We start from the raw sequence: 115,343 nt of genomic DNA on the forward strand, positions 1-115,343 counted from the left end.
AAGCTTCCGAACTTGAGTCGGAGTTTGCGGAAATGGACGGTTGGAATGCCGAATCCGATGCCGCTTCCCTCCTTTCCGGTCTTGGCATCAGCGAAGACTTGCATTACCTCAAGATGAAGGAACTTGCCGGTAACCAAAAGGTAAGGGTCCTCTTGGCACAGGCGCTTTTTGGCAATCCTGACATCCTGATCCTCGATGAACCTACCAACGACCTTGATGCCCAAACCATCAATTGGCTGGAGGATTTCCTGGTGAATTTCAAAAACCTCGTGATCGTCGTTTCCCACGACCGTCACTTCCTCGATGCGGTTTCTACCCATATCGTGGACATTGACTTTAGCAAAATCAGGATTTACTCCGGTAACTATACCTTCTGGTACGAATCTTCCCAATTGGCCGCCAAACAGAAGTCGGATCAAAACAAGAAAGTAGAGGAAAAGAGAAAAGAATTGCAGGAGTTTATCTTGCGTTTCTCTGCCAATGTTTCCAAATCCAAGCAGGCGACATCCAGGAAGAAAATGCTTGAAAAACTCAATGTGGATGACATTCAGCCTTCTACAAGAAAGTATCCGGGCATCATCTTCAAACCAGAAAGAGAAGCGGGAGATCAGATTTTTATGACTGAAAGTCTGGAATTGAAAGATGCCAACGCCATCTATTTCACTGATGTGAACCTGATGATTGACAAAGGAGACAAAATCGCATTTATCTCCAAGACCAAGCAGGCGGTTACCAAGTTTTTCCAGACCATCATGGAAGAAATTCCTACCCAAAAGGGAAGCTTCAAATGGGGCGTGACGATCAACAAGGCCTATTTACCGAATGACAACTCGAAGTTTTTTCAGACAGACCTGAACCTGATCGATTGGCTCAAGCAATATTCGGCCAATCAAGAAGAAGCGTATGTGAGGACTTTCTTGGGAAGGATGTTGTTCACAGGGGAAGAATCTCTCAAGAAATGTGCAGTGCTTTCCGGAGGGGAAAAAGTGCGATGCATGATCTCCAGGATGATGCTCCAAAATCCAAACCTCCTCGTCATGGACGAACCTACCAACCACTTGGACCTGGAATCCATCACGGCATTCAACAACGCCATCATTGATTACAACGGAACAGTGTTGATGACCTCCTATGACCACGCCTTTGTGCAGTCCACTGCCAACAGGATCATCGAGTTTACCCCAAAAGGAACCATCGACAGAAGGATGCCTTATGATGATTACCTTGAATCAGAGGAAATAAAGGCGATTCAGGCGAAGATGTATAAATAGATATGAGATTTGAGACGTGAGATTTAAGATTTGAATACGACCAGTGATGTAATTGTCGGTGCCGTCACCCTGAGTGAAGCGAAGGGTCTCACCAAAATTAAATGAGATCCTTCAGTCGTACCTCCTTCAGGATGACGCATCACAAACTCAATTTTACTTTCTGATAATGCTGAATTTTATTAATTCGAATGACAAAATACTCCTAGAAAAAGATATTAGATGGATATTGGATATAAATTGATATTTTGATATTCCCAAGCCCAACATCCAATATCAATCAGTATCCATTAATATCCGAATTTAGTAGACCACCATTAATTTATAGCCAAAGTTGCTGATAACTGCCATAATCATCTACCTCTTAATCACTGTAGCGATAGGTGCCTGGTCATCGAAGCTGGTCAAAAACTCCAATGACTTTGTGTTGGCAGGGAGGCAGTTGCCGCTTTTTTTGTCGGCCTCGGCATTGTTTGCGACATGGTTTGGATCGGAGACCATCTTTGGGGCATCTTCCGAATACCTTGAACACGGACTGCAGGGTGTGATGGAAGATCCATTTGGAGGGGCACTTTGTCTGGTTTTGTTTGGCGCTTTCTTTTTAAGACCGATGTACAGGATGAATGTCCTGACTTTGGGTGATGTTTATAAAAAAATCTTTGGTAAAAGGGTCGAATTTTTCGCCTCCGTCTTTATGGTTCCGGTTTACTTCGGGTACGTGGCTGCGCAATTGGTGGCCATGGCTTTGATTTTCAGCACAGTCACAGATTTAAGTATTCCCCATGGCATTATGATCAGTGCCGTTGTAGTGGTTTTTTACACTTTTCTTGGTGGCATGTGGGCCATTTCTATAACCGATTTTATTCAGACGACATTGATCGTGGTGGGCTTGGTTTGGGTAGCTGTTTTGGTAGCCCAAAAAGCCGGAGGGGTGATGCCGATTTTGGAATCTGCGCCGAAGGGAAGTTTTCAGTTTTTCCCAAATCCCGACCCTATTTCATGGCTCAATTACCTAGGCGCATGGATGGTTTTGGGTTTGGGAAGTATTCCAAGTCAGGACATTTACCAAAGGGTCATGTCTTCCAAATCTGAGAAAGTCGCCGTCCAATCCACCTACCTTGCAGGCGGATTTTATGTGACGATTGGTCTTTTGCCTCTGTTTATTGCGCTTGGTGCCAAATTTCTTTATCCCGAAATCTACCTCGAAAACAAACAGCTTCTCCTCCCTGAAATGGTCCTCCGTCACAGTGGAATGCATGTTCAGATCCTGTTTTTTGGAGCTTTGATCTCCGCGATTATGAGTACGACAAGTTCGGGATTGTTGGCCCCTTCCGCCATTTTATCAGAAAACATCATCAAACCCTATTTTGGATCAAGGTTAAAAGAGAAATATTTTCTTTGGATCCTGCGGGGCAATATTGTGGCCGTTGCCCTGATAGCAACAGTCATGGCACAATGGAAAACCAATATTTATGAGCTTGTGGCAGGTGCATCGATCCTGTTGTTGGTCTCCTTGTTTGTGCCGCTTACAGCAGGATTATATTGGAAAAAAGCATCAGAAATGGGCGCTTTGATGTCAATTGTCTTTGGGATGATTGCTTACCTTGTGTTGGAAATGTTTGAATTGCCGATTTATACCCACGTCCCTGCACTGTGCGTCAGCGCTGTCGCCATGATTGTGGGAACTTTGATTTTCCCTAAAAACAAATACCATGCTCCCCTATCCCATCATTAAACTCCTTAAAGGAAAAGAGATTTCAAGTCTCAGGAAACACCATTGGATTTTTTCGGGGGCGATTGCTACCAAAGATGAGGCCCTCAAAAACGGAGAATTGGTACAGGTTCACAGCCACAAAGACCAACTTCTTGGTGTAGGCCATTTCCAATACGGTTCGATCATGGTCAGGATGGTGAGTTTCGAGGAGGAAATAATCAATCTGGATTTTTGGAAAAAGAGACTTGCCCAATCCTATCGTTTGCGGGAAGCAATCGGGCTGACAGAAAATCCGGAAACCAATGTGTACCGCTTGGTTCATGGTGAAAGTGACGGGCTGCCGGGGTTAATCATTGATTTTTACAACGGCACCGCTGTCATCCAAACCCATCATATCGGCATGTATAGGCACGTGAAGGAAATCAGCCAGGCTCTTCAGTTTGTCTTGGGATCAAAACTGCAATGTGTCTATGACAAAAGCGCGGAGACTTTACCGAGGGATTTGGGGGTTGAAAACAGGGTTGTTTTTGGTCAACCTGTTACCAATATGGTGGTGGAATATGGCTGTCAGTATGAAATCGATTGGGAAAAAGGACAGAAAACAGGCTTTTTTGTTGACCAAAGAGAAAACAGGTTCTTGCTTGGCAAATACAGCAAAGGGAAGAAAGTACTCAACACCTTTTGCTATTCCGGTGGGTTCTCGGTTTCGGCCCTGAAAGCCGGAGCATCGGAAGTCCATTCGGTGGATATTTCCTCCAAAGCCATAGAACTGACAGATAGAAATGTGGCCTTGAACGCAGGATTTGAAGGAAAACACCAATCCATCGTCGCTGATGTGGTGAAATACATCCGCGAAATCGAAACCGACTATGACATCATTGTCCTCGATCCACCGGCTTTTGCCAAAAACCTAAAAGCCAAACACAATGCTGTTCAGGCTTACAAAAGGCTGAATCTCGAAGCGCTCAAGCATATCAAAAAGGGAGGGATTCTATTTACATTTTCCTGTTCGCAGGTAGTGGACAAACAGCTTTTTGCGAATACCATCACGGCGGCGGCCATGGAAGCCGGCAGGAATGTCAAAATCCTCCATTACCTTTCCCAACCCGCCGACCACCCTATCAATATTTTCCATATGGAAACGGAGTATTTGAAGGGGTTGGTGGTTTATGTGGATTGAGGGGAAGGAAGTTTGGAAGTGGGAAGTATGGAAGATGGGAAGTTTGGAAGTTTGAGGAAAAGACCGTTGACGGATGACGGATGACGGTTGTTTGGTTTAGTGGAAGGTAGATGGCTGATTGTAAAAAGGGTGAAAGGTAAGAGGTGGAAGGTGGGAAGTGGGAAGTAAGGAAGTTTGGAGGTAAGGAAGTTGGAAGAAATGACCGATGACCGATGACGGATGTTTGGGAGGTGAGAAAGAAAAAGAATTCTTTGATATTTGAAGGTATCGCTAGTAAAAATGCCATGAATACAGAAAACCTATCCTTGTCACTTCGACCTGAGGGAGAAGTCTTTGGGAAGTGGGAAGTAGGAAGTGGGAAGTTGAAGGAAAAGACCGATGACCGATGACGGATGTTTGGTGTAGTGGAAGGTGGAGAACTTGAATTGCTAAAGGTGAAAGGTAAGAGGTGGAAGGTGGGAAGTGGGAAGTTTGGAAGTTGGGAGTAAAGACCGATGACAGATGACGGATGTTTGGGAGGTGAGAAAGAATAAAAATCATTGGAATTTAAAATTTCTTAAAAGAAGCCAGGTTTTTACGAAGAACATTCTTTTTATTAACCTTTCAGCGTTTTCTGCGAGATCTGCGGGAAAAATTTTGGCTCTTGATTCTTTTTAGCAGCCTCAATAAACAAAAATATTTCTCTCTTTATTATCATCCCTTTTGTTCGTTAATAAGAATTAGGCTTAATTTTAAACCAAAATAATAAACGAAATATGTACACAGGATTACAACATCTACATTCCGGTCTGGCTTACCTGGCCTTGGCTGCTTTGGTCATCGTGATGATTTACGCCTTGATCGGCTCATTGAGCGGCAGGGAATTTACCGAAAAAGACAGAAAATTTGCCATGATCGGCTTCATCTTGGCCCATATCCAATTATTGGTTGGCTTGATCCTCTACTTTGTAAGTCCTCTTGGATTTTCATTGTTGACCGGAGGTGGTGCCATGGGTGACAAAGTTGCAAGATTGACTGCCTTGGAACATCCGGTCATCAATATCCTTGCGATCATCGTCATTTCCGTAGGTTATATCCGTGCCAAAAAAATGACTGAAAGCCGTGCGCGCTTCCGTTCCATTTATATGATGTATGCGATCGGATTGGTTTTGATTCTGTCAAGAATCCCTTGGTCAAACTGGTTGGGTTGATCAGTATTCAGTCTCAGTATTCAGTAGGCAGTTTTCAGTAAACAGTATTCAGTTCCCAGTATTCAGTAGGCAGTTTTCAGTAAACAGTATTCAGTGGGCAGTAAGCACCACTGAATACTGATTTTCTTTAATTGCTATGGTCTATGGTCTATTAACTATTGACTATTTCAAAACATACATTTCCACCAATTTTTCAGCACATCGCTCGCCATCCATAGCTGCTGAGACGATTCCTCCGGCATATCCTGCGCCCTCCCCACAGGGAAACAATCCTTTGATGACCGGATGCTCAAAACTCTCTTTGTCCCTTGGAATACGTACAGGTGAGGATGTCCGGCTTTCCACACCAATAATCTGAGCGTCATTGGTCAGGTAACCTTTCATTTTTTTACCAAAATCAATAAATCCCTGTCTCAACCTTTCTGAAATAAAATCGGGTAAAACTTCATACATATCCGCTGATTCCAAACCCGGCTGATAGGAAGTGTCCAACAAACTTTTGCTGACCTTCTTCTCCGTAAAATCAACCAATAGTTGGGCTGGAGCCGTTTGCGTTTCACCGCCTGCTTTCCAGGCTTTTTGCTCCACTTCCGCCTGAAACATCATCGCAGCCAATGGCCCATACTTTTGATATTGGGGCAAATCCTCCAATTCGACGGCCACGACTATTCCTGAATTGGCAAACTTGCTGTCCCTCCTACTCGGACTCATGCCGTTGACAACAATCTCCCCCGGAGAAGTGGCCGCCGGCACGATAAATCCACCCGGACACATGCAAAAAGAAAAAACGCCTCTCTGCTTTCCTTTGAACATGGTCTGATTGACCAAAGCATAGGAAGATGCAGGCAGGTATGGGCCCCGATCTACTTCACAATGGTATTGGATGCGGTCGATCAGGTTTTGGCTGTGCTCGACCCTCACGCCAAATGCAAAAGGCTTGGCCTCGATCAAAATCTTTTTGGAATGGAGCAAATGAAAAATATCCCTAGCAGAATGTCCTGTGGCAAGAATTACCCCTTTTCCTAAAATCCTTTCTCCGGTTTGGGTTTTGATTCCCTTGATTTCATTGCTGTCCAAAATCAGGTCAGTCACTTTCGTTTCGAATAGAATCTCCCCTCCCGCGTCAAGGATGCTCTTTCGCAGTTCGGCCACTAAAATGGGTAATTTATTGGTTCCGATATGCGGATGTGCATCGACCAGGATATCTTCCGTGGCACCATGGGCAACCAATATTTCCATGATCCTTCGGATGTCTCCACGTTTTTTGGAACGGGTGTAAAGCTTGCCGTCAGAGTAAGTGCCTGCCCCACCTTCTCCAAAACAATAATTGGATTCAGGGTTGACGATATGGTCTTTGTTGATCGCTGCGATATCCCTTCTCCGGGCTCTGACATCCTTGCCTCGTTCGATGAGGATAGGTTTCACACCCAATTCAATTGCTCTCAAGGCCGCAAAAAGTCCTGCCGGACCTGCCCCTACAATTATGATTGGCTCTGCATTGCTTACATTTTGGTAAGCTTTGGGAGTCGTCAGGAGTGGCGTTGGGGCTTCATTGACAAATACCTCGGCTGTCACATTCACCCTGACCTGCCTTCCCCGGGCATCAATGGAGCGCTTGACCTGACGGGCAAAAGCATTAGGCTGTTCAGCAGAAATTCCAGCCCTTTTCAGCGCCGTTTCCCTAAAAACCTCCTCGTCATAAGCTTCCTGAGGGGACAATTGTAATAGTAATTCTTTTTTCATTTTGTAAGGTATTTATCCTTAAATAGATGTGAGATATGAGACGTGAGACGTGAGACTTGATCCTCGAAGTCAATCTGAGTCCCCAACATTTTTAAATGTTCAGAAAAGGAATGACGGTTGTTGCGTCATCTTGAATCCGAGGTACGAGGATGAAAGATCTCAAAATAAAGAGACCCTTCGCTACACTCAGGGTGACGACCCTGAAATTCACGTCATTGGTAGTGAGGTGAAGAATCTCTTTTAGAAACGAGCCCTTCGACTTCGCTCAGGGACCAAGAGAAGCAAAATTCGAGAAACAAGAATCGGATAGGAGATTTACCTCTTACCTTTCACCTCTTACCAAACCGATACTTCGTACTTGGTACCTCGTACTTCGTTTTATTCTTCTCCAAAAACCTCCTTCACCACCCAACCTTTGCCCCATTCTTCTTTTTCTTTATCAGTCCAAAGCTCCGGGTAGAAAATAACTTTCTGGAAACGAGGCGGTAAGTATTTTTGCCAATTGGTACCGCCTGTAGCTGCGATATCGACAGGATCGCGTTGTAGGTATCTCACCGCCGACTTGTAATGTGCCAATGGCCAAAAGACATTTGCCTTCAGGTCAAAATCTTTCATCAGTTTGGTCAATTCCTCGTCTTTCTCGGTACAGTTGAGATATTTTCTCCAGATATTAATCGTCTTGTAATTGGCTATAAATTCTTTGAGCCTTTTTCCGTATTTGGTTTCAAAAGACTTTAGCGTCAGTGTTTTTTCGCCAGTAGCCAATTCCACAGCACCATGTTGCCAATACAGATTCTCAAACAGAACATCTACATCTTGCTCGCTCTGCATCTTTTCCCTGATATCCACAAACAGCAATTGTTGGACATCGCAAGCCAGGATTTCAATCACACGGTATTGTGCACTTTGAAATCCGCTTGATGGTAACAAGGACATCCTGAACTTGAGAAACTGCTCTCTTTCCATCCCTTTCCACATTACCGCAAAAGAAGAAATCAACTGGTCAAAATACATGTTGACGCGCTCCAATCTCTCTTTGAAAAACTTCCCGTCAATCGGTTCCCTTTCGGCAATCTGTTCAAGTTCCCAAATAATCAGCTTGAAATAAAGCTCCGTGATCTGATGGTACATGATGAAGATTTTCTCATCCTTGAAGGACGTTCTTGGTTGCTGCAAAGACAACAGAATATCCAGATTGATGTAATCCCAATATGTCAAATAATCCGAATACAACAAGCCTTCAAGGTAGGAAGATAGGTCCTGACCGGAAGCTTTGAATTTTTGCTGAAGCAGCTCTATTTTATCTAAAATGTCTTTTTGGGTCTGGGCTGGGCTCATGTGCTAATTTTTTGTTCAATAAGGTAGTTTTTTACCGCCCTTCTTGTTTATTTCAGGCATAAATCAAACAATCCGCTGCAAAAATCCATTTTAATAAGCAATAAACCAAAAGAGTCATGGAGCATACTGCCACCGCACACAAATCTTTGAAACAGGACCTTTATGAAGGTGCTGATTTTTATCAGGTCGATGACTTGTTGACCGAAGAGCATCTTCTCATCCGTTCATCCATCAGGGATTTTGTCAAAAAAGAAATCAGTCCTTACATCGAAGATTGGGCGCAAAGAGCACATTTTCCTTATGAAATAGTCAGGAAATTCGGAGATGTGGGTGCTTTCGGCCCACAGATTCCTGAGACATACGGTGGAGGCGGGCTTGATTATATCTCTTATGGCATCATCATGCAGGAGATCGAGAGAGGTGACTCAGGCATGCGGTCTACGGCTTCTGTTCAGGGTTCTTTGGTGATGTACCCGATATATAAATTCGGTTCTGAAGCACAAAGAATGAAATATCTTCCCAAACTTGCTTCAGGCGAGATGCTCGGTTGTTTCGGTTTGACAGAGCCAGATCACGGTTCTAACCCGAGTGGAATGAAAACCAACTTCAAGGACATGGGAGACCATTACCTCCTCAACGGTGCCAAAATGTGGATTTCCAATTCACCAAAGGCAGACATCGCGGTCGTTTGGGCAAAAGATGAATCCGGAAGAATCCACGGCCTGATTGTAGAAAGAGGTATGGAAGGATTTACCACTCCTGAGACGCACAACAAATGGTCACTTCGCGCTTCCTGCACCGGAGAATTGGTTTTTGACAATGTGAAAGTTCCGAAAGAAAATATCCTGCCAAACAAATCCGGATTGGGTGCGCCATTGATGTGCCTGGATTCGGCAAGGTATGGCATCGCTTGGGGAGCATTAGGCGCTGCAATGGATTGCTACGATTCGGCTAGAAGGTATGCAATGGAAAGGATACAGTTTGACAAGCCGATTGCTTCCTTTCAGTTGATCCAAAAGAAACTCGCAGAGATGCTGACCGAAATCACCAAGGCTCAGTTGCTGGTCTGGAAACTCGGCAAAATGATGAATGAGGGCAAAGCCACTACCGCACATATTTCATTGGCAAAAAGAAACAATGTTGCCATGGCATTGGAGATCGCACGCGAAGCCCGTCAGATCCACGGCGGCATGGGCATCACCGGAGAATACCCGATCATGCGCCACATGATGAATCTTGAGTCAGTGGTTACTTATGAGGGAACGCATGATATTCATTTGCTGATCTTGGGGAATGAGATTACGGGGATAGCGGCGTTTAAATAGGTTTTATTTCCAGCAAAGACGCCAAAACGCAAAGAAAAGGTTTCCGCATATTGCTTCCCACGAAGTCACGGAGGCACAAAGGAAAAGGTTTCTAAGAGGAGTGAAATGTTTCCCGCGAAGGCGCCAAAACGCAAAGAAAAAAAATTTTAAGATAGGGGGAATTGGTTCACGCAAAGACGCAGTGACGCAAAGGAAAGAAGCCACCGGGGAAAGAAATTCTCTGTTGGTTTTTTTATTGTGTTGACCGTCATTCTGAACCGCAGCCGGCGGAGGTGAAGAATCTCTTAATTATATGAGACTCTTCGCTTCACTACCAATGACGGAAACCTAAATTCCCCCTCGGCAGGCTCGGGGAACGAAATATTGGTTGTTCTTATGGGGGGAGCTTGCCGAGGCTAAATTAGAAAAACCTTAACGTCATTTCCTTTTCTGAACATTTCTAAAAATGTTGAAGACTCAGAGTGACGACCTGATTGATCACCTCCTTGGGTATGATTAAACTGAAAAGCCACCGAGGAAAATCCCCGGTGGCTTTTTTTAAATCCCCTTTTGGCTCGCACCAAAAGGGGAATCATTTTCAAATGAACTTTACATTATTGCTTTACCAAGCGTTTGGTCATGACTTGGTTACCCACCTGCACCACTACATGGTACAGACCGTTACTTAGACCTTTCAGATCAAGTGGCCTTACAAAACTTCTTTCCTGATAACTCTGCTCTTCCATCACCACTCGTCCTGCGGCATCAAATACCCTGAGGGTTACCTCGGAAGCCTGGACCAGATTAACCTGGATATTGGAAGCTTCAGATGCAGGGTTTGGATAAACCATGATCGTATTTGGTGCAAGGTCTTTCATCAGTGTGATTTCTCTGCTGATTGTCTGACCTGCCCTGTCGGTGCTATGGATCGTAAACCTCATCTGCTCGGAGCTGATCGAATTCCCTTTCCAGATCAATTGGTTGTCTTGAACTTGAAGGTTTGGATGCTCATCCATGCTGTAGGTATGGATATTGTCCGCAGGATCAATGGTACTAACCAAACTGATCACCTGTCCTTCTTGAACATTATTAGGAAGAACATTGGATTCAAGGACGATATCCCGTGCCATTGGTTTGTTGAGAACCATAACTGGAACTGAGATAACCTCATCCATTTCATCCAAATCAACATTCTGCACAAAACCATCTACCTGATAGAATCCTTCTGCCAATGGGTCATAGGCTTGAGAATCCCACTTGATTGCGACAGCATTTCCCTCAAACCATCCTTTGCTCATCTGGTTCAACTGCTTTTCAAGAGTTTCTATTGGCGTATTCCAAGGTACTTCCTGCACGGAGACATCTATGCGCTTTCTTGTCCCTGATTTGGCTTCGTGGATCACGATCGACCCGCCACCCGTTCCATTGTTTCCGAGGATTGTAGCATTTTCAGTGTTTTCATCACTTCCCATTTGGTTATCATAGATGATGAGGTCAGTAGTTGTGGATATTTTGATTCTGAACGCATCCGGGTTGGATTGTCCATTCCAGTTTCCATCAATTGCCACTACTACAAACTTGAATCCTGACTGTCCGTTGATGGTACCTGTACCACGGTAAGTGGCCCTTTTTCCTGAAATCACCAAGGAACCTGATTCATGCATGGTGGATTTGAAGTTTAAGCTACCGGCATGGAACTGGAATTCAGTATTTCCATCTACCTGACTTGATCCTTTCCTGTATCTCGAAACAAATCCGAAGTTGGCTTTGCCTACCAAAGATTCATCTGCAACAAGAGCACCTGCCGGAGAATTGATCCAACCACCACCGGTTACAAAGCTTCCACTTGCATCATATACAGGGATATAAGCTGTTGAAGAAGCACATCCTGTACCCACTGTTGCTGTAACCTTATACACTCCTATAGTTGTTAAATTTCCTGTAGTTGCGGTGGCAAAGCCGGAACTATTGGTTAACACCGTATTAGTGTAAACTTCCGTATTAGCTTCGTTGGTCACCACAAAAGTCACACTCACTCCAGCCTCATTCGGAGTTACAGTAGCCTTTAAGGTAGCTGCCTGATTCATTGGTACCGGAGTACTGCTGGCTAAAGCGTCGATGGATACGCTTTCTACAGTTATAACCTGCTTGAATTCAATACTTTGATTACTACTTGGATCTGTAGCTATCCAAGTGTTAGTATAACTACCTGAACCTCCCGGAGCTCCAGATGGAACAAATACTCCTGATGTTTTGGAAAGTGTATATCCACAATTATCAACAGCAATCGGTTCCAAGGCCTGAGCATCAGCAAGGAGTTGATTTTGGCCACAGACTACTGATTTGTCCAAGGAATTAATTGGAGTAGTCCAAATAGGAATAGTGTTGTCCTCTACCGTGACAGTAGCTGTAGCGGTGCTTTCATTTCCGTTGTTGTCGGTGACCGTCAATGTGACCGTGTTCGGGCCAACATTGGAACAGTCGAAGGAAGTGATGTCCAAGACCAGACTTGCAATACCGCAGGCATCGTTGGAACCGTTGTCGATCATGGCAGCCGTGATGGTCGCATTTCCGTTCGCATCAAGCTGAACGGTGATGTCCTGGGCTATCGCAACCGGATCAACATTGTCCTCTACCGTGACAGTAGCTGTAGCGGTGCTTTCATTTCCGTTGTTGTCGGTGACCGTCAATGTGACCGTGTTCGGGCCAACATTGGAACAGTCGAAGGAAGTGATGTCCAAGACCAGACTTGCAATACCGCAGGCATCGTTGGAACCGTTGTCGATCATGGCAGCCGTGATGGTCGCATTTCCGTTCGCATCAAGCTGAACGGTGATGTCCTGGGCTATCGCAACCGGATCAACATTGTCCACAACAGTCACAGTCTGTGTGACTGCTGTAGCGGAATTGCCGTTCACATCGCTGACATTCCAGGTGATGGTAGTGATGCCTTCAAGATATGGATCGGTCAATGGCAATCCATCACTTCTAACCCCTGCCGGAGCGCCCACGGAACAGTTGTCTGCAGCAGTCGCGCTAACGGCAACCACAGCAGAACATGCACCCGGATCCACATTTACATCTTTATCGCCATTGGTGGTGATCACTGGCTTCTGGGCATCGGTTACAGTTACTGTAAAAGTTTTGCTGTCATTACCACAAGCGTTGGTAGCTGTTGCTGTGACATTTGTTGAGCCAACTGGAAAAAAATATGGTGATGTTATTTCTACACTAGAACCACCCACAATGATTGAGTATTTAATACTGATTGGGGCTGTTCCAATACTACTAGCTGAAAAACTTACGGTTGCCCCGCATTTATCAAATTCATTTGAAACAGCAGCTATATTTGAAACCGAAAGTAATGGACTCACACAAGCCACTCCACTATTAGTAGTGTAATGAATAATATTAGCTCGTAAATTGTTCACCTGTGGTTTAGGGTTGTGAAAAAATGCTAAAGTCATACCTCCAAATAAAACTTTACCTGACCCAATATTCTTTTCAGACAATACTATTTGCCCTGTATTGGAATTAATAATTAATGCAGTTAATCCAGTACCATTCACAACAGCATGGCCAAAAGCGCCTCCGGACCAAGCGGTTCCTACTGGTCCATTGGGGCTATTAAAAATAACATGGTTAGCATTTACTGCAGAGGCTTGTGCGGTAAATGCAGGATATGTTAAAGTTACACCTCCAAATCCAAAATTAATATTTCCTCCTTGGTTTGGTGCTGCATTGAGAAACAACCTTCCCCCATTAGAAACCCACTGTTCTATTTTCGTTCTATTGGTTGTTAGAAATGTGTTCAAAGCGAAGGCAGACCCATCACCTCCTTCTAAAAATACAAATTTTGTATTTGCAACAAAGATTATATTTGGATCGGCAGTACTATATAGTGCTGTTGCCCAATTGTTATTAAATACCCTCTTCATTGCATCTTCATTAGATCCTTGATTTTGAGGTAAAATTCCCCATGGTGGTGTATCACCCCTCATGTAATATGCTGTTTGTGCATATAAACTAGCGCTGGCTAGCGTAATAAAAAACGCTAACACAACTTTTAAGTAGATTGGCTTCATATAATAATTTTTTTTTGTTATATAACCGTAGATACACTAATATTATGGTAATTAAATTTTGTGAATTTACTATCAGGAACACTTATAATATAATTTATTGGTATTTCCAATAAAGGGTTAGTTCCAATTTGTTGACACAAACCTTCAACTGTTGTATTAGGAGATATTTCAATTTCCTTTATACCCTCGGGACTTTCCGGAATGTGAAATTCAGAAGTCCAATACTCTTCATTCCAGCTTACTTTAACCTTTTCTTCTGTTGTATTTACTAACATTAGATAAACCACACTATTGCCACTACATATAGATATTTTGTAATGTAGTTGAACACCATTTATAGTCGAGTGTAAAACCCAATCTGGCTCAGTGAAAGTTTGACCTAATAACTCAGATGGGTTGTTAAGAAGAAAGGACAAAAACAGAAAATAAATAATTTTACTAGTTTTCGAAATTTTAAATAGTGATTTCATAATTAAGAATTGAAAGGTTAATTTATTTAGTGATGGTGATAATGATTTAGGTCTTCTTCGAGATGGAGTCAACCAAAGTTTCCGGCGCCCAACCTGTCCCTGCGATAAATGCGATCTCCCATGGAGCATAGTCATCTTTGTCGGTCGTAATTGTGGGCTCGCTGCCCACTTCATAGTTGACCGTCTGGGCATTGGTAACCCCTGCCGATAGCGTCAATCCGGCCAACATGGGCAGGAAGAGCAGTAGGCGCATGGTTTGCAGTATTTGTTCATTCATAGCAATGGGAATTAAAAATGATGGATATAGAAGATTATTTTATTTTTTAAATGGGTGATTGAGGCTTTGCATGTAACAATCTCCGTTTTACTAGGAGCGTTGTCATCCTTATCCGTCACCACCGTGGGTTCGTACCCGGGGGAATAACTTTGTGCAAAGACCGGCACTGCCAGGTTGCTTAACACAAAAAACATCAGTAGTAAAAATTTTGCTTTCATAGTATTTTGGGTTTAAAAAAGAATCCATCAATGCTATAAACTAAATCCATAGATAAAAAAGATATATGGATTTTAAACAATTTTATTGCTTTTCATTAACAAATAAAAGCATTTCATAAAATATATTTTATAAAACTAAAAAAAATTATTTTAAAAAATATCGATAAAATTATATTTTTTCAATTAAATATTTTGTTTATAAAGCTACGCTCAAATTATTCCTTATTAATTACCCTAATTGCCTTATATATCTCATTAAGAGAGAATCTGAAGTGATCGATTTAGTCTTCTAAATTCAATCGGTTTATCTAGGAAACAATAAAAAAAAACCAGTATACCTGTCAAAATTACCAGTCCAATAATTATATGTACCCGATATAGTGACTGTTGATATAAGGTAAAAGCCACCATTTTTTAATGAAGGTCTACGCAAAGACGCACTGCTAAAAAGAACAAGTAAAAAGGGCTCCTGAATAGAGACCTCGGAAGACACAAAGGTAATTGAAAGGCTTTCTCATTGCGTCCTTTGCGAAACCATGGCGCTCCTTGCGGTAAAATTAAATTACTATCCTCTTAGCTCTCTGAGGTCTCTGAGGTGATATATTTTCATTTTTACCACTGAGGGCATTGAGGTCGCAGAGAAAAAGTCAAAAGGGCTCCTGAACAGAGACTTCGGAAGACACAAAGGTAATTGAAAGGCTTTCTCATTGCGTCCTTTGCGAAACCATGGCGCTCTTTGCGGTAAAATTAAATTACTATCCTCTTAGCTCTCTGAGGTCTCTGGGGTGATATAATTTCATTTTTACCACTGAGGACACTGAGGTCGCAGAGATAAAGTAAAAAGGGCTCCTGAATAGAGACCTTGGAAGACCCAAAGGTAATTGAAAGGCTTTCTCATTGCGTCCTTTGCGAAACCATGGCGTTCTTTGCGGTAAAATGAAAAATTACTATCCTCCGAGCTCTCTGAGGCCTCTGGGGTGATATGTTTTCATTTTTACCACTGAGGACACTGAGGTCGCAGAGAAAAAGTCAAAAGGGCCCCTGAACAGAGACCTCGGAAGACCCAAAGGTAATTGAAAGGCTTTCTCATTGCGTCCTTTGCGAAACCATGGCGCTCTTTGCGGAAAAATGAAAAATAACTATCCTCTGAGTTCTCTGAGGCCTCTGAGGTGAATAAAAATATCGACTAATTTGGAGATACAAAAAAATCCCCCTTCCGGGCTATTCGGAAAGGGGTCCTTATAGTTTTTATAAAAAAGCTACCGTTAGTTTTTTTCCAAGTACCCGGCAGGACAGTATTGGAGTTGAATTTAAACTGTGGAGAACATTCCGCTTCTCTTTGTTCTTAAAAGCTATTTCAAATCTCATTCTTTAACCAGTCACGTTTTGCAAAATGCTGTTTTGGATTAGAAACTGGTAGGGAATGGGGAGAAATCGGTAAGTACTTTTTTGTGAAAAATGTAAAAACCTTTATCTCAAATAAAACTGAGGGGAAAAATTTCTAAAAAGCCAAAAAATCAATATCTAAAATATTCCACCCTCTTTCTTCCTCTTCTACTTGACACAGCGTACACTTAATCCGTCTCTTGAGTTTGTGGAAAAAGTCACTAAAAAAGAATCAGATGATCCTAGGAGAAGTCCTATTTGAGGCAATCCATAAGCATCCTTCGCACTAGTCCAGAATGTAGCCAATTCTCCTGCTAGTCCACCAAAATCCCCATTTGTTCCAGAGCGAGCACCACTTGGCAAGATTCGTAATCCTGAAAGATTCGTAGATTTTAATGAACCCAATGGCCATCCATTCACTTCTTTCATGTGTTTTCCGTATTTTATTCCGGAAATACCCGATAAGGAACTGAATTCGGCAATACCCGGAAGTCGCCATCCTTCAGGACATATATCACAGCAGGCAGCCGGGTAGTTGTACAGTTTGCCATATTTTTCATCTACACCCGAATCATTTCCTTTCCAGGAATAGGCAGGTCCTGCTGCTGAACTCCAAGCGGCATTCGGTTCGATCAATTGGATGGCGGTCCCATCCTTCTTTCTGGTAGTACGCAGGTTTTCCGTCATCCACCAGGTATTGCCGATTTTGACTGTTTCATAGACATTTCCATCAATATCTTCGACCGTCCCAAATTCAGGAACAGTGAAAGGTATTGTTCTTTCGCAACCATCAGCATCAGCTACTTTTATATCATAATTACCGGGAGAAAGGGTTTGTGAGAGATCCCCTAAAACTCCATTTGACCAAGCAATTTCGTAAGGTTGTAGCCCGGACACAATATCCAAAAAATGCGTTCTGCCGATCATCAACAAATCGACTGTTAAAGGACAACCTGTCTGCAGGACTGCGGAAACCTCAAAAACTTTTTTGAAGGAAGATGCCCATAGTTCCAATTTCAAATTGAATGGAAGTGGGTCGCCTAGATAATTCTCAAACTTTAATGTTAAACTGTCACCCACATACTTGTTTTCGGCCAATCGGACATCCGAATTATTCATAAAGGGTTGTAGCCATGACTGACCATGTACCGGACCTGTTGTGGTGGGTGCTTCATCGGGAGCAAAAACCAATGATCTTTCATTGAGAATAGGCAATTCCCATTTGTAATCTTCAATGTATGATTGTATCCAATTTGAAAAGTATTTAGAAAGCAATGCCTTTCTCCTGAATCCATAAGTTGGGGTAAATAAAGCATCCACTCCTTGTTCTATGTCAGTTTTGGTGATTCTTCGGAATGTCCCGATAGTTCTAAAAGATATCGGCTTCAATGGTTCAATACTCACAATGTCACTTGGCTGAAGTATTTTCCCGGTGCTTGATTCTATCAATTGAACATCTTGAATCACCGGGCAAAGTAAAGTCTGTTGGGCATAATATTCCAAAAGGATTTTCTGATACCAAAAAGACAAACCAAATCCTGCAACCACAGCTTCATGAAAAGGGGTTTTGGGAAGTTTGGAAAAGTGTTTCAGGTAAGAAATATCAAATGAGACAAATCTGTAAGACATGGAAGCCACTGTATATTCCGGACCATTACGGCAAGGTAGCTCAAAGGACACATGGGGATTTTCGAAAAACCAAAAGTTGTTTATTGTTCGAAATGTTCCTGCTATCGCTTCTTTCTCGATATCCGACAAGGATTGTAGCTTTTGGGTAAAAAAGCCCATCCACAATCCAAATGGAATAGCCATTTCCTTCAGTTCATCAACCTCTTGGATTTCCTTTTGTAGCGCAAGGGCATTTTTAAGAAATCTATCAAAAAAAATCTCAAATGTGGGATTCGGCCATTTGTTTAGGGTCAGGTTCCAATCACGAATCTGCCTACCCATAGTTACTGTCAATTCAGTAGGCCCAGACCCAACATCAGGAATGATAAAGATCAAAGTATCTCCGGGGATTCTGACCAAATTGATCTCCACATTTCCTAAGGAACCTGAGAAGCTATTATCCTTTACCGGAATATCAGGAGCATGGATTTTCGCCAATTGATAAATCACCCATTCCCCTCCCGCCACAGGGGGAAGGATTTGGAGGGGTTCTTCGGTTTCTTTGCAGGAAAGGAGAAAAGTAGAAAAAACCGCTAATAGAAAAATTTGAGTCAGATTTTTCATGTTAATTAATCTAAAGATCAGGAAGTTAGTCAAATAACAGAGATGATTTTTCAAATCAATGCCCAAGTTTTGGGAAAAATTACTAATTCCCACATTCAAAAAATTTAAAATTAATTACATGGATATACGGTTCTTTGCCAGTAACCCTATATTCTTCTTCATTGGGGACGGATCCCGATAGCTCGGGACGAAGTCGGAAGATAGATATAGCGTGCATTTAAGTCCACAACCCAGAATTTGAATAGATTTCAAACCTACCGACATCATAGCGTACATACAAATTTTTAATTATCCAGAAGGAATTCCTAGTTTATACTTGCTGGAATTTCAAGGTTCCAAGAAATGAATTTGCTATCCGACATAAAGTGATTTTTGGTCAACCTTAATTTTGAGGGAATTATAATACAAAATCCCCCTTCCAACTTTCGCCAGAAGGGGGATTAAAACCCAACAAATCAACTCATTCTATTCTTTGACCAAACGCTTGGTGATAAAGTGCTGATCAACCTGAATGATCACCTGATACAAGCCTGCAGGGTAGCCCCTGATGTCCAAAGACCTTGTGAAGCTGCTTTCCTGATAGCCATTCTCTTCATAGACCAGTCTGCCCGCCGCATCAAAAATCCTGATGGCTACCTTACTGCCCTGTATCATACGAATATGGATATTCGTATTGTCCGTGGCAGGGTTTGGATAGATCAGTGCATCTATAGGTGCATCCATTTCCCTGAATACTTTAATCTCCCTGCTTATGGTTTGTCCTGCACGGTCGGTGCTGCTGACTTTGAGCGTTGTCTCCAAAGGTGGCATTCCCTCCCCTTTCCAAACCAAGACTCCTTTGTCGAGGTAATAGTCCGGATGGTCTACCATGCTGTAGCTATGGATATTGTCCACAGGATCGATAGTCTGCAAGCCTCCTATAATTTCACCTGAACGGACTTTTTTGGATACCACGTTGTTGCTCAGGATGATATCTTCAGGCATCGGTTTGTTCTCCACAAGAACCGGTATCTGAACCCTCACATCCCTGCCCGTAAACCCAACGTTATTCACCACACCATGCAGCTGGTAGAATCCAGGTCTCAATGGATCGTAACCATCGGCTGTCCATTTGATCTGTCTGATGGCTTCCTGATCACTGCCTTCTTCAAACTCGATTCCTTCCGCTACCAAGCTCTCAAATGGAGTATTCCATGGCACAGTCAACAGGTTGTCGTAGACCTCATCGGTTTCTCTCGATTTCTTGTTCATGGCCTTGCACTTGAAGACGATCAACTTGAACTGGAACTTGGTCTTAGCCTTGTTGCCTGAAGGGTCCTTGGCCTCAAACTCTATGTAGCAGTTTTCAGGTTTCTTGAATACCGTTCCCGGCGCAGGGAACTGGGTAAGCTCAAAGGAGCAATTATCGCTAGCTGCCACTTTGTCCCTGAAATCAGGCATCACAAAAGTGTCTCCCGACTGCATCATCCATACAAAAGGCGTCTGGTCGACTGAGATTTTTGGCTTGCTCTCGTCTACTATTATCACCTTAAACTTGGTGTTCACCTTGTTGCCGTTCTTGTCTATGGCATATAGCTTCACTGTGTGCTCGCCGATGTCTGCACAGGTAAAGTCACATTTGCTCAGTTCGAGTTTGACAGGACCACAGTCGCTTGTAGAACCGGCATCCACCATAGATGGCTTCAGCTTGGCTTTGCCCCCACTGTTCAGCTTGAGCCTGATCTCAGGAATGGCTTTGGCTATGGTGGTGCAGGCTTTTTTGGAGACTACCACATTCTGTTTGGCAGTACACACATTGCCTGACTCATCGGTTACAGTCCACTTCACGACGGTGGTTCCTACTTTGAACCTGATTGGGGCATTGTTTTTCACAGATGCCACTGTGCAGTTATCAGAGTATGTTGGACTACCTAGATCCACCTCTGTGGAAAGGATATGCTCTCCCACGATTTCCAACAGGATGTCTGCAGGTGCTTTGATGGACGGTGCCTCTTTGTCCAATACAGTCACTGTCTGTGTTGCCTTTACGACATTTCCATTGATATCGGTCACTGTCCATGTCACCACCGTTTCGCCAAGTAGGAATACAGGAGGCGCGTCATTGGTCAATCCACCGTCAGGAATATTTCCTGTGAAAGTGGCGAATCCAATATAGACATTGGAAGCCTCACAAATCCCCTTATCTGTATTGACACTGACATTGGCAGGTGGTGTGATGGTAGGCAATTCAGATTCTTCTTCCAAAACCGTTACTGTTTGGGTAGCTGTTGCCGCATTTCCAGATGCATCTGTTACCGTCCAGGTTACTGTGGTTTTGCCAACAGGGAAGCTTTCCGGGGCGTTGTTGCTGAAATTTTCCACTTCGCAATTGTCAGAGACTGTAGGCTCGCCGAGATTGACATTAGTGGCAACCGAACTTCCAAGATCTACCTGTACTGTCAGGTTGCCCGGTGCAGAAATCGTTGGCCGCTCATTGTCAATCACAGTTATGGTTTGGGAAGCAGTCGCAGAATTGCCATTGACATCTGTCACTGTCCAAGTCACAACGGTTTGACCGATTGGGAATGATTCAGGCGCGTCATTTTTCACAGAGGCAACACCGCAGTTATCTCCTGTAGCCGGATTACCCAAAACAACATTTGTGGCATCACAGATTCCAGTATCCGTGTTTATAGTGAGATTGGCTGGTGCTTGGATGCTTGGTGTTTCCTTATCCTCCACAGTAACCAATTGGGTTGCCGTTTCTGAATTTCCGCTACCATCAATTACAGTCCATATCACCAATGTCTCTCCCAATGGGAAGGTGAGAGGTCTATTATTGGTCACTGAAGCAATCGAACAGTTGTCAGAAAATTCAGGTTGGCCAAGGTTTACTGAACTGGCTGCACAATCACCAATATCGGTTCTGATTGTGGTATTGGCTGGAGCGCTGATTTGAGGTTTTTGATTATCTACCACAGTGACTGTCTGCGTAGCTTCGGCAATATTGCCTTTTACATCTGTCACAGTCCATTTTACAACTGTAACACCCAAAGGGAACACAGCAGGAGCATTATTGGTCAGACCCTCCTCAGGAATGTCTCCTGTGAAAGAAGCTGTCCCAATATTCACCCCTGTAGCTTCACAGACTCCTTGGTCTGTATTGACACTGACATTGGCAGGTGGTGTGATAGTAGGCAATTCGGAATCTTCAGGTATCACCGTTACTGTTTGCATTGCAGTAGCTGAATTTAAAGAGGCATCTGTAACAGTCCATGTGACTACAGTATTTCCTATCGGGAAGCTTATAGGAGCATTATTTGTTATATTTTCCACTTTACAATTATCAGAAAAAGTCGGTGTACCGAGATCAATATTTGTGGCTACCAAACTTCCCGGATCAACCTGAACAGTAAGGTTGCCAGGTGCGGAAATGGTTGGCAACTCTTTGTCCACAACAGTGATGGTTTGAGAAGCAGTCGCAGAATTGCCATTCTCATCCAACACCGTCCAGATGACAACTGTTTCTCCGATTGGAAAAATATCATTGGCATCATTGGTGATAGAGGAAACGGTACAATTGTCAAAAGTTACCGGATTGCCCAGATTTACATCAATTGCCACACAGGAACCTATTCCGGTATTGATTGTAAGATCGGCCGGGGCAGTGATTGAAGGCGCCTGTAAATCCTCTACAGTTACAAACTGTACATCGGTTTGGGTATTTCCGCTGCCATCTGTGGCAGTCCAAGTTACCTGTGTTTCCCCAATCGGGAATGTGGAAGGGGCATTGTTAGTCACTGAAGCGATCGAACAGTTGTCAGAAAATTCAGGTTGGCCAAGATTTACTGAACTGGCTAAGCAATCTCCAATATCTGTTCCGATGCTGACATTGGAAGGAGCTGAAATAATAGGTTTTTGGTTGTCCAAAACCGTAATAGTCTGTTCTGCCTTTGCAGTATTTCCATTGCCATCAATTACTATCCAAGTTACAATGGTGCTGCCCAATGGGAAGTTTTCCGGTGCATCGTTGCTGATGCCGTCGCCTGAAATATCTTCACCCGTTACAGTGGGGGTACCAAGGTCAACTCCGGTCGCCTCGCAGGCTCCTTCGTCGGTATCCAAAGTAATGTTGGCAGGAGCTAAGATGGTTGGCAGGATTTCCCTGCTGACAGTCACAATCTGCCCGGCAGTTGCAGTGTTGCCGTTTTTATCTGTTACCACCCAGGTAACCGGAGTGGTCCCCAAAGGAAATGAAGATGGAGCATCATTAGTGACAGAGGCGATGCCGCAGTTGTCTGAAGTAATCGGAATTCCTAATTCCACATCGGTGACAGTATCGGTTCCTTCGGCAATCTGCAAACTGACATTTGCAGGAGCAGAGATTAGCGGAATTTCATTGTCTTCCACTGTCACTGTCTGTTCTGAGGTGGATGTATTTCCATTGCCATCCGTCACGGTCCATATCACTTTGGTAGAACCGACAGGAAAGCTTTCAGGAGCATCGTTGCTGATACCATCAGCAGGAATGTCTTCACCCGTGACAGTGGGGATTCCAAGGTCAATTTCGGTGGCTTCACAGCTCCCTACATCACTACCGACAGTGATGCTCTCAGGAGCGATGATAGTGGGTACAATGCAGGAGCAGTTTTCATTGTATGTTCCGTTGCTTCCATTCAGCACACAAGATGTTCCGGACAGGCTAGTGCCATTGGGTATACCGGCGCAGTCGGCACAACTCTCATTGGGAACATTTGTAACTGTAATTTTAGCGCTGAAAATAATACCGCTTGGTCCTCCCACATCGGTGGAATTCATATATAGGGTATTAGTGCCCTGCTTCAACAAAGGAGCAATATCATTTCTTGAAATCAGATATTGACCTAAGAAGTCTCCTCCAGTAGTATTGCCAGAAAGGGGTTGTCCGTTGAGATACAAACCTTGATTCTGATCGCCACCCTTAAAATTGTCTATTGCATAGTAAAAATCAATATTTGCATCGTTGAAGTCAAAGTCTATGACGAAATCAATTGCGTAAAGTACTGTGCTGCCAGTTTCGTTATTTCCGGAATCGTTGATCCACTTGGCTTCCTCATCTGCGGGAAGAAAAGATATCCAAGAGGGATAGTTGGGTATTATCAATGCGGAAGGGCCATTACTAGCTGCCTGAAAATCAGAGGCGGTAAGCACATTTGGAAAGGCTTCATCTGCTGGTCCCACTAACATGGTAATCAGGTCGTCACTTTGTCCAAAGGTTCCATTTCCACTTCTGAGGGTTATTGATTTGGAAAAAATACAAACATCACATTCGTCCAAGAAAGAATCACCATTGGGTACACCCGCGCAATCAGTGCAGGTAGAATTAAAATCAGGATCATCGGGTAGACGGCATATTCCACACTCATCTAATTTCGAAAGTCCGTTTTCTACTCCATTGCAATCGGTAGAACTGACTACATTCCGCTCCAATACCAAATTGGTTAAATTCTCCTTCAAACTATATCCCTCTGGCAAAATCACTTCATTGAATTTTCCGCTGATGACACCACCCAAGAGCTTAATAATAGTGTAAGATCCATTTGGCACCTCACCAGTTTCAGTTACTTTTAAAGTACCCGATAAAGTCAATGGTCCCTCTCTAACTAACTGATCGTGACCTGTACCGGGACCATTGTTATCCAAAATTTCAATTTCAAGTGTGCTGTTTGAAGTGAGCGGTTCTGTGCCATTGATTGTCAGGATACCGGGGGATGATCCGGGAGAGATGATTCCTGTATTGATGAATTCGCCGGAGTTCAAATTATATGTTCCAAGTCCTTTGATGATAGCCCCATTACTGTTTGTAAACGACGCTGTCTGCATTAAAGTGGTTCCGGTGCTGGTCTTGTTTATGGTTCCAGTGTTTACCACAGATCCGGCTGATTCATTGTTCGCCATGTTGTTATTCCCACTGATGGTCCAGGTGCCGTTGTTGGTGATGGTGGGATTGTTGCCAAACAGGATTGGGCCGTCCTGCCAGTCCATCGTCCCGTTGATGGTAATGTTGGCATATACAAATTTGTTTTCACCCGTTGTCAGATTCAGGGTTTTGCCTACAGGAAGTAACGTTGGACGTCTGATAGCCCCTCCGGTCCATGTGGCATTTTCATTCAGAAACAGCAAACCTGCACCTGCAATATCTCCTGAAAAGGTAAAGTCATGATTGAGGGTAAGATTGCCCGGTCCGTCAATGTTGCCTGAATTGCCTAAAATAAGCGTAGCCGAAAACACCTGATCGGTGTTCAGGTTCAATATCCCGCTGTTGTTGAAGTTTCCCGTTCCGCCAATTACCGAACCCGTATTGTGGTTAAGCGTTCCGGCATTGTTAAATGTACCCGAATTGCCGGTAAGGTTTCCTGTATTGTCAAACAAACCACTGTTATTAAACAACGTACCGGCATAATTTAAACTTCCGCTGTTGTTGAACGACGCTGTCTGCATTAAAGTGGTTCCGGTGCTGGTCTTGTTTATGGTTCCAGTGTTTACCACAGATCCGGCTGATTCATTGTTCGCCATGTTGTTATTCCCACTGATGGTCCAGGTGCCGTTGTTGGTGATGGTGGGATTGTTGCCAAACAGGATTGGGCCGTCCTGCCAGTCCATCGTCCCGTTGATGGTAATGTTGGCATATACAAATTTGTTTTCACCCGTTGTCAGATTCAGTGCTCCACCAGTAGCAATTAAGGCAGTTCCGGGGCTGCTTGTTACTCTTCCCTGCCAGTTCCAGGTTCCATTCACGATTAAATCATCACCAGTACCATCAGCTAGGGTAAGGTCATTATTTTGCGTTATTGTCCCCCCTAATTCAATTACCACCTGATCAGCAGTAATCGGGTCATTTATGGTTACATTATGTCCGTTTCTTATGGAAATTTTTTCATCATCGGAAGAGGGAATATCTTCTGCTGCTACCCACTCATCGCCATCAAAGCGCTCCCAAGTATCAATACTGTTCCAATCTCCGGTTTGGATTGAGCGGTAGGAGTTTAATACCGGAGTTTGTGCCTTAGCAATGGTAAAGGCACAAAGAGCGAAGAGGGTCAAAAAAAACCGTAGTGTTTTCATCATGAATGTTTTAAAGAATATAAAGTGAAACAGAACAAAACTGATCAATACAGTCATTTCCCAAGTCGGAGAAACCGGTTTTTCCTAGCGTCGTCGTGAATTGCCCTGACATGGGGTGGATGATGTCATCTTTGTTTTGGGTGCAGGAAAACTGCCAAAACAAACTGAACAGTTGCACTCCTGAAGTGCTTACCCCGGAAAATTCATTTGGGCAACCGGATTTAATGGTGTAATGGTTTTTCATAAGTCGAAAATTTAAAAATCGTTAAAGGTCCTTACTAAAATCGGTTCACTTAAAAGCAATGGATTTTGTGATTTTACCTTCTAAAATTACCTATGGAACCCGAGCGGGGAAATAGCTAAATATTGCTATATGAATTGAGGGAATTTCTTAGCTGAAAAATTGAATACTCTATTGAATATTGAAAATTGGGAAGGAAAGGTGAGCCAAAGGTATTTCCAAGGTTTTTAAAGGGAGACAGATGAAAAGTATGTTCCTCCGGACTTTTTTAAATTAAATAACAAGAAATATGGAAAAACATAGAATCATATCCCATATTTCTAGAGCATGATCCTGCGAGGCGCTTTTGTTAAACTTCTGCGTTTGGACTCAAAGTTCAAGGCTTTGGCTGTCATTGGCTATAGACAATCTGCAAAGTCGATACCCGAAAGACAGCTGTTTGAAGACAAGCCTTATGTTTTACCAGTAAATCCCGATACAGAAAAAAAGTTTTAGAGAATCCCAGGGAGTTTTTAGCAAGTTTCTCCGAAGATGTAGTTTTGAATGAAATTCAACGGATGCCTGATGTAATTTCTTATTTACAGGGAATTTCAGATGGTATAAATGATTCGGGCCAGTACATCTTGACCGGATCTAATAATTTTTCTCCTAAAACATAACCTCACTCAAAACCTTGCCGGAAGGATTGTTAATTTGGAATTGCTGCCGTTCTCTTTTGGGGAATTGTATTCAATTCATTTTTCATTCTCTCCCTTCACTCTTTATTGGAAAAAACTTTCGAGGTTCAATAAAGACCTCAAAGGTTAAAAAAGGTTCTTTCTATGCGCCAATGACACGGCTTCTCCGAGTGAATGCACCTGTAGCTTTTCGTAGATCTTCTTGACGTGGTTGTTGACGGTAAAGTAGCTGATGCCCATTTGGTCGGCGATCATTTTGTAGCTGAGACCTTCTGCGAGTTTTTTGAGGACGTCTGTTTCTTTGGGAGTGAGATTGTAGTCGGTTTTTATCTGTTTTTCCTTTTGGCTAAAAAATCGCATCACTTTCATTGCAATGGATGGACTCATACTTGCTCCACCCCGGATGACTTCATCGATGCTTTGGGTAATCTGTGAGACAGCCGCCGATTTGAGAATGTAACCCTCCGCCCCCAATTGGATGGCTTTGAACACTTTATCATCATCATCAAAGGCCGTCTGCACGATGATCTTCACTTGGGGATGGTGCAGCTTGGTTAATTTGATTCCTTCCATGCCATCCATAACGGGCATTTCCAGGTCCATCAAGATGATATCCGGCCGGTTCTCCACTATATTCTCCAAGATAGAGGAACAGTTTTCAAAAGAGCCTGCCCACTCCCATTCCGGCATCAGGGATACCAAGGCCTGTAGGCTTTCCCGTCGGGAAGGATTGTCATCATATACCGCTACCCTGATCATATATAAATTTATCTTCTTTTCAATCAATCAACAAGGCTAATTCTAGCCATAGGTACAAGGCAGGAAATCTGCGTTCCCCAACCGTTGACGCTTTCTACTTTCACTTGGCCCTGTATTTTTTCGCAACGTTGCTGGATGTTTCCAAGTCCATTCCCTTTTTGAACAAGAAGCACGTCAAAACCTTTTCCATCATCACTGATCTTAAATGCCAAATAATCCCCTTCCTGATGAAGTTCAATTTTAACTTTGCTAGCCTGACTGTGTTTTGCGATGTTATTCATTGCCTCTTTTCCAATCATAAGGAGATTTTTGCGGATATCGGGAAGTTGGATTTTTTTCACCAAATTCTCATCAATATTATATACCACTTCGATATTTTTAGAGGCCAATAAGTCAGTGCCGTAGTTTTTAAGACGAAAAGAAAAGGATTGTCTTTCTTCCTCGGTGCTTTTCATACTCCAGATTATATCACTCATCCTTCCCATCAGCTCGCGGGACTGTTCCCCAATTTTGTCCACCATTTCCTTGCCTTTTTCGGGTTGGGAATCCCATATTTTGCCGGCAAGATCCCCATATATATGGAGACTACTCAATGTTGCACCCACATCATCATGCAGGTCGGCTATGATTCTTTCCCGCTCTTTATTGACCGAAAAGACTTGCTCTGCCTTAAGTTGCATCACCCTGTTTTCCTGCTCTAGACGGTAAATTCTCCGGGCGAGCATGATCTTGTAGATTTGGTAAATCAAGAGGATTCCAATTGCCATAAATACCATCCTAAACCACCAAGTGGTGTACCAAATCCGGTGAATGGTAAAATCGTAAGTTGCAATCTCAGGTTGGTTGGCAATTTTTACCTGAAAACTATATTCTCCAGGAGGAAGATTGGGATAATGGACTACATTGGAATAATTCAGAGTTTGCCATCTGTCCTCTGCACCTTCCAATCTATACTGATAGGTCAGGTTTGATGCCATCCAAATTGGATTGGAGGAAATAAAAAAATCAAAATGGTTTTTGTCGTATTCGAAATCAAACTGTGACTTAAAATTGAAAAGCATTTCATTATTTTGGACATGGGCAATCTTAGGCATTGGTTTTTCAATTTGCCCATCTATCTCATCCGGATCAAAAATATCAATGCCTTGCATTCCTCCCATCATTATCCTGCCATTGTCCAGCAAAATGGCAGAATTTCGATTGTATTCACTGTTGACCAAGCCATCTGCTTTGGTGAAGTTGGAGAAAGTTTTGTTCAGCGTATCAAATCTTGAAAGTCCGTTACCGGTGCCTATCCACAGGTATCCCTTCGCATCAAATGCCATGCAATAAATCCTGTCATCGATCAGTCCTTGTTGGGTGTGGTAAGATGTAAAAACTCCTGCTTTTTTATCAAAATAGGATAATCCTTTTCCTGTCCCCAACCAAAGATTTCCGTTTGCTACAGGTATTACTGCATGAACCCGGTCGGATGGTATACTTTGACTGTTATTTGGTTTAGAAAGCCATTGGGCAGTTTGTCCACTTGGGATATGCAAAGCCACCAAGCCCTCGCTATGAGTCCCTATCCAAACTGTATCCCCTTGATCAGCAAACTGAAGCGGATTGATTTTGGGAAAAATCAATTTGTTGTCAGAAATCCGCCAGAGTTGTAATGCTGTTTCACGGTTTTCTAAAGGATAAACAAGATAGTCATACTCCTTACCATCGGAAATAAAAATATTGGAGGAAAAAGGGTTTCCGTTAGGATCAACATTCGGAAGGTTGTGTATTAGGTTACCATATTTCAGGATCCAGTTTTTTGGATCACCATGTTTTATTAAATCCCAATAAGGTGAAAATCCAAAAACCTTAGATAATTCCTCTTCGTGAATTTTAGAGATGCGACTGGTTGTTTGATCAAAGACACTGTAATAGGGATCAGGAAAATCATGTTTGATAATCAGCCGATTATCATCAAAAGGATAAATTCCCAAAATAAAATCGCTGAACAATTCATTTTGATCTTTGGTAATCGAATTAAACCTGGAAGGATTAATGATAATGTTATGAATCCCTAGCCTATTACTAATCCAAACCGTCTTCTCCTTATCAAAAATATTAATAAGTCTTGAATCATTCAATTCTGGAATCTCCTCAAACAAATATCTGGGTTTTGCAGCATTTTTCTCCCAAATCATTAACCCATTGTCTGTAAAAAAAGAGGAAAACCCAGGCTGAGTATGCAAGTTTAAAACTATTAATCCCTCAAAATGAAGTAACATTTTCTTACTGATATCACTTCCCAAAGAATCATGCACTATCCATTCATCCGCATAAGGTTTCTTATACCAAAAATTACCAAAAACATCGTTCCCATTTTTTAAATAACCCTTCTCATTCCACAAATCGGTGGACGTATCCGATTTCTTATTTTCAACCAATCGACCGGAAATGTTTGATGGCACTATTTCTACAGGAAAACTTTCTTTAAAGCTGTAGAATTTACCTGAAGAACCGGACACCTTTACCCTATCAGAAATTAGTCTGCCTTGATTGTCAACAAATACCATCTGGATAATTTCGAGGTTGTTTCTGTCTACCAAAAATGTCCTGTAGGAATCAACAACATAAAGACTATCTTCTATACTTTGGAATGTGGCCAACAAATCAGTCGGTTGGGTTTGGAGGGGTGTAAAGACCTTGGAGAAAATATCATAAACACCAAATTTTTCTCCGGCTTTTAGCCAATACCTTCCGTCTGTAGTTTGAAGCAGTTGGTTGACAACCCCATCAAAAGGTATCTTTTCCTCCCCTTCAAGGATCTGCGACTTATAGGCCCTGAATCCATCAAAATAATACAAGCCGTTGTAGGTACATATCCAAATCAAGTTGTTTTTGTCTTGGAACATCCCAAAAATCACCGCACTCTCTATGCCATGATCCTGTCCCCATGATCTGATTTGGATATCTGTTTGCGCAAAATTATCCACCGTACCACAAAAGAAACAAGCCAATAGCCAAACTACAATAATTAGCCTCTGCATATCAAAATGGTCACGAAAAAAAAATGAAACTTAAAATTATCTTTAGCCCAATAATGTAAAAATTATTTTATGAAAATTCCAGTGGATTTTATAATTATTTATAAAGGTCACTTTCAAAAATATTTATGAACGGAAAGATGCCTAGACTATGGTAATTCAATCCCATTCCTTTTTGGAAAATGGATTATACGGTAACTCTTTCTGGCAGTCAGCTTTTCTGTTGTTATGGGTTGCAAGAAGCAGATAGCCTCTTTATGTAATAAATACCAGTTTAATGGTATTGTGATTATCACTTTTATTCAGGAGATTTATTTTTTTACACCAAATTTTAATCCTATGAACATTTTAAGACTACTTTCCGTCCTCCTTTTCCTTCTTTTATCACTTCCTTTTTTGGGCCATTCACAATCTTATATTGGGAACACGCTGGACAATAACTCAGGTGTGCACTCTCTTCTCCTAAACCCCGCCAATGTCGTGGGATCTAAAACCAAGTTCGAGTTCAATATTATATCTGCGAGTGCTTTTGTCGGAAATGATTACCTAGGCGTAGACTTCAGAGATTTGAAAAATATCGGAGATGGATTTTCCTTTGATTCTGATGTTGCAAAAACGCCAACGGATAGAAATAATTTTTTTGGAAATGCAGATGTGCTTGGCCCTTCTGTTATGTTTAGGTTGAATGAAAAAAGCAGCCTTGGGATCAACACCAGGGTGAGGACTTTTTTCAACATTCACAATATCAGCGGTTTGTTTTATGAAAGTATTTCCGAAGGCTTTGATTCCCAATCTGATTTTCAGACTGAAATGGAAGACCTGTCAGGAACAGTACATGCATGGGGAGAAATCGGTTTGACCTATGGCAGGATCATTTTGGATGATGAAACAAGTCGGTTGAAAATAGGAACCACTTTGAAATACCTCGGCGGAGCAGGTGGACTTTTTACGTCAAGTCCGCAATTAAGTGCCGCATTTAACTCACAGGCGGGAATACTCACCACCGGCGGTACCTTGGATTATGGCTACACTTCGGATTTTGATACAGAAAATATCGAATTTACTGATTTCACAGGAGGATTCGGCGCTGACTTCGGCCTCGTGTATGAATTGAGAGCTAAAAGTGGGGTTACAAGTGATTCTCTCTATACTTTAAAACCTTACAAATTTCGGTTTGGAATTTCTGTGCTTGATATCGGGGCAATCAATTACCAAGATATCACCGAGTTTAATTACAATATGAATGGTTCGGTATCAGTTTCCGAGTTTGACGAAAAGGACATCGAAGACGTATTGAATGATAACTTTCAGGGCACAGAAGTAATCGGAAACAGATCTTTAGGACTTCCGTCTTCCCTGCAGGGATTTATTGATTACAGTGTTTCAAAAAAGTTCTTTCTCAGCATGCATGGTGCTTTTTCACTCCGGGATGCCTCGACATTTAAGGCAAACAATATCATCAACACCATTTCTGTCACACCAAGATTCGAATCCAAATGGCTCAGCATTTATAGTCCATTCAGTTTAAGACAATACCAATCCGGGATTATGTGGGGAGTAGGATTTAGGTCGGGCCCGTTTATGATAGGTTCGGGATCTGTATTATCAAATCTCCTTTCCAGTTCCTCAAAAAGTACAGATGTGTTTATAGGATTCAAGGTGCCGATATTTAAAGATTAAGACCTGAACCAAGAATTGCGATTATGGAAAAGGTATCTTAATTATCCCTCAATCCTTGACACACCTTACCGGATATAGCCCACCAGAACCTTCTGCCCTCGCCCTCATCTCTTCCCCAGAATCTAAACCAAGCAAGTAAAATGTATGGCTAAATGGAGGTTCTGGTTTGGTAGGAACACGAAAATAGGTTACCAAACCCTCTTCTTCATACATACCATTCCACTCTATATATCCTGTTGGCAGGGCAGAAAACCCGCTGATATTGGAACCTTTGACAACACTGTTTTCCCAACCCTGATAAGTTTTCATCTTGGTAGCATAACTTGGGCCCAAATATTCCTGTAGCTGATGCCAATCTTCTGACTCAGGATAGCGCCAACCAGTTGGACAGATTCCGCAGCAAACCGCTTTTCCGCTATATACATTCCCATATTTCTGATCGTTTCCGGGTTTTGTCTCGAGGACGGCATATACGCTGACTTCGGGGTTTCCGGCCCACTCTGAAGACGCATTGACTTTGGTGATTAGAGATCCGTCACTTTTTCTTGTAGTGCGGAGATTTTCCGCCATCCACCATTGATTGCCGATATTGACTGTCTTGTATACATTGCCATCGATGTCCGTTACTGTACTGAATTCCGGCATTTCAAACTCAATCGACTCTTCACAACCGTCCGAATCCAGTACTTGTACAGTGTATGCACCGGGTGTAAAATCAAATGGCCCTGTTCCTGTCAACCCATTGCTCCAATTAATCTGATAAGGAGGTGAACCATATTGAATATCAATCTGGATCTTTCCCTCATCCAAAACTACCTGTGCCAACATCGGACAGAAAACCTTGAGTTTGGCAGGAACATTTTTCTCAAAATCTCGAGAGTTCATATTCAAAACAAAGTCCTGATCCAGACCTGTCAAGCTTTCCAATTCTAACTTTAATTTACCCTCTTCAAATCCATATCCAATAAATCTGATTTCCGGATTGTTAAAAATTTGGACCGTAATTGGAAAAGAAGACGGAAAAGGAATTTGTTCAAGTGGAGCTGATGCAGGAATGATATAAAGAGGTTCTTCCTCCATAATTGGAAGACCTGCCCCGTTGGCCAACATAACCAGAATTTTGGAGGTGCTTTTTTTGAATGTTTTGAACCTTTCCCCTCTTGCTCTGAACTGATCTTCATAAAATGAATTAAGACCTATCATATTGGGTTTTTGAAATTCCCCAAAAGCATAAACTTCATTCATTTCACCGGATTCCAAAATCAAAGTCGGCTGTTCCACAAATGATCCCGGTTGGTCTCCGGGTATTTTGAATGCAAGGTTTCTGAGGATCGGACAAGTCAAAGTTTTGGCTGCCAACGCCTCCATAAGGCCGATCTGATACCAAAATGACAAACCGATTCCGGTTTTGATTGATCGATAAAATTTAGAATCAGGCAATTCGGTATACTTTGCCAAAAACTCAAAACCTCTTGGGGAAAAGGGTAGTGAAAACAAATTTTCAACGAAATTAATCCTCCCTAAAAAATCAACAATGGGATAATCTTCGCAGGCTGGAACTTTCAGTTTCGAGGGAGAATCTTTTAAAAAATTAAGCCAAAATTTATTAAAAGGCTTGGTCATAACCCCTTCGAAATCCTTTTTTTCCTTTTCGTTAAGTTGTGAATATTCCATTTTTAATTGGCTGATCCACTTCAAATAATCCTGAGAAAACCTGTCTAATGATCCGAAAGCTCCCATCTCCGACAATAAAGCTTCATTGTTTCGGATCAGGGCATCAAATACAGATTCCGCGGAAGGAGGAGGAAGGAAATATATACCGAGATTAAATTTCCATATCCTCGGTTTTCCATTGATCTCTACTTTGAGTTCTGCGCGTCCCATGGGCAACTCAGGCATGATAAAAACCAATGAATCCTCTCCGGAGCGGCCCAAAGTGACCGGAATGGTTTCTGAAAAATAGCCCTCAAAAATCTGTTCTTCTTTTCCAAGGCCGGGGGCATAGACTTTGACCAAGTCAAAGGCGGTGACATAATCATTCACAATAATCGGTTTATACACTGGCACTTCCTCTTCTTCCCTGCATCCCAAAAGCAGTAAGATCGAAAAAATAGAGAGTAAAATTCTAAAAGAAGTATTCATCGCTATTCAGGTTTTTGGAATTCAAATGGCCCGGCCTACATTCATCAAACTCAGATAAAGAATTTGATTTTGTACAATAAAGTTACCAAACCTTTGACATTCAGAAGACTAAACAAAAGTCTTTGTTTGGCAAAAAATGAAAACTCAAAAAATGATTTTGGTGAATTTTAATTATCTCGAAGGATTCTTCCTAGATTATTACAGTCGGTGTGGGCTTAATCCTGCTTTTTTCTCATTTCCTTAATTTCCATAAAAAAAAGCTGCTGCTGAATTAATCAGCAACAGCATTGGTCGATAAAAAATGTTCAATCAAGTGAATTTTAAATTTCAAAAACAAAAATTCCAAAAGTCTAGGTTTGAAATTAATCAACAAAAAAAATTTAAAAAGCAGTAAAATCGTTGTCACATTTTTCCTAAAAGTTGAGAAACCTGATCTGTATGTCTATTCAAATGGAACCGCAAAAATTCAAGGCGCTGATGAAAGTCTAATGGTCCTGAGATGGGATGGGGCTGGGACTGTATTCTCAATTCTGTTTCTTGTAAATCATCTCCAAATCCATGAAGTACTTCTTGGAGACTTCTTAGGGAAGTCTTCCAAAATGACAAAGGACCGCCTAGTCGGGGAACTGCCACTGCAGGTACTTTTTCCTTGGACTCCCATGTAAGTTCGATTACCTGTTCTATCGACATACCCTGATGAGGTGATTCATAGGTAAGCACCATTTCGCCATTCCTGATGGCATGAAGGGTTTTCCACATTCCAAAAATCCCTCCCTGTTCCGCCCAAAAAAGATGTTCTGTGATTTCAATTAGGCTCCACACTTCAGGGTCGGGTTTCCATTTGGCCTGGGCTTCTGACACATTTTTTATTTGCTCGAGGTACAGCTTACGGGCTGTCGATACTTCTTGGACGAGCTTTTGAATAGTGTTCATAACATTAAGTTAAAGCCCCGGATGCTCTTTTATCAAGCCTAGTAAACCCGAAATATTATGTACATGGAGTTTTTTGTAAATGTTTTTTCGGTGCGTTTTTACTGTCAAGGGACTGAGATTCAATTGCTGCGCGATTTCTTTGTTTTCACTCTGATTGAGAATCATTTTTAAGATTTCAGTTTCTCTATCAGATAGCCCATATTCGGCTCTCAGTTTTTGGTAGAGGCAGTTCCAATGTCCATTATATATGTTTTTTGTAATTGATACCGGCTGGAAATATTCACCTCCTCCGGCGATGACCTCGAGAGCTTCACGGAAAATTTCAAAACAGGAATCCTTTCCCACAAAGCCTTTGGCGCCAAGATTTTTACAGGCTTCCAAAGTTCCTTTGGTATGGTGGCCGCTGAGAATCATGGTTTTCATGTCAGGAAATTTTCGGCTGAGATGTGGCAAAAGCTGCATCCCATCCATCACAGGCATATGGAGGTCAAGAACAAGGACATCTACTTTTTGATTACTTTCAAGAAACAAAATGACCTCTCTCCCATTCTGAACACTTCCTACCAATTCACATCCGGGAATAAAGTCCAGAATTCTTTTGATTCCTACTGCAAAAAGATTGTGATCATCTGCTAATAAAATAGAAACTCCCATAGCTGAAATTTTTATATAAGAAAACAGATAAAATGCTTAAATACGGGTTATTGCAAGCTCTAAATCTCAATACACAAACATCCTGTCACTTTCCATCGACAATTGAAGCAAGACTTTTGGCATGGCAAACTCCGCAGTCTTGTCGCTCAAATCTGCTTCGGTCAACCCTCTTGACTTGGCTGACATGCCGGATAAATAGAATTTACCACCTCCTTTTAGAATGGCATCATAATGAGCCCGGAGATTACCGGTGCCAAGACCTACCAAATTATCAAGCACATCGGAACGAAGTAACTGGACTGCATCTCCTGCCAAGAACAGTGTCACCGAATACCCTTCTTCTATGGCAGTTTTAGCCACTAAGAAACCTAGTGTTGCCCGCGTAGGATTTTCGGGACCATGAGTAATGTGTATCAATACTTTCACTTTCTCTTCCTTCGTGGTTTCGGTTTGCGCTATTGCTTCTAAACTAAATGCAACAATTACTACCAAAAGGATTATTTTCAATGTGATATTACTTTCCATAAAATTTGATGTTTAGGAGAAAAACTCTAAGACTAACAACCGCTAGTATTCCTAAACATAAAACCATATTTTAAAAATTGTGTGTATCAAAAGATACTTATCTCAAAATAAATATTTGAAATTGTTAATAAAACGGATTCTTAATCTGTTTTGCTAATTTCTAGAAGTAAGATTTAAGAATTTAATTGTATGTATCCCCTATAAAGTTTTACCAGCTTTTCCTTTTCAAACTGTTTCAAAATCCTCGATATGACCACTCGTGTAGTGCCCAAATCATTCGCCAGCGTTTGATGGGAAACAGGGATTTTATTGGAGCTTTCATTTTTAATGTATGCGGTGAGGTATTCCTTCAAACGTACATTAATAGGCTTAAAGGCCACATTACCAAAAGCATTGAGCAACTCATCGTATCGGCTTTTGAAAGTCCTCAGGATAAATTTATTCCAAGAAGGGTATTTGAGTTGCCATTCGGCAATGAGATGAGCAGGAAGGACAAGAATTTCAGATTCCTCCATGGCAATGCCATTGGCAGTGCTGTAATAATCAAAATAGGCAGATGACAAAGACATCATGCAGGTTTGCTCAGGTCCCACATAGTAGAGTAAAATTTCCCTGTCTTCATTCTGTTGATATACTCTCAACAATCCTTTGATGACTATGGGTAGAAAATTCAGGTACTGACCTTCCTTTATCAGAATTTCACCTTTGCTTGCTTTGATGAATTTGGCATGTTTCAGAATTTCCTTTTGAAGTTCAGGTTCCGAAAAAGATTTCAATTCTTTGAATAAATCTAATGTTGCTTCCATTGTCGTCTTGTTTCAAAATATCGGAAAAAAGAAAAAGTATTTCTCGCTAAAAATATTAAAAACGAAATACTAAATGTTGTAAAAAAGCGAATGGGAAAAATAAATTTGGATAATTATTCGGGGAAGTATTTTTTAACTTCTTTTTCAACAAGAGCGTTTACATTGTTAATCCTACGCTTGTATTCCTTTGGGGTCATTCCTAAAAATTGTTTGAAATCCTTGTACAAATGAGGTTTGTCAGTATATCCAAATTGAATTGCAAAACTCAGAATATCTGCCGTGGGTGAGGAATCCAAAGCAAATAACAGCGAATTGAACCTGATAATTCTGCAAAATAGTTTTGGTGAAATCCCAACTTGATTTTTAAAATGAATCTGAAAAGTCCGATTATTGATTCCGAGCTGTTCTACAATTTCCTCAAGGTTAACAACACCCATGTTCATATGGATTTGATGGATTACTGAAGGAATAAATTCGGAAACCTTTTTTCTTGGCATTGAATTGAAATGATCTTTCAAATAATTATTGACATGTTCTATACAAGATTCGATTTTGGCAGTGGATTCAAATAGATGCTTGATCTTTTGGTGTAATTCCGGCAAACCCAATAGGTCAAGTGGCAGGCATAACCTTATCTGTGATCTGACTTGCAGGACCATCTAAAAAATGAAAAAGACCGGTCGGGGTAAATACAATAACGAAAATATCAAAATGGCCCCTCAAATTGGAAAGCCCCATTTTGCTCATTTGCCCAAAGAGATAAGGACTGAATTTTTCAAAATAAATTTTTGAAGATTTGTCTGGATAAATGAGATATGAATTTGGATTAACATCCACGGGAATTGTCAGTGCTGCCGTTCCCTTTGGCGTAAAGAACTGATTTTCTAAACCTTCAAATTTATGGGCTGTATAAAAATAGCCTAAAACATAAGGAGACAGTGATTCATCAGGCCTATAAGAAACAATCTCATTCATAATCATCAGCTTACTGAAACAATCCTTAAACTAATTTAAGTAAAATTCAACTCAAAAAACTATGGGCTTCGTGAAAATGTTTTCGAAAAAGAGGCCTTTTTAATCGGAATCATAGCAAAAAGTAAGTTTTTTCAAAAATCAAGGTTCTATTTTCAATTCTTGATTTTTGGGCGTTTTATAGGAAAAGCTGGTTTCCTGTAAATCGGGATTTTTCTGCCAATAAATTTTATGGAGAAGAAGGTATTGAAGGCTATGAGATTGGAGAAAAATACATCAAGGTCAAATACCGCAAAAAAAAACTGCTGCTGAATTAATCAGCAACAGCATTGGTCGATAAAAAATGTTCAATCAAGGGTAAATCTATAATGGGATCGATTTCAAATAAGTCTTTTTCGATTGTAACACAGGTAAATATCGGGCTATCAAAGTCGGCAAAAAATACCCCAAAAGGAGTATTTTTTGCCGACTGTTTTTAAATTGGAAAAAAACGTTTCCCTTAGTAACAGAATTTATCAGCACAACTTAGGATGTTCTTAGACCAAGGCCACCTGCTCGGCCAAATTTCTTACTCCAGGTTTTCTGAAAATATTCTTTCGGTATGTTCTGACTGTAAGGGGACTCGGGTTCAGGTGTATTGCGATTTCTTTGGTTTCACTTTGATTGAATATCATTTTTATGATTTCATTTCTCTGTTAGATTTCCCATATGACTCTCGCAATTTTTGTTAGGAGCATTTCCAATATCCATTTATTTATGTTTTTCAAAATTGTGACAAGTTGGAAATATTCACCACATGCGGTGATGGCCTCGAGGGCTTCCTGAAAAACTTCAAAATAGGGATTCTTTCCCAAAAAGCCTTTGGCGCTATCCTCTCGGTTGTCCCGTCCAATATCCAACTTCTCAAAAAAAAAAAGTCACCCAAATCCCTGAGTGACTTTTTTGAAAATATAGACGAATAATAAATTAAGGGTTAATCCCGAAGTAATCGCAGACGGCTTCGTAATCATCAAACTCAAAAGGGTATTTTACCCTGTCACCGTTGCTGGAGGGTGGGATGACGATGTACCGAACATTGGCATTCGGAAATGAAGTAGCTGCTCCCGGGCTGCCACTGGGAGGGGTTCCATGAAAAATCACTAAACTTCCAACACGAATAGAATAATCGATAATGTAACTCAGCGCACCAGTTGTTGAATTGTAAACCGGTGTCGGCAACAATTTTATGGCGGTTGGGCTAGTCCTCCAATACGCCAAAACTGTTCCCTGATTTAGCACGCTTTCAGTGATTTCAGGTGCAGTTATGGTACTTGTGGCAAATGGGGAAGCTACTGTCCAGGTTAGACTTTTCCATTCGCTGGCAATAACATTTGCAGCTCCCGCTGGTCCTTGTGGACCTATAGCACCTGCCGGTCCTTGAGCTCCCGCCGGACCTGGTGCTCCCGTGGGCCCTGCCTGACCTGTTGCACCCGCCGGCCCCTCAGGACCTTCACAGGATACCAATCCATAACAGACAAATAAAGCGACCAACAGTCTGGTAAAAACATAAGTGTTTAAGTTCAAGGGCTTCATGATTTTATGATTTGTTTTTAGGTTAAAATGATTCTGAGTTGAATTTCATATTATTATGTTTTGCATAAAATACCCCAAAAGGAGTATAATTATCCTTACCCAAAAAAAATCAGGATAGTTTGTATGTCCTTCCTGATTCTTTACCCGAGTCTTATCAATTCCCGGAAATGTCAAATTAAAAGCTTTCCAATAGCGTTAATCTTTGACACACCTGATGGCCGCGCCATTCCATTTTGGATTAAAATTGGCTTGCGATACGATCGACTGATTAAACGAAAGGATAATATAGGGTGCTGTCGTGGCGCTGCTAGAATTGCTCATCCACCAGTGTCCAAATTCACCAACAGAGAAGAAAGTACCATTGCTTCCGCGGACCCCTCCAGGTAAGGCGTTAAATCCACTTTCATTGGTTCCTTTTGTTCCACTAATTTCGGATTCCCTCCAACCCGTGGTAGATTTTAATTTATTTCCGGAATTTGGCAGTAAAAATGACCTCATTTTTTCCCAGTCTTCTTGGCTCGGCACATGCCATCCCTGAGGACATAAGGCGCAGCAAGTGGCCGCATACCAATTGTAGAGCTTTCCGTATTTTTCGTTGTTGGTGGCATCGTTGTTATAGTAGGAAAAAGCAGCAGTAGTTTGTGCCATCCATGAGGAATTGGTAGTCACATTAGGAATATCGGAACCGTCAGCAAATTTAGAGGTCTTTAGGTTTTCTGCCATCCAAACCTGCGTGCCAATCTTGATGGTGGCATACTCATTTCCATCTATATCTTTCACTGTCCCTACCACAGCCTCTTCCTGAATGGTAAATTCTTTGGTCACTTCACAACCCAACGCATCGGTTACTTTTATGGTATAATTTCCGGGATTTAAGCCAGTTTGACTATTTCCTGTACCATTGTTGCTCCAAGTGTAAGCAAATGGCGCTAATCCTCCTGTTAATTGTAAATTGGCCGAACCTCCTGAAACATTTACCGTCACAGCCAAAGTACAGTTTAGAAGGATAGAGGCATTTATGGTCTTTTTTACCTTAAGTGGTCCATCTTCTATCAATAAATCAAAAGTAAACGCCTGTTCTCCTCCTTTTTTACTCTCAAAATTCAGAGAAGCCCCTTCAGTCAAAGCGGATATTTCTTTCAGGATGACCTGATCGATGCTGATTTTTTCAACTTTGGCGATAGGATTGGAGACAAGTTTCACTTCCTTTTCAGGATTTGCTGCCAATTGGATTTTATCGCCTGCCTCTAAGTTTGATTGACTCAAAGAAAACCTTGTTTTAAGAGCTGTAATTGCTGCGATAGCTTTGTCTAATTGTTCCCCCATCTTTTCTATTCCTGTAGCAAGTTGGGAAAGCAAAGCAATTGAAGAGGCTTTATCACCTTGATTGAGACTTTGGTAGCCACCGTATATTTTGACCGCCAAGGCCTTTCCACTTTCAAACTTCACAGGAGTATCATTCAAACCGGCCAAGACTCTCGCACCTGATTCGTCAATCCCGATGGACCGTAGCACTTTACAATCCGTCACTTTCAATGCCTGCTCTTTGAGTTGAACGAAATTAGCACGCAAATTTAATGCAGCTGTAATCGCCGCTGCTTTACTCACAGGATTGGAAGGTGCCTGAACCAGCTTGTCAATCATGCCCTGGTCAAAGGTGATTTGGGAAAGGTATTTGAGGTACAATTCGCCGGATTCGGCGGTACAGGCCCAAGAATACCTGCCTGATGCATCGGCTGAAAGTGTCTTTAATAAATTATTCACCTTGAGAACTCCCACAGTTTCAAGTTTTTCCTTAGCATTCAACTTGGCAATCTCTTGTTCATAAAGTGTCACCCATTCCTGCTGCTTGGCTACCATGCCCGACAAGCCGGGGTTTTGGCCCATAGCAGTCAGTTGGGCTTTGGCACTTGTCAATATTCCGGCAAGTACGGTTTCAGGATTCCCGAGATCGGGCAATTTCAATACTGTAAAATCCAGGGTCTTTTTATTGCTGTTGAGCGAAAGCTCCAAGGTTTGCTTTCCTTCATTGATGTCAGGAACCAAAAAAACCAAAGTATTCCCCGTTCCTTTGGAAAGTTTGATGGCCAAACTGCCGAATTTTCCATCATATTCCGTTTTAAGATCGCTCAAACCTGACACTTCCACGGATAGGATTTCGTAAGGATAGACCTGGTCTTTGGGCTTATTCAGGTTATAATTCGGATCATTTACAACAGGGACTGTTGGAGTAGTCTCCTCCTCTGAACATGAAAACAATACTGTCATCAAAAAAAGAAGGGTAATCTGGGCAAATGCGTTTTTCTTCATGGTTGAAAGTTTTTTAACAATCTAAAATTCCGATGAATTGAAACTTAAAAAAATACCCCAAAAGGAGTAAAATTCACTACTAGGATGGATCGGATACGATTATTGCCCAAGTGGTGTTTGGTATAGCATTAAAAAAGGTTTCTTTTCCAATGGATGAAATTGGGAATTAAGAATCAATGTCGTTTAGTTAGGGGGGATTCGATCAACTTTTCCAAAGTTCCGAATGGATATTTTAAGATTTTCATGGTCCGGTCCCAACTTTGGAAAAGATTTGTATAACTCAAAAGCTTATCTAAACGACATTGAATTAAGAATGAAAAAAAAGTCTCTCACCTCACAACCTCGGATGGTCTTTGACCAAAGCCACCAACCCAGCCAGATTTCTGACTCCAAGTTTCCTGAAAATATTCTTGCGGTGGGTTTTGACTGTAAGTGGACTGAGATTCAGTTTGTCAGCAATCTCCGTACTTTCATATTGGTTGATGATAAGTTGAATGATATCCACCTCCCTCTTTGAAAGCTTATAGTGGTAAATCAGTTTTTCATAAAAACCCTTTCCTTCAGTATCAAAGACTTCTTGGAAAGATTCCTTAAAGAACTTACCTCCATCCAAAATCACATGCACGGCATCCAAAAGCTCATTGAGCGATGAATCCTTTCCGATAAATCCATCTGCACCCAGTGTTTTGCAAAGGGCTATGGAGGACTCGGTATGATGCATGCTGATGACAAGTTTCTTGATATGGGGATAGTCGCGGTGCAGGTGTCCAAGTAATTGGATCCCGTCCATTACAGGCATATTCAGGTCAAGAATCAAAAAATCCACTTTGATTCCATTTTCCAAATAGGCGAGCACTTCTTTACCGTTTCTACAATGTGCGATTACTTTTAGATTGGGGTCTGTGCTTACTAAATTATCAAGTCCTGAAGCAAACAACTCATGGTCATCGGCTATAATTATCTGTGTACTCATTTTTTTGGGTGATCGATTGAAAAGGAATGGTTACTATGACTGTTGTGCCATTTATATTGGAATCAAAGTGTAAGTTGCCCCTAAGGTAATCTACTCTTTTTTGGAGGTTTCGAAGTCCTATCCCCTGATTTGGATTCTCAAGGATCTCCTTCGAAATACCTTTCCCATCGTCAGATACCATCAGGGTCACTGTTTCATCCATTTCATCAAAGAACAACTGAATGTCAGCCTCCTTGGCTTCAGCATGTTTGATGATGTTATTGAGCAGCTCTTTGATGATTCTGAAAAGGTTGATTTTGGTATCCAAGGGAAGGTAGGGTAAGTCTTCGATATTATAGGTGATTGAGATTTTGTTCTGAATCTTTACCAGGTCTAGTACCTCGGAAACCATCGTTTTTAACCGCTTTTCAGCAGCCTCCATGGGCATCAGCTCATGGGAAATAAACCTGAGGTCATGACAAGCCATTTCCAGCAATTTATGGGTTTCAGCCAATCCTGTCTTGGACTCATTTTGTAGTGCAGTGGCTTCGAGAAGCAGGCTGTCCACTTTCAATTTGATCAGGGCGAGCAATCCTCCAAGATCGTCATGCAGGTCTTTGGCGATTCTCTGTCTTTCACGCTCCTGTGCCTCAATGATGCTTCTTGCAATGTTTCTTTCCTGCTCCACAAACTGCCTGTCCATCACTTCTTTTTCTTTTTTCATAAAATAATACCGGTGGATGATCCCGATGGTAAGCAGGACAACATTGAAAATAGAGCCGACTATCAGACCATTTGGCTTAAGCGGATGCCAATCTGTCACAGCCGTCAGGTTCAGAATGTAATTGGAAAAACCAAAAATCAACATCAGGTTGGCCAACAAAATGTAATATGCGATTTCCTTTTTGGTCCTGACCTGTGAAAGCGTAATCAAAATAACCAACAGCATATTGGTAAATGATACTGTTAATCCCATTCCAGTCAACAGGAGGTTCAGCTTGGGATTCCAATCAAAAAAAAGCGTCGAAAAAACCAAGATGCCAAACACAAAAACTGCCTTAATATAATGGTACGAATTAGTGAATAGCTTTCGGTTTTCATCTTTCAGGTTAAAAAACCGGATGATGAAAATCACCAGCATCCCTGACATCATCAAGCTGAAAAATGGAATAATGATCGATGAAAATCTTCCGATCTTATCTCCGTAAATCCAAAGAAAAAGAAAGCCGTCTTCTTCAAGAATCAATGCCAGACAGGAAAGGATATAACCTACAAAAATGATGTAAATCTTCTCATTGAAATACCCCCACAAAAACAAGGCAAAGAAAACCGCCATCATAAGGACTCCCGTGACTGTCCCAAAAAAAGCTGTCCTGCTGATTTCATATTCCCAATAGGAATTCGGTTCATCTAGGTAAAAAGGAACGTAGGTGTTTAGTCCCCTGCTGTCAAGCTTGAAAAGATAGGTATAGCCCGCACCTGCAGGAAGTATCAACTCATAGGAATTCAATCTCGAATGCATATCCCGGGATTGGCCTGCATGGATAAACCCCGAATAAGCCGTATCCAACAAAACCCCCTTTTCATCAAAAGTATACAAGGTACCTTCTCTGATCGCAGCACCTGCAGGACTGAAAATTACCGTGTTTTTGGAATCAATCTCGTTTTTGATCTGAAAAGCAAACCACCAAATCGATTCTGTATAGCCTTTATTGAACAAAGTGGGATGCCCAAGCGGAGAAAAATCACCTTTTTGGAATTTTTGAAACGCAACATCAATTCCTCCATTACCCTCATCCCTCCAAAATGAAATGTGCTCTCCAATCGGATAATCCGGTGCATCATTGATCTTTATGGCATTGGTATCTACGGCTTGTTCCCCAAGCAGTTTGCATGGAATGAAAAGAATCAAATATGTGCATAGAATCAAAAACCGCTTGAAAGACATCTAACTGAGTTTTTCTCTTACTAAAATTTACAAAAAATACCATGATATGCCTTTTAATCCAAATGTTAATTTGTTTACAGCACCCATTTGTGCAAATACGGTAAGAAAGAAAGGATTTTTGTTGTCTTTTTTGAATTGTAACTCTGAGTATTCCGGAAAAAATGGGATTATTTTAGAACTATTTATTTAGAAAAATAAAAAAAAATACAGTCCAACGGACCTGACCTTTGGTTTTGATCAAAAAAAAAGGGAGACTTTCGTTTCCCTTTTTTTTTTCGCTAAGATTACTTGGTAACCTTATCTACTTCTGCCTTGGCTTTTTTGGCGAGCTTGTCTACTTCACCACTGACTTCACTTACCTTTTTGGTCAATCCTTCGATAAAAGAATTAAGCTTTCCTGTGGCTTCGTCTAGGTACTCCCCGCTTTTCTTGGTGATTTTCTTTCTTGTATTTTCACCTTTGTCCGGCGCTATCAATATTCCGATCTGAACTCCGATCACTGCGCCTACCAATGCTCCTAAAATAAATTTTGTTGAACTCATAGCTATGTTTAATTTAAGTTGAAAATATGAATGTCCAGTTTTTCTGAGTATTTAAATTTAAACATTTATCGTACCAAAGTATTTGAATCTCCTAATTAAAATACGATAAAAAAATGATTACGTTCTATTATTTAGCGCTTAAACCAACATTTTTTTGGGGCATCATATTCGCTCTAGCCATAAAAATATTGGAGCGGGTAATCGGTCTCGAACCGACGGCCTTCAGCTTGGGAAGCTGACGCTCTACCAACTGAGCTACACCCGCTTTTATACAAATCTAACAATCAATTTTCAAAGATCAAGGTTCTCAATAGGCTTAATCTTGTTACCTAATTTTGGATAAAAAAGAACATCTATCCCTGCGGATTGATGCCAAGATGTATTATCGCACGCTGCTCCTGACCACAATTGTTCTGACAGGATTCAAGGGATCATTGCTGAAAATGGAGATGTGCTTGTGGTCAATTCCTCTCCTCCCCTTTGGATCAAAAGTAAATTTGAGTTCTGTAGTTTCACCGGATTGGAGATCTTTTTTACCCAATTCCAGTTCCACACAATCACAGTTGACGGCGACCTTTCTGATATTCAAAGGTTCTTGCCCCATATTGGTCAAGGTGATGGACCTCGTAACTTTGGTGTTTGCAGAAATTTCTCTCAAGTCTATCTCTGCATTGGCTATCCCCAACTTGGGGACCCTATTTTCCAGACTTTTTGGAACTGGCTGAAAATATTCATAAACCACCGACATCACCCTGATACCAAGGTTCATATCGTCCACATCTAGACCAATGCTGATAACTTCGTCAAAAAATCCCAGGTCATTTTTAGCAGCACCATCATATGTCAATACCAAAAGTCCCCGCTGCGAAGGTTCCAATTGGGAAGGTTCCAAAGAAACGGCCATATAATTGGGGATTTTATCCTGAACCTCTTTGAAACCGATGGGGCTGTTCCCAAAATTATAAACCTCCACATATTTGACTTTCGGTTCATTGGTGAAAACATAGCCCATATTGACAGCTGTCAGTCTAAATCCCAAAGTTCCCACCCGGTGAGGAAATGCCATTTCGGTATTTTCCGGGATTGGCATGTTGATTCCTTCCAAAAACAAAGTATCACCATAGATATCAAGATTGGTCCGTACGATAATGCCTTTGGAAAATTCTCCTCCTTTCTGGTCAGGGTCAAACTTTACTTTGAGAGAAGCTATTTGCCCATTGGCCAAGGTATCCTTGGTATATTGGACAGTAGTACAGCCACAATCTGTAAAAATATCTGTGATATAGATGCTGTCTTGGTTTTCATTCAGTGCAAAAAACTCCGCTTCTACCGCTCCTTTTTCCTGCAATACCGCACCGATATCAATTTTTCTCTTTTCCCAAGTCAGCGTCTTTCTTTCAATTGTCTGGCCGGCGAGAGGAAGGCTGCTGATTGTCAGCAGGATTAGACCCGATAGATACAACACTCTTTTTTTCATACGGGCAAATAACGATAAAAAACCAGCGAATTGTACCCTGATTTATTTATTTTGCGCCAAATTTTAAAACAATGGCAAGAGTACTGACAGGCATACAGAGTTCGGGCAAGCCCCATCTTGGAAACATATTGGGTGCAATCGTTCCTGCTATAGAGCTGACCAAAAGAGACAATAACGATTCATTTATATTCATAGCGGACCTGCATTCCCTGACCTCTATCAAGGAAGGGAACCTCAGGAAAGAGAATACTTTGGCAGTAGCGGCAGCTTGGTTGGCTTTCGGTTTGGACATCAACAAGACGGTTTTTTACAGACAATCGATGATCCCTGAAGTGACTGAACTGACTTGGTATCTGAGTTGCTTTACACCCTACCCTATGCTTGCCAATGCACATAGCTTCAAAGACAAGTCGGACAGGTTGGCAGACGTGAATGCTGGACTTTTTACCTATCCGGTGTTGATGGCTGCAGATATCTTACTTTATGGGGCGAATATTGTCCCTGTCGGTAAAGACCAACTCCAGCATTTGGAAATTGCAAGGGACATAGCAACTACCTTCAATAATCGCGTGGAAGAAGAAATTCTAGTCGTTCCTGAGGCCCGCATCAGTGAAGATGTGATGATTATCCCCGGAACTGATGGACAGAAGATGAGCAAGTCTTACAACAATTACATTGACATTTTCCTTCCTGAAAAGGAACTTAAAAAGAACATCAACTCCATCATCACCGACAGTACGCCTTTGGAAGAACCCAAGAATCCGGATACATGCAATGTGTTTAAATTGTATTCTTTGGTGGCCAACGCTGACCAAACCGCAGCGCTGAGATCAAAGTACCTCGCGGGAAATTTTGGTTACGGTCACGCCAAGCAGGAGTTTATGACTTTGATTTTGGAAAAATACGCCGAAGAAAGAAAACTGTACGATTACTTTATGAACCACCCTTCTGAATTGGAAGCAAGACTTTCCGAAGGGGAAGCCAAAGCAAAAATCATCGCAAGAGGATATTTGAACAAAGTGAGAGAAAAGTTGGGATTTGGGGCGGTTGGTTAATGGTCCCGATAGCTATCGGGATGGTTAGTGGTTAAAGGTTGATTGGTTAACTGATAAATTGACCACGGTCCACTGTCGACAGTCCACCAAGTTGAATTGGTTTTTTTGGCTGCTGAATTATAATTCGGTAATGAAAACTGATTCTGATATCAATGTGGCTGAATACTTACTATTGAAAACTGCCAACTGAACACTTCAAACTTCCCGACTTCATACTTCCAACTTCCAAACCTCCTACTTCCCTACTTCCTAACTTCCAACTTCCCTACTTCCAACTCACCTCCCCACCCAAAGGTCTTTCATAGATTTGCCGTTGATCTGAAGGATAAACCTTGCGGGATTTGGGACAAGGACAACCCTCACATCCATTTTGTCAAACTGCTCTGATTCGACCGGTACGCCTTCTTTTCCTTTGACTTCATACGTCACTTTTCCAAAAGAATCCGCAGCCAAAGGTGAATAGTTATTGGCCAAATAGGCAGAAGGCAAGAGCACGTCATTGTCTGATTTCAACTGGTTGTAGATTTTTTCTAAGATCGACTCGAGCTCATCACCGAATTCTTCATTGAAGTCATCCTCCAAGTCATGGAGTTCTTCTTCGATGTCATCATAAGCCGCATCGGCATAGGAGATTTTGCTCAAAGCGATTTTTTTCTCTACAAGGACTGAAAGATCCTGATCCAATTTTCTGAAATCCATGGTATTTTTATTTTTAAAAGCACGAAGGTAAAAATTAAGACAAGGTTTTCAAAAATCTTATTGGCCAACATTTTTCAAAGCCAATTCCCCTCCGTGTGGATCGGCATTGTATTGGACAAATGATCCACCTGCATCCTTTTGGACCTCAAGAGTTTCGGTTTTCCCACCCTGAACGAAAGTGACTGACTTCCAATCAGTAGGGATGTAGGTCTTCATCGTTAATAATTGCCGGTACCAATACGGATCCAAATCCGACTCCAACTTTAAGGAAATCATATCCTTATTGACCGTCTTTTTCATGTTGGTATTCATCCTTTGCCTCATATATTGGGTCACATCCCTGAAAGGCGCCACCCAGACTTCTTTGGATTTGCCGGCGATGTATTCAAAATAAGCCCTGATTCTGTCTTCCGGAATGGCTTCCCAACCGATCCCTTCGATGCCGTGAAATACCAAAACCAACCAGGTATCTTCCCTTGTCAGGATGTCATCTACCCATGAATTCATAAGCTCGGGGGTTGTTTTAGAAAGCGGCCCACGCTGCCATTGGATGTATTCCTTGCCATAATCCTGTGACGCGTCAAACAACCCGGATCTGTTGATTTCCTCCAAATATGCTTCAGGCATCCTGTTTCTCAGCGCAGGAAACATCTCCAAAGCATATTCCATGACCCTTTCATCTTCAGTTCCAAAAGGGCATTCGGCTGAAAAAAGTTGCTCTTTTCCCAATTCTCTCTCAATCTCATCCCGACAGGCTTCCAACTCAAACAACAGATTCTTTTCATCCAAGACCGCCAACCTTGGATGTGAAATCGTGTGTACCCCAAACTCATGGCCGCTATCAGCATATTTTCGGATCTCCTCCCAATCGATCATCGGACCATCAATGATTCTGGGATAAACAAGTTCTGTGATTTTCAATTCCCTAGCCTTGGCAAAACCTTCATCGAGTATTTTGCATGCTTGCTCTATTCTCCCTTGTTCATAGGTGGAACCGGATCGATCATGGTAAGACACAGCACCCGGCATATCCAAAAACCTGATCAAAGAGGCTCTTTCAAAAATATTTTCTTCATTGGTAGGAATAGAGGCAGATTCGGCGATTATCACTTTTGGTTCCCTTCCAAAAAACTGAGCCCGGGTTTGAGATGATGGGATTTCTCCTGTGTTGATATAAAAAGTCCCTTTCATCCCGAGTTCTTCCATGATCGGAAGGGCAACATGGAATTGGTTGGAAGTCCCATCATCATAGGTCAGGGAAATGGCTGCTTTTTTACCATCTGGCCATTTTAGGATTTCGGTTTTGAAAGCCTCTTCCTGACCGAATACTGACTGGAATTGGAACACCAAAATTATCAATGAAAGTAATCTTGGGCTTAATGTTTTGTTTTTGAGAATCATAGCATTTAAAATTAAAAAATAACTTTGCTGCCAAATCATATTTTTGATAATTGGTCAGAATGGGGTTAAATTTCAAAAAAATCCAAAACCATTTTTATGCAAAATTACAAGAACCACACCCGCAGTTTCGCAGTCCATAATTATGTTTTAATACCGTTGGCACTGGCATTTTTCATTTGGACAGTTGCGGATCTTATCCATTCCATGATGGGCGGTACTGATCTTCTTTATTCATTTTACCACCTGATCGCGGCCACAGTGCTGCTGTTATTGCCTTTTGTAGCGAGATATTACGGGCTCAAAAATCAGGACAGGATTATCCGGTTGGAGATGAGATTCCGTTATTTTGAATTGACAGGCAAATCTTTCAAAGAAAAAGAGAGCAAATTGAGACTATCCCAAATCATTGCCTTGAGGTTTGCAGGTGATGAGGAATTTCTTTCCTTGATGGAAAAAGCCATCAAAGAAGATATGAAAGCAAAAGAGATCAAAATGGCAATCACCAATTGGCAGGAGGACAACAGACGTGTATAAATATTCATTGACTATATTCCTGATATTGATGACAGGAACTATTTTCGCCCAACAGACCGTGGAACAGGTAGCAGAAAAATTGGCGCAGGAGCAACTTGATGCCTATAATAAAAGGGACATTGATGCTTTTGTAGCACCTTATGCCGAAAATGTAAAAGTATATAAGTTCCCCAATGAGCTGATGTACGAAGGCAAAACGACCATGTACGACACCTATGGACGGATGTTTGCAAGGACACCCGACCTGCATTGCCGCTTGGTCAACCGCATCGTCATGGGCAATACTGTCATCGATCAAGAAGAAGTCACCATTTCCAAAAAAGACCCGCCAATGAATGCCATCGCCATTTACAAAATCAAGGATGGAAAAATCGCAGAGGTGTATTTTATTCAGTAAAAAAAATGTCCACGGTCGACTGTCGACGGTCGACCGTGGACTCTTTTAACCTTCCAACTTTCCCAACTTTGAAACTTTTGAATTTCTAAAACTTTTCCAACCTATCTATACACCCCTGCATCGCTCTGAACTGATGGTAATTGGCTTTCCAGATATGTCCTTTGTCGGCTGTTTTGAGCTCGGGCTGCTTGTCCAATCCTCCTGAATACCAATCTCCGTGCTCATGGTCGATGAGGTAATCCTGATTGTATTGCCACAGCTGCTCAAACTTCCCAAAGTAATCCCATTCATCATTGGGAAAATATTCTGACATCAAAAGCAGGGTATTCATCCCCTCCGACTGGGCCCACCAGTTTTTGGTATCCTTGATAACCCTTGGTTTTTCGTCCCCCAAGAAATAATAACCTTCATCAAAAAATCCCGCAAGGTCATTGTCCCAACCATGCAGCAAAGCATGGTCTACCATCTTTTTGGCTTTGGTCAATGTCACCTGATCATTTTCCCATCCCAACACATGTGAGCTTTCCAAGATCAAATAGGCTGTCTCCACGTCATGTCCATAAGACACATGGTCCAAACCTTTGTGCTGCATGATGACTTCCTCGGATTGGTCCTGAAAAGAAACAGGCGTCCAATCCGGTTGGAAAAACAGTACCAAAGAACCCTTGTCATTGGTAATGGTATCCCTGACGAGAAGCAGCATTTCCTCCAGCCTTTCTTTCAATATCGGATCCTTCCAGACCATATACAATTCAGTAAATGCTTCCAACAAATGGATGGAACTGTTTTGGTCTTTGTAGCCAAGTTCTGAAGTAGAAGGCGTATCTGCAGGACGCACTACCGGAGTTCCATCCTGCTCCAAATGCTGGAAATATCCCTTATGCACCGGATCGTGGCTATGTTGGTCCAACCACCTGAAGGCTTTGATTGCCATATCCAAACCTGCAGAATCGCCTGTTGCACCGAAATAGGCGGCCAAAGCATAGATACCGAAGCTGTTTCCGTATGCAGTTTTATGAGGGGATTTATCCAAAAGCGGCTTTCCTGACCGGCTGACCAATTGGTAAAAACCTCCTTTTTCTGAATCCCACATTTTATCCCTCAGAAATTCAAAACCATGTTTGGCACCGTCTGCATAATGAGTTTGAGCAGGATACTTTTTGGTGGCTTTGGAATTGGACCAAAGGTGTCTTGCCTGCGTCACAATCATCTTTTCCTGACTGTTGTCTTTGAGCTGAAAGTCGTAAGTGAAATTGCTGAAGTAGCCGCCCGAGTCCAAGTCAATCGCTTTAGGATACCAGGTTTCTAAAAGATTTTCCCGAAGAGAAGTCTCCATTTCATCGGCTAAGAGCTTGTATTTATTTTCTTCGACTTCTGATTTTTCGGTTTTTTGGCAGGAAGCAAGGAAAACAAGGGAAAGAAAAAAGAGGCTGATTTTCAGTTTCATAGGTTGGTTGTTTTAGGCAATCTTAAAAATAACACAAAATCTTTTTTGTTGAATACTTTTTTTGTTCTTAAAACTACTATCTTAAAAACGAAATCAGGTTTAATTGAAAACTCGAAAATCCCAACACATGAAAAATTTTGCGCTTCTGCTTTTCCTTTGTTTAGGTTTCCAAAATGTGATTTTGGCAAATGACAAAGAACTCAAAACTGAAATCAAAGAAGTAACAGTTTTCCTCAATGGTGCGCAGGTTTTTGAAACCGGTACGGTCCAACTGTCTGCCGGAGAAACCGTTCTCAAAATTGCAAACCGTTCCCCTTATTTGGATGAAAAAAGCCTTCAGGTCAAAGCCACGGGAGCATTTACCATCCTCTCCGTCAACCGGAGGCCAAACTTTCTGGAAAACAAAATCATTTCAAAAAATGACAGTCTTCTAGGGGTGTTGTCAGATGAAAGGCTGAAGCTTGAAAAATTATCGGCAGAGGCAGATGTCCTGAAGGAAAAGTATTCTGTCCTGAACAACAATAAGAATCTGGGTGGACAGAATAACGGACTCACAATGGTCCAACTCAAACAAGCCGTGGACTTTTTTGAAAAGGAAATGTCAGATATCAAAACCCGGGAAATCCAAAACAGGATGAACACCTCGGCCACCAAAAACAGGATCGAGCGGCTCGAAAAAACCTTGGATGAATCCCAAAACCAACCCATCACCCCCATCAGCGAAATCTACATCAAAGTCAGCGCTGAAAGACCGACAACCGCTAGTTTCTCGATTTCCTATCTCGTCGGCAATGCAGGATGGTTTCCAAAATATGACATCCGGGTGCAGGATATCACCAAACCGCTCAATCTAAGCTATAAAGCGGAAGTATGGCAAAACACTGGAAACGATTGGAAGAATGTCAAACTCCGGTTTTCCAACGGTGAACCCAACCGAAGCGGCATCATGCCTGAATTACAAAAATGGGAACTGACCTATGCGAGGAATACAGTATTCGACCGAAATGCAGCTTTCGTTCCGGTGGGTTCTGTAAGCGGTATTGTGAGAAGCAGTGAAGACGGACAGCCATTGCCCGGTGCCTCAGTACTCGTCAGGGGTACTACCATAGGGACCACTACTGATGTCAATGGAAGGTATGAACTGACGATTCCCAATTATTCGAGAGAAATTATTTATAGCTCAATTGGAATGGCAAGCCAAGAAAGGACCATATCCGGTTCAATTATGAATGTCACTTTGGATCCTGATTTCAATCAATTGAATGAGGTAGTTGTTATCGGATATAGTACAGAAAATAAGAGGACATTAACTGGGGCTGTTTCTACTGTTGGGACAAATGTTCGTGCACAACCTTCAGAAGCGCAAGTCATTGCCACCGTCATCAAAGAAAACCAAACCACTGTCGAGATTGAAGTCGAAAAACCATACAGCATAGCATCCAACGGAGAAAAGCTTTTGGTCGATTTGAAGAAGTATGATTTGGATGCGACCTACGAGTACTATGCCATTCCCAAGATTGAAAAAGACGCATTCTTAATGGCCAAGATCACTGATTGGGAGAAATACAGCTTCCTCCAAGGTGAAGCAAACCTGTATTTCGAAGAGACCTTTATCGGAAAGTCCATTTTGGAAGCAGGTGGATTGCAGGATACTTTGAGTATTTCTTTGGGAAGGGACAAAAGCATCGCCATCAGCAGGGAGAAAGTTGATCAATTCTCACAGAAAAAAACCGTAGGCACCAACATCAATGAATCAAGAGGTTATCGTATCACCATCAAAAACAACAAGTCCCAAAAAATCAACCTGACTGTATTTGATCAGGTGCCGGTATCCATAGTCGGAGATGTCATTGTCAGCGTTGGGGAACTTTCTCAGGGAATCAAAGAAGACCAAACCGGGATAATCACTTGGAAATTTGAATTGGCACCTGCTACTCAAAAATTGATTGAATTCCAATACGAAGTGAAGTACCCGAGAAAAGAAAGGGTCATTCTGGATTAATGTTTTATGAAATCAGGACAAAATCTTGTGACATTCCGTCAAGTAAAAAGGACAGCTTTTCGGCTGTCCTTTTTGTCAAACCATAAATTGTTTTCCTTGATGAGATACAAGTTTATAGTGGTTACTTTTTTCGTTTTTTTCATGCAGATTCCTGAAGGTTTTGCCCAGGTCGGGATGATGTTTGGCACCAATTATTCCAATGTCAGGCATGATGGCCTTCTTGAGAAAACCCAGGGACAAATGAGCCTTCATCTTGGTGCCAATATCGAAGTGGTTCCGATCAGAGGAATCCCAAACTTAAGTCTGAGAACTGATTTAATATTGGTCCAAAAAGGCTATACCCCAAGACTTGACGGAAGCAGATATCGCGTCAATCTGGAGTACGGAAGTTTTGCACCGATGGTCAAATATGCCATCATAGAAGATTTCTCAATTCATAGCGGTGTTGAATTCAACAGGCTTATGGATTCAAATGTAGGCGAGGATGTTACTTTTAGAAAAAACGAAAAAGCACTGTTCTTAGGGTTTGACCTATTCAATTCCAAAAGACTTTCATTCTATACCAGAGCTTCTTTTGGACTCACCCCAGTTCTTGACTATTATGACATTGACCCGATAGAGGGGATTCAAGGTAGGATCTCCGACCTATACACCACCACAATTATGCTTGGCATCCAATTAAACATCCACCATGAAAAAATCAGGTTTTAATACGGGGTTATTCTTTGCATTGGCTATTTTTCTTTCTTCCTGTGATGGGTTTGTCCCTGATCCTATTGATCCAAGGTTACCTGTTTACTCAGAATCCGCAAAAAACCAGTCCGGGGCAATGATTAATAATGTTCCTTTTGTGGATTATCCGAAGTATTCATCTCTCGAAAGCCCAAGTTCAGCTTTCATTTTGAACCAGGCTGATACAACCTTAATACTGGAATTTAACTTGAGCCAAAGAAATTACAATTTCTATGGGAATTCAGTCAATTTTTCTTTGGAAAGTTTGACAGAGGCTGATTGGGATGAAATGGAGCAGGGGTTTGGCAAAAAGTTCAGTTTAAATAACACCAAAAATAAAGGCAAACTCATCGTAAGGTCTAATGCCGGAGATACAGAAATTTTTGCTGAAACAGGTCAAATTACTGTCAAAGTGATTCCTAAATCAAAATCAATCGCCGGTACTTTTGGATTTACCGGAAAAGCACCAAACGGAAAAAATTACGAAGTACATTATGGCAGGTTCGACTATTTTTTCCAACGCTTGAAATAAATTACTACTTAGCCTTTGTCCAAAATCATATCCGAGGCCTTCTCCCCGATCATGATGCAGGCGGCGTTGGTATTGCCTGAGATGATGGTGGGCATGATGGATGCATCTGCTATTCTGAGTCCGGAAATCCCCCTTACCTTCAGGTTTTCATCCACGACCGCCATATCATCTTGACCCATTTTGCAGGTGCCGACGGGATGATAGAGCGTTTCCATACTTTTTTTGATATGTAAGATCAGGCTCTTTTCATCAAATTTGTTTGGCAAATAAACCCCTGACTCACTGAAATCCTTCAAGGGTGAATGTTCCATTACCGCCTTGGCTTTCAACATACCTTTGAGCAAAACATCCAAATCCCTTTTATCCGAAAGAAAATTAGGCTGAATCAAAGGTGCTTCCATAGGGTCGGCAGATTTCAAACCAATAAATCCACGGCTTTCGGGTCGGATAAGGATCACCATGATACTAAAGCCGCTCTTGTAAGGGAATGTCTTATAATCATAAATGTCCGTACTGTAATCTTCGGCCACTGCAGATACCGCGAGATGGAATTGCAGGTCAGGTCTGTCCAAATCCTCTTTTGAGGTTAGAAAAGCATTGGCTGTCAAAGGACCGTTGCCCAATGGCCCTTTTTTGAAAAGCAGGTATTTAAAAAGTGCCTTTCCCATCTGGATGGGTTTCAAGGTGTGGTTGTCGGTAGGAACTTTAGAAAATGAACTCACGCCCGACCAAACATGGTCAATCAGATTTTGACCTACACCGGGAAGATGCAGCGTGGAAGCAATGCCAAATTTGGAGAGGTAATCCTTTTCCCCGATTCCCGACAGCATCAAAATCTGTGGTGACTTTATGGCACCGGCACTTAGGACAACCTCTTTGGCTGCTCCGATTTGTTCTTTCTCTCCTTTTGCATTGATGACCTCTACACCTGTCGCTTTTAGGTTTTGGATCAGGATTTTGGTGACAGTACAACCTGTTTTAACCATCAGGTTTTTTCTATGCAAAACAGGTTTGAGGAAGGCGGTTGCTGTGCTTTGCCTTTGGTTGTTTTTGATGTTGAACTGAAGCATAGAGGCTCCTATCTGCTCAGCACCATTGTATTCTTCATTATGGGGAATGCCTGCTTTTTCACAAGCTTCGATAAAACTATGCCCAAGGTCATGCGGCTGTCTTGAATAAGCAATATGTAAGGGACCATTTTTCCCATAATATTCCCCGGTAAAATCTTCGTTATGTTCCGATTTTTTGAAGTAGGGCAAAACATCCTGATAAGCCCATCCTTTATTTCCCAAGGCTTCCCATTCATCAAAATCAAGTCTGTTTCCCCTGACATACGCCATGGCATTGGTACTGCTGCTTCCTCCAAGAACTTTGCCCCTAGGCACAAAAAGTCTCTTTCCATCCACATGTTCTTGTGGTTCTGTCCAAAATGCCCAATCCACTTCGGACCTGTGCAGTTTGGTGTAACCTCCGGGAATATGGATTTCTTGTTTGGTGTCCTTATTCCCTGCTTCAATGAGCAGAACCGTGTTTTTTGGGTCTTCAGAAAGCCTGTTGGCCAAAACACATCCTGCTGAACCTGCGCCGATAATGATATAGTCGAATAGCATTTGGGTAAAATTTGGGTTTATTGGATTAAAATAAAAAAGGATGCGAACTCCTCAAAGCACCGCATCCTTTTTGTTCTTCGGATTTACAAATTAGGCCGAAATTGTTTTTTCATGCATTTCCTTAATTTTCCTACGGAGGATTTTACCCACATTGGATTTTGGAAGTTCATCGGCGAAGTACACTTCCCTCGGAACTTTGTAATTGGTCAGACTTTCTTTGGAAAGGGCAATGATTTCGTCCGCAGTGACCGATTTGTCTTTTGCCACCACATAAGCTACCACTTTTTCATTGGACTTGGGATCAGGCATACCGATGACTCCTACTTCAATCACTTTTGGGTGTAGGGCGATGGCATTTTCTACTTCGTTTGGATAGACATTGAATCCTGATACAAGGATCATTTCTTTCTTCCTGTCTACGATCTTTACATAACCATCTTCATCCAAAATGCCGATATCGCCGGTTTTGAACCACTCTCCGTCCATGACTTTGGCTGTTTCTTCAGGCCTGTTCCAATAGCCTTTCATGACTTGCGGACCTTTGATGCAGATTTCTCCTCGGTTGCCGATTCCTACATCTTTCCCTCCATCGTCTATAATCTTGACATCAGTATTGGGCAAAGGAATTCCGATGGTACCGATTCTTTCTGTTCCATCTATCGGATTACAGGTAGCTACAGGTGAAGTTTCTGTCAATCCATACCCCTCGGCCAATGGTACTCCGGTGATTTTTTCCCACTTTTTGGCTGTCGCCTCCTGCACCGCCATGCCGCCACCGACTGCCACTTTGAGTGTCGAGAAGTCAAGATTTGCAAAACCCTCCGCATTCATCATCCCATTAAACAAGGTATTGACGCCGGTGATTACAGTGAATTTTACTTTGCCGAGTTCCTTCATGAATCCCGGCATATCCCTTGGATTGGTGATGAGGACATTGTGGGCACCGATCTTCATCATCGCGAGGCAGTTGACCGTCAGCGCAAAAATATGGTAAAGGGGAAGTGCAGTAATTACGATTTCCTCCCTTTCTTTCAACTTTGGTTTCATCCACTCTGAGATCTGCTGCATGTTGGCACAGATATTTCCATGGGTCAGTTCAGCACCTTTGGACACGCCTGTGGTTCCTCCGGTATATTGCAGATAAGCAGCATCTTGCAAGGTCATCTCTTCCCTTTTGTAGCTGCTTCCCGCACCCAGAGACATCACCTTTTTCCAGCTTATGGCTTTTGGAAGGTTGTAGACAGGTACCATTTTTTTGACATATTTGACCACAAGGTTTACGATGGTTCCTTTGAGTCCCCCAAGCATATCTCCGAGTTCGGTAACAATGACATGTTTGGCTTCGAGTTCATCATAAATCTTTTCTAGGCTACAAGCAAAATTTGCCAAAATCACGATAGCTGAAGCGCCGGAGTCACTGAACTGATGTTTCATTTCAGTTGGCGTGTACAAAGGATTGGTATTGACCACCACCATTCCTGCTCTCAAAATCCCAAACATCGCCACGGGATATTGGAGACAATTAGGCATCTGAATCGCGACCCTGTCTCCTTTTTTCAGCTTCAGGTGATTTTGCAGATACGACGCGAAGTCTTTGGACAGCTTGTCCACTTCATTGAAAGTGATGGTCTTGCCCATACATTCGTAGGCCACGGAAGAACCGTATTTTTTGACACTTTCTTCAAAAAGGTTGACAACAGAACTGTATGCCTGAACATCGATGTCTGTTTTGACATTCTTGGGGTAAAACTTATACCATGGGAAGTTATGCATAGTAGGGTATCTATTTTGGGTTGGAGATTGAGTTTGGGGAAATATACAGTACTAAATATAAAATATTAATTTTTGGAAAAAAATAAAGCCAATTTCCTTTGACTGAAATTGCCTCCAACTCAAAACTTTTTTGTTTTCATTGCAAAATTTTCCTTGCAATCAACTCCTTCATAATCTCATTGGTTCCGGCATAAATCCGCTGCACCCTTGCGTCAGCAAAAGCCCTTGCCACCGAATAATCCCACATATATCCATATCCCCCGTGTAACTGCACACATTCATCTGAGACAGTACATTGCAGTTCGGTCAAGAGAAATTTGGCTGAGGAAGCCATCGCACCATCGACTTTCTTTTGGTTGTGCAGCATCACCAACTGATCAGCATAGATCCTTCCCTGCTCAAGCTTTGCTCCCATTTCGGCAAGTTTGAACCTTGTATTCTGAAAATCAGAAACCATTTTGCCAAAAGCAGGTCTGTTTTTGACATAGTCCACCGTGATTTTAAAAATGGACTCGGCTAAAGCAATCGCCGCCAAACCCACAATCAAACGCTCCTGCGCCAACTCCGTCATGAGGTATTTGAATCCTTCGCCAACATTACCGAGGAGGTTTTCTTTTGGAACTTTCACATCCTCAAAAAACAGTTCGCAGGTATCCTGAGCATGCAAACCCACTTTGTCAAAAGGAACACCTTTGGAAAATCCGGCCATGTCCCTATCCACGATGAAAAGACTGATTCCCTTTGCTCCTTTGCTCGGATCTGTTTTGGCGGCCACGACCACCACATCACAGAGAAAACCATTGGTGATGAAAGTCTTGGAACCGTTGATCAGGTAATGGTCGCCCCTATCCTCCGCCGTGGCCCGGATCGACTGCAGGTCAGAACCGGCACCCGGCTCTGTCATCGCAACGGCGGAAATCAAATCTCCGCTGATCATACCCGGGATGTATTTGGATTTTGCAACTTCGGTACCGTAATGGTGGATGTAAGGAAAGACGATATCGCTGTGGAGCGGATAGCCGATCGCAGGACCTGAGCAACCCGAAAGTCCCAATTCTTCGATGAAAACAGCATTAAACCTAAAATCCTGAAGTTCCAAGCCACCATATTGCTCGGGAGCTTGGAGACAGAGAAAACCGTTTTCACCCAATTTCTTCCAGGACTCGCGGCTTACTTGCTTGTCCTTTTCCCATTGGGCATTGTTGGGTGTAATTTCTTTGGCAATAAAATCTCGGAGCGACTGACGGAACATGTCATGCTCTTCTGTAAAAATCGTTCGAGGTACTGAATACATAAGAATTTGGGTTTATACGATTTTGGTTTTATATCCAATTATTGAAGTAAGAAGGATATAACAAAGTTTAAAATTAATCAAAAATTTACCTTGACACGGAATTTTTTGGGAGGGGGTATATGGGAAGGTTAAATCTCACGCAGAGACGCCGAGAAAAAAATGCCAGATAGCGCCAGAATACTTTTCATCTAAATTCTAGATTTTCAACAGTCCAAACACCGCTTTTCTTAATCAGTTTTGAATCGGCAATAAAATTTCCTTTTGTCCCAACGATTGTAAATGAAAATTCTGCTTTATCGCCTTGTTCGTCTGTTGACATATTAACACCTAGCAAAAGGCCAAAATATTTAATAGGACCAGTCTGTGAAAGAATTTCCTGGTTGCTTTGGCAATATTGCTTTGTTGCTTCAAATGCTTCAGAACGTCCAAAAGTTAATAACACAATTAGTACAAGTCCCATCCAAAACAAAATGCAAAAAGTCCAAAACTTTAAGATATGTTTTAGTAAAAAGTCAAATCGCAAAGTTAAAGATCCACCAGCATGAACAATGTTGTTCCCTAAAATTTCGAATTTTGGGTAATGTCCCCTTTTGGTATGATAATATTTGAACCAATAGAATACACCAATCACGGTAAGGACTGGAGAAATAACAATTCCAATTGTTGAATAAGGTTGTCCACCAAGCGCCTCCCCAAAAAATGAAGCACACCAAATTAAGTAACCTGTCAAAATTAAAATTTTATGAGTTGTGGGATTTAACATTTTGCCTTTTGATTATAAAAAGAACCAGTCCAACTATAATAAATAAGGGTCCAGTGTATATTCCGTAAAAAATATCTGGCCACTTTAATGTAGTGAAAAGAAGTCCTATGAGAAAAAGAAGTGTCCCGAAAATGGTAATAAGGACTGGAAGTCGTTTGTTCATATATCGTTTTCAGTTAAGAATGGAATTGTAGTAATTTTCTAGTTCATAAAAAAAAAATTAACCGCAAAAGACATTCAAGTTAATGATAAAGCCCTCCATTGTGCCCTTCGCGAAACCATTGCGTCCATTGCGGTAAAGATTAACCACCGAGAGCCCAGAGTCCACAGAGAAGAATTCTCATATTTTTTCTCTGTGTCCTCAGTGCCCTCTGTGGTAAATAAAATATCAATTCCAAGGTTTTCTTGGTAGTTTTTCGTCCCGCTGAGCGGTGTTATAGACCATGGCAGCAATGATGACAGCCGCCTGCGTCATGTCCGCAAACTGCATCCTTTCATACAAATCCATATTGGTATGGTATCCCTTGCCGTAATCAATCGGGTCTTGAATAAACTGAAATCCCGGAACACCTACCGCCTCAAAAGCAACGTGGTCTGTTGAACCTGTATTTCTCCTAGTGATCGTATTGGCACCCAATTCATGGAAAGGCTCGAACCACTTCTCGAAAATCGGAACCACCATGTCATTTCCCTCCACGTAGATGCCACGGATTTTCCCTGAACCGTTATCTAAATTGTAGTAAGCGGAGATTTTATCCCATTCGGACTTTTTCTCTTTGGATGTTCTGTCGGCTACATACTTTTGGACATATCCCCTAGAACCAAATAATCCCTGCTCCTCCTCACCCCAAATCGCAATCCTGATAGTCCGCTTCGGTTGTACATTCAGCGCTTTCAAAATCCTGATCGCCTCCATCATCACCGCCACTCCTGCAGCATTGTCATTGGCGCCTGTTCCGGCATGCCAACTGTCAATATGCGCACCAAGCATCACGATTTCGGCTTTGAGGTTCTTGTCAGTTCCTGGGATTTCAGCCAATACATTGTAGCCTTTGTAATCATCGTCCAACCATTCCACTTCGATTTCGGCTTCGATGCTGACCGATTTTCCGTTTTTCAACAACCTGTAAATCCTGCCATAATGCTCTGCTGCAATTTCCATTTCTGGAACGGTAGGTTTCTTATCTGTGCTGTATGATCCTGCTCTTGTATGGAATACTGTACCGAAGCTTCCCCTTGTCCCGGTAAGCCTCAACCCAACCTCCTCTTCCAAAAGGAATGCTGTGAGCTTTTGGTCCAAGTCACGCTGCGCACGCATCTGGGCCAACACTTCAGGTGTATAGCGGGCATTGTTACCACCGATATTGATGGTCTTTCTGTCTTCCAATTCTTGGTCAGTCCATCTTTTGGCTTCTGCTTCGAAAGCAGGATTGAGCGTCAGTGTTGCAGGTGCCATGACGACTTTACCTTTGAGCTTGCCTTTGTATTTGTCAAAATCGGCATCTGAATTAATTTCCAGCAAGGTCACCTCGGATTCCACCAATCCTTTGGTCCCATCTGTCCAGGCCTTTGGATAGCCAATCACTTGGGCATAATAAGGCAACTTCATCGCGATGTAGGATTTCTTCACATTCCATCCCCTGCCAAATTCCCCGTAGGAATCGATTTTGACATTGGAAAGTCCCCACTCTTGGAATTTCTCTGAAGTCCAAGCCCTTGCATTTCGTAAGTTGGTGGATCCGGAAAGCCTTGGTCCTAGGTAATCTGTCAGGTGGAAGGAAATGTCCTGAATTTGGGATTTGTTGATGCCTTCAGTTTTGATGCGGTGCATCATCTCGAGGTCAACTTGCTCCTGCGCCCAAGCCTGACCAATGAACAGTAAAAAAGCGAGGGATAAAATGGTAAGTCTGTATTTTTGATTCATAATTTAAGGGATTGAATTTTAAGTTTGGTTGTTAAGTTGGATGTCCGATGACCGGTGTAACGGTTGTTTCTTTAATTCAGAAACCAAAAATGTAAAAAAATCCAAAATGGTACTTGCCATCAATGTAATATTCTAAATTCGTCTCAAATACATTTTCATGATTTTACAGATTCCCTTAAATCCCCTTCAAGAAAAATACCTTAGAAAGTCAGGCCTCCTCTTCCCCGATGAACAAATCCTCGAATACAGCAAAGCCGGTGAAGGAAATATGAATGTGGTCGTCAGGCTTAAAACTGAAGACCGCAGCCTCATCCTCAAACAATCCCGGCCTTTTGTCAACAAATACCCAACAATTCCCGCTCCCTTGGGCAGGATTTTTATCGAAGACGATTACTATCGGATCATCAATTCACATGAATTTCTTTCCGGATTTTCCCCAAAAATCATCCTTCGGGACAAAAAAAACCACCTCGTTGCCATGGATGACCTAGGAATCGGGGCGGACTTTATGGGCATTTACAGTGAGAAAATCAATCTTTCTCCGGATGAAATAGCCACCCTCCCGGAATATCTTCTTTCCCTCCATAAACTAGAAATTCGAAATTTTCCGGACAACATGGACATGAAAAAGCTCAACCATGAGCATATTTTTTTCTACCCATTTATGGAGTTCAATGGTTTTGACCTCGACAGCATACAGCCCGGATTGCAGGCCATGTCCATGAAATTCAAAACTGACCTTGCCTTGAAAAATACTGTCAAAACATTGGGTAAAAGGTACCTGCAGAAAGGAAAACACCTGCTTCACGGGGATTTTTATCCCGGAAGTTGGATCAGGGTAGACTCGGGACTGAAGGTAATCGATCCGGAATTTGCATTTATGGGAGATGCGGAATTTGACCTTGCCGTCTTGATCGCCCATCTCAAAATGGCCAAAACAAACCCTGAAACCATCCAAAACATCCTTGGCCGTTATACTTCTAAATCACCTATAGATGAAAAACTGCTCCACCAATATACCGGAACAGAAATCCTCCGAAGGCTTATCGGATTGGCACAACTCCCACTGGAACTGACCTTGGAGGAAAAATCCGCTTTGGCTGATGAAGCTGCAAAATTGATCCTTAAACCATGAAAAAAAGAATATTTTCAGGCCTGCTGCTCGCCATATTTGGGTTTATTATTTCCTGCAAAAGCCCTGAAACCAACACCGACATCCCGGAAGAGGAGATCAAGCCACTGACACTTTCAGACGAAGAACTCCAAGACAAAGTATTGGGAATGCTTGTGGGTTCGGCAATCGGAGATGCCATGGGCGCACCAACAGAAATGTGGTCACGGGAAATGATCAGCGCAGAATATGGTTTTGTACAGGACTTGGACTCCATGGTCAGGGAAGTATCACCTGAGGGAATTTGGAAAGCCAACCTACCCGCCGGCGGTACCACTGACGATACGAGATGGAAGAAACTCGCCTTCGAATATCTTGCAGGCGAAAACCCAAAGTCACTCGATCCAAAGCAGTTCGCCTCCCATATCCTGGCACAATTTGACGGGTATCTTGCTGAATACAAAACCATCGAAAGCGAAACCGCCGAACCCTTTGAAGCAAATTCCCTTAAAGTGGGTTGGTTGCAGGAATGGGCAAAACCCGCTCGCCCCTATGTCAAAAATGACCTGAACGGCTATCAGATCGGACTCAGTACTTTCTATGGTGGGGAAATGGTCTGCGCAGGATTGCTTTATGCGCCTGCGATCGGGGCGTTTTTTCCTGAAAACCCCGAAAAAGCCTATGCTGAGGCCTTCAAATTAGCCTTGTTTGATATCGGCTATGCGAAAGACATCACGGCACTTTCCGCAGCGATGACCTCCGCAGCCATGAAAAAAGATGCCAACCAAGCCGGAGTCCTCGACGTGCTGAGGTCAGTCGATCCGGAGCAATATTATGGGGCAAGGTTGGTAGGAAGAAGTTCCTACAGAATCCTGCAGACCGCCCTGCAGATCGTGCAGGAGGCCAAAGCCATCAACGAAGCCAAGGTCACCACCGAAGAGGAAAGGATCGCAAACGTCCAAAAATGGACTCCCGAGTACCTTCAGCCTGCCTTCGAAAAACTCGACCAACACCTGCAAGACATGCCTTTCCATGCCGGAGAAATCCACCTTCAGGTTCTGACAGCCATGATTTTTGCGGATTTTGATTTTGAGAAAACACTCATTTTCCTTGTCAACTATGGCAGGGACAACGACACCACAGCAGCTATCGCCGGAGCAATATTGGGAGCATATTATGGTTTCGACCGACTTCCCGAGCAGATGAAAAATCAAGTTCTCGAGGTCAATAAAAATGAATTGGACATCGACTTGGTGGAATTGTCGAAGAATATGACTGAGAATCTATTGAGGAGGTATGAGTGAGTGAGTTAAGGGTTAGTTGGTTAATTGGTTAATGGTTAATTGGTTATTTGAAGCCTTGTTTAAAGAAACATTTTAAATAAAATACACGTGTAAAAATATAGGTATTGACACGTGTAAATTTTATTTCTAAATTGGTATTTAAATTCAAAGCTATGAATTCGAAACTGACGCTAACGATTGAGAAATCAGTCATTGAAAACGCCAAAAAATACGCCCGAAAGAGGGAAAGGAGTCTCTCGGATTTGATTGAAAACTACCTGAAAGCCTTGACTAATGAAGAACCTTTACCTGAAAATGAATTGACTCCGATTGTCAAATCTTTGAAAGGCTCATTTAAAATGCCGGAAAATTTCGATTATAAGAAAGAATTAACAGACCGCCTATCTGAAAAATATTTATAATGGAAACTGTTTTAATAGATACAGATGTTATCCTCGATTTCTTTTTTGACAGAAAACCATTTTCAGAAGAAGCATCAAGACTTTTGAGTTTATGTGAAAAAGGAGAAGTCAAAGGTTTTGTTACTTCTATCATGTTGAGCAATGTCTATTATTTACTGCGGAAAACAGCAAACCATGAAAAGGTGATTGAAAATCTAAAAATGCTGATGAACATCATCGATGTCACCACAACAAACAAAAATACTGTCATTGAGGCACTTAACTCTGAATTCAAAGATTTTGAGGATGCGCTTCAGAATTTCTCAGCCAAAAATGAAAAAGAAATCAAAGTCATCATTACCAGAAATATTAAAGATTATAAATCAAGCACTTTATCCATAATGACCCCGGAATCTTATCTGAAATCAGCCAATTAGAAAGGTCATTTTGAAATCATAAGTCTCTTGGAGCTCTAATGTTTCTCGAAAAAAAAATGAAAAGAAAAACGACAACCAAATGGCTTCTCTGCTTACTGACCTGCCTTTTCTTTGAAGCGCTTTCTGCATATAGTCAAACGAATGTGGCAATAACGATAGATGATGTACCAAACACCCGGCAATTTAAAACGGATGATTTTCAATCTCATTTACTAGATAAACTGGATTCATTAAATATTCCGGTTGCAATTTTTATCAATGAAGGATTGCTCTATAAAACTGATTCAATTGCCAGAAATTTTAAACTCTTGGTTGATTGGGCAAAAAAGGATTTTGTTACTCTTGGTAACCACACGTTTAGCCATGCCAGGTATTCAGATGTGGGGTTTGGACCATTCAAGGCAGATGTTAAAAAAGGTGAATTCATCAGCCGGGAGCTCTCAGGCAAATACAATAAACCACTTCAATATTTTCGGTTCCCATTCAATGATTTAGGGAAAGATTCCGTCCAACAAATTTTGATTCACAGCTTTCTCAAGGAAAAAAAGTACATCAGCACTCCTTTCACAGTGGAAAGTTCTGATTGGATGTTCAATTATATCTATGAGTATTATCTTTCACATTCTGAACCAGAAAAGGCAAAGGAAATCGGTGAGTTATATGTTTCCAAAACCATAGATTATTTCCATTTTTTTGATTCCCTTTCTATAGAAAAATATGGAAGAAAAGTGAACCAAATCTTTCTTTGTCATGATAATGCTTTGAACTCCAAATACCTTGGTGAAATCGTCCGGAAGTTAAAAGAGGAAAACTACAACTTCATTAGTCTGGAAACCGCTCTACAAGACACTGTTTACCTCCAAGAAAATCAGTATTATCAAAAATGGGGAGTTTCTTGGTTCTACAGGTGGATGCCTGTGCAGCAGGAAAGAACCCGTTGGATGAGGTTAGAACCAGATTTGAGTCTGATTGAATCATTATACCGAGAATTAACGGATAAAGAATAAAGAAATGGAAAAGCCCTTCTTTCTCCCAATTGAAGAATCCTTGTTCAAACCAAATCCCATAAAAATCAATAAACCAAACAGAATTCATCTTGCTGGCGAAATAGCAGGTTTTGATAAAAAAAAAGCCCTGAAGAATTAACTACAGGGCTTTGGTCTTCAATAGTGGTTAAGTTTACAAGAAAAGGGTTTTTGTTCTTCCGGTCGCGTCAGTGACTTTCAATGACACTTCATTGGCATTCAGATTTTTTAAGTGATAGACTTTTGTAAAAGCTTCGGCTTGGTCGATTTTTCTGAATTTGGTTGACTCCCCACGCGATTTGGTTTATTAGACTCATGCTTTTCTAATTTCAAATTAATTTTTATTGCATGAAAAATAATTCACTATATATATAAATAAGATTTAATGAATGAATATTCATTCGTATAATATTTAATTAAAAAAAATGTTTAAATTTGTATTGTATACCATTCATAAAATACTATATTACTATATAATGACTGACAAATCATCCAAAAATTGGTTTTCTATGAGCGATCAAGCTTTAACAGAGCAAATCGGTACTTTTGTGAGGCATCACCGTGTGAAACAAAATAAAACACAGGATACTTTGGCCTTGGAATCCGGCATCAGCCGCTCGACTTTGAGTCTTTTGGAGCGGGGAGAAACGGTCACGGTCGCCACCCTAATCCAGGTATTGCGGATGCTTTACAGGTTGGACATCATGGATTCATTTGAAATAAAAGAGACAATAAGTCCGTTGGACCTGGTTAAAAAACAAAAAGTCAATCGGCAGCGGGTTAGGCTGAAATCCAAGGGAACTGAAAAAAAAGAGGAACAAATCGATTGGTAAGACATGGAGGTAGCTAGTGTTTCTATTTGGGGGAAATCTGTTGGAGCTGTCGCTTGGGATGGAAAAGCCGGTTATGCAATATTTGAATTTGAGCCTAAATTCAGGCAACTTAGTTGGGATTTGTCTCCATTAAAAATGCCCGTTGGAATAATCCAAAGTAAATTTTCATTTCCTGACCTCCGTGGAGGAAAAAATCCAGAATATGACACATTCAAGGGATTACCGGGACTATTGGCAGATGCGTTGCCCGACAGATATGGTAACCAACTAATCAACTTATGGCTAGCTCAGCAAGGCCGTCCTACGGATAGCATGAATCCTGTAGAAATGCTCTGTTTCATAGGAACCCGGGGCATGGGCGCATTAGAATTTGAACCTGTAGTACTCAAAGAGACCAAACGTGTTTTCTCTATTGAAATCGACAGCCTAGTTGACACAGCCAAAAATATACTGAATCAGAAGGAGATATTTTTCACCGATCTCCAAAAAGATGAAGAGCAGGCACTTACAGAGATTCTCAAAATAGGCACTTCCGCCGGTGGTGCCAGACCAAAGGCGTTAATAGCTTGGAATGAAAATACAGGAGAGGTTAAATCAGGCCAAACGACAGCACCAAAAGGATTTGGTCATTGGCTGATCAAGCTTGATGGTGTCAGTGATTTTCAGCTTGGTTCAAGTCATGGATTTGGGCGGGTGGAAATGGCTTATCACCGTATGGCAAAAGCCTGCGGGATCGTAATGATGCCTTGTAGGCTTTTGGAAGAAAATGGGAGGGCACATTTTATGACCAAGCGATTTGACCGGGAGGACGGGGGGGTGAAGCACCATGTACAAACTTTTTGTGCACTGAAGCATTTTGATTATAATCAGGTAGGCAGCTTCAGTTACGAACAACTATTCCAATGTATGAGGGAGCTTAAGTTGAGTTATGCAGATGCAGAACAGATGTTTAGGAGGATGGTATTCAATGTTATAGCTCGGAATTGTTATGACCATATCAAAAATTTTTCGTTTTTGTTGCGACAGGGAGGAAAATGGGAATTGGCTCCTGCATATGATCTTTGCCATGCATTCCGGCCGGGAAGCGATTGGGTAAGCCAACATGCCCTGAGCATCAATGGCAAGCGAAAAAACATCAAAAGAGAGGATCTGATGACTATAGGAAATTCCATCCACTGCAAAAATGCTTCAGTCATCATTGATGAAATAAATGATATCGTCCAAGATTGGAAAATATTTGCAGATGAAGTTCAAGTCTATCTTAAACTCCGCGATGAAATAGGCGGAACCCTTATAAATATTAATAGGTAATTCTAAAATAGAATTATAACGAAAAAAAGCCCTGAAGAATTAACTCCAGGGCTTTGGTCTTCAATAGTGGTTAAGTTTACAAGAAAAGGGTTTTTGTTCTTCCGGTTGCATCAGTGACCTTCAGTGACACATCTTTGTTATTCAGGTTTTTTAAGTGATAGACTTTGGTAAATGCTTCGGCTTGGTCGATTTTTTCAGAAAAAATGGACCTTCCGTTTTGGTCTAAAATTTCAACTTTTGTTCCGGGCTCCTCCAATCCGATCACTGCCAATCTGAAGGAGTTTTCGTCAATGCTTTTGCCGTAGGCCATCAAAGGAAGCGGTGCAGGTGCCTCTTTGGTTTCTACTGTGTAAATCATCTTCTCAGCACTTGGTTCTTTGATATTGCTTTCGATGGAGATTTGGTATTCTCCGGCAGGAAGCTGTGAAAGGTCATAAGGAACCTGCATGTCTTCCTTTACTTTCACATATTGCTGGTGAAGTTTCTTGCCATCACTGTCAAGGACGGCGAGTTTGACTTTGCCCAATCCTTCTTTTAAGGAGATGGCCACTTTCTTGTCTTTGGAACGTACGGAAGACATTTCTTCGATTCCGTCATTTGATGCGTTTGCAATGCTGGCTACACCTAGTGTGGCGGCTAATGCGAGTGTGAGTAATTTTTTCATTTTGTGTGGTTGTTTATAAGTTGGTATGATCCCTTATCCATCTTCTGTTCCAATTTTATTTTGGTAGTGACCGTGCCAGTTTTCAGGTAAAATAATTTTAACCCAAACGTTAAAAATTTAACATTCAATCGGTTGCGAATAAGGGATTGAAATTAAAAAACTGTATTATCCTGATACAATTGACCAAGAAAGTGTCCTGTTTCGAAACAGATTTCGGTAAAAAACTAAGTTTACCACTTTGCCAAAGGTTGCATGAGGCTGGAAATATTAACCTAATTTAATTTTGAAAAATTTTTAGAAAATCCTTTTGGCAAAAATCAAATAAAAAAACCTGTACGCTTTTGTACAGGTTCCGTTCTACATCGGTCAAGAAAAGCGTACAGATAGGCTTTTACAATTCTGATTTGATGATTTTGACCCTTTCGGAAATGGTCATGTTACTGATATCGAGGTTTTCGGAAGTGGCTTTGAGAAATTCCAAAACTGCTCCCTCGTGGTCGGTCGATGCGCCTTCTTTGACAGTTACATAGCGCATTGTGGTCCAAAGGACAGTTTTGAGCTCCTTTTGTGCATCATCGGTCATGTAGTATTCGACGACTATGGTGTTGTGGTTGTACCAAAGCAGACGGCTCATAATACGGACCCACTCCCCCACTTTGGCCGGACGGACATAAGAAATGTTGTGGTTATAGACTACCCAAGCTGATTTATACTTTCGGATAAAATCGATCACTTCGACACCATAAAGCTTCGGAACCTGATCTTCCCGTGCATTGAAAAAGTAGTCAAAGTATTTGGCATTGTTGAGGTGCTGCAGCGGGTCGCAATCCTGAAACCTGATGACGACGCGGCTTTCCGTTTCCTTTGGATAGTGCTTTTCTGGATTGTATTCAAACATGGGGATATTGGTTAATGGTTATTTGGTTTTAGGTCCCTGAGCTTGTCGAAGGGTTGGTTAATTGTCATTCGAGACCTGAATTAAAATCCATTAAACCACGACCTCTTAGCCAATATCAGTGAATATCCATCCCGATAACTATCGGGATCAATAAATATCAACTAACAATGAACCTCTAAAATTTCAACGAATCCTAAATATCTATTAATATCCAATATCAATGAATATCAATCAAAGATAAACCTCTAAATTTCAAAGAATCCTCGAAATCAAAAAATAAACCTACCACCAGCCCTCATTTTTATACATTTTCTTTTTGGAGGCTTTTTCGCGGTTGTATAGTCGGAGGTACTGTCCATCCAAATGCCTGACCCGGTAACCAAGTAAATGAAAAAGTGGTTTGGCCATATACTTGGCGATTTTAAGGTCCACACGTAGAATTTCCTTGTCCCGATGTTCCCACTTCACTCCAGGGAGTAAAGTAAAGAGGTTGTCTATTTTGATTTTCCTTAGAAAAGCGGATAGCCTTAACGCCCAAATCGGAATCTTGCGGATGATAAAAAACCCGTCACTGCCTTGATTTTGGTAAAGGGGCATAAACAGCCTTCCATCAAAACCGGAATAGACAGGCAAAAAGTTATTGGTAGCCAATTGGGTTCCTTTATTGATTTTTTGAAAACTCTCAAATCCCGGCAGCATCTTAAACACATCCATTCCTATGATCCGGTGCAAGTGTACGACTTCGAAAATATCCCTTACCGAGGCAGCGGATTTCTCCAATTGTTTCACATGGCTGGTATAATCCTCAACATCAAGTTTGCCTAGGGACCTTGCCGACACCAAAGTCATATAGGTAAATGCAATACTGTTTCTCACTGCTTCAGGATCCTGATGCTGTCCGGATTCAAAACCAATGGCAACATATCCCAACTGATTGATATAGCTTAGCAGGGGTCCTTCGAGAAATTCTTCAATACCGAGGACCACGGGAACGGGAAATTGCAAGGCAAACTTCCTGTTGATCATCGAGTCATTGATGGTGATGAAAGGAAGAGTCTTGCTCGAAGTGGTATGATAATCGATAAAATAAAAGGGACCTTTTTCTGATTTGGTGATTTCCTTTAGCAAATCCAAAAGTTCGAGAAGCTCCTTTTCCTCTTCCAAAAGGGCTTTCTTATTTGCGACCATTTTGATGTTTGTCTTGGTCCAAAGTCTGTTGAGGTCAATATCCAAAAATCTTTTGCCTTCAGAAAGTGCCTTCAGATTTCCCCTGAGGGCATAAATTGATCCCCTTAGGATATCTTGGCGTGTAGAAAGGTCTACCAAAACCCGCTCTAATGCCGTGACTCCAGCAGGTTCGTTGCCGTGAATTCCTGCAAAAAACAAGACGGTCGGACCGGGTTTTTCCCCTTTCAATTTTTGGATTACCCGTCTGACAGGCATATCAATTTTGGAGGGTGAAGTTTGGGCATCAATCATAGGTCATTTGAAGTCAAAATCCCAATTAGTTTGTTTTCTCGCACCACAGGCAATGCATGTATCTTGTGCCGGTCCATCAATTCTTTGGCTTCATCCACAGTACTATCCTGTCCGATGGTGATCAATTCGGTTTTCATCAGTGATTTGACTGTCGATTGGGTAGCATTTCCATTTTCAAAAAGAAGCTGGACATCAACCCAAGACAAAATCCCGAGAAGTTCCTTGTCGCCTTTGATGACGGGCATGTGGTGGATATTTTTCCATTTCATCATATGGGCGACCAATTCGATCGAATCTTTTTCCTCCACCGAAAATATGTCTGTACTCATGACATGGTGGACTTTTTTGGTGATGTTAAACTGCGACATCGCTTCAGGTGGAAGAACTTTCCATTCAGACACCGGCTTTTTACTTTCCTGGTTGAGGTACAAGTTTGCGGTCAACACCTGCACGGCAGCATCGGGTTTTTTGGTAGTAAGGAGATTCCTGTAGCTTTTGGTTATCCATTCTGATCCGTTGTGGGTATTGATTCTGTTTTGGATGACAGAAAGGTACTTCTCAATATCTCCTTCAGAAATTCCGACTTTTGTCAAACCATCCCTTGCTATGGGAAGGAATACTTCTGATAACAATTTTTGTGCGGAATACAATTTCCCCTCCCAATGAAACTGTACTGCCATCCCATACCTTGCTGCCGCTAAGAAATTGGATTTCACTTCTTTGAAATCCATCATCAGGTGGAGCTCCTTGTATTTCTCAGGTCTTCCTTTCATCAGTCCCACCCAAAAAGCCATATTGGCAATCTGATCAATGACCGTCGGACCCGAAGGGAGATATCGGCATTCGATCCTGAGGTGAGGCTTTCTATCTCCGACTCCGAAGCAGGCACGGTTCCATCGATAGACTGTTCCGTTGTGAAGACAAAGTGCTTTAAGTAAAGGGATTTCTCCTTTTTCGACCAAATCCACACTATCCGATTCAAAGTCTGCCGTCAGGATGCTGCGAAATCGAGCAATGTTATCTTTGAACACATCCGAAATGGAACCTGTCTGCCATTTGCTTTCAAAACTTACCCTCGGTTGGTTTTCATTGAGCAAAAAGGAATTGGTCCTGACATCAACACTTTGGGTAAAAAGGGCAATCCTTGTTTCACTCCAAAGCTCTTTTCCAAAAAGCAAGGGAGAATTGCTGCAGGCCGCCAATACAGGACCTGTGATAGCCTGAGACCAATTAAACATCTCCACAAACTCCTCGGGATCCAACTGCAGGTGCATCTGAAAACTCGTATTGCATCCCTCCAACATTACTGAATCGTGGAGCATTGTCACCTCATCCACTCCTTTGATATGGATGCTGAAGTCCTGCCCCCGGGATTCTTTGGCGGCCTCATTGAGGACAAAATAGCGGTCTACAACAGTCATACTTTCCAAAGTCGTATGCTTTGGCGCGATGGTGGGCAATATTCCTGTGATGATAATTCTGGATCCGGATTTTTGGGCAGCGGCTTTACCTTTGTCCAACAGTGAATCTAAATCCTGATGGAGGATGGAAAAACAATCCTTGCCTAGAACAATGGGGTCTGTATTGATTTCGAGGTTATAATTTCCGATTTCGGTAGTGAAATGCCTGTCATTTATTTCATCAAGGACTTGAAGTGAATTACTTTGGGGCAAAAACTCAGAATCCACGATACAAAACTCCTGCTCGGCACCGATGCGAATCGGAGATTTCTCAAACATATCGCGCTGTATCATCAGTTCGAGGGCTTCCATGTCCCGGACCAAATGGTGCAGGTAAATGGCCCTCTGTTTTTTCCCCGTTAATTTCCTAACATTCTTTGACCCCATATTTCTATTTCAAGAGAATGTGAAGCTAGCGAAAATCAATACCTGAAAACATGAGAAATGTCATTGAAGCTATTGATATTTATCGGGTAGTGGAATAGGGAAAAATCCACAATGATTTCGGGCAGTGGTGCCCATTAATTTTATGGATTACTCAGGTCTTCGATATCTGTCCACCCACAGAAATTAATTTGAACTATAAACCAACTAATGATTAGTAATTGAAAAAAATCTATTTACCCAAAACAAATTCACTTTAATCCCCAAAGGCTATGTTCGGATTAAAAACAATAATCAGTATCTTTCTTGGATAAACTCAAAGTAAATATATGGTCGAAGCCCTTGATAGCAGTACATTAAACTTCAATCAGGATTCTCTTTTCCTGCTCAATATTTCACTGGCGATCATCATGTTTGGGGTTGCGCTGGACCTGAGACTTACAGACTTCAAGTACATCGCCAAAAACCCAAAAGCTTTTTGGCTCGGGATTTTTTCCCAGTTTTTTTTCTTGCCTCTTTTGACATTGGTATTGGTTTATCTGATCAGTCCCCCGCCTTCTGTGGCTTTGGGGATGTTTTTGGTAGCAGCCTGTCCGGGAGGGAATGTTTCCAATTTTTTGACGCACCTAGCAAAAGGAAATACGGCATTATCTGTTTCATTGACAGCTTTTTCCACAGGGTTTTCAATATTTATTACCCCTTTCAATTTTGCACTGTGGTCAGGATTCTATGGACCAACGGCTGATTTGCTTCAGGAGATATCACTTTCTTACACAGATGTGTTTCAGACTGTGGCTCTGATTTTGGGTATTCCGTTGGTCTTGGGGATGATGGTCAACAACCGATTTCCAAATTGGGCTGCCAGAGCCACCAAAATCCTCAAACCTGTCAGTATCCTCATTTTTGCAGCATTTGTGGTGATTGCCTTTGTCGGTAATTACAACCTGTTTTTGAAGTTCATTGGGTTGATTTTTCTTTGGGTGTTGGGACATAATTTCGTCGCTTTGTTTTCGGGTTATTCCCTTGCAAAAATCGGAAAACTGAGCTTGGCTGATACCAAAACACTTACAATTGAAACAGGAATCCAAAATTCCGGTTTGGCATTGGTGCTGATATTTACTTATTTCGATGGATTGGGAGGAATGGCTATCATTGCAGCTTGGTGGGGCATTTGGCACATCATCTCGGGAATGAGTCTTTCACTTTATTGGAAAAGAATAAAAGAAACAAATCCGCGATGGGTCACCCAAAAAGGATAGCCACGAAAAATCAGATTCATGAAAAACCTTTTCAACGCCATTCTAAGGCTTGCTGTCAAAATTGCCCTCCATGTTTATTTTTCCCAAATCAAAGTCTATGGAAAGGCAAACATCCCAAAAGGCAAGGCCGTGTTGATCGTATCCAACCACCAAAATGCTTTGATTGACCCGATTCTAATTGCCACCCATACCAATCTGAAACCCCATTTTTTGACTAGGGCCTCTGTATTCAAAAAATCATTTGTGGCCACCTTACTTGATTTTATCAGGATGATTCCCATTTACAGGGTGAGGGACGGAATCAATAACATGGAAAAAAACAATGAAACCTTTGACAAAAGCGTCAATATACTTTTGGAAAAGGGAAGCATTGTGATTTTTGCGGAAGGCAACCACAGCAACCAAAGAAACCTGAGGCCTCTTAAAAAAGGATTCGCCCGCATTGCATTCCAAACTTTGGAAAAACATCCAGATTTAGACTTGGTCATCCTTCCTGTTGGCATCAATTACAGCAATCACCGCTTCTCCGGTAGTAAAGTCAGCTTGATTTTTGGAAAAACCATCCAACCCAAAGATTACTTTCCGCTTTTTGAACCTTTGATGGTGGATACATTCAAGTCTTTGGAACCTTTGGTCAGCACCATCCCGGAAGCTGACTATCAAAAAAACCTTGATGCCCTGATACAAAGCAGAATTGACCTCACTAAACCCGAGGATGTCAAAGAGTTCTTGTCAATGAAAAACCCGAAAATACCTGAAAAGTCCTACTCCAAACCATATTTTTCAAACAAAGTCATGAAAGTACTTCATTTTCCCATTTATTGGATTTGGCTTTGGATCAGGCCAAAAATCCAGGATTTGGTCTTTTATGCCACCTTCAAGTTTGTGATCGGCCTGGTGATGATTCCATTATGGTATGGGTTTTTGGTCTTTGGACTCCCCAAATTAGGCCTTGTAGAATGGTCGTTTTCCTGGGCATTTTTAGGAGTCGTTTACCTATTGGCAAATAGAAACGGGCAGGAGTAGGAAGATTGGAAGTTGGGAGGATGGGAAGATGGATGTTATAAGGTTAGAAAGTTTTGAAAGTTATAAAGTTGTTGATCCCTTGTCAACAGTTGTGGTGCCTGTTAGACAAAATCATCTCTGAAACTGCACACTGCCAAATGTTTGTAAACTGCCAACTAAAAACTGCCAACGAGCCGCTCCAAACTGGCCGCTGCGACTGAAAACTGACCACCGAATACTTCCCTAATTCCTCTCCATTTCCCTATATTTGAACCAAGAAAAAATAAACCCAAAAACCTTAGATTATGAAACAGGATTTTCTTCCCCTCAACGGGACAGATTATGTGGAACTGTACGTCGGCAATGCAAAGCAATCTTCTCTTTTTTACCAGTATGCTTTTGGCTATGAACTCATTGCCTATGCCGGACCGGAGACAGGCATCAGAGACCGTGCGTCTTATGTCTTGAAGCAGGACAAAATCAGGCTAGTTCTTACCACGCCTTTGAAGGAAAACCACCCCATTGCAGATCATATCAAGAAACATGGAGATGGAGTCAAAGTATTGGCACTATGGGTAGATGATGCTGCACAATCCTTCCTCGAAACCGTAAAGCGGGGAGCTATTCCTCACGAAGAACCCAAAGTCAGCAAAGACGAGTTTGGGGAAGTGGTCACCGCCTCCATCAAAACCTACGGAGAGACAATCCACACTTTTGTAGAAAGGAAAAATTATAGGGGTGTCTTTTTACCGGGTTTTAAACCGAGGAAAAGTGAATATCAAGCAAAACCGATTGGATTGAAATACATTGACCATTGTGTGGGTAATGTCGGTTGGGGCGAAATGAACAAGTGGGTGGATTTCTACGAAAATGTAATGGGTTTCAAGCTTCTGATCACCTTCGATGACAAGGACATTTCCACTGAATATTCAGCATTGATGTCAAAAGTAGTCTCCAACGGCAACGGATTCATCAAATTCCCCATCAATGAACCTGCCGAAGGCAAAAAGAAATCCCAGATTGAAGAATACCTCGACTTCTACAATGGACCCGGGGTGCAGCACATGGCTATTGCCACGGATGACATTATCCATACCGTCTCCGAATTGCGAAAAAGAGGCGTTGAGTTTTTGGAAGTTCCGGCTTCATATTATGATGATTTATTGGATAGAGTCGGGAAAATTGAAGAAGACCTACAGCCTTTGAAAGACCTTAATGTTTTGGTTGATCGCGATGAAGAGGGATACCTCCTGCAGATTTTTACCAAGCCTGTGCAGGACCGTCCTACCTTGTTCTACGAAATCATCCAAAGAAAAGGGGCCAAATCATTTGGAAAGGGAAATTTCAAGGCTTTGTTTGAAGCGATTGAAAGAGAGCAGGAATTGAGGGGGAATTTGTAGGAGGAGAGGGAAGTTGGAAGGTTAGGAAGTTGGGAAGTAGGAAGGTGATCAAAGTTTAGTGAGAAGTGGAAAGTGAGAGGAAAAGGTGGTGAAGAAAATGAAATTAGAAAACCCATTCCCATATTATTTCTACATTTTCCATGAGGAATGCAGGTTATTTTATTGAAATATTTAAATTAGAAATCCATTCAAAATTTTTCCAAGATGACAACAGTAGATCCAATGATTTTGGCCAAAGCAAACAGCTGGCTAAACAGTAACATTGACCAAAAGAGTAAAAAAGAAATACAGTCCCTGCTCGATGCACCTGACAAAACAGAATTGATCGACTCCTTTTACAGGGATCTTGAATTTGGGACAGGAGGTCTGAGAGGGCTGATGGGGGTAGGATCCAACAGGATGAATGTCTACACCGTTGCCATGGCTACTCAGGGATTGGCAAATTATTTATTGAAATGCTTTCCTGGTGAGGAGGTAAGTGTTGCGATAACCCACGACTGCAGGATTAACAACACGCTTTTTGCCGAAACGACAGCCAATGTCTTTACAGCCAATGGCATCAAAGTCAAATATTTCCGCGAAATGCGGCCCACCCCGATGCTTTCCTTTGCTATCCGGCATTTTGGATGCAAAAGTGGTGTCATGGTCACAGCATCACACAATCCCAAAGAGTACAACGGCTATAAAGCCTATTGGGATGATGGCGGACAGGTAGTCGCCCCGCATGACAAAAACATCATCGATGAAGTCATGAAGATCACCTCCATGGATGCTGTCAACTGGAATAAAAATGACAGCCTCATTGAATACATTGAGGAGGACTTCGATAAAATCTATTTGGACCTGGTCAAAAAACTAAGCCTCTCCAAAGCTGAAATCCAAGCTCAGAAAAACATGCCGATAGTCTTCTCCCCTATCCATGGTGCCTCCGGCAAAATGGTGCCTGCGGCGCTGAAGGCTTTTGGATTTGAGAATGTCCATGTCGTCAAAGAACAGGAACATCCTGACGGAACTTTCCCTACGGTTATTTACCCAAATCCTGAAGAAGCTGAAGCACTGACAATGGCGATCGAACTCGGTAAAAAAACGGGAGCAGAACTGGTTTTGGCCTGCGATCCTGACGGGGACCGCTATGCGGCTTGCGTACCTGATGGAAAAGGAGGTTATGATTTGTTGAATGGAAACCAAACAGGTGCCCTGTTGACCTACTACCTTTTGAGCAAATGGAAAGAACTCGGAAAGCTTGACGGAAACCAATTTATGGTAAATACCATCGTGACCACAGAACTCATCGATGAGATCTGTAAAGGTTTTAGCGTCACCTGCTTTTCAGTACTGACAGGATTCAAGAACATCGCAGAAATCATCCGAAATCTGGAGGGCAAAAAACAGTTTATCGGTGGTGGCGAAGAAAGCTATGGCTATCTCGTCGGCGATTTTGTGAGGGACAAAGACGGAGTTTCCGCTTGTGCGATGGTTTCTGAGATAGTAGCCTACTACAAATCCCAAGGTAAAACTGTCCAAAATGTGTTGGCAGAGATATATACCCAGTTTGGCTTCTACAAGGAATCTCTGATCTCTGTGACCAAAAAAGGCAAGGATGGGGCGGAACAGATCCAACAGCTGATGGCAGGTTTCAGAACCAACAGACCTACGGAAATGAATGGTATCAAAGTAGTGAAAGTAGTGGATGTAAAGGAGAGTAAAGTGTATGACATTGTCAACGGCACCGAATCTGCTCTAAAAATGGATAAATCAAATGTCATCCAATTCTATTTGGCTGATGGAAGCAAGATTTCTGCAAGACCTTCCGGAACAGAACCAAAAATCAAATATTACTTCTCTGTGAATGAACCACTTCCAAACAAGGAAGCTTACAAAGCTGTAGAAGCTTCCCTTGAAAGAAAAATCGAAGGACTTAAGAAATTCTTCAGTTAAAAATACAGACAAGAAAAAAGTAAAATAAGCCACTTCATTCATTTGGAGTGGCTTATTTGTTTGATTGGGTTTGATGGATGTAAAAAAAACCAATCCAAAAGTAAATAGGTAATATAATTTTAATTTTTACCCTATTTTTGTGCTTGCAAAATCAACCGCCGGATTGAAATTTCCGTTATTTCAAAAAAAATTCCAACACATCATGAAAAATATTGGCTTATCCATCATATTGCTATTCGCGGTATTTTCATTTTCCTCTTGCGAAAAAGAAGATCCAAAACCTGAATATTACTACAGTTTCAAAGTCAATGGAGTTCAAAAAGAATTCAGGCTCAACAACGATGGTGGCATTACCTTCCTCGAAAGTGGAGCCAATAGATTTACGCTTTTTAATATGGTGACAGGAGATGTGTTAAGTAAAAACGCCATCATCATGTCTTTTCGAAATATGGAACAAATTGAATTAGGGCAAAAATATATCATGCAAAATCCAATTATGGTCAATGGTACCTTATCCCCTTCTTTGGTCCTGATTTATTTTGACGAAAACGGCAAAGAGTTAGGCGCCACTTTATTACAGAGTTCAAATCCCGGCGCCTTGGATGATTGTTCATTCAAAATCACTGATTTTACCACAGAGGGATCTGTTGGGGAATTTGAAGGTGTAATTTTCGACCAAAGAGACACCCGACCTCTCAATCAGAGAACACCGGTTTTGATCACAGAAGGTAAATTTTTCCTTCCCAATTTCATTTCCAACCTGTAATTGAAAGTCAAAAAAGCCGGCACTGGGTCTATCCAAGTGCTGGCTTTTTTTTGAATTGCTTAGGTAGTTAAGCCCTTCCCACGTGTACCAAAGCATCCCCTGAATTGACGACTGGATTATTGTTCAGTCCGACAACATGCCCATTGTGGGTTCCTTTGACCACCACTTTTACCTGGCCGTAAGGATCAGTAATAGTGGCCAAGATCTCTCCTTTTTTCACTTCCTCACCCAATTTTACCCTTGAGGAGAATATTCCTGAAACTTTCGCCCTTACCCAAGAACTTTCAGAGATCATGATAGTCTGCTTCGGTGAAACATTGCCTTCCATCATCCCCAAATGGATCAGCATGCGCTGCGTTCCCAAAAGTGCTTCTTCCACGGCATAATCATCCAACCTCATCGATTCCCCACCTTCATATACCAAAATATGCTTTCGCCTTTTATATGCTTCCTTCCTGAAAGATTTGTCAATATGGGAAGAATTCAGAATGTAATGGGTCCCAAAAGCGGTGGCAAGCTCCACCCCCTTCTTATCTTTATAATCTACCCGGATCTGGGGATAATTGGATAGCATCCTTCCACCGGTATGGAAATCAATACCATAATCTATGAGTGGAATGATTTCATTTGAAAGGATAAAAGCTATCTGCGAGGCCAAAGAGCCTTTTTTACTTCCCGGAAAACTTCTGTTCAGATCCCTCCCGTCCGGAAATGTTCTTGAATTACTCAAAAAACCATACACATTCACAAGGGGCATAAAAATAACAGTGCCTTTGACAAGTTTTATGAGTTTCTCTTCTAACATTCTTCTCACGGCCACGATTCCGTTTATCTCGTCACCGTGCACTCCTCCTGAAATCAAAACAACAGGCCCTTCAGCCTCAGCACGGTTGATAAAAACCGGCAGGTCAATGAGCGTATGGGTAGGCAACCTTGCAATGGCAATGTCGATATTCATCGATTGGCCGGGTCGGACCTTGACCCCATTGATGACCATTTCTTTCATAGGTGATTATTCTAAAAGCGTCGAATTCTTTCTAATTGACCAAATTCTTGTTTAATTCGCAGCATCGGATCAATGCCATGAATATACAAGAAAACATTTCTCTATTGCCTTTCAACACTTTTGGAATTGATAAAAATGCAAGATTTTTTGCTATTGCCACCTCCACCGAAGAAGTAAAAATACTCCTTCAAAAATCAAGGGAAATGAATGTTCGGCTCTTCATTTTGGGAGGGGGAAGCAATATTCTATTGACAAAGAATCTCGAGGCTCTGGTGATAAAAATGGAAATCAAAGGATTTGAATTGATCAGGGAAAATGAAAAAGAGGTTTTTTTAAAAGTCGGTGCAGGAGAAAGCTGGCACGATTTGGTCAAGTATTGCATCCAAAACAACTGGGCAGGAGTCGAAAATCTTTCTTTGATCCCGGGCACGGTCGGAGCCTCACCCATGCAAAATATCGGAGCCTATGGTGTGGAGATCAAGGAAGTATTTGACCATTTGGAGGCTGTGGATAGGAATACCCTACAAATCAGAAGTTTTTCATCCGAGGAATGTAAATTTGGGTATAGGGAGAGTGTCTTTAAAAATGACTTGAAAGAGCAATTTGTAATCACCCATGTGGTGTTTAGGCTTTTGAAATCACCACGGATCAATACTGACTATGGTGCAATTAACCAGATTTTGAAAGAAAAGGGAATTGACTCCCCAACCATCAAAGACATCAGTGACGCTGTCATCGAGATCAGAAGGAGCAAATTGCCCGATCCGGCACTCATTGGAAATGCAGGAAGCTTTTTCAAAAACCCTACAGTTCCGGTTTCAATATTTGAAAAAATAAAATCAGATTACCCCAATGTCCCTGGTTTTCCCAATGAAGAGGGTGTCAAAATACCCGCTGCATGGCTTATCGAACAAACCGGTTGGAAAGGAAAGCGATTCGGAAACATCGGTGTGCACCAGTTTCAACCCTTAGTATTGGTGAATTATGGCGGCGGAGATGGATATGAAATCAAAGAATTGAGCAAAAAGATCCAAGAATCTGTGTTGGCTCGATTTGAAATCCTCCTCCATCCCGAGGTCAATTTTCTTTAGATCAAAGGATCTTCAAAGATGACTTCCTTTTCATATTTGGAAACCTCCACGCCAAATTTTTTCAAAAATTCCAATCCTTCATCGAAAGGCAATCCTTTATAGGCTGCATAGGAGTACATATATACCACTTTGACAATTCCCATTGAAAAGATGATCCTTGCGCAAGCAAGACAAGGTGCCAAAGTCACGTAAAGGGTGGATCCTTCCACTGAAGTGCTGTTTTTGACAGCATATAAAATTGCATTTTGCTCGGCGTGCAAAGCAAGGGTGCAGCTCCCTTTGCTGTCTCTGGCGCATCCCGTGTCAGGAAACTCCTCGTCACAATTGTGTGTCCCTGCCGGAGGCCCGTTATATCCGATGGAAATGATCCGGGTATCTTTGGTCAAAACTGCCCCAACGTGTTTTTTGATGCAGTGCGATCTTTTGGCCAAGTTGACTGCCAACTCCATGTATATATCATCAAAATGAGGCCTGTTTGGATTCTTCATCTAAATCTTGTTACCGTGGCAATTTATGCCCTTTATTGTCAATTTTCTTCAAAACCCAAAAGTAAAAAATCAGCGAAACAATTCCGTAAAATTCAAAAATTACTGGATTTGTGTGTAAAATCACGGATCAATAAGGTAAAAATAAGTTTTCTTTGTACCTGGATTTATTTAAACATCAATGGAAAAAGAGAATTTATCAGAACAGGATCTCATTGTCAGGGACTATTTGGCCAGACAAAGAACCTACCTCGCCAATGACAGGACGTTGCTTTCCTTCATCAGAACGTCATTGTATTTTTTGGTCAGCGGCACTGCCCTGATGGAAGTTAATGCCTTAGAACATGTCAGGAACTTGGGATGGGTAGCATTTGCCTTGAGTTTGGGTACATTATTTTTGGGGATTTACAGTTTTTTCAAAGTAAAAAAACGGCTGAAAAAACACTACTACCAAAAGATGTGATGAGTTCAAGGTAGGCGAACTCTCCATTAAACGTCAAAAATACCCACCTCACCCCTCTAATTCATCTAGAAACGGACTGAAGTTTATTTCGGAAGAAAAATGGTTTTAAGGGTTAACATTTAGTGAAGGTATTTTGGGTAATTTAGTGATCTCTAAGAGACATATTTTTGAATTAAAACCACCGAATATTGAAATTAGCCGCAGTTGATATAGGTTCGAATGCCATCAGGTTACAGGTCACTCACGTCACCCACTTTGAAGGAAAGACCAATTTCAAAAAATTAGAATACCTCAGGTTTCCTTTGCGGCTTGGCTTGGACGTTTTTCATTCCCAAAAAATCTCCGACAAAAACAGAAGAAAATTTGTCAAACTGATGAAGGCCTTCAAGCTTCTAATTGACCTGTATGAAGTCGATGATTACATGGTCTGCGCTACTTCGGCCATGAGAGAATCTGTCAACGGAAGGGAGATTTGCGAAGAAGTGCGAGAGGATATCGGTATGAAAATCAATATCATAGACGGAAATCATGAAGCGGAATTGATCAATATGGCGCTTGGTAGCTATATCGACGAAAAATCATATCTCCACATTGACGTCGGCGGTGGAAGCACTGAACTTAATATCTATATCAACCAAGAAAAAATCGCTACAAAATCCTTTAAAATCGGTTCTGTTCGGGCTTTGGATGACAGCATCCCCGTATCAGTATGGAAAAGCATGAACAAATTCATCACTGACCATGTGACCAAGCAGGACCTTATCACCTGCATCGGGACGGGAGGTAACATCAGTAAGATATTAGAACTCTCCAATCCCCGAAAAAATGTAAGGCTCATCGGGATAGATAAGATCATGGAAATACAGGCATATTTAGAATCATTTTCCTACGAAGATCGGATCAATAAACTGAATCTTAATCCTGACAGAGCAGATGTGATTATTCCTGCCTCCAAAATCTACCTTGCTGCGATGTCAGCAGCCAATTCCAAAAAAATGATGATACCTGATGTGGGACTCAAAGATGGGATGATGCAGGTTTTATACAAAAAAAACAAAAACAAAAGGCCGTGAAATCACAGCCTTTTGTTATTTCTAATGCACACTTTAAAACTATCCTATCAATTTGACTTTTTGGATAAGTTCTGCATTCAGGATGAAGAATTCTTTGTGAACATTAAATTCCTGCTCACCTTCTTTGGGTATTTTTGGGGAATAGTTTCCATCTTCCTGCATGATGTAGGAGTTTACATTGTCTTTTAAATTGAAAGAAATAATATTCATCAATTGCTTTTCGAGGAATGGATCCTGTATCCTAAAAAGAGACTCCAGCCTCTTATCAAAACTCCTGACCATCATGTCCGCACTTCCTGCATAGGTCCGGGTTTGGCCATTATTATGGAAATGATAGATCCTGGAATGCTCCAGAAAATCCCCCACCAAAGACAACACCTGTATGTTTTCACTCAATCCCATTCTTCCGGGACGGAGGCAACATATGCCCCTGATGATCAATTTGACAGGGACGCCTGATTGGGAAGCTCTGTACAAAGCATAAATGATCTCAGAATCTTCCAACGAATTGACTTTGATAAACACCCCGGAAGGAAGTCCTGCCCTTGCATTGTAAGCCTCCTGTTCTATAAATTCTATCAACTGATTTCTCATGTCCCTTGGCGCCGTAATCAGGTTTTGATAGGTAGAAGGCATGGAATGGCCGGTGATTACATTGAAAAACTCCGACACGTCATTTGCCAAAGTCTCATTGGTAGTCAATAATCCGATGTCGGTATAGAGCCGGGCTGTGTCCTCATTGTAATTACCCGAACCAAGGTGCACAAAACGCATCACACGATCCTCCTCTTTCTTGACAATGAGCAATAATTTGGTATGGGTTTTCAGGTTACTGATGCCATAAATCACAAAGCAACCTGCTTTTTGAAGTTTTTTCGCCTCCCTGATATTGTTTTCTTCATCAAACCTCGCTTTCACCTCAAAAAGGACCGAGACGTGCTTGCCGTTTTCAGCAGCCCTCAGCAAGGCTTTGGTGATCCTGCTTTCTTTTGCCAACCTGTAAATGGTCATTTTGATGGCCATCACTGAAGGGTCATCCACTGCTTTTTCGATCAGTTCGAGAATCGGGTCAATATTATTATAAGGATGGTGAAGGAGGATATCCCTTTCCTTAAGAACCTGAAAAATATCTTCCGATCCCTCTTCCGGATATGACAAGGGCGGAACCGGCGCAGGAATCTGCGGAAGCTTGTCTTTGAAGCGCCTGTTTCCAATCACCTGCCACAGCCCGGTGAAATCCAACATGCTGGCGCGCTCCACTTTAAAGATACTGTCATCGCCGATATTCCAACGCTCTTTGAGCAAAGCCACCATCCATTTGCTGTATCCTTCTTCGATTTCAATCCGGACCACCCTTCCTGTCTTGCGCTCGTTCAGTTTTCTTTTTACCTCTTCGAGGAAATTGGCGTCCATATCTTCACTTTCTTCCAAAGTAAAGTCACCGTTTCTTGTAATCCTGAAAAGGTTTATGGATTCAATATTTACATTCCGAAATAAAGAAACGATGTTTTCTCTGATAACTTCTTCGATGGGAATGTAGACAACCATATCTTCTCTTTCGATCTCAAAAAATCTTGGGATATTGGCCGGAATCTGTACGAAAGAAAGTTTTCTGTTTTCTTTTTTATCTCCCGGAGCCAAAGTCACCACCCCAAAAATCAGGAGCTTATTCATCAATATCGGAAAAGTCCGATAACCATCGAAAACCATCGGAGTCAACATAGGATAAACCGCCTTATTGAAATAAGACTTGATAAATTCCTGCTCGTCGGGTTCAAGGTTTCGGACATTGCTGAGAATAAAACCATCCTCAGACATTTTTGGGAGGAGTTCTTTTAGGAAATGTTCCTGTTGGCGCTTGTGGAATTCCTGGCATTCCAGCATCAGCTTCATTTTGAAAGGTTCCTCTCTTAAACCGGAGTAATCTACCCTTTCCTTGTCATAATCGAGGTAATTGTACAGTGACCCAATACGGATCATAAAAAACTCATCAAGATTAGAGGCAGTGATGGCCAAAAATTTCAATTTTTCAAAAATACACCTGCTCTTTTTCTTGGATTGGTCAAGGACGCGGTCATTGAATTTCATCCAACTCAGGTCCCTGCTGACCAGATCACTGCTCTCAATGATGCTTTCAAATTTATCTCTAGATGTTACTCTCATGACAATGTGGTGTATATTACAAATCTAATAATCTATCCAAATCAATTTGTTCGAAGGGATTAATTAATCATTAATAAACAAAAAAAAAGGGCTTTTGGCCCCTTTTTGATTTGAAATTTCGGATATCAGGTATCTATTTTTGCGTATTTGGCATTTTTTTCAATAAACTCCCTTCTTGGCGCCACTTCATCTCCCATCAACATGGAGAACAAATGATCCGCTTCAGCTGCTGATTCGATGGTTACCTGCTTCAAGGTCCTTGTATTAGGGTCCATCGTAGTGCTCCAGAGTTGCTCGGGGTTCATCTCACCGAGACCTTTGTACCGTTGAATGTTGACACTGTCCTCTTTGCCTTCTCCTGCCATCTCTCTGGTCAGTCTTTTTCTTTCTTCCTCATTCCAACAGTATCTTTCATCCTTGCCTTTTTTCAGCAAGTAAAGTGGCGGCTGAGCGATATAGACATATCCATTTTCGATCAACGGACGCATATACCTAAAGAACAAGGTTAAAATCAATGTCCTGATATGCGACCCGTCAATATCAGCATCCGTCATGATGACGATCTTGTGGTATCGAAGGGATGACATGTCGAGTTCCTTGTCGTTAGTGAGTGTCCCGAATCTAACACCCAGCGCAGTCAGGATGTTTTTGATTTCTTCATTGTCGTATATCTTGTGCTCGTGGGCTTTTTCCACGTTGAGGATTTTACCTTTAAGAGGTAGAATTGCTTGGAAATCCCTATCCCTACCCTGCTTAGCTGAACCGCCGGCAGAGTCTCCTTCGACGAGATAAAGTTCACATACAGTGGGATCTGAATTGGCACAATCCGCGAGTTTGCCCGGAAGGCCTCCGCCACCAAGGACGCTTTTACGCTGCACCATTTCCCGCGCTTTGCGTGCGGCATGTCTTGCTTGCGCAGCAAGCACCACTTTGCCCACAATAATCTTGGCCTCTTTAGGATGCTCTTCAAGCCACGATTGCAAAGTTTCTGAAACAGCACTGTTTACGGCACCCTGAACATCGGAATTACCAAGTTTGGTTTTTGTCTGACCTTCAAACTGTGGTTCTTGCACTTTTACCGAAATCACGGCTGTCAGTCCTTCCCTAAAGTCATCGCCTGAAACTTCAAGCTTCAGCTTATCGAGCATACCCGATTTATCGGCGTAGCTTTTTAGCGTTCTTGTCAAAGCCATTCTGAAACCGGAAACGTGCGTTCCCCCTTCATAAGTATTGATGGTATTGACATAAGAAACGACGTTTTCAGAATAAGAAGAGTTATAACTCATAGCCACCTGGACCGGGACATTACCTTTTTCTGATTCTATATAAATGGGGTATTCGATTATTTTTTCTTTGGATACATCGAGGTATTGAACAAATTCAACCAATCCGCCTTCTGAGTAGAATTCTTCTGATCTTGGGGAGCCGTCATCCTCCAACTCCCTAAAATCCTTCAGGAAAATCCTAATTCCTGCATTTAGAAAGGACATTTCCCTCAATCTTGTGGCAATGGTTTCAAACTTAAACTCCGTGTGGGTGAAGATAGAATCATCCGGCTTGAAATGGATGATCGTCCCTCTCTTATCTGTGACACCGATTTCTCTGACAGGGTATTGCGGAACACCTATTTTGTATTCCTGCTCAAAAACTTTCCCATTTCTATGGACTGTGGCTTTCAAGTCTGTGGATAAGGCATTGACGCAAGATACGCCCACACCGTGAAGACCGCCGGAAACTTTGTAAGTGTCTTTGTCAAACTTTCCTCCTGCGTGAAGGACGGTCATGACCACTTCCAAAGCCGATTTTTTCTCCTTGATGTGCATGTCTGTAGGAATGCCCCTACCGTTATCTTCTACGGTGACAGAATTATCCACATTGACTGCAACATGAATGGTATCGCAATATCCCCCAAGTGCTTCATCAATAGAGTTGTCTACCACTTCCCAAATAAGGTGATGGAGTCCTTTGACACCAATGTCACCGATGTACATAGCAGGTCTTTTTCTAACCGCTTCTAAACCTTCTAAAACCTGGATATTATCTGCTGAATAATCCTGATGATTTCCTTCTTTTTGTTCGCTCATACCTTGTTTAAAATGCCTTTTTTATGAAAAAAAAGAGATTTTTTCATTCTTTAAATAACCCGTAATTATACACAAAAAAATCGAGAGCACCTACCCTAATTTTATCCTAAAAATGGCTTTCTGACTCATTTTTTAACAATTTTTCAAATATGCCAAAGTTCCCAATATTTTATGGGTAATATCTCAAAGTACCAAATAATATAAATTTTCAGATTTCACAATTTACAACTGTTCATATCTGTTTTTAAGCTTTTTATATACAAATGTTTAATATTCAATGCATATTATTAAACAAATCTTATTCTGTTTATCTTATGTACACGAGGTCTCACCCAAACAATATTTCAAAAATCCATTTTAACTAAATCCATTACTCTATGAACACCTTATTAACAGCAGAATTGATCGGTCTTGATAAGATCATCAATAGTGATCCCGTAGCCATAACCTTTTTCATGGGGTATATGGCTATGTTTGCTTCGGCAGTTTTCTTCTTCGTAGAAAGAAACTCTGTCAGTGACAAGTGGAAGACGTCTTTATTGGTTTCCGGTCTTATTACCGGGATTGCAGCGGTGCATTACTATTACATGAGAGATTTCTACTTACAAACAGGACAGAGCCCAACAGCCTTCAGGTATGTAGATTGGACGCTCACAGTTCCATTGATGTGCGTAGAGTTTTACTTATTGACCAAGCCATTTGGTGCCAAAACAAGTACATTAACCAAATTGATTCTTGCTTCCCTATTGATGCTTATCGCCGGTTACATTGGAGAAACTTCAGGAATTGAAAGTAACGTCATGTGGGGTATAATATCCACAATCGGTTACTTATACATTGTATATGAAGTATTCGCAGGTGATGTTGCCAAATTGGCAAAAAGCTCAGACAGCCCAGCATTGGGTAGAGCAATGTTCCTTTTGAAAATATTCATCACCCTAGGTTGGTCTATCTATCCTTTGGGTTACATGGTATTGCCAGGTAATTTATTGTCCGGTGCTTTTGAAGTCAGCAGCATCGATTTGTTCTACAACTTGGCTGATGCTATCAACAAAATCGGTTTCGGTTTGGTGATATACTCAGTAGCCATTTCTGAGACAAACAAAAACAAAAAAGCTCAAATAGCTTAATCTTGCAAAGAAAGCTCTTCCAATCATGGAGGAGCTTTCTTTTTTTAACCCAAAAAACCCATGGCAACCTACGATTACATTATTACAGGGCTTGGATGTGCCGGTTTAAGTTTGGTTTATTATTTACTTGACAGTCCGCTCAGGGATAAAAAAATCTTACTTATCGACAACTCATCCAAAACTGAAAATGACAGAACCTGGTGCTATTGGGCAGAAAACCCACTTGAAATCCACCCAAAAAACACACCTTTGGTTTCGTGGGATTCAATCAAAATTACTGAAGCTAAAAAATCGGTTTCAGCCCATCTAAGGAATCTCAAATACTTCCACATTAAGTCCTCCGATTTTTATAAAGAGGTAATTGAAAAAATAAAACGGTTTCCAAATGTCTCGTTTCTAAGAGACAGTGTAGAAAAAATCGAAAACACAGAGGAAAGTTCCGTTAGGGTAGTTACATCCAAGTCGGGCATTTTCAGTTCTGAAATTTTATTCAACAGCATTCCCTTCTCCTTAGCTCCCAAGGAAAATAATATCCTCAAACAAGTATTTGTTGGTTGGAAGGTCGCCTGCCAAAAGGATTCATTCTCTCCGGATGCCGTATCCCTGATGCACTTTGTTTCTGAACAAAAAACCAAAACCGATTTTTTTTATGTACTTCCCTACAACAAAAAAGAAGCATTAATTGAGTATACACTCTACACCAAAGGTGATATTGATATCCCCATGTTAGAGAGAGAACTTGCCAATTATCTTAATAATCAACTTGGCGTGTCAGAATATGACATTTCCTTTAAAGAATCAGGCAGTATTCCTATGACAACTCTGGAAACACCTGCAAACACCCATCCAAATATCATTCACTTAGGCACTTTAGCAGGATGCTCCAAACCATCCACAGGTTATACTTTCTACGATATTCAAAAACATTGCAAATCAATTGTCAATGAGATCGTTCTAACCGGAAAAGTCAGCTCTAAGAAATGGAACAGAAAAGCAAGATTTGGTTTTTATGACAATATCATATTGAATATTGCTGTCAAATGGCCCGCTGCCATGCCTCAGATTTTCGGCCAAATGTTTGCTTTGAATAAAGCCAATTTAGTGCTTAAATTCCTCAATGAAGAAACTAACATTTGGGAAGAAATCAGCATTCTGTCTAAATTGAAGTTTTCGATTTTTATAAAATCCCTGTTGAATTATGAAAAGCATTGAGGTAGCAGGCAAAATTCTTGGGTTAATTTTGGGATTAAGCTATCTACTATTTTTTGAAGGAAATGATGTTTTCCAATGGATTTGTTTTGGAGGAATACTGATTACAATCGGGATACCCCACGGTGCGATTGACCACCTTTTGCTAAATCCGGTTATTGATAAGAAAAACCTGATTCGATTTATTGTCAAATATCTGGCAATCATCGCGGCTTATATAATCGTATGGCTTCTACTTCCTACCCTGGCTTTGCTTTCTTTTGTATTGATGTCCGCTTACCACTTTGGTCAAAGCCATTTTATCAAACTGAAATTCAAAAAACTCGAGAAACTAACTTATATCTCATTGGGTTCGTTTTTTCTGAGTACGGTCCTTTGGGGAGATATTGGTTATACCATGTCCATTCTCTCCAACATCATTGATGTAAGCCATCTTGCCCCTGTCGGAACGTGGTTCATCTTTTTCTCTTTCTCTATCTCGGTTACACTCATTTTGGCCAACTTTGGGGTGAGATCGGTTTGGTTATTGGTAGAAATAAGCCTACTGGGTTTATTTCTTTACCAGCTTCCACTTCTTCTGGGCTTCATCATTTACTTTGGTTTTTGGCACTCATTACCAAGCATGACCGAAGAATTTGAAGCTTTGAAAGATTACCTTGAAACCCAAAAAATTAAAAATTTTATAGTTAAACTCTTGCCCTTTACCCTGATGAGTTTGATGGGAATGTCACTGATTCTGATGTTTTTCTACAATATGATGGAACCAGATCAACTCACCTTGCTTTTCTTTATCTTGGTGTCACTGATTTCTGCACCACATATCTGGTACATGAATTTGTTTTTGGTTGCAAGAAAAAATCAATACTGACCGGTACTCATCAACACCAAAGTACAGGCTTCCCATGTGTCTATACCTTTTTCCTTAGCCAATTTTTCAAATTCAGGATTCTCAGTACCCGGATTAAAAATGATTCTTTTTGGCTTCAATGAAAGGATATAATCATACCACTCAGGCTGATTTTGGGGCCCAAGGTAAAGGGTGACGGTATCAACATCTTTAATTTCCGGTTTCTCTTTGATGTTCAGAATTTCGTTTTCAAACAAAATCCCGGTTTTGATCCCGACAGGAACCACCGGAATATTACGCTCAGCAAACATCCCTGCTGCCAGGTAGGAATACCTTGAAGTATTGGTAGATGCCCCTATAATGACTGTTTTTTTCATAATCCTTATTCTCTACTGCCAAAAAACCTATCTCTTTCAAAAGTCTCGATATGTCTTTGTTTTTTGCTCTCGTATATGTCTTCTAGGGTAATCAAAATTCCGGTTTCTTCCACCGCTCCAAACTCATCGTTCATTGCCGTTCCGAAAGATTTCATGGTTGGCGACAGGTTCATGTAGGTATTGATCAAGGGGGGAATATTCTCTCCCATGGCCCTTACCCTGCTGTTTAAGACTTTATACCCCTCCTTATAATCCAAGCCATTAATCTGATTGGAAAATTCTGAGATATCAGTTTCATATGTAAGAAGCAATTCAGGATGTGGCGCCACCAGTTTTTCTTTATCCGGAAAATAATACTGCATAAAATACAGTAAAAAATCACGTGCCTCCCTGTTGTAATGTGGATACATGGTGACTTTTCCAAATAGGTATTTGATGTCAGGATTCAATTTTACTACGGCGCCAAGTCCGTCCCAAAGGTTGTCCAAAGAAAAAATCCCTTTCCTGTTGTCAAGGCTGGGTTGGTATTGCGGCTGGACAAATGACCTTCCTAGCTCAATGGTATAGGGTATGTATTCTTGCAGAAATTTGTCAGAAAAGGAAAATAAATGGGCTGTAGAAAGGTTGATATTTCCATCTTTATCAGTGCCTGCCTCTCTGCATTTGATCAACCTATAGCCTGCCACAATTTCTTCATCCTCCGGATTCCATGTGATCAATTGCTGATAACAGTTTGGAATAATGTCATTATCGTCGATGTCAAGTGCAAGACCTGTCCCTCCTCCTGCTGCCCTGAATGTCAGTTCCCTCAACCTTCCTATTTCCTGCATGGCATTGGGAGAATTGTGGTGATTGACCAAATAGATCAAGTTGTTTCCGTTATTGGAATAACGCAAAAATCTTTCAGGTGTAAGTTCCTGCTTCAATAATTCTCTGTCTATTGCCGGGATTACCGCTTGCATACATCTATCATTTAGGCCTTACTATATACAATCTGTTTTACTTCCTCGGCCCATTCGCTTTCACTTTTCGTTTTATCAAAGTAACTGTAAGGAATTGGTTTTCCTATATGGATGATGACTTTTTTACCTCTTTGTGAAAACATTTCATCGGGCAAATAAAACATTTCAATATTTGTTTTGATACCGATTCGCTTCCTGAGGTTGGCGAAGTTATAGAAGAAATTTGAATTTCTTCCCTCAATATAAACCGGCACGATGTCCTTTTGGTACTTTTTGGATTTGCTGATAAAACTTTTCTTCCATTCCAGGTCTTTGATTCCGATTGGCTGCTTCCTTGATACCAAACCTGCCGGAAAAACCAAAACCGCAAAATCCCCTGCATACGTATCCTCAATCAACCTGGAAACATCCCTGCTGTTGGTTCCCAACTTATTAACCGGGACAAACAAAGGCTCAAAGTTTTTGATATTGGTCAGAATATCATTGACCAAAAACCTCAGGTCAGTTCTGTATTTGCCCAAAGCGTACATAAAGGCAATTCCGTCCATTCCGCCCAAGGGGTGGTTGGAAGCAAAAATCACAGGTCTGTCAAGGGGGATATTTTCGGCACCCGTAAGCGTCACTTCTACGCCGAATTCACCAATCAGGGCATTGACAAACTCCATTCCTTGAAGATGACCGATATTGGCCATCACTTTATTTATCTCTTTTTCATGGACAACTTTTTTGACATAATCGATCACAAAACTAGGAAGCCATCTATGGAGCCCCGGGTTTTTGCTTTTGAATACTTGGTCAATGTCAATAAAAGGCTTTTGGTTTTCCACTTGGTAAAAGGTGAGGTCAATCGATGATGAAGCAGGTTTCCTATAACTTGCTAGATACCAATGTGAATCGAAAACCATCGGTATTGCAAGTTTCTTTTTTGTGGTTTTGAAAAAAGCACAAGGCTAAAAATACAAATTTTTTATTTGGGTCACATATAAATTCAGCGCTTTGGTAATTAGTTTTATTGAACCAAATGTGGGGTAAAATGTTCTAAGACCAAACATAGACAAATGAAACTCGCCATCACAGGTCCAACATCCGGAATCGGAGAAGTTGCTTTTATCCAACTTGCACCTCATTTCAACGAAATTTTTCTGATCGCAAGAAATGAGTCCAAGGCAAACAAGCTGATCGAAACGCTTTCCAAGCACGATCAAAAAAAAATCACTTTTATCTATTGTGACCTTACTGATATGGAAACAGTGGTCTCAGCGGCTCAAAGTATTAAAGAGAAAACGGCCACTTTGGATGTTTTGATCAATAATGCCGGCGGGATCTTTCAAAATAAAGAGATCACCAAAGATGGTTTCGAGATGGGCTTAGCAGCCAACCATCTCGGACATTTTCTTTTGACCCACCATTTGATGCCTGTGCTATTGGCGGCACCAAAACCAAAGGTGATCAATGTGAGTTCTGAAGCCCACAGGGCGGCTAAAGTGGATTTCAATGATTTGAATTACACCAATAAAAAATTCAACTCTTTTATTTCCTATGCCAATGTGAAGCTTTTCAATATTTTGTTTACCAAATACCTTTCTGAAAATTTCGGTGAAAAAGGCCTGAATGCGTATGCCCTTCATCCGGGAGTTGTCAAAACCAATTTCGGAAAGCAAACATCAGGAATCTTTGGGATTTTTTGGAAAATGGCAGGGCCGTTTATGATTACTGCAGAGGAAGGCGCGAAGACCACCATCTACCTGGCCAAGACCAAAATCGATTCTTTGAAAAACGGTTATTATTTCAAAAAAAGTAGACCGGTAAAACCCTCATCAGAGGCTCATTCTAAAAAAATGAGGGACAGACTTTGGAAAGAAAGTGAGAAAATGCTGGCAAAATGGCTCTAAAAAAGGAATAAAGTATCAAAAAAAAGGAGGAATCACATCCTCCTTTTTTGTTTAAAGTTCATCCCAATTCCACTCTTCATTGATCTGGCTGATGGCGTGGTGGGCAGTCAAATCATATTGACATGGTACAATAGAAACAAAATTGTTGGCTATGGCCCACTCATCATTGTCTTCACCTTTGTCAAAATTTACAAAGTTGCCTGCCATCCAAAAATATTTTCTTCCATTTGGATCAAACCTTTCTGAAAATTCTTCCTGCCATTTGGCATGCGCCTGACGGCATACTTTAACACCGCGGATAGGTTCGTTTCTTTTTGGGGGAAAGTTCACGTTCAAAGCCACTCCTTTTGCGATCCCGTTTTCCAATACTTGTTTGGAGATTTTGTAAACATATTCTTCCACGTGGCTGAAGTCAGCTTTGGAAGAATAATCACAGAGGCTAAAGCCAATGGAGGGAAGTCCTTCCAAGGCTCCTTCTATGGCTGCGGACATGGTTCCTGAGTACAAAACTGAAATAGAAGTGTTGCTCCCATGATTGATCCCGCTGACTACGAGATCCGGCTGCCGGTCTTTCATCACATGGTGTTTTGCGAGCTTGATGCAATCTGCCGGTGTGCCGGAGGATTTATAGGCCACGACATCGTCGAAAATATCTTCTTCATACAACCTGAGTGTCTCTCCGATGGTGATTGCATGACCCATTCCTGATTGGGGACTGTCAGGTGCCACAACGACCACGTCCCCAAGTTTTTTCATCACATTTACCAATACCCTGATGCCTTTGGAGGTGATTCCATCATCATTGGAAACCAAAATCAATGGTTTTTTTGACATAAAAATTATTTTATTTGATTGTAGTATGCCGTAATCCGGAGTAAATCTCCACGTTGGTCATGTTCCAAACGATTTTTTCTCATGTACAATTCCACCTCATCTGATCTGTCATAGAGGATGTCCAAAAGCTCTTTTTTCTTTAGGGAATATTTCTGGATTTTTCCATCCTTCAGAAAATAAAAGTTGAAAGCAAGTTTGTATGCTCCTGACATCGGAGGCCCCCAGATTGGGTTCATGACCATAGGAGAGTACATTCCCATGCTACGGTTGTCAGTAGTCACATATTCACGGCATAGCAATACTATATTATTTCCCTCAGTCAAAATCTCAAAGAAAATTGGGGTTTCGTACTCACCGGTAAGCGAATAGGGTAAAGAATAAAAAGTCCTTATTCCGCCATATTGCTCATCAAAGAGTTCGAATTGGACCACACCGGAAGCACTGAAGGTTTCTATGCCGCTGTTTTGAAGCTGCACAAGGTTATTATCCAGATCATATTTCAAAGTTCCCTGAAAAACCTGTCCGTTGGTAGTAGTGATTTGTCCTTTGTGCCACATCTGAGAAGGAAATTGGCCGTTTTGTGCCAAACCCGTCAGGGTATGTAGAAACAGGAAAATCAGTGTCAGTTGTAAGTACCTCATCTCTTTCAGTTATTGGGTTCAGATGGTTAACGAATCCTAGATTGATTTGGTTGATACAATTTAACCTTTGTCGGGCAAATTTTTGAATTTCAAAACTTTAATTTTGCCAATTATTTCACGTTTTTTAGAATGGTATGTCCCATTTTATCCCTCTTGGTGGTGAGGTATTTTTCATTATGTGGGTTAGGAGTGATTTCAATGGGGATTTGCTCCACTATCTCCAAGCCATAGCCGAGGAGTCCAACTCTCTTTGTGGGATTGTTGGTAATCAACCTGATTTTGCTTACTCCCAAATCCCGAAGAATCTGCGCCCCTACTCCGTAATCCCTTTTATCCATTGGCAAACCGAGTGCAAGGTTGGCCTGGACAGTGTCCATACCCTGTTCCTGGAGTTTATAAGCCTTAAGTTTATTCAACAATCCTATTCCCCTGCCTTCCTGATTCATATACAACACAACTCCCTTCCCTTCTTTTTCTACCATTTCCATAGCTTTTTGGAGCTGGGGTCCGCAATCACAACGGCAGCTTCCAAAAATATCCCCTGTGATGCAGGAGGAGTGTACCCTCACCATTACTGGTTCATCATTTGTCCATGAGCCTTTGATCAAAGCAAGGTGCATATCGTCTGTATTGGTCTGTCTGAAAGCAATCAGGTCAAAATCTCCCCATTTGGTCGGCAGGTCTACACCTATTTCTCTTTTGATGAGGCTCTCGTTTTTCAATCTGTAAGCAATCAAGTCCTTGATGGAAACCAACTTGAGGTTGAAACGCCTGGCTACTTCCACGAGGTCGGGCAATCTTGCCATGGTACCATCCTCATTCATGATTTCGACGAGTACTCCCGCAGGGGACAAACCTGCAAGTCTTGCAAAATCAATGGCAGCCTCAGTGTGACCTGACCTTCGGAGGACACCTCCCCTTTTGGCTTTCAAAGGAAAAATATGTCCGGGCTTTCCTAATTCATCCGGATGAATGCTGTCATCAATCAAGGCTCGGATGGTTTTGGCACGGTCGCTTGCTGAAATCCCGGTGGTGCATCCATGCCCAACCAGGTCAACAGATACAGTAAAGGGAGTTTCAAAAGCAGCTGTATTATTGCCTACCATAAGTTGTAAACCCAATTGGTCGCACCTGTCTTCAATCAATGGCGCGCAGATCAGACCGCGCCCATGGGTAGCCATAAAATTGATGATCTCGGGTGTTACTTTTTCTGCCGCACAGATAAAGTCCCCTTCATTTTCCCTGTCTTCATCATCGACAACAATGATAACCTCCCCATTTTTTATTGCTTTTACCGCCTCCTCTATTGGATCGAGTTGAATTGAATTTGACATGGTTGATTTTTGAATTCTATAAAATTTGGTGGCAAAATTAGTACCCTTTGCTTTACGAAACAGGATTTCACCAATTAAAGTTTGGTTAATAGCTGACAACAATCCCCAATTGTCTGTCTATTTCTACCTGAAATTTTTTGAGCTCCATATAGACCCCAAGCCTTTGGCTGATTACTTCAACATCCAATTTCTCGTCATCTGCTTCTTTTATTTTATGTTTTGCCTCCTCAAGCAATTTTTTGATTACTTTTTTCTTCAAATGCAAAACATTGTCATAAACAGTCTTAGCCAAGTCATCCGCCTCATGGTGTGTAAAAATCTGAAAACGTGACTCCCAAAGTGTAGAAAGTTCATACTTTTTAGTGATCAAATGGATGACTTCATTTTTGACCTCATGGTCCCCAAAATTTAAAAAATACTCGGGCTGGGGAAGAACACCTTCAGCCAATGCGTTCTTATAAATAGATAAAATTTTGTTGAACACAGCCGTCTCGAAGGTAAGCTCAGAAGTTTCCTGCAATAAATATTCACAAACCCGGGTTTCTTCAGACACCATTTCAAATCCATAACTGACCAAAAGCCGCATCATTTCCCTTTCTTGAATGTAGATAAGGGAAGAGGATGATGCCGGAGTTTCTTTGGTAGGAAGAAGGTTTTCAAAATTTGTTTCTTGCTCTGAATCCCTTTGCTCCCGGAAGTATTTTTCTTTCTCAGTCTTTACATAAATCTTGTTCAGCTCTGTCTGGATGATATCTTCATCGATGTCGAGAAGGTTTGCAGACTGTTTGATATAGACTGACCTGATGATGGGATCGGGAATTTTACCCAAACTGCTGACGACCTGACGGATCAGATCTGCTTGTTTGATCGGATCCTTGGCAGCTTCTTCAGCATAAAGACCGATTTTGAAAGCAATGAAATCCTGGGCTTTTTCTTCTAAGTATTCCTTGAATGCAAGTGAACCGACTTTCCTGGAATAACTGTCGGGATCCTCACCTTGGGGGAATACCACTGCTTTGACATTCAGTCCACCCTCCAAAATCATATCTATCCCACGCAGGGACGCCTTGATCCCTGCAGCATCACCATCGTACAACACGGTGATGTTGTCGGAGAATCTTTTGATCAGCTTGATCTGGTTTTCGGTAAGGGAAGTCCCGGAGGAGGCGACGACATTTTCGATACCTGCAAGATGCATGGATACCACATCAGTATACCCTTCTACGAGGTAACAGTTCCCCTTTTCTCTGATGGATTTTTTTGCCTGAAAAATCCCATAGAGGATATCACTTTTATGGTAAACCTCTGTTTCAGGGGAGTTGATGTATTTGGGCTGCTTTTTGTCCTGAGTCAGGATTCTTGCGCCAAATCCAATGGGCTTACCGCCAAGATTATGGATAGTGAAAGTAACTCTTCCTCTAAACCTGTCATAAAGTCTTTCTGCTTCACCTTCTTTTTGAAGAATTAAACCTGCCTTCAGTAAAATTTCTTCAGAATGTCCGGCCTGCTTTGCGGCTTTGAGCATATGGTCCCAACCGTCTAGAGCATAGCCAAGGTCAAACTTCTCGATGATGGAAGGGTTAAAGCCCCTTTCTTTGAAATAACTCAAACCGATCGCTTTCCCTTCTTCTGTCTGGAGGTTTTGGACAAAAAAATCTTTCGCAAAATTAAGAACGATATATAGACTTTCCTTTTCGTTATAGGCCTGAACAGCCTCAGGGGTGACCTGCTTGTCTTCCTCTATTTCGATCCCATATTTCTGCGCCAATTGCCGTATGGCCTCATTGAAACCTATCCCTTCGATATCCATCACAAACTGGATAGGGTCGCCGGCTTTGCCACATCCAAAACATTTGTAAATCTGCTTGGCGGGAGAAACAGAGAAGGACGGGGTACTTTCATTGTGAAAAGGACAGCAGGCCCAAAGGTTCTGCCCTTTCTTTTTCAAAGGCACATAATCATTGACCACCTCCTCGATGTCCACCCTTTCTCTTACCTTGTCTGTGGTATTTCTGCTGATCACTTTTTTCTAATTTTTGGGGAATCAAAGATAAAAAGTATTCCATCAAAAAATAGGAAGGATCCAATACGAAACTTATTAGGGTTGAAGAAAGTTAAGCAAATTGAAACATTTACTGTTTTCAACACAACATAGGTTTTTCAATTCCTAAAATTATAGCCTATTTTGCGGACGAGTTTACTTTATCAAAAATGAACATAGAAAAAAGCGATATTCTAAAGGCACTTTCAAAAGTCCAAGACCCAGATTTGAAAAAGGATTTGGTCACTTTGGGAATGATTCAAAACCTGGCTGTAGAAGGAAAGAAAATCAGTTTTAAGGTTGTCCTCACGACTCCAGCATGTCCGCTCAAAGAAGTCATCAAAAATAATTGCATAGAAGTCTTAGAGGAGACATTTGGAGTAGAAATCGATTTGGATATTCACATGACGTCAAATGTGACTACCAGCAGAAACAACACCCCCTTGCTTCCAAAAGTAAAAAACATAATCGCGATTGCTTCAGGAAAAGGTGGCGTCGGTAAATCCACCACGGCCTCAAATCTCGCCGTGGCACTTGCCAAAATGGGAGCCAAAGTCGGATTGATAGATGCTGACATATCCGGTCCTTCGATCCCGATCATGTTCAATGTGGAAGCCGAACAACCATCTGTGAAACAAGTGGATGGCAAAAATATCATCATGCCTATAGAACAATATGGTGTGAAATTGATGTCAATAGGTTTCTTGACTCCGGCTGATTCTGCTGTAGTTTGGAGAGGCCCGATGGCAAGTTCTGCATTGAAGCAATTCATCGGTGATGTGGAATGGGGAGAGTTGGATTATCTACTCATCGACCTTCCTCCCGGTACTTCTGACATCCACTTGACCATGGTACAGACTGTACCCGTCACAGGTGTGGTGATCGTCACTACACCACAAAAAGTGGCTTTAGGCGATGCAACAAAGGGATTGACGATGTTCAGACAACCCCAAATAAATGTACCCATTCTAGGTGTTGTGGAAAATATGGCTTATTTTTCGCCAGAGGAGTTGCCCGATAATAAGTATTATTTGTTTGGAAAAGAAGGTGGCAAGAGACTTGCAGAGAGATTTGATGTCCCACTACTTGGAGAAATTCCAATTGTCCAAAGTATAAGAGAAAGCGGAGATTCCGGTTTTCCTGCGGTATTGAAATCGGGAATTACCGAAAAAGCATTTTCAGCTTTGGCCGAGGCCGTCGCAAGACAGATTGCCATCCGGAACGCTGAAAAAAATAAAACTGAAGTTGTACAAGTAAATTAAAAAGATAAATGAGTTTCCCATTAAGTGAAAGAATTGAAGCTGCTTTGGATAGCATCAGACCTTATTTAGAGGCCGATGGAGGAAATGTCAAAGTAGTGGAGATAACAGATGATTTTATATTAAGATTAGAATTAACAGGAACATGCAGTTCTTGTCCCATGTCAACCATGACTCTCAAAGCCGGTGTCGAAGAAGCAATCAAAAGGGCAGTTCCAGAGATCATTAAAGTAGAAGCTGTCAATGTTTTAGTTGCTTAATTTAATACGGATGAAATTAAAGTCCCCCGGAAAAAGAATAGGGTTTGCCTTATTCTTTTTGTTTTCCCTACTAAGTCCTGAAATTGGAGCTCAGAATTTTTTTGGTCAACCCTATCAACACGTTCATAACGAAAAATGCGCCCATGTCCTGATAGAAAAAATGCAGGAAGAAAAGATGGGGTTCTATGGTACCAAAGAGTATTTTGAATCTTGGATTTCCAAAGAAATCAGTGAAAAGAAAAAGAATTTTAACCCTTTACAAAGAATTCAGGCTGAAAGAAGGGTAATCCCTGTAGTTGTCCATGTCATCCATAACGGAACTCCCGAAGGATCCGGAGCCAATATTCCTTTTTCCCAGATTGAAGCACAGATTCGGATTATCAATGAAGATTTTCGTAGACAAAATGCGGATACCACATTAACCCCCCAAGAATTCTTAGGAGTCGTGGCTGATGCAAACATAGAATTTGTTTTGGCAAGACAAGACCCAAAAGGTCTTCCTACCAATGGTGTTGTCCGGGTCAAAGGACCGAAAACTGTTTATAATCCCAATATTCCAAGCGATATTGATTTAATTGGACAAACCTCTCTGTGGCCACCTGAGGATTACATGAATATCTGGGTAGTTACAATAATAGATCCAATTATTGGCTTTGCTTCTTTACCTATTTCCAATTTACCTGGTTTAAATGTTCCACCAAATTCAAGAGAAAATGATGGAGTGACAATAGATTACAGGTATTTCGGTGAAGGAGGTAATGCTGCATCAGGTTCAAAAGGACGGACGGCAACCCATGAAATAGGCCACTTTCTAGGTTTACGCCATATCTGGGGAGATGGAGATTGTTCTGTGGACGACTTCGTGCTGGATACACCCCTGCAAAGTGGGCCTAACAATGCATGTAGGACTGTTAATCCAAAGATTTCATGCAATACCAGAGATCTTGTTGAAAATTATATGGACTATACCCCTGATGATTGTATGAACAATTTCACTTTTGGACAAGTAGAAAGGATGGATGTGGTATTGGCGGAAAGCCCAAGAAGGGCATCTTTGGTCAACGGAAGGGGAACCATAGCACCACAGCTCTTTACTCTTGACCTTGCAATGCAAAGAATTATTGATCCCCAAAACTTAGTATGTGATTTAAACATTAATCCCACACTTGAAATCCTGAACAGGGGCTTGAACAGGGTCACTGCAGCAAGGATTGAAATCAGAAATAACGGTTTACTCATCCAGACAAAGAATTTCAGCCTAAACCTCAATACAGGCGACGCAACAACCGTTAGCTTTGATCCGATAAATTTCCCTTCAACAGGAAATAACTTTGTAGCCTCCATCACACAGGTCAACGGGACTACAGACCAAAATCCGTCAAACAATTCCCTCAGCTCAAACCCAAGCTTACAGCCTGCTATTCCTTTGCCTTATGCTTTCCAGTTCAATGAAATCGGTACTAATTGGGTAATCAACAATCCTGATAATCTGGCTACTTGGGAAAAAACCCAGGTTGTTCTTGACGGACAAAGCCAAGATGCCCTGTTTATCAGAAACTATGAATATGAAGCATTTGGGGAATTAGATTATTTTATATCTCCTGGCTTAGACCTAAGTACTTACCAAAATGCCCAGTTGACATTCAATATGGCTTATGGGCCATTTAATAATAATTCATTTGGGGATTATTTATTGGTGGCTGTTTCTACAGATTGCGGCAATACATTTGATATTATTGAAGCTCCGTATGAGAAAGATTATGTTTTTCTCCGTACTTCCACTCCGACACTTGATGAATTTATCCCAACCAGCGCTTCTCAGTTCAGAAGAGAGATCGTCAACCTGAGTGAATATTCGGGATTGGAAAATGTCCGCATAGCATTTATTGCCCGCAATGGATTTGGAAACAACCTTTATATCAAAGACATCGAAATCCTGACAGCGGAAACCTATAAATACGACCTGAAGCTCACAGAACTGATCACCCCATCAGCCATTGGATCCAATAAACATGAAAATGAAGTGGTTTCGGTAACCAATACAGGGAACCTTCCGATTTCAGGTTTTATTTTTAGGAGGACTTCAGGCAGTTCCAATCAGGCTTTTATAGCCAGAGCCGACCCACTCGCTGCGGGTGAATCTGCCAATATCAGTCTTCCAAAATCTACCTCACTTGGAATTAACTCTTTGGCATACTCCATCTTATTTCCAAACTTCGATCAAAACGAAAGAGAACCAATTGAACTGAGAAGGTTTGTTTATATGGATACCCTTAAAACCAGGGTTCCATTCAGACAAAATTTCGATAACAACCCAAACATAGGACCTTGGTTAACAATAAATCCTGAAAACCGACTTCCAGCTTGGAATATTTCCCCCTTACAATCCGGATCACTTGGTAGCAATGTAATTACAGTTGAAAACACTCCTCCAAATAACAGTTTTTGGTTGGGATCTCCCATATTGGACCTCTCCATCAGTCCCCAAGCCAGTGTTTTCTTTGACCGTGCAGCCGGAATAGTTAACCCAAATACCATATTGAAGGTATTGGCAAGCGACAATGGCGGCGATACCTATACGGAAGTTTATAGAAAAACAGGGTCAGAAATCACAACTGTACAAGCTGCTAACGCCAATCCAAACAATGTATCAGAGTTTGTAAGGGATTTTGTAGACCTGACAGCATTTGCAGGAACAAATAAGAAAAATTCAAGGATTGCATTCGTACTTGAAAACAGTGATGAGGAGAACAGTTCTGTTTACCTTGACAATATCGAACTCTTCATTTCCGCAAACCCAGAACCGGTGATTCCGAATGTTGGGGAGATTTCACTATATCCAAATCCTGCAGTAGAATATTTCAATGTTGCCTTCAATTTCCAGACTTACGAAGCAGTAAATATCCAGATTTATTCCTCTACAGGGGCTTTGATCCACAATGTGGATTATCCAAATACTCTTAACCAGACTTACACTTTCGCCTCCGAACAATTTTCAAAAGGGTTGTTCATCCTAAAAATCACCAGTAGATCGGTAAGCGAAACAAGGAAATTATTCCTTCAATAGACTGATATTAAAAGAAAAAAAGTGATTTAAAAAGATAATAAAGAAAATTTAAAACACAGAATCTCTTTTATTATATCGGAAAGAACAGCAACACAATCAGACATTGAAAATTAAAGTCGAAAATCCCTGTTAGGGGATTTCGACTTTTTTCTTTTCGGTTGCCTTTCTACAAAATGTCAATTTGACGATATTTGTTCTTTGGAAAACAAATATAATTTTACCTTTATACGTTAGCTTACAGAATACAACTCATCCATGGGAATTTCAAAAGAATCGATAAAAAAAATCGCCATCCATCTTGGTTTGGTTTTTCTGACCGTTACAATACTTTCTTTCATATTTTTACAGGTTTATCTTCCTTCCTATACCAATCATGGTCAAACAGTGACTGTTCCCAATCTTGAAGGTTATAGCGTAGATGAACTTGAAAGTTTCCTGTCAGAAAGAGATCTTTCCTATGAAGTAAATATTGACAGCGGATTCAATGCAGAAGCAAAACCTTTTGCAGTGCTCAAGCAAAATCCAAATCCTGACAGTAAAGTCAAAAGAGGAAGGAAAATTTATGTCACTCTGAATGCCCGCACAGCCCCATTGATAAAAATGCCTAACCTTGTTAATGGCCTATTGAAAAATGCCCAGGAAATCCTTGGAAATATTGGATTGGTTCGCGGTGAAATAATCTATGTTCCGGATATCGGGATCAATGTGGTTTTGGAACAGAAATACAGAGGCCGAAATATCCCCGAGGGATTTGAAATCCCAAAGGGTTCTCAGGTTGATCTCGTTGTAGGTGATGGATTAGGAAACCAATCTCTTGCTGTCCCTGCATTGACAGGATTGGATGAAATAGATGCTGAATTTCTGATCATCGGTTCAGGATTGAGAATGGGAAATATCAACTATGTAGAAACAGACAGTGTGGATTCAGGGATAATCATCAGGCAGATGCCTCCGGCAGGTGCTTCGGTGAAAACCGGTGAACAAATCCATATCTGGATTTCCGAGAACAAGAAAAGTGCAAACAACCTTTAAATGAGTTTATTGAAAACAACACTATTTACAGTAATTGCCTTAGTGCTTTTTTTAAGTCCCTTCTATGCTATTGCCCAATTCATCCAATTGCCTACACCTATTCCACCGCCAAAACCCAATGTTAAATCCGGAAATTTCAGAATCCAGACGGAACCATTGACCTTACCCTTTTGGGATGATTTTTCAAAAACCCAATTGGATTCAAATAAATGGATCAGTGAAGGAGTCACCATCTCTACCACAGTGGCAAACGCCGCTCCTTCTGTAGGTGCTATTATTCTTGACGGAATCGATGAAGCGGGACGACCCTACTCTACTGTTCAGTTTGAACAAGGATTTACAGACAGAATCACCTCAAAGCCGATCAACTTATCCGGATTGGATCCTGTAGAAGCAAATTCCGTCTTTTTGAGTTTCTTTTGGCAATCTGGGGGAAAAGCAGAAATCCCGGACGAAAATGATAACATCGTGCTTCAATTTTTGGATCAAGAAAGCCTTTGGGTCAGTGTGTGGGAACAAGCCGGCGGACTTACTGCAGAGGAGTTTTTCTTCACACAAGAAATGGTCAAAGTACTTCCGCAATTTCTGCATGAAGGATTTCAGTTTAGGTTTCAGATCAAAGGAAGACGTTCTGGTCCATTTGACAGCTGGCTTTTGGATTATGTCTTCCTTCATAAAAACAGGAATTTGGCTGATTTATCATTTCCCGACAGAGCCTTGACCCTTTCCAATTCCAGACCTTTTGACAAATATGCTGCAATCCCGCTTTTTCTATTAAAAAAGGACGCTGATATACCATGGGAAGCAACCTCCAATGAATTCAAGAACCTAGACAGGGGTTTTAGGGCAATGGAATATTCTTTTGAAATCAGGGAAAAGGAAAACCAAAAACTTGTCAAATCGATCAATAGCAATACGCCATTTAACCCGGTGCCTATTGCCCAGGAAAGGAGGGCTTTTACTTCCAACCCAATACTTGAAGTTACCCTGCCTGAGGAAGAGATGGATTATGAAATTGTCAGCTACCTCGTCACAGGAGACGGGTTATTGAGTGGGGTGGAAAATGGAGTAGCAGTCACCTATCCTGAAGTGGATTTTAGGATAAATGACACCGTCAGGACCACCTTGGCCATAAGGGATTATTTGGCATATGACGACGGCAGCGTGGATTATTCGGCCGGGATCAACCAAAGATCAGGAATGCTGGCTGTCAGGTATGAAGTTAACAGCACAGTATATTTGAAGGGATTGAGCATCAATTTTACAAATTTTACCCAATTGGGAGGTGTCATCGACCTCATGGTCTGGAAAGAGTTAGAAGAGGAACCTATCTACAAAAAAGAGGTTTTTATCCCGACCAAAGAATCTCTGAATGAATTTGGCTATTTCGAAATTGACCAAAACATAGAGCTCAACGGAACCTTTTATATCGGGTTTACCCAGTTTACCAATGATTTCCTGTATGTTGGACTGGATAAAACTTATGACAACGGAGGTGAGATTTTCTTCAATGCGACAGGTTCGTGGGTGCAAAATAAAACTGTGGAAGGATCCTTGATGATGCGTGCGCATCTCTTGGAGAGTGCGCCATTCGAAAGTGAATCAGAGGCATCGGTTCCATTAAAAGTTTTTCCAAATCCTGTATTGGATATTTTATTTATTGAAGGTCAGGTAGGCACAGTCAACATCTATGATCCTTTGGGTAGAAATATTATACTGCCTGTTTTGGAAAATGAGAAAGGGAAAAGTGTTAATTTTGAGGGTATGCAAAGGGGGATTTATGTCCTAAAAACTACCATCGGAGAAGAACAAAAGTCATTTAGAATATTGGTAAAATAATCAAATCATGGAAGACATTACAGTAACAGAGCTTAAGAAAAAATTGGAAGACAAAGAAGATTTTGTTTTTATAGATGTCAGAGAAGAGTGGGAATACGAAGAAGATAACCTCGGGGCACTCAATATCCCCATGGGTCAATTGGCACATCAACTGGACGAAATAAAAGATTTCAAGAACAAAGAAATTGTGATGCAGTGCCGGTCAGGCGCCAGAAGCGGCAATGCCAAAAGGTTTCTTGAAAGTCAAGGTTATACAAAAGTCAGGAATTTGCTTGGAGGTATTATTGCCTACAGGGAGATGGAAGAAAATGAGTAAAATCTTCAAAATCCAAAAAATTCCTTTTTACAATTAAATTGGAACATTAATTCGCAAAAACAGTCATAAGACTGTTTTTTTTTGAGCATGGAGTAATCAAAAAACACCTTGTATAGATTGGTTTCCTTGTACTCAGAATATATTCTTATATATTAAACCCTAAACAGCTTTATCCATGTCAAAAAGAAAAACCTTATTAATAGCACTGTCAGTTTGGGCGTTTCAGGTGCAGGCCCAAAAAAGCAGTATCGAGTCAGCCTTTAATGAAAAGGAGGCTATTTCCCATTTTAGGTACCTAGCCTCAGATGAGTTGATGGGACGCGACCCGATAAGACCCGAAATGGATGCCGCGTCGCGGTATATATCGGAGCAATTTTGGAAATATGGCGCCAAGCCAATCAATGGGGCGGAAAGTTATTATCAAAATATTCCATTCAGGCTGTCTTCTCCGCCATCTAAAGGTACTGTTTCTCTTGGTGCCAATGCCTTTGAACAAGGGGATGGGCTCTTGGTATTGGATGGACCTTCATTGACAGGTAAATTCGAATTGGTCGTTGTAGGCTATGGACAGGAATCTGACTATGTAGGCAAAGAGGTTAATGGAAAAATCGTCGTAACCAATGTCGGCGCACCAAACCGGTTGAGCCCGGCTGATCTATTTAGCGCAGGAAGAGATAAAATCTCTTTGGCAAAATCAAAAGGAGCCATTGCCTTGATAGAAATGTATAATGTGCCTTCTGTTCCTTGGAATCTCGTGGCAAATTATCTCAACAGACCACAATTGACTGTAGACAATACCGACGGAGCGGAATCTATACCATATATATGGTTAAAGGATTTAAACAATGAGCAGATCAATGCCATTGGAAAAGGCACATATACTACAGCTGATGTTCAGATTCAAGGCAAGGTCAATAAAAAAATCATTGGAAAGAATGTGGTGGCTATAATTGAGGGGACTGACCCAAAGCTTAAAAATGAATATGTTATGCTTTCCGCACATTACGACCACGTCGGAGTCGGCAAGCCAAATACAGAAGGTGACTCTATATATAATGGTGCTAGGGACAACGCCGTCGGAACAGTCGCTGTCATCAATGCTGCAAAATATTTTGCAAAAAATCCTCCTAAACGCTCCATTCTTCTTTGTGCCTGGACAGCAGAAGAAAAAGGACTTTTGGGATCAGCCTATTTTGCTGAAAATCCTTTGATCCCACTCAACCAGATCATATTCAACCTTAATATTGACAATGGTGGATACAACGATACTTCCATTGTCACTGTCATTGGTTTGGGAAGAACCTCAGCTGATCCGTTGATAGAAAAAGCTGTGGCAGATTTTGGGTTAAAAGCGACCTCAGATCCATCGCCTGAGCAAGGTTTATATGATAGGTCAGACAATGTCAACTTTGCCAGAAAAGGAATCCCTGCCCCGACCTTCAGTTTGGGATTTACTGCTTTTGATGATGAAATCAATAAATATTATCATCAGCCAGGTGACGAAGTAGACAGCTTCGATCTTGATTATGCCCTGTTATACTGGAAATCCTACATTTTGGCAGCTCAAAACATTGCCAACTGGGCGGAAAGGCCAACTTGGAAAAGCGGTGATAAATATGAAGCCATAAGCAAGGAATTGTACGGTATAAACTGAAACGGTTTTCTAAAACAAACAATCCGTATTCTAAAAATGGTCACCTGAAAATCAGGTGACCATTTTTTTTTTACTTTTTTTTTAAAAATTTTCACAACACTATTTTTTGAATAAAAAACCCATTTTTTCCATTTTTTGAAATCCATGAGGCTTACTGTATCCGATATGGAAATAACAAAATCGCTTAAATTTCAATGTATAAGCACTTTTTGAAATAAATCCTCTGGCTTATTTCCTAAAATTCATTCATTTGAATACTTTATTGATAACACCTTAAATACTCAAAAAAACATCTTTTGAATATGGTTAAATGCATTTTGTAAAATTTTTTTTAAATATTATTTGGATATGAAATACATTTTACACTATATTTACATCATAATAATGTATTTAAATCATTTCATAACGATTTGGATCATTTTTAAAAACTCTAAACAAATAATCTTCTCGCAATCTGGTCACCCGACCTCAAATTTTAAAAGTTATGAAAACAACATTCAGATTACTCGCAATCGCATTATTGGTTTCTTCTTTCATTTTTTCAGAATCAAATGCACAACAATTACCCCAGTTTAGCCAGTACATTTTTAATGGCTTACATATCAATCCGGCTTATGCAGGATATAAAAATGAAGGATATGTACAAAGTACTTATAGAAGTCAGTGGGTTGGCTTTGAAGGTGCCCCTGAGACTTTCACAGTTACGGCTGATTTCAGTGCAAACGAAGGCCTAATGGGATTTGGAGCTACTGTCCTGGCAGACAGAATCGGTCCGACCAAAACTACTTCCGCCATGTTGTCTTATGCTTACAGGATCCAAGTAGGAAGAGAATCCTTCTTTGGCTTAGGAGCAAGTGCAGGTGTAGGTCAATACAGCATCAATGGGGATATGCTTAAAGCCCTTCATGATAATGATCCCGAAATTCCTACAGGTACCATAAACATGATGACGCCAAATGCAAACCTCGGCCTATTTTTTCACAACAATAAATTTTATGCAGGCCTGAGTGCCTACAATCTCGTTGGAAAAGGGACTTTGGAAAATGAAGATATTGCATTGGCTTACCATGACATCCACTTTTACCTTACTGCAGGTATGCTGATGGATGTATCTGAAAATGTAAAGTTTAAACCATCATTTCTAGTAAAGCAGGTGAAAGGTTCCCCAACTACTTATGACCTGAACGGCATGGTGCTTTTTATGGACAAACTTTGGCTAGGAGCTTCTTACAGATCAAACATCAATATCATGAATGAGAATCCTGAAGCTGGTTCGCTTAGCAAAAGAAATGCAGTAGCTTTTATCGGAGAAATATTCGCTACCCCAAACCTTAGAATTGGATACGCTTATGATCAAAACCTGAACGTACTACAGGACATGAGAGCCAATTCACACGAAATCTCAATTGGCTACTACTTGTCTGCAAGAAAAGCGACTATGAAAAACCCTAGATGGTTCTAATAACTCCTCAATAAGAGAGATCACACTCTCAAAAAAATTAAATTTTGTTGCATTTTTTAATGTTTAGAGTCTATTTATTCAAAAGGCTGTCTGATTTACAGGCAGCTTTTTTTTGTTTTCAAAACAAACAGGATTTGGCAAATCACAGATTTGTCTAAATAAGGTAAATTTCCCTAAAGATCAGAAACACATTTACCGCATTCAGAAGGCTGCATGGCTTTTCTAGAGATCCAAAAGAGGGAATTTAGCAAGATCAAAATGCCAAAAGTCGGTAAATTTTAGAAAATCCCTTTTTAAACTACAAATATTGTTTTACGGAAATCTGAAAAAAAAAGTAAATAAAGCCCACATTTTTGCTTTGTAAAACAAAAGTTTCCTTTTGTACAATAAAATTGAAACTTTTGAAGGGAAGTTAAAATCCATCTATCACCCACTTCTTTGGATTCTTAACATTCATCAAATTTTATTAGAGTCCAGATTCAAAGTAGGGTTTTACAGACACACCCATCTGTCAAACGCTAATCTTTTCACAGGGCTCTTGCCTAAGAAAAATCAAAAGCATCAACCATGCTCTTGAAACCCAAAGGTCAAACCGATTTTGGTATTTGCTTTTTGGTATTTGTAAATGGTGAGCAATCACCACACTCTTCAATTAAAAGTAGTTAAGATGAAAAAAATTAACACTACTGTAGCCTACTTGGCTATATTTTTCATTTGGTTTTTATTGGTATTCCCATCTAAAATCCAAGCTCAGAATCAACCTACTCTCTTAGATCTAAGGGGTTGCGGTAATTCCTGTTCTTCAAATAACTTTACCATCAAGCAGGTTTATCTGAGTGATGCCTCAGGGGTTCCGTTGTCGAGTTCTTTTGCTACCTGTACTCCAGGAGTCCAGCAAACGGCCTACATATCTATTGTATACAATTCCAATTCAGGATCAAGCACCAGTAATACAAGATTATTTGCTGATTTATCGATCGGTGGCACTTCACAATTTATAAACATTTGGTTGGGTAATCTACCATCTGCAAAATCAGGTGACAAAATAGTCACACTCAATCATTCATTTACTTGGACTTGCGGTGCTCAAGTAAAACTTTTGAAACCACTTTTAGCCTGGACCACTTCAGGCTCTGCAAATCTATTCTCAAGTTACCAATGCAATGATTATCCAAGTGCCCAATGTCAGTTTGGTGCGGACATTACTGTTGATGCTCCTTTGGCTGTACAGTTTGATTATACTGCCTGTACCCAAAACGGTTCGACAAGTGTAAAATTCATATCTACCACGAATGGCGGTAGTGTCCCATACCGTTACAATTGGACTTTTGGCCCAAATGCCAATCCGTCAACTTCTACTTTGGCAGATCCAACCGTTACTTATTCTACAAACGGTACTGCTACTTTGGTTGTCACCGATTCAAAGGGAGTTACCAACACTTTTACGAAAACCGTTACCCTACCGAGTGAATTGGCTATTTCTTCATCAGTAAGCCAGCCTTCTCCAGGGACTAACAATGGCTCTATTTCACTGACGGTCAATGGTGGAACAGGCACAAAAACAGTAACTTGGAATGATGGAACAACAGGATTAAATCGAACCAATTTACCTGCCGGAACATATATAGCTACTGTTACAGATGAATTTAATTGTCAAAAGACAGAAACTTTCATCCTGACATCGCCTCTACCAAATATCAGTCTCATTAAATCAGGTCTTTATGTAGACTCAAATGGAGACGGTGTCCAAAATGTTGGAGATAGGATTAATTACACATTCTTGGTTACCAATACCGGGAATTTCCCACTTTCAAATGTAACGGTATCAGATCCCTCTATTACACTTAACGGATCTGCCTTTTCTTTAGCTGCAGGAGCTTCCAATAATACAGGTTTTACAGGGTTTTATGACTTAAAACAAGGAGACATAGATGCGGGATTTTTCACAAACAATGCATCAGTTTCTGCTTCCGCGGGCAATATTAATGTCTCAGCATCTGATTCTCATACTGAAACCCTTATCCAAGCCCCAAATTTATTGGTGACAAAAAACCAGATTGGTGGCCCTAATCCGGTTACCGCAGCCGGCCAAAAACTCGATTATGAAATTACTGTCACCAATACGGGAAATATCAGTGTTACAAATTTAACTACCACGGATTTTTTACCAGGTTCTTCTTCTGGAATTACCCTGACATCACCTGATGGAGATTTATCTGATCCCGGCGTTCTAAATGTGGGGGAAAAATGGGTTTACAATATTTCCTACATTGTAGCGCAAGAAGTTTTTGATCTTGGAGACAATCTTGTAAATGTTGTAAATGTTACAAGCAATCAAGTCCCAGGGCCGGTTGTTGCTTCAGCAATCACCCCAGTAACCATCAATCCTGCCCTCTCCATCACCAAGACTGCCGCTGAGTCAACATTTGCCGCTTTCGTTGATGTATTGAACTACACCATTGTCGTGACCAACACGGGTAACGTGACTTTGAGCAATATTGCTGTGGGCGATCCTCTGACAGGATTGAATACAACAATCGCTTCTTTGGCTCCTGCAGCTTCGCAGTCAATCCCGACTTCTTATACTGTAACACAGTCGGATATCGATGCAGGCAAGGTGGACAACACGGCTTCGGCTGTTGTCGGTGCTGTCAATGTCTCCGCTTCGGAGTCGGTTTCAGCAACACAAAGCCCTGCGCTTTCAATCACCAAGACTGCAACTGAGTCAAGCTTTGCCGCTGTAGGTGATATATTGAATTACACCATTGTCGTTACCAATACAGGTAACGTCACCCTGAATAACATCTCGGTTTCTGATCCTTTGACAGGATTGAATACAACAATTGCTTCCTTGGCGCCTTTGGCTTCTGAGTCAATAGCTACTTCTTATACTGTAACACAGGCTGATATCGATGCCGGAAAAGTAGACAACACCGCTTCCGCTGCCGTCGGTTCAGTCAATGTCTCTGCTTCGGAATCTGTTTCAGCAACACAAAGCCCAGCGCTTTCCATCACCAAAACAGCAACCGAGTCAAGCTTCGCTGCTGTCGGGGATGTTTTGAATTACACCATTGTGGTGACCAACACGGGTAACGTCACCCTGAATAACATCTCGGTTTCTGATCCGCTGACAGGATTGAATACAACAATCGCTTCTTTGGCGCCTTTGGCCTCTGAGTCAATACCAACTTCTTATACCGTGACACAGGCTGATATCGATGCAGGCAAGGTCGACAACACAGCTTCTGCTGCAGTCGGTACTGTGAATGTTTCCGCATCGGAATCGGTAACTGCAACACAAACTCCTGCGCTTTCCATTACCAAGACAGCAACCGAGTCAAGCTTTGATGCTGTAGGTGACGTGCTGAACTACACCATTGTGGTGACCAATACAGGTAACGTGACTTTAAGCAATGTTGCTGTAAGCGATCCTCTGACAGGTTTGAATACCGCAATTGCTTCCTTGGCGCCTTTGGCTTCGCAGTCAATCCCGACTTCTTATACCGTGACACAGGCAGATATCGATGCAGGTAAAGTCGACAACACCGCTTCCGCCGCTGTCGGCGCTGTCAATGTATCGGCTTCGGAGTCGGTAACCGCAACCCAAAGCCCTGCGCTTTCCATCACCAAAACAGCAACCGAGTCAAGCTTTGCGGCTGTCGGAGATGTATTGAATTATAACATTATCGTGACCAACACGGGTAACGTGACTTTGAGCAATATTGCTGTAAACGATCCATTGACAGGATTGAGCACTTCTATTCCAAGTCTTGCCCCTGGATCAAGTGAATCCATTCCGACTTCTTATACAATCACTCAAAGTGATATTGATGCAGGTAAAGTCGACAATACCGCTTCGGCTGCTGTCGGTACTGTGAATGTTTCCGCTTCGGAATCTGTAACCGCAACACAAAGCCCTGCCCTATCCATTACCAAAACAGCAACCGAGTCAACCTTTGCCGCTGTCGGGGATGTATTGAATTACAGCATTGTCGTGACCAATACAGGAAACGTGACTTTGAATAATATCTCGGTTTCTGATCCTTTGACAGGATTGAATACTTCTATTCCAAGTCTTGCGCCTGGATCAAGTGAGTCAATAACGACTTCTTATACAATCACTCAGGCTGATATCGATGCAGGCAAGGTGGACAACATAGCTTCCGCTGCTGTCGGTGCAGTCAATGTCTCTGCTTCGGAATCTGTTTCTGCTACACAAAGCCCTGCGCTTTCCATCAGCAAAACAGCAACCGAGTCAACCTTTGCTGCTGTCGGGGATGTATTGAACTACACCATTGTCGTGA

General features: G+C 41.4%; 90 protein-coding genes and 1 tRNA gene (2 of these 91 cut by a window edge). 42 read left to right on the forward strand and 49 right to left on the reverse strand.

Going from position 1 to position 115,343, the window contains the following annotated elements; genetic code table 11:
- The 4 genes from MMU05_RS13775 to MMU05_RS13790 form a co-directional block, all read left to right on the forward strand.
- On the forward strand, nt 1-1,271 hold the 3' portion of the coding sequence (locus tag MMU05_RS13775; RefSeq protein WP_241142259.1) for an ABC-F family ATP-binding cassette domain-containing protein. It extends 343 nt beyond the left edge of the window; 1,271 of the gene's 1,614 nt are visible here — the last part of the coding sequence; its start codon lies off the left edge, out of view; it ends in the stop codon at nt 1,269-1,271.
- A gap of 331 nt (nt 1,272-1,602) precedes the next feature.
- Nucleotides 1,603-3,003: a high affinity choline transporter 1 gene (locus tag MMU05_RS13780; RefSeq protein ID WP_241142260.1), complete on the forward strand. Its 1,401-nt coding sequence runs from the start codon at nt 1,603-1,605 to the stop codon at nt 3,001-3,003.
- A complete protein-coding gene (locus MMU05_RS13785; RefSeq protein ID WP_241142261.1) occupies nt 2,981-4,162 on the forward strand; it encodes a class I SAM-dependent rRNA methyltransferase in 1,182 nt (393 codons plus the stop codon). Before MMU05_RS13780 ends, MMU05_RS13785 begins: the two co-directional genes overlap by 23 nt.
- A gap of 755 nt (nt 4,163-4,917) precedes the next feature.
- Nucleotides 4,918-5,352: a hypothetical protein gene (locus MMU05_RS13790; protein WP_241142262.1), complete on the forward strand. Its 435-nt coding sequence runs from the start codon at nt 4,918-4,920 to the stop codon at nt 5,350-5,352.
- Between the two features lie 162 nt (nt 5,353-5,514).
- Here the strand turns inward: MMU05_RS13790 and MMU05_RS13795 are convergent, their stop codons facing one another.
- A complete protein-coding gene (locus MMU05_RS13795; protein ID WP_241142263.1) occupies nt 5,515-7,095 on the reverse strand; it encodes an NAD(P)/FAD-dependent oxidoreductase in 1,581 nt (526 codons plus the stop codon).
- Nucleotides 7,096-7,473: 378 nt separating this feature from the next.
- Complete coding sequence (locus tag MMU05_RS13800; protein ID WP_241142264.1) at nt 7,474-8,433, reverse strand: tryptophan 2,3-dioxygenase family protein; 960 nt, start codon at nt 8,431-8,433, stop codon at nt 7,474-7,476.
- Nucleotides 8,434-8,549: 116 nt separating this feature from the next.
- Between MMU05_RS13800 and MMU05_RS13805 the strand changes: the two genes are divergently transcribed.
- Nucleotides 8,550-9,758 (forward strand): acyl-CoA dehydrogenase family protein, encoded by a 1,209-nt coding sequence (locus MMU05_RS13805; RefSeq protein WP_241142265.1) that lies wholly within the window; start codon nt 8,550-8,552, stop codon nt 9,756-9,758.
- A 593-nt stretch (nt 9,759-10,351) separates the two neighbouring features.
- Here MMU05_RS13805 and MMU05_RS23105 read toward each other — a convergent pair.
- A complete protein-coding gene (locus MMU05_RS23105; protein ID WP_241142266.1) occupies nt 10,352-13,168 on the reverse strand; it encodes a T9SS type A sorting domain-containing protein in 2,817 nt (938 codons plus the stop codon).
- A gap of 97 nt (nt 13,169-13,265) precedes the next feature.
- Between MMU05_RS23105 and MMU05_RS13815 the strand changes: the two genes are divergently transcribed.
- Nucleotides 13,266-13,697: a hypothetical protein gene (locus MMU05_RS13815; protein ID WP_241142267.1), complete on the forward strand. Its 432-nt coding sequence runs from the start codon at nt 13,266-13,268 to the stop codon at nt 13,695-13,697.
- Nucleotides 13,698-13,839: 142 nt separating this feature from the next.
- Here the strand turns inward: MMU05_RS13815 and MMU05_RS13820 are convergent, their stop codons facing one another.
- The 8 genes from MMU05_RS13820 to MMU05_RS13855 form a co-directional block, all read right to left on the reverse strand.
- Complete coding sequence (locus MMU05_RS13820) at nt 13,840-14,292, reverse strand: hypothetical protein (protein ID WP_241142268.1); 453 nt, start codon at nt 14,290-14,292, stop codon at nt 13,840-13,842.
- Between the two features lie 46 nt (nt 14,293-14,338).
- Nucleotides 14,339-14,569, reverse strand: coding sequence for a hypothetical protein (locus MMU05_RS13825; RefSeq protein ID WP_241142269.1), 231 nt, complete (start codon nt 14,567-14,569; stop codon nt 14,339-14,341).
- 11 nt (nt 14,570-14,580) lie between these two features.
- On the reverse strand, nt 14,581-14,787 hold the full coding sequence (locus MMU05_RS13830) for a hypothetical protein (RefSeq protein ID WP_241142270.1): 207 nt from the start codon (nt 14,785-14,787) through the stop codon (nt 14,581-14,583).
- 1,554 nt (nt 14,788-16,341) lie between these two features.
- Entirely contained in the window at nt 16,342-18,405 is a 2,064-nt protein-coding gene (locus MMU05_RS13835) for a fibrobacter succinogenes major paralogous domain-containing protein (protein ID WP_241142271.1), read from the reverse strand.
- Between the two features lie 465 nt (nt 18,406-18,870).
- Nucleotides 18,871-25,491, reverse strand: a complete 6,621-nt coding sequence (locus tag MMU05_RS13840; protein ID WP_241142272.1) for an HYR domain-containing protein — start codon at nt 25,489-25,491, stop codon at nt 18,871-18,873.
- A 7-nt stretch (nt 25,492-25,498) separates the two neighbouring features.
- On the reverse strand, nt 25,499-25,732 hold the full coding sequence (locus MMU05_RS13845) for a hypothetical protein (protein WP_241142273.1): 234 nt from the start codon (nt 25,730-25,732) through the stop codon (nt 25,499-25,501).
- Between the two features lie 800 nt (nt 25,733-26,532).
- Nucleotides 26,533-27,165 (reverse strand): response regulator, encoded by a 633-nt coding sequence (locus tag MMU05_RS13850; protein WP_241142274.1) that lies wholly within the window; start codon nt 27,163-27,165, stop codon nt 26,533-26,535.
- 23 nt (nt 27,166-27,188) lie between these two features.
- Nucleotides 27,189-30,191: a sensor histidine kinase gene (locus MMU05_RS13855; RefSeq protein ID WP_241142275.1), complete on the reverse strand. Its 3,003-nt coding sequence runs from the start codon at nt 30,189-30,191 to the stop codon at nt 27,189-27,191.
- A gap of 336 nt (nt 30,192-30,527) precedes the next feature.
- On the opposite strand from MMU05_RS13855, the gene MMU05_RS13860 reads away from it, so the two are divergent.
- Nucleotides 30,528-31,868, forward strand: coding sequence for a hypothetical protein (locus MMU05_RS13860; RefSeq protein ID WP_241142276.1), 1,341 nt, complete (start codon nt 30,528-30,530; stop codon nt 31,866-31,868).
- A gap of 48 nt (nt 31,869-31,916) precedes the next feature.
- Here MMU05_RS13860 and MMU05_RS13865 read toward each other — a convergent pair whose 3' ends face one another.
- The 8 genes from MMU05_RS13865 to MMU05_RS23145 form a co-directional block, all read right to left on the reverse strand.
- Nucleotides 31,917-34,010, reverse strand: coding sequence for a fibrobacter succinogenes major paralogous domain-containing protein (locus MMU05_RS13865; RefSeq protein WP_241142277.1), 2,094 nt, complete (start codon nt 34,008-34,010; stop codon nt 31,917-31,919).
- A 402-nt stretch (nt 34,011-34,412) separates the two neighbouring features.
- Complete coding sequence (locus MMU05_RS13870) at nt 34,413-34,943, reverse strand: DinB family protein (protein WP_241142278.1); 531 nt, start codon at nt 34,941-34,943, stop codon at nt 34,413-34,415.
- 9 nt (nt 34,944-34,952) lie between these two features.
- On the reverse strand, nt 34,953-35,597 hold the full coding sequence (locus tag MMU05_RS13875; RefSeq protein WP_241142279.1) for a response regulator: 645 nt from the start codon (nt 35,595-35,597) through the stop codon (nt 34,953-34,955).
- Nucleotides 35,598-35,663: 66 nt separating this feature from the next.
- Nucleotides 35,664-36,122: a DsrE family protein gene (locus MMU05_RS13880; RefSeq protein WP_241142280.1), complete on the reverse strand. Its 459-nt coding sequence runs from the start codon at nt 36,120-36,122 to the stop codon at nt 35,664-35,666.
- A gap of 173 nt (nt 36,123-36,295) precedes the next feature.
- Nucleotides 36,296-36,928, reverse strand: coding sequence for a Crp/Fnr family transcriptional regulator (locus MMU05_RS13885; RefSeq protein WP_241142281.1), 633 nt, complete (start codon nt 36,926-36,928; stop codon nt 36,296-36,298).
- Nucleotides 36,929-37,041: 113 nt separating this feature from the next.
- Nucleotides 37,042-37,365: a helix-turn-helix domain-containing protein gene (locus tag MMU05_RS13890; protein ID WP_241142282.1), complete on the reverse strand. Its 324-nt coding sequence runs from the start codon at nt 37,363-37,365 to the stop codon at nt 37,042-37,044.
- Nucleotides 37,366-37,540: 175 nt separating this feature from the next.
- A complete protein-coding gene (locus MMU05_RS13895) occupies nt 37,541-37,903 on the reverse strand; it encodes a DUF6597 domain-containing transcriptional factor (RefSeq protein WP_241142283.1) in 363 nt (120 codons plus the stop codon).
- 533 nt (nt 37,904-38,436) lie between these two features.
- A complete protein-coding gene (locus MMU05_RS23145) occupies nt 38,437-38,574 on the reverse strand; it encodes a LuxR C-terminal-related transcriptional regulator (protein ID WP_418884470.1) in 138 nt (45 codons plus the stop codon).
- A gap of 105 nt (nt 38,575-38,679) precedes the next feature.
- Between MMU05_RS23145 and MMU05_RS13900 the strand changes: the two genes are divergently transcribed.
- Nucleotides 38,680-38,862, forward strand: a complete 183-nt coding sequence (locus tag MMU05_RS13900) for a hypothetical protein (RefSeq protein ID WP_241142284.1) — start codon at nt 38,680-38,682, stop codon at nt 38,860-38,862.
- A gap of 4 nt (nt 38,863-38,866) precedes the next feature.
- Here MMU05_RS13900 and MMU05_RS13905 read toward each other — a convergent pair whose 3' ends face one another.
- From MMU05_RS13905 to MMU05_RS13935, 7 genes are all read right to left on the reverse strand, one after another.
- Nucleotides 38,867-39,472 carry a collagen-like triple helix repeat-containing protein gene (locus MMU05_RS13905; protein WP_241142285.1) on the reverse strand — a complete coding sequence of 202 codons (606 nt, stop codon included), beginning with the start codon at nt 39,470-39,472 and terminating at the stop codon, nt 38,867-38,869.
- Nucleotides 39,473-39,667: 195 nt separating this feature from the next.
- Nucleotides 39,668-41,782 carry a fibrobacter succinogenes major paralogous domain-containing protein gene (locus MMU05_RS13910; protein WP_241142286.1) on the reverse strand — a complete coding sequence of 705 codons (2,115 nt, stop codon included), beginning with the start codon at nt 41,780-41,782 and terminating at the stop codon, nt 39,668-39,670.
- A gap of 334 nt (nt 41,783-42,116) precedes the next feature.
- The gene (locus MMU05_RS13915) at nt 42,117-42,755 is read right to left on the reverse strand and encodes a response regulator transcription factor (RefSeq protein ID WP_241142287.1); all 639 of its coding nucleotides are present in this window, start codon (nt 42,753-42,755) and stop codon (nt 42,117-42,119) included.
- The gene (locus MMU05_RS13920; protein WP_241142288.1) at nt 42,727-44,682 is read right to left on the reverse strand and encodes a sensor histidine kinase; all 1,956 of its coding nucleotides are present in this window, start codon (nt 44,680-44,682) and stop codon (nt 42,727-42,729) included. The genes MMU05_RS13915 and MMU05_RS13920 overlap by 29 nt, the downstream gene beginning before the upstream one ends.
- Before the next feature lie 284 nt (nt 44,683-44,966).
- The gene (locus tag MMU05_RS13925; RefSeq protein WP_241142289.1) at nt 44,967-45,224 is read right to left on the reverse strand and encodes a YtxH domain-containing protein; all 258 of its coding nucleotides are present in this window, start codon (nt 45,222-45,224) and stop codon (nt 44,967-44,969) included.
- A 189-nt stretch (nt 45,225-45,413) separates the two neighbouring features.
- Nucleotides 45,414-45,489, reverse strand: a tRNA-Gly gene (locus MMU05_RS13930).
- Between the two features lie 117 nt (nt 45,490-45,606).
- Nucleotides 45,607-46,701: a DUF1573 domain-containing protein gene (locus MMU05_RS13935; RefSeq protein WP_241142290.1), complete on the reverse strand. Its 1,095-nt coding sequence runs from the start codon at nt 46,699-46,701 to the stop codon at nt 45,607-45,609.
- A gap of 71 nt (nt 46,702-46,772) precedes the next feature.
- On the opposite strand from MMU05_RS13935, the gene trpS reads away from it, so the two are divergent.
- Nucleotides 46,773-47,756 (forward strand): tryptophan--tRNA ligase, encoded by a 984-nt coding sequence (gene trpS, locus MMU05_RS13940; protein WP_241142291.1) that lies wholly within the window; start codon nt 46,773-46,775, stop codon nt 47,754-47,756.
- A 276-nt stretch (nt 47,757-48,032) separates the two neighbouring features.
- Here the strand turns inward: trpS and MMU05_RS13945 are convergent, their stop codons facing one another.
- Both MMU05_RS13945 and MMU05_RS13950 read right to left on the reverse strand, forming a co-directional pair.
- A complete protein-coding gene (locus MMU05_RS13945; RefSeq protein WP_113922619.1) occupies nt 48,033-48,455 on the reverse strand; it encodes a hypothetical protein in 423 nt (140 codons plus the stop codon).
- Nucleotides 48,456-48,512: 57 nt separating this feature from the next.
- On the reverse strand, nt 48,513-49,856 hold the full coding sequence (locus tag MMU05_RS13950; protein ID WP_241142292.1) for a polysaccharide deacetylase family protein: 1,344 nt from the start codon (nt 49,854-49,856) through the stop codon (nt 48,513-48,515).
- Nucleotides 49,857-49,952: 96 nt separating this feature from the next.
- Here MMU05_RS13950 and MMU05_RS13955 point away from each other — a divergent pair, with 96 nt between their 5' ends.
- Both MMU05_RS13955 and MMU05_RS13960 read left to right on the forward strand, forming a co-directional pair.
- Nucleotides 49,953-50,390 carry a DUF6526 family protein gene (locus tag MMU05_RS13955; protein ID WP_241142293.1) on the forward strand — a complete coding sequence of 146 codons (438 nt, stop codon included), beginning with the start codon at nt 49,953-49,955 and terminating at the stop codon, nt 50,388-50,390.
- Between the two features lie 28 nt (nt 50,391-50,418).
- A complete protein-coding gene (locus MMU05_RS13960) occupies nt 50,419-50,787 on the forward strand; it encodes a nuclear transport factor 2 family protein (protein ID WP_241142294.1) in 369 nt (122 codons plus the stop codon).
- Nucleotides 50,788-50,872: 85 nt separating this feature from the next.
- On the opposite strand, the gene MMU05_RS13965 is transcribed toward MMU05_RS13960, so the two are convergent.
- Nucleotides 50,873-52,234, reverse strand: a complete 1,362-nt coding sequence (locus MMU05_RS13965; RefSeq protein ID WP_241142295.1) for an AGE family epimerase/isomerase — start codon at nt 52,232-52,234, stop codon at nt 50,873-50,875.
- A gap of 127 nt (nt 52,235-52,361) precedes the next feature.
- Here MMU05_RS13965 and MMU05_RS13970 point away from each other — a divergent pair, with 127 nt between their 5' ends.
- The 3 genes from MMU05_RS13970 to MMU05_RS13980 all read left to right on the forward strand — a co-directional run bounded on the left by MMU05_RS13970 (nt 52,362) and on the right by MMU05_RS13980 (nt 55,500).
- On the forward strand, nt 52,362-54,236 hold the full coding sequence (locus MMU05_RS13970) for a DUF4139 domain-containing protein (RefSeq protein ID WP_241142296.1): 1,875 nt from the start codon (nt 52,362-52,364) through the stop codon (nt 54,234-54,236).
- Nucleotides 54,237-54,335: 99 nt separating this feature from the next.
- Nucleotides 54,336-54,947 carry a hypothetical protein gene (locus tag MMU05_RS13975; protein ID WP_241142297.1) on the forward strand — a complete coding sequence of 204 codons (612 nt, stop codon included), beginning with the start codon at nt 54,336-54,338 and terminating at the stop codon, nt 54,945-54,947.
- Complete coding sequence (locus tag MMU05_RS13980) at nt 54,928-55,500, forward strand: Riean_0653 family protein (RefSeq protein WP_241142298.1); 573 nt, start codon at nt 54,928-54,930, stop codon at nt 55,498-55,500. The genes MMU05_RS13975 and MMU05_RS13980 overlap by 20 nt, the downstream gene beginning before the upstream one ends.
- 8 nt (nt 55,501-55,508) lie before the next feature.
- Here MMU05_RS13980 and MMU05_RS13985 read toward each other — a convergent pair whose 3' ends face one another.
- The 5 genes from MMU05_RS13985 to MMU05_RS14005 form a co-directional block, all read right to left on the reverse strand.
- The gene (locus MMU05_RS13985; protein ID WP_241142299.1) at nt 55,509-57,110 is read right to left on the reverse strand and encodes a GMC family oxidoreductase; all 1,602 of its coding nucleotides are present in this window, start codon (nt 57,108-57,110) and stop codon (nt 55,509-55,511) included.
- A 90-nt stretch (nt 57,111-57,200) separates the two neighbouring features.
- Nucleotides 57,201-58,883, reverse strand: coding sequence for an AMP-binding protein (locus MMU05_RS13990; RefSeq protein WP_241142300.1), 1,683 nt, complete (start codon nt 58,881-58,883; stop codon nt 57,201-57,203).
- 136 nt (nt 58,884-59,019) lie between these two features.
- Entirely contained in the window at nt 59,020-60,177 is a 1,158-nt protein-coding gene (locus tag MMU05_RS13995; protein ID WP_241142301.1) for an acyl-CoA dehydrogenase family protein, read from the reverse strand.
- A 184-nt stretch (nt 60,178-60,361) separates the two neighbouring features.
- Nucleotides 60,362-60,940, reverse strand: a complete 579-nt coding sequence (locus tag MMU05_RS14000) for a hypothetical protein (protein ID WP_241142302.1) — start codon at nt 60,938-60,940, stop codon at nt 60,362-60,364.
- Between the two features lie 388 nt (nt 60,941-61,328).
- The gene (locus MMU05_RS14005) at nt 61,329-62,864 is read right to left on the reverse strand and encodes a M20/M25/M40 family metallo-hydrolase (protein ID WP_241142303.1); all 1,536 of its coding nucleotides are present in this window, start codon (nt 62,862-62,864) and stop codon (nt 61,329-61,331) included.
- 157 nt (nt 62,865-63,021) lie between these two features.
- Here MMU05_RS14005 and MMU05_RS14010 point away from each other — a divergent pair, with 157 nt between their 5' ends.
- From MMU05_RS14010 to MMU05_RS14040, 7 genes are all read left to right on the forward strand, one after another.
- A complete protein-coding gene (locus MMU05_RS14010) occupies nt 63,022-63,999 on the forward strand; it encodes a phosphotransferase (RefSeq protein ID WP_241142304.1) in 978 nt (325 codons plus the stop codon).
- Entirely contained in the window at nt 63,996-65,279 is a 1,284-nt protein-coding gene (locus tag MMU05_RS14015) for an ADP-ribosylglycohydrolase family protein (RefSeq protein WP_241142305.1), read from the forward strand. The genes MMU05_RS14010 and MMU05_RS14015 overlap by 4 nt, the downstream gene beginning before the upstream one ends.
- Nucleotides 65,280-65,431: 152 nt before the next feature.
- On the forward strand, nt 65,432-65,680 hold the full coding sequence (locus MMU05_RS14020) for a DUF6364 family protein (protein ID WP_241142306.1): 249 nt from the start codon (nt 65,432-65,434) through the stop codon (nt 65,678-65,680).
- On the forward strand, nt 65,680-66,096 hold the full coding sequence (locus MMU05_RS14025; RefSeq protein ID WP_241142307.1) for a type II toxin-antitoxin system VapC family toxin: 417 nt from the start codon (nt 65,680-65,682) through the stop codon (nt 66,094-66,096). Before MMU05_RS14020 ends, MMU05_RS14025 begins: the two co-directional genes overlap by 1 nt.
- Before the next feature lie 56 nt (nt 66,097-66,152).
- Entirely contained in the window at nt 66,153-67,103 is a 951-nt protein-coding gene (locus MMU05_RS14030; protein ID WP_241142308.1) for a polysaccharide deacetylase family protein, read from the forward strand.
- A 527-nt stretch (nt 67,104-67,630) separates the two neighbouring features.
- Nucleotides 67,631-67,954, forward strand: coding sequence for a helix-turn-helix domain-containing protein (locus tag MMU05_RS14035; RefSeq protein ID WP_241142309.1), 324 nt, complete (start codon nt 67,631-67,633; stop codon nt 67,952-67,954).
- A 3-nt stretch (nt 67,955-67,957) separates the two neighbouring features.
- Nucleotides 67,958-69,265 (forward strand): type II toxin-antitoxin system HipA family toxin, encoded by a 1,308-nt coding sequence (locus tag MMU05_RS14040; RefSeq protein ID WP_241142310.1) that lies wholly within the window; start codon nt 67,958-67,960, stop codon nt 69,263-69,265.
- Nucleotides 69,266-69,341: 76 nt separating this feature from the next.
- Here the strand turns inward: MMU05_RS14040 and MMU05_RS14045 are convergent, their stop codons facing one another.
- The 4 genes from MMU05_RS14045 to MMU05_RS14060 form a co-directional block, all read right to left on the reverse strand.
- Nucleotides 69,342-69,929 carry a DUF3244 domain-containing protein gene (locus MMU05_RS14045; RefSeq protein WP_241142311.1) on the reverse strand — a complete coding sequence of 196 codons (588 nt, stop codon included), beginning with the start codon at nt 69,927-69,929 and terminating at the stop codon, nt 69,342-69,344.
- Between the two features lie 391 nt (nt 69,930-70,320).
- A complete protein-coding gene (locus tag MMU05_RS14050) occupies nt 70,321-70,827 on the reverse strand; it encodes an acyl-CoA thioesterase (RefSeq protein WP_241142312.1) in 507 nt (168 codons plus the stop codon).
- 282 nt (nt 70,828-71,109) lie between these two features.
- Nucleotides 71,110-72,270, reverse strand: coding sequence for a succinylglutamate desuccinylase/aspartoacylase family protein (locus MMU05_RS14055; protein ID WP_241142313.1), 1,161 nt, complete (start codon nt 72,268-72,270; stop codon nt 71,110-71,112).
- Between the two features lie 32 nt (nt 72,271-72,302).
- Nucleotides 72,303-74,153: a CBS domain-containing protein gene (locus tag MMU05_RS14060; protein ID WP_241142314.1), complete on the reverse strand. Its 1,851-nt coding sequence runs from the start codon at nt 74,151-74,153 to the stop codon at nt 72,303-72,305.
- Nucleotides 74,154-74,479: 326 nt separating this feature from the next.
- On the opposite strand from MMU05_RS14060, the gene MMU05_RS14065 reads away from it, so the two are divergent.
- From MMU05_RS14065 to MMU05_RS14085, 5 genes are all read left to right on the forward strand, one after another.
- Complete coding sequence (locus MMU05_RS14065) at nt 74,480-75,409, forward strand: bile acid:sodium symporter family protein (protein WP_241142315.1); 930 nt, start codon at nt 74,480-74,482, stop codon at nt 75,407-75,409.
- An 18-nt stretch (nt 75,410-75,427) separates the two neighbouring features.
- The gene (locus MMU05_RS14070) at nt 75,428-76,435 is read left to right on the forward strand and encodes a 1-acyl-sn-glycerol-3-phosphate acyltransferase (RefSeq protein ID WP_241142316.1); all 1,008 of its coding nucleotides are present in this window, start codon (nt 75,428-75,430) and stop codon (nt 76,433-76,435) included.
- A gap of 284 nt (nt 76,436-76,719) precedes the next feature.
- Nucleotides 76,720-77,814: a 4-hydroxyphenylpyruvate dioxygenase gene (hppD, locus tag MMU05_RS14075; protein ID WP_241142317.1), complete on the forward strand. Its 1,095-nt coding sequence runs from the start codon at nt 76,720-76,722 to the stop codon at nt 77,812-77,814.
- Between the two features lie 204 nt (nt 77,815-78,018).
- On the forward strand, nt 78,019-79,752 hold the full coding sequence (locus tag MMU05_RS14080) for a phospho-sugar mutase (protein WP_241142318.1): 1,734 nt from the start codon (nt 78,019-78,021) through the stop codon (nt 79,750-79,752).
- 202 nt (nt 79,753-79,954) lie between these two features.
- Nucleotides 79,955-80,518: a hypothetical protein gene (locus tag MMU05_RS14085; RefSeq protein WP_241142319.1), complete on the forward strand. Its 564-nt coding sequence runs from the start codon at nt 79,955-79,957 to the stop codon at nt 80,516-80,518.
- A 67-nt stretch (nt 80,519-80,585) separates the two neighbouring features.
- Here MMU05_RS14085 and MMU05_RS14090 read toward each other — a convergent pair whose 3' ends face one another.
- Nucleotides 80,586-81,524 (reverse strand): succinylglutamate desuccinylase/aspartoacylase family protein, encoded by a 939-nt coding sequence (locus tag MMU05_RS14090; protein ID WP_241142320.1) that lies wholly within the window; start codon nt 81,522-81,524, stop codon nt 80,586-80,588.
- A 77-nt stretch (nt 81,525-81,601) separates the two neighbouring features.
- Between MMU05_RS14090 and murB the strand changes: the two genes are divergently transcribed.
- Entirely contained in the window at nt 81,602-82,615 is a 1,014-nt protein-coding gene (gene murB / locus MMU05_RS14095; RefSeq protein WP_241142321.1) for a UDP-N-acetylmuramate dehydrogenase, read from the forward strand.
- On the opposite strand, the gene MMU05_RS14100 is transcribed toward murB, so the two are convergent.
- Nucleotides 82,612-83,103 (reverse strand): deoxycytidylate deaminase, encoded by a 492-nt coding sequence (locus tag MMU05_RS14100; RefSeq protein ID WP_241142322.1) that lies wholly within the window; start codon nt 83,101-83,103, stop codon nt 82,612-82,614. The genes murB and MMU05_RS14100 overlap by 4 nt on opposite strands.
- Before the next feature lie 178 nt (nt 83,104-83,281).
- Between MMU05_RS14100 and MMU05_RS14105 the strand changes: the two genes are divergently transcribed.
- Together MMU05_RS14105 and MMU05_RS14110 are read left to right on the forward strand one after the other, a co-directional pair.
- On the forward strand, nt 83,282-83,563 hold the full coding sequence (locus MMU05_RS14105) for a DUF202 domain-containing protein (RefSeq protein WP_241142323.1): 282 nt from the start codon (nt 83,282-83,284) through the stop codon (nt 83,561-83,563).
- 188 nt (nt 83,564-83,751) lie between these two features.
- Nucleotides 83,752-84,636, forward strand: coding sequence for a Ppx/GppA phosphatase family protein (locus tag MMU05_RS14110; RefSeq protein ID WP_241142324.1), 885 nt, complete (start codon nt 83,752-83,754; stop codon nt 84,634-84,636).
- A 39-nt stretch (nt 84,637-84,675) separates the two neighbouring features.
- Here the strand turns inward: MMU05_RS14110 and ppk1 are convergent, their stop codons facing one another.
- Together ppk1 and gyrB are read right to left on the reverse strand one after the other, a co-directional pair.
- Nucleotides 84,676-86,799, reverse strand: coding sequence for a polyphosphate kinase 1 (gene ppk1 / locus MMU05_RS14115; protein WP_241142325.1), 2,124 nt, complete (start codon nt 86,797-86,799; stop codon nt 84,676-84,678).
- A gap of 125 nt (nt 86,800-86,924) precedes the next feature.
- A complete protein-coding gene (gene gyrB / locus MMU05_RS14120) occupies nt 86,925-88,883 on the reverse strand; it encodes a DNA topoisomerase (ATP-hydrolyzing) subunit B (protein WP_241142326.1) in 1,959 nt (652 codons plus the stop codon).
- A 377-nt stretch (nt 88,884-89,260) separates the two neighbouring features.
- Here gyrB and MMU05_RS14125 point away from each other — a divergent pair, with 377 nt between their 5' ends.
- Genes MMU05_RS14125 through MMU05_RS14135 form a run of 3 tightly spaced genes read left to right on the forward strand, consistent with a single transcriptional unit; the run spans nt 89,261 to nt 92,090 of the window.
- On the forward strand, nt 89,261-90,013 hold the full coding sequence (locus MMU05_RS14125; RefSeq protein WP_241142327.1) for a bacteriorhodopsin-like: 753 nt from the start codon (nt 89,261-89,263) through the stop codon (nt 90,011-90,013).
- Between the two features lie 60 nt (nt 90,014-90,073).
- A complete protein-coding gene (locus MMU05_RS14130) occupies nt 90,074-91,225 on the forward strand; it encodes a lycopene cyclase family protein (RefSeq protein WP_241142328.1) in 1,152 nt (383 codons plus the stop codon).
- Nucleotides 91,212-92,090, forward strand: a complete 879-nt coding sequence (locus MMU05_RS14135) for a Brp/Blh family beta-carotene 15,15'-dioxygenase (protein ID WP_241142329.1) — start codon at nt 91,212-91,214, stop codon at nt 92,088-92,090. Before MMU05_RS14130 ends, MMU05_RS14135 begins: the two co-directional genes overlap by 14 nt.
- Here MMU05_RS14135 and MMU05_RS14140 read toward each other — a convergent pair.
- From MMU05_RS14140 to MMU05_RS14150, 3 genes are read right to left on the reverse strand one after another with little or no spacing between them, the layout of a single operon-like run.
- Entirely contained in the window at nt 92,081-92,446 is a 366-nt protein-coding gene (locus MMU05_RS14140; RefSeq protein WP_241142330.1) for a CoA-binding protein, read from the reverse strand. The genes MMU05_RS14135 and MMU05_RS14140 overlap by 10 nt on opposite strands.
- Nucleotides 92,447-92,451: 5 nt before the next feature.
- Nucleotides 92,452-93,408 (reverse strand): GNAT family N-acetyltransferase, encoded by a 957-nt coding sequence (locus MMU05_RS14145; protein WP_241142331.1) that lies wholly within the window; start codon nt 93,406-93,408, stop codon nt 92,452-92,454.
- Nucleotides 93,409-93,419: 11 nt separating this feature from the next.
- Nucleotides 93,420-94,235, reverse strand: a complete 816-nt coding sequence (locus MMU05_RS14150) for a 1-acyl-sn-glycerol-3-phosphate acyltransferase (RefSeq protein WP_241142346.1) — start codon at nt 94,233-94,235, stop codon at nt 93,420-93,422.
- 231 nt (nt 94,236-94,466) lie between these two features.
- On the opposite strand from MMU05_RS14150, the gene MMU05_RS14155 reads away from it, so the two are divergent.
- A complete protein-coding gene (locus tag MMU05_RS14155) occupies nt 94,467-95,300 on the forward strand; it encodes an SDR family NAD(P)-dependent oxidoreductase (protein ID WP_241142332.1) in 834 nt (277 codons plus the stop codon).
- A 51-nt stretch (nt 95,301-95,351) separates the two neighbouring features.
- On the opposite strand, the gene surE is transcribed toward MMU05_RS14155, so the two are convergent.
- From surE to dnaG, 4 genes are all read right to left on the reverse strand, one after another.
- A complete protein-coding gene (gene surE, locus MMU05_RS14160; protein ID WP_241142333.1) occupies nt 95,352-96,134 on the reverse strand; it encodes a 5'/3'-nucleotidase SurE in 783 nt (260 codons plus the stop codon).
- Between the two features lie 5 nt (nt 96,135-96,139).
- Nucleotides 96,140-96,775: a hypothetical protein gene (locus MMU05_RS14165; RefSeq protein WP_241142334.1), complete on the reverse strand. Its 636-nt coding sequence runs from the start codon at nt 96,773-96,775 to the stop codon at nt 96,140-96,142.
- A 110-nt stretch (nt 96,776-96,885) separates the two neighbouring features.
- Entirely contained in the window at nt 96,886-98,109 is a 1,224-nt protein-coding gene (locus MMU05_RS14170) for a bifunctional 3,4-dihydroxy-2-butanone-4-phosphate synthase/GTP cyclohydrolase II (RefSeq protein WP_241142335.1), read from the reverse strand.
- Between the two features lie 85 nt (nt 98,110-98,194).
- Nucleotides 98,195-100,132: a DNA primase gene (dnaG, locus tag MMU05_RS14175; protein WP_241142336.1), complete on the reverse strand. Its 1,938-nt coding sequence runs from the start codon at nt 100,130-100,132 to the stop codon at nt 98,195-98,197.
- A 188-nt stretch (nt 100,133-100,320) separates the two neighbouring features.
- Between dnaG and MMU05_RS14180 the strand changes: the two genes are divergently transcribed.
- From MMU05_RS14180 to MMU05_RS14220, 9 genes are all read left to right on the forward strand, one after another.
- On the forward strand, nt 100,321-101,412 hold the full coding sequence (locus MMU05_RS14180; protein ID WP_241142337.1) for an Mrp/NBP35 family ATP-binding protein: 1,092 nt from the start codon (nt 100,321-100,323) through the stop codon (nt 101,410-101,412).
- Between the two features lie 8 nt (nt 101,413-101,420).
- On the forward strand, nt 101,421-101,669 hold the full coding sequence (locus tag MMU05_RS14185) for a NifU family protein (protein WP_241142338.1): 249 nt from the start codon (nt 101,421-101,423) through the stop codon (nt 101,667-101,669).
- A gap of 10 nt (nt 101,670-101,679) precedes the next feature.
- Nucleotides 101,680-104,736: a M43 family zinc metalloprotease gene (locus MMU05_RS14190; protein WP_241142339.1), complete on the forward strand. Its 3,057-nt coding sequence runs from the start codon at nt 101,680-101,682 to the stop codon at nt 104,734-104,736.
- 255 nt (nt 104,737-104,991) lie between these two features.
- Nucleotides 104,992-105,768 carry a PASTA domain-containing protein gene (locus MMU05_RS14195; protein ID WP_241142340.1) on the forward strand — a complete coding sequence of 259 codons (777 nt, stop codon included), beginning with the start codon at nt 104,992-104,994 and terminating at the stop codon, nt 105,766-105,768.
- On the forward strand, nt 105,769-107,607 hold the full coding sequence (locus MMU05_RS14200) for a T9SS type A sorting domain-containing protein (RefSeq protein WP_241142341.1): 1,839 nt from the start codon (nt 105,769-105,771) through the stop codon (nt 107,605-107,607).
- A 7-nt stretch (nt 107,608-107,614) separates the two neighbouring features.
- Entirely contained in the window at nt 107,615-107,923 is a 309-nt protein-coding gene (locus tag MMU05_RS14205; RefSeq protein WP_241142342.1) for a rhodanese-like domain-containing protein, read from the forward strand.
- A gap of 175 nt (nt 107,924-108,098) precedes the next feature.
- Nucleotides 108,099-109,577 carry a M28 family peptidase gene (locus tag MMU05_RS14210; RefSeq protein WP_241142343.1) on the forward strand — a complete coding sequence of 493 codons (1,479 nt, stop codon included), beginning with the start codon at nt 108,099-108,101 and terminating at the stop codon, nt 109,575-109,577.
- A 484-nt stretch (nt 109,578-110,061) separates the two neighbouring features.
- Entirely contained in the window at nt 110,062-111,039 is a 978-nt protein-coding gene (locus MMU05_RS14215; protein WP_241142344.1) for a PorP/SprF family type IX secretion system membrane protein, read from the forward strand.
- Between the two features lie 667 nt (nt 111,040-111,706).
- The coding region annotated (locus MMU05_RS14220) for a DUF7507 domain-containing protein (RefSeq protein WP_418884471.1) crosses the window boundary (this coding region is incomplete at its 3' end): on the forward strand, nt 111,707-115,343 show 3,637 of its 7,426 nt. 3,789 nt of the annotated region lie beyond the right edge of the window.

The sequence above is a fragment of the Cognataquiflexum rubidum genome (genome assembly GCF_022538115.1).
Lineage (GTDB): Bacteria > Bacteroidota > Bacteroidia > Cytophagales > Cyclobacteriaceae > Cognataquiflexum > Cognataquiflexum rubidum.

Coding starts and splice junctions, on each gene's coding strand:
- MMU05_RS13805 (WP_241142265.1), top strand. CDS start 8,550: ATGGAGCATACTGCCACCGCACACAAATCTTTGAAACAGGACCTTTAT.
- trpS (WP_241142291.1), top strand. CDS start 46,773: ATGGCAAGAGTACTGACAGGCATACAGAGTTCGGGCAAGCCCCATCTT.
- MMU05_RS13890 (WP_241142282.1), bottom strand. CDS start 37,365: ATGGGTGTTGTTAACCTTGAGGAAATTGTAGAACAGCTCGGAATCAAT.
- MMU05_RS14050 (WP_241142312.1), bottom strand. CDS start 70,827: ATGTTTGAATACAATCCAGAAAAGCACTATCCAAAGGAAACGGAAAGC.
- MMU05_RS13960 (WP_241142294.1), top strand. CDS start 50,419: ATGACAGGAACTATTTTCGCCCAACAGACCGTGGAACAGGTAGCAGAA.
- MMU05_RS13905 (WP_241142285.1), bottom strand. CDS start 39,472: ATGAAGCCCTTGAACTTAAACACTTATGTTTTTACCAGACTGTTGGTC.
- MMU05_RS14155 (WP_241142332.1), top strand. CDS start 94,467: ATGAAACTCGCCATCACAGGTCCAACATCCGGAATCGGAGAAGTTGCT.
- MMU05_RS14100 (WP_241142322.1), bottom strand. CDS start 83,103: ATGAAGAATCCAAACAGGCCTCATTTTGATGATATATACATGGAGTTG.
- MMU05_RS13925 (WP_241142289.1), bottom strand. CDS start 45,224: ATGAGTTCAACAAAATTTATTTTAGGAGCATTGGTAGGCGCAGTGATC.
- MMU05_RS13980 (WP_241142298.1), top strand. CDS start 54,928: ATGAAAAAATCAGGTTTTAATACGGGGTTATTCTTTGCATTGGCTATT.
- MMU05_RS13885 (WP_241142281.1), bottom strand. CDS start 36,928: ATGGAAGCAACATTAGATTTATTCAAAGAATTGAAATCTTTTTCGGAA.
- MMU05_RS14170 (WP_241142335.1), bottom strand. CDS start 98,109: ATGTCAAATTCAATTCAACTCGATCCAATAGAGGAGGCGGTAAAAGCA.
- MMU05_RS13875 (WP_241142279.1), bottom strand. CDS start 35,597: ATGGGAGTTTCTATTTTATTAGCAGATGATCACAATCTTTTTGCAGTA.
- MMU05_RS14185 (WP_241142338.1), top strand. CDS start 101,421: ATGAGTTTCCCATTAAGTGAAAGAATTGAAGCTGCTTTGGATAGCATC.
- MMU05_RS14130 (WP_241142328.1), top strand. CDS start 90,074: ATGGCAACCTACGATTACATTATTACAGGGCTTGGATGTGCCGGTTTA.
- MMU05_RS13865 (WP_241142277.1), bottom strand. CDS start 34,010: ATGAATACTTCTTTTAGAATTTTACTCTCTATTTTTTCGATCTTACTG.
- MMU05_RS14040 (WP_241142310.1), top strand. CDS start 67,958: ATGGAGGTAGCTAGTGTTTCTATTTGGGGGAAATCTGTTGGAGCTGTC.
- MMU05_RS13935 (WP_241142290.1), bottom strand. CDS start 46,701: ATGAAAAAAAGAGTGTTGTATCTATCGGGTCTAATCCTGCTGACAATC.
- MMU05_RS14000 (WP_241142302.1), bottom strand. CDS start 60,940: ATGTTAAATCCCACAACTCATAAAATTTTAATTTTGACAGGTTACTTA.
- MMU05_RS14025 (WP_241142307.1), top strand. CDS start 65,680: ATGGAAACTGTTTTAATAGATACAGATGTTATCCTCGATTTCTTTTTT.
- MMU05_RS13835 (WP_241142271.1), bottom strand. CDS start 18,405: ATGAAAAATCTGACTCAAATTTTTCTATTAGCGGTTTTTTCTACTTTT.
- MMU05_RS14200 (WP_241142341.1), top strand. CDS start 105,769: ATGAGTTTATTGAAAACAACACTATTTACAGTAATTGCCTTAGTGCTT.
- MMU05_RS13955 (WP_241142293.1), top strand. CDS start 49,953: ATGCAAAATTACAAGAACCACACCCGCAGTTTCGCAGTCCATAATTAT.
- MMU05_RS14015 (WP_241142305.1), top strand. CDS start 63,996: ATGAAAAAAAGAATATTTTCAGGCCTGCTGCTCGCCATATTTGGGTTT.
- MMU05_RS14085 (WP_241142319.1), top strand. CDS start 79,955: ATGAAAAATATTGGCTTATCCATCATATTGCTATTCGCGGTATTTTCA.
- MMU05_RS14020 (WP_241142306.1), top strand. CDS start 65,432: ATGAATTCGAAACTGACGCTAACGATTGAGAAATCAGTCATTGAAAAC.
- MMU05_RS13950 (WP_241142292.1), bottom strand. CDS start 49,856: ATGATTCTCAAAAACAAAACATTAAGCCCAAGATTACTTTCATTGATA.
- MMU05_RS14205 (WP_241142342.1), top strand. CDS start 107,615: ATGGAAGACATTACAGTAACAGAGCTTAAGAAAAAATTGGAAGACAAA.
- MMU05_RS14215 (WP_241142344.1), top strand. CDS start 110,062: ATGAAAACAACATTCAGATTACTCGCAATCGCATTATTGGTTTCTTCT.
- MMU05_RS14125 (WP_241142327.1), top strand. CDS start 89,261: ATGAACACCTTATTAACAGCAGAATTGATCGGTCTTGATAAGATCATC.
- MMU05_RS14060 (WP_241142314.1), bottom strand. CDS start 74,153: ATGGGGTCAAAGAATGTTAGGAAATTAACGGGGAAAAAACAGAGGGCC.
- MMU05_RS13990 (WP_241142300.1), bottom strand. CDS start 58,883: ATGCATAACTTCCCATGGTATAAGTTTTACCCCAAGAATGTCAAAACA.
- MMU05_RS14190 (WP_241142339.1), top strand. CDS start 101,680: ATGAAATTAAAGTCCCCCGGAAAAAGAATAGGGTTTGCCTTATTCTTT.
- MMU05_RS13845 (WP_241142273.1), bottom strand. CDS start 25,732: ATGAAAAACCATTACACCATTAAATCCGGTTGCCCAAATGAATTTTCC.
- MMU05_RS13870 (WP_241142278.1), bottom strand. CDS start 34,943: ATGAACACTATTCAAAAGCTCGTCCAAGAAGTATCGACAGCCCGTAAG.
- MMU05_RS13850 (WP_241142274.1), bottom strand. CDS start 27,165: ATGATCAGGGTAGCGGTATATGATGACAATCCTTCCCGACGGGAAAGC.
- MMU05_RS14140 (WP_241142330.1), bottom strand. CDS start 92,446: ATGAAAAAAACAGTCATTATAGGGGCATCTACCAATACTTCAAGGTAT.
- MMU05_RS13945 (WP_113922619.1), bottom strand. CDS start 48,455: ATGGATTTCAGAAAATTGGATCAGGATCTTTCAGTCCTTGTAGAGAAA.
- MMU05_RS13855 (WP_241142275.1), bottom strand. CDS start 30,191: ATGCAGAGGCTAATTATTGTAGTTTGGCTATTGGCTTGTTTCTTTTGT.
- MMU05_RS13790 (WP_241142262.1), top strand. CDS start 4,918: ATGTACACAGGATTACAACATCTACATTCCGGTCTGGCTTACCTGGCC.
- MMU05_RS13920 (WP_241142288.1), bottom strand. CDS start 44,682: ATGTCTTTCAAGCGGTTTTTGATTCTATGCACATATTTGATTCTTTTC.
- MMU05_RS14210 (WP_241142343.1), top strand. CDS start 108,099: ATGTCAAAAAGAAAAACCTTATTAATAGCACTGTCAGTTTGGGCGTTT.
- MMU05_RS13795 (WP_241142263.1), bottom strand. CDS start 7,095: ATGAAAAAAGAATTACTATTACAATTGTCCCCTCAGGAAGCTTATGAC.
- MMU05_RS13995 (WP_241142301.1), bottom strand. CDS start 60,177: ATGTATTCAGTACCTCGAACGATTTTTACAGAAGAGCATGACATGTTC.
- MMU05_RS14030 (WP_241142308.1), top strand. CDS start 66,153: ATGAAAAGAAAAACGACAACCAAATGGCTTCTCTGCTTACTGACCTGC.
- murB (WP_241142321.1), top strand. CDS start 81,602: ATGAATATACAAGAAAACATTTCTCTATTGCCTTTCAACACTTTTGGA.
- MMU05_RS14165 (WP_241142334.1), bottom strand. CDS start 96,775: ATGAGGTACTTACAACTGACACTGATTTTCCTGTTTCTACATACCCTG.
- MMU05_RS14055 (WP_241142313.1), bottom strand. CDS start 72,270: ATGCCTGTCAGACGGGTAATCCAAAAATTGAAAGGGGAAAAACCCGGT.
- MMU05_RS14080 (WP_241142318.1), top strand. CDS start 78,019: ATGACAACAGTAGATCCAATGATTTTGGCCAAAGCAAACAGCTGGCTA.
- MMU05_RS13965 (WP_241142295.1), bottom strand. CDS start 52,234: ATGAAACTGAAAATCAGCCTCTTTTTTCTTTCCCTTGTTTTCCTTGCT.
- MMU05_RS14010 (WP_241142304.1), top strand. CDS start 63,022: ATGATTTTACAGATTCCCTTAAATCCCCTTCAAGAAAAATACCTTAGA.
- MMU05_RS13840 (WP_241142272.1), bottom strand. CDS start 25,491: ATGATGAAAACACTACGGTTTTTTTTGACCCTCTTCGCTCTTTGTGCC.
- MMU05_RS14045 (WP_241142311.1), bottom strand. CDS start 69,929: ATGAAAAAATTACTCACACTCGCATTAGCCGCCACACTAGGTGTAGCC.
- MMU05_RS13800 (WP_241142264.1), bottom strand. CDS start 8,433: ATGAGCCCAGCCCAGACCCAAAAAGACATTTTAGATAAAATAGAGCTG.
- MMU05_RS14180 (WP_241142337.1), top strand. CDS start 100,321: ATGAACATAGAAAAAAGCGATATTCTAAAGGCACTTTCAAAAGTCCAA.
- MMU05_RS14195 (WP_241142340.1), top strand. CDS start 104,992: ATGGGAATTTCAAAAGAATCGATAAAAAAAATCGCCATCCATCTTGGT.
- gyrB (WP_241142326.1), bottom strand. CDS start 88,883: ATGAGCGAACAAAAAGAAGGAAATCATCAGGATTATTCAGCAGATAAT.
- MMU05_RS13975 (WP_241142297.1), top strand. CDS start 54,336: ATGAGATACAAGTTTATAGTGGTTACTTTTTTCGTTTTTTTCATGCAG.
- MMU05_RS13910 (WP_241142286.1), bottom strand. CDS start 41,782: ATGAAGAAAAACGCATTTGCCCAGATTACCCTTCTTTTTTTGATGACA.
- MMU05_RS13785 (WP_241142261.1), top strand. CDS start 2,981: ATGCTCCCCTATCCCATCATTAAACTCCTTAAAGGAAAAGAGATTTCA.
- MMU05_RS23145 (WP_418884470.1), bottom strand. CDS start 38,574: ATGATATTCAATCAAAGTGAAACCAAAGAAATCGCAATACACCTGAAC.
- MMU05_RS13825 (WP_241142269.1), bottom strand. CDS start 14,569: ATGAATGAACAAATACTGCAAACCATGCGCCTACTGCTCTTCCTGCCC.
- MMU05_RS13895 (WP_241142283.1), bottom strand. CDS start 37,903: ATGAATGAGATTGTTTCTTATAGGCCTGATGAATCACTGTCTCCTTAT.
- MMU05_RS14090 (WP_241142320.1), bottom strand. CDS start 81,524: ATGAAAGAAATGGTCATCAATGGGGTCAAGGTCCGACCCGGCCAATCG.
- MMU05_RS13970 (WP_241142296.1), top strand. CDS start 52,362: ATGAAAAATTTTGCGCTTCTGCTTTTCCTTTGTTTAGGTTTCCAAAAT.
- MMU05_RS13985 (WP_241142299.1), bottom strand. CDS start 57,110: ATGCTATTCGACTATATCATTATCGGCGCAGGTTCAGCAGGATGTGTT.
- MMU05_RS14070 (WP_241142316.1), top strand. CDS start 75,428: ATGAAAAACCTTTTCAACGCCATTCTAAGGCTTGCTGTCAAAATTGCC.
- MMU05_RS14005 (WP_241142303.1), bottom strand. CDS start 62,864: ATGAATCAAAAATACAGACTTACCATTTTATCCCTCGCTTTTTTACTG.
- MMU05_RS14135 (WP_241142329.1), top strand. CDS start 91,212: ATGAAAAGCATTGAGGTAGCAGGCAAAATTCTTGGGTTAATTTTGGGA.
- MMU05_RS14035 (WP_241142309.1), top strand. CDS start 67,631: ATGAGCGATCAAGCTTTAACAGAGCAAATCGGTACTTTTGTGAGGCAT.
- MMU05_RS14145 (WP_241142331.1), bottom strand. CDS start 93,408: ATGCAAGCGGTAATCCCGGCAATAGACAGAGAATTATTGAAGCAGGAA.
- MMU05_RS14105 (WP_241142323.1), top strand. CDS start 83,282: ATGGAAAAAGAGAATTTATCAGAACAGGATCTCATTGTCAGGGACTAT.
- MMU05_RS13880 (WP_241142280.1), bottom strand. CDS start 36,122: ATGGAAAGTAATATCACATTGAAAATAATCCTTTTGGTAGTAATTGTT.
- MMU05_RS13915 (WP_241142287.1), bottom strand. CDS start 42,755: ATGAGTACACAGATAATTATAGCCGATGACCATGAGTTGTTTGCTTCA.
- MMU05_RS14065 (WP_241142315.1), top strand. CDS start 74,480: ATGGTCGAAGCCCTTGATAGCAGTACATTAAACTTCAATCAGGATTCT.
- MMU05_RS13820 (WP_241142268.1), bottom strand. CDS start 14,292: ATGAAATCACTATTTAAAATTTCGAAAACTAGTAAAATTATTTATTTT.
- surE (WP_241142333.1), bottom strand. CDS start 96,134: ATGTCAAAAAAACCATTGATTTTGGTTTCCAATGATGATGGAATCACC.
- ppk1 (WP_241142325.1), bottom strand. CDS start 86,799: ATGAGAGTAACATCTAGAGATAAATTTGAAAGCATCATTGAGAGCAGT.
- MMU05_RS13860 (WP_241142276.1), top strand. CDS start 30,528: ATGAACATTTTAAGACTACTTTCCGTCCTCCTTTTCCTTCTTTTATCA.
- hppD (WP_241142317.1), top strand. CDS start 76,720: ATGAAACAGGATTTTCTTCCCCTCAACGGGACAGATTATGTGGAACTG.
- MMU05_RS13830 (WP_241142270.1), bottom strand. CDS start 14,787: ATGAAAGCAAAATTTTTACTACTGATGTTTTTTGTGTTAAGCAACCTG.